General features: G+C 52.6%; 96 protein-coding genes and 1 tRNA gene (1 of these 97 running past the window's edge). 74 read left to right on the top strand and 23 right to left on the bottom strand.

What is annotated here, in order from left to right; all coding sequences use genetic code 11:
- On the bottom strand, positions 1 to 118 hold the beginning of the coding sequence (locus BN3795_RS19290; protein WP_068786324.1) for a DMT family transporter. 230 nt of this gene lie to the left of the window's left edge; only the first 118 of its 348 coding nucleotides appear in the window; the start codon lies at positions 116 to 118; the stop codon falls past the left edge of the window.
- Between the two features lie 85 nt (positions 119 to 203).
- Positions 204 to 788 (bottom strand): TetR family transcriptional regulator, encoded by a 585-nt coding sequence (locus BN3795_RS19285; RefSeq protein ID WP_110945262.1) that lies wholly within the window; start codon positions 786 to 788, stop codon positions 204 to 206.
- A 251-nt stretch (positions 789 to 1,039) separates the two neighbouring features.
- On the opposite strand from BN3795_RS19285, the gene BN3795_RS19280 reads away from it, so the two are divergent.
- From BN3795_RS19280 to BN3795_RS19265, 4 genes are all read left to right on the top strand, one after another.
- A complete protein-coding gene (locus BN3795_RS19280; RefSeq protein ID WP_408635052.1) occupies positions 1,040 to 1,597 on the top strand; it encodes a sigma-70 family RNA polymerase sigma factor in 558 nt (185 codons plus the stop codon).
- Entirely contained in the window at positions 1,584 to 2,804 is a 1,221-nt protein-coding gene (locus BN3795_RS19275) for a DUF4179 domain-containing protein (protein WP_068786323.1), read from the top strand. Before BN3795_RS19280 ends, BN3795_RS19275 begins: the two co-directional genes overlap by 14 nt.
- A 265-nt stretch (positions 2,805 to 3,069) precedes the next feature.
- Positions 3,070 to 4,065: a DUF5643 domain-containing protein gene (locus BN3795_RS19270; protein ID WP_068786322.1), complete on the top strand. Its 996-nt coding sequence runs from the start codon at positions 3,070 to 3,072 to the stop codon at positions 4,063 to 4,065.
- 162 nt (positions 4,066 to 4,227) lie between these two features.
- The gene (locus tag BN3795_RS19265) at positions 4,228 to 5,214 is read left to right on the top strand and encodes a DUF5643 domain-containing protein (RefSeq protein WP_068786321.1); all 987 of its coding nucleotides are present in this window, start codon (positions 4,228 to 4,230) and stop codon (positions 5,212 to 5,214) included.
- A 265-nt stretch (positions 5,215 to 5,479) separates the two neighbouring features.
- Here the strand turns inward: BN3795_RS19265 and BN3795_RS19260 are convergent, their stop codons facing one another.
- Positions 5,480 to 5,836: a winged helix-turn-helix transcriptional regulator gene (locus BN3795_RS19260; protein WP_068786320.1), complete on the bottom strand. Its 357-nt coding sequence runs from the start codon at positions 5,834 to 5,836 to the stop codon at positions 5,480 to 5,482.
- A gap of 219 nt (positions 5,837 to 6,055) precedes the next feature.
- Here BN3795_RS19260 and hxlA point away from each other — a divergent pair, with 219 nt between their 5' ends.
- From hxlA to BN3795_RS19205, 11 genes are all read left to right on the top strand, one after another.
- The gene (gene hxlA / locus BN3795_RS19255; RefSeq protein ID WP_068786319.1) at positions 6,056 to 6,688 is read left to right on the top strand and encodes a 3-hexulose-6-phosphate synthase; all 633 of its coding nucleotides are present in this window, start codon (positions 6,056 to 6,058) and stop codon (positions 6,686 to 6,688) included.
- 7 nt (positions 6,689 to 6,695) lie between these two features.
- Positions 6,696 to 7,253 (top strand): 6-phospho-3-hexuloisomerase, encoded by a 558-nt coding sequence (gene hxlB / locus BN3795_RS19250; RefSeq protein WP_068786318.1) that lies wholly within the window; start codon positions 6,696 to 6,698, stop codon positions 7,251 to 7,253.
- A gap of 251 nt (positions 7,254 to 7,504) precedes the next feature.
- A complete protein-coding gene (locus BN3795_RS19245; protein ID WP_068786317.1) occupies positions 7,505 to 8,533 on the top strand; it encodes an ABC transporter substrate-binding protein in 1,029 nt (342 codons plus the stop codon).
- Positions 8,514 to 9,290 carry an ABC transporter ATP-binding protein gene (locus BN3795_RS19240; protein ID WP_068786316.1) on the top strand — a complete coding sequence of 259 codons (777 nt, stop codon included), beginning with the start codon at positions 8,514 to 8,516 and terminating at the stop codon, positions 9,288 to 9,290. The genes BN3795_RS19245 and BN3795_RS19240 overlap by 20 nt, the downstream gene beginning before the upstream one ends.
- Positions 9,284 to 10,039 (top strand): ABC transporter permease, encoded by a 756-nt coding sequence (locus BN3795_RS19235; protein ID WP_068786315.1) that lies wholly within the window; start codon positions 9,284 to 9,286, stop codon positions 10,037 to 10,039. The genes BN3795_RS19240 and BN3795_RS19235 overlap by 7 nt, the downstream gene beginning before the upstream one ends.
- 145 nt (positions 10,040 to 10,184) lie before the next feature.
- Positions 10,185 to 10,544, top strand: a complete 360-nt coding sequence (locus BN3795_RS19230) for a hypothetical protein (RefSeq protein ID WP_068786314.1) — start codon at positions 10,185 to 10,187, stop codon at positions 10,542 to 10,544.
- Between the two features lie 191 nt (positions 10,545 to 10,735).
- The gene (locus BN3795_RS19225) at positions 10,736 to 12,154 is read left to right on the top strand and encodes a beta/gamma crystallin-related protein (RefSeq protein WP_068786313.1); all 1,419 of its coding nucleotides are present in this window, start codon (positions 10,736 to 10,738) and stop codon (positions 12,152 to 12,154) included.
- Between the two features lie 248 nt (positions 12,155 to 12,402).
- Entirely contained in the window at positions 12,403 to 13,755 is a 1,353-nt protein-coding gene (locus BN3795_RS19220; protein WP_232729982.1) for a citrate transporter, read from the top strand.
- 58 nt (positions 13,756 to 13,813) lie between these two features.
- Positions 13,814 to 15,946 carry a hydantoinase/oxoprolinase family protein gene (locus BN3795_RS19215; protein ID WP_068786312.1) on the top strand — a complete coding sequence of 711 codons (2,133 nt, stop codon included), beginning with the start codon at positions 13,814 to 13,816 and terminating at the stop codon, positions 15,944 to 15,946.
- Between the two features lie 21 nt (positions 15,947 to 15,967).
- Positions 15,968 to 16,675 (top strand): hypothetical protein, encoded by a 708-nt coding sequence (locus BN3795_RS19210; RefSeq protein ID WP_068786311.1) that lies wholly within the window; start codon positions 15,968 to 15,970, stop codon positions 16,673 to 16,675.
- Positions 16,668 to 17,327, top strand: coding sequence for a GntR family transcriptional regulator (locus tag BN3795_RS19205; RefSeq protein WP_068786310.1), 660 nt, complete (start codon positions 16,668 to 16,670; stop codon positions 17,325 to 17,327). The genes BN3795_RS19210 and BN3795_RS19205 overlap by 8 nt, the downstream gene beginning before the upstream one ends.
- Positions 17,328 to 17,389: 62 nt before the next feature.
- Here the strand turns inward: BN3795_RS19205 and BN3795_RS19200 are convergent, their stop codons facing one another.
- The 3 genes from BN3795_RS19200 to BN3795_RS19190 are packed head-to-tail and all read right to left on the bottom strand — an operon-like array spanning position 17,390 to position 19,992.
- The gene (locus tag BN3795_RS19200) at positions 17,390 to 18,103 is read right to left on the bottom strand and encodes a DUF4097 family beta strand repeat-containing protein (RefSeq protein WP_068786309.1); all 714 of its coding nucleotides are present in this window, start codon (positions 18,101 to 18,103) and stop codon (positions 17,390 to 17,392) included.
- A 42-nt stretch (positions 18,104 to 18,145) separates the two neighbouring features.
- Positions 18,146 to 19,081 (bottom strand): ABC transporter permease, encoded by a 936-nt coding sequence (locus tag BN3795_RS19195; RefSeq protein ID WP_068786308.1) that lies wholly within the window; start codon positions 19,079 to 19,081, stop codon positions 18,146 to 18,148.
- Positions 19,078 to 19,992, bottom strand: coding sequence for an ABC transporter ATP-binding protein (locus BN3795_RS19190; RefSeq protein WP_068786307.1), 915 nt, complete (start codon positions 19,990 to 19,992; stop codon positions 19,078 to 19,080). Before BN3795_RS19190 ends, BN3795_RS19195 begins: the two co-directional genes overlap by 4 nt.
- A 183-nt stretch (positions 19,993 to 20,175) precedes the next feature.
- Between BN3795_RS19190 and BN3795_RS19185 the strand changes: the two genes are divergently transcribed.
- Positions 20,176 to 21,978: a helix-turn-helix transcriptional regulator gene (locus BN3795_RS19185; protein ID WP_068786306.1), complete on the top strand. Its 1,803-nt coding sequence runs from the start codon at positions 20,176 to 20,178 to the stop codon at positions 21,976 to 21,978.
- Between the two features lie 120 nt (positions 21,979 to 22,098).
- Here the strand turns inward: BN3795_RS19185 and BN3795_RS19180 are convergent, their stop codons facing one another.
- Positions 22,099 to 23,016: a hypothetical protein gene (locus BN3795_RS19180; RefSeq protein ID WP_068786305.1), complete on the bottom strand. Its 918-nt coding sequence runs from the start codon at positions 23,014 to 23,016 to the stop codon at positions 22,099 to 22,101.
- 264 nt (positions 23,017 to 23,280) lie between these two features.
- Between BN3795_RS19180 and BN3795_RS19175 the strand changes: the two genes are divergently transcribed.
- The 11 genes from BN3795_RS19175 (at position 23,281) to BN3795_RS19125 (ending at position 37,913) form a co-directional block, all read left to right on the top strand.
- Positions 23,281 to 23,610, top strand: a complete 330-nt coding sequence (locus BN3795_RS19175) for a PadR family transcriptional regulator (RefSeq protein WP_068786367.1) — start codon at positions 23,281 to 23,283, stop codon at positions 23,608 to 23,610.
- Positions 23,610 to 24,281 (top strand): DUF1129 family protein, encoded by a 672-nt coding sequence (locus BN3795_RS19170; protein ID WP_068786304.1) that lies wholly within the window; start codon positions 23,610 to 23,612, stop codon positions 24,279 to 24,281. The genes BN3795_RS19175 and BN3795_RS19170 overlap by 1 nt, the downstream gene beginning before the upstream one ends.
- A gap of 170 nt (positions 24,282 to 24,451) precedes the next feature.
- The gene (locus BN3795_RS19165; RefSeq protein WP_068786303.1) at positions 24,452 to 26,200 is read left to right on the top strand and encodes a methyl-accepting chemotaxis protein; all 1,749 of its coding nucleotides are present in this window, start codon (positions 24,452 to 24,454) and stop codon (positions 26,198 to 26,200) included.
- A gap of 163 nt (positions 26,201 to 26,363) precedes the next feature.
- Positions 26,364 to 27,074: a LytR/AlgR family response regulator transcription factor gene (locus BN3795_RS19160; RefSeq protein WP_068786302.1), complete on the top strand. Its 711-nt coding sequence runs from the start codon at positions 26,364 to 26,366 to the stop codon at positions 27,072 to 27,074.
- Positions 27,071 to 28,390, top strand: coding sequence for an ATP-binding protein (locus BN3795_RS19155; protein ID WP_068786301.1), 1,320 nt, complete (start codon positions 27,071 to 27,073; stop codon positions 28,388 to 28,390). Before BN3795_RS19160 ends, BN3795_RS19155 begins: the two co-directional genes overlap by 4 nt.
- Positions 28,391 to 28,689: 299 nt before the next feature.
- Entirely contained in the window at positions 28,690 to 31,593 is a 2,904-nt protein-coding gene (locus tag BN3795_RS19150; RefSeq protein ID WP_068786300.1) for a glycoside hydrolase family 3 N-terminal domain-containing protein, read from the top strand.
- Between the two features lie 83 nt (positions 31,594 to 31,676).
- On the top strand, positions 31,677 to 34,118 hold the full coding sequence (locus tag BN3795_RS19145; RefSeq protein WP_068786299.1) for a glycoside hydrolase family 3 C-terminal domain-containing protein: 2,442 nt from the start codon (positions 31,677 to 31,679) through the stop codon (positions 34,116 to 34,118).
- A 4-nt stretch (positions 34,119 to 34,122) separates the two neighbouring features.
- A complete protein-coding gene (locus BN3795_RS19140) occupies positions 34,123 to 34,752 on the top strand; it encodes a hypothetical protein (RefSeq protein ID WP_068786298.1) in 630 nt (209 codons plus the stop codon).
- Positions 34,753 to 34,766: 14 nt separating this feature from the next.
- Positions 34,767 to 35,783, top strand: coding sequence for a glycosyltransferase family 2 protein (locus BN3795_RS19135; RefSeq protein WP_068786297.1), 1,017 nt, complete (start codon positions 34,767 to 34,769; stop codon positions 35,781 to 35,783).
- Between the two features lie 16 nt (positions 35,784 to 35,799).
- Complete coding sequence (gene glf / locus BN3795_RS19130) at positions 35,800 to 36,912, top strand: UDP-galactopyranose mutase (protein ID WP_068786296.1); 1,113 nt, start codon at positions 35,800 to 35,802, stop codon at positions 36,910 to 36,912.
- 146 nt (positions 36,913 to 37,058) lie between these two features.
- On the top strand, positions 37,059 to 37,913 hold the full coding sequence (locus BN3795_RS19125; protein ID WP_110945261.1) for an AraC family transcriptional regulator: 855 nt from the start codon (positions 37,059 to 37,061) through the stop codon (positions 37,911 to 37,913).
- Between the two features lie 28 nt (positions 37,914 to 37,941).
- Here BN3795_RS19125 and BN3795_RS19120 read toward each other — a convergent pair whose 3' ends face one another.
- A complete protein-coding gene (locus BN3795_RS19120; RefSeq protein ID WP_068786295.1) occupies positions 37,942 to 39,108 on the bottom strand; it encodes a glycoside hydrolase family 27 protein in 1,167 nt (388 codons plus the stop codon).
- A 208-nt stretch (positions 39,109 to 39,316) separates the two neighbouring features.
- Between BN3795_RS19120 and BN3795_RS19115 the strand changes: the two genes are divergently transcribed.
- The 8 genes from BN3795_RS19115 (at position 39,317) to BN3795_RS19080 (ending at position 50,816) form a co-directional block, all read left to right on the top strand.
- Positions 39,317 to 40,915 (top strand): helix-turn-helix domain-containing protein, encoded by a 1,599-nt coding sequence (locus BN3795_RS19115; protein WP_068786294.1) that lies wholly within the window; start codon positions 39,317 to 39,319, stop codon positions 40,913 to 40,915.
- Between the two features lie 4 nt (positions 40,916 to 40,919).
- Positions 40,920 to 42,716, top strand: a complete 1,797-nt coding sequence (locus BN3795_RS19110) for a cache domain-containing sensor histidine kinase (protein WP_110945260.1) — start codon at positions 40,920 to 40,922, stop codon at positions 42,714 to 42,716.
- 259 nt (positions 42,717 to 42,975) lie between these two features.
- On the top strand, positions 42,976 to 44,538 hold the full coding sequence (locus tag BN3795_RS19105; RefSeq protein WP_198524775.1) for an extracellular solute-binding protein: 1,563 nt from the start codon (positions 42,976 to 42,978) through the stop codon (positions 44,536 to 44,538).
- Positions 44,539 to 44,569: 31 nt separating this feature from the next.
- Positions 44,570 to 45,460, top strand: coding sequence for an ABC transporter permease (locus BN3795_RS19100; protein WP_068786292.1), 891 nt, complete (start codon positions 44,570 to 44,572; stop codon positions 45,458 to 45,460).
- Between the two features lie 11 nt (positions 45,461 to 45,471).
- On the top strand, positions 45,472 to 46,362 hold the full coding sequence (locus BN3795_RS19095) for a carbohydrate ABC transporter permease (protein WP_068786291.1): 891 nt from the start codon (positions 45,472 to 45,474) through the stop codon (positions 46,360 to 46,362).
- A gap of 282 nt (positions 46,363 to 46,644) precedes the next feature.
- Positions 46,645 to 47,397: a LytR/AlgR family response regulator transcription factor gene (locus BN3795_RS19090; RefSeq protein WP_068786290.1), complete on the top strand. Its 753-nt coding sequence runs from the start codon at positions 46,645 to 46,647 to the stop codon at positions 47,395 to 47,397.
- Entirely contained in the window at positions 47,384 to 48,664 is a 1,281-nt protein-coding gene (locus BN3795_RS19085) for an ATP-binding protein (RefSeq protein ID WP_068786365.1), read from the top strand. Before BN3795_RS19090 ends, BN3795_RS19085 begins: the two co-directional genes overlap by 14 nt.
- A gap of 97 nt (positions 48,665 to 48,761) precedes the next feature.
- Entirely contained in the window at positions 48,762 to 50,816 is a 2,055-nt protein-coding gene (locus BN3795_RS19080) for a serine hydrolase domain-containing protein (RefSeq protein ID WP_068786289.1), read from the top strand.
- A gap of 119 nt (positions 50,817 to 50,935) precedes the next feature.
- Here BN3795_RS19080 and BN3795_RS19075 read toward each other — a convergent pair whose 3' ends face one another.
- The 3 genes from BN3795_RS19075 to BN3795_RS19065 are packed head-to-tail and all read right to left on the bottom strand — an operon-like array spanning position 50,936 to position 53,853.
- Positions 50,936 to 51,724, bottom strand: a complete 789-nt coding sequence (locus BN3795_RS19075; protein ID WP_068786288.1) for a lipase family protein — start codon at positions 51,722 to 51,724, stop codon at positions 50,936 to 50,938.
- Positions 51,725 to 51,784: 60 nt separating this feature from the next.
- Positions 51,785 to 53,146, bottom strand: a complete 1,362-nt coding sequence (locus BN3795_RS19070) for a sensor histidine kinase (RefSeq protein WP_068786287.1) — start codon at positions 53,144 to 53,146, stop codon at positions 51,785 to 51,787.
- The gene (locus tag BN3795_RS19065; protein ID WP_068786286.1) at positions 53,143 to 53,853 is read right to left on the bottom strand and encodes a response regulator transcription factor; all 711 of its coding nucleotides are present in this window, start codon (positions 53,851 to 53,853) and stop codon (positions 53,143 to 53,145) included. Before BN3795_RS19065 ends, BN3795_RS19070 begins: the two co-directional genes overlap by 4 nt.
- A 153-nt stretch (positions 53,854 to 54,006) precedes the next feature.
- Between BN3795_RS19065 and BN3795_RS19060 the strand changes: the two genes are divergently transcribed.
- The gene (locus BN3795_RS19060; protein WP_198524774.1) at positions 54,007 to 54,615 is read left to right on the top strand and encodes a hypothetical protein; all 609 of its coding nucleotides are present in this window, start codon (positions 54,007 to 54,009) and stop codon (positions 54,613 to 54,615) included.
- A gap of 203 nt (positions 54,616 to 54,818) precedes the next feature.
- Positions 54,819 to 55,016 carry a hypothetical protein gene (locus BN3795_RS19055; RefSeq protein ID WP_232729980.1) on the top strand — a complete coding sequence of 66 codons (198 nt, stop codon included), beginning with the start codon at positions 54,819 to 54,821 and terminating at the stop codon, positions 55,014 to 55,016.
- Here the strand turns inward: BN3795_RS19055 and BN3795_RS19050 are convergent.
- Positions 55,009 to 55,959, bottom strand: a complete 951-nt coding sequence (locus BN3795_RS19050) for an amidohydrolase family protein (RefSeq protein WP_068786283.1) — start codon at positions 55,957 to 55,959, stop codon at positions 55,009 to 55,011. The genes BN3795_RS19055 and BN3795_RS19050 overlap by 8 nt on opposite strands.
- Before the next feature lie 114 nt (positions 55,960 to 56,073).
- On the opposite strand from BN3795_RS19050, the gene BN3795_RS19045 reads away from it, so the two are divergent.
- The 6 genes from BN3795_RS19045 to BN3795_RS19020 all read left to right on the top strand — a co-directional run bounded on the left by BN3795_RS19045 (position 56,074) and on the right by BN3795_RS19020 (position 63,964).
- A complete protein-coding gene (locus tag BN3795_RS19045; RefSeq protein WP_068786282.1) occupies positions 56,074 to 56,976 on the top strand; it encodes a GNAT family N-acetyltransferase in 903 nt (300 codons plus the stop codon).
- Positions 56,977 to 57,353: 377 nt separating this feature from the next.
- Entirely contained in the window at positions 57,354 to 58,919 is a 1,566-nt protein-coding gene (locus tag BN3795_RS19040; protein WP_068786281.1) for a response regulator transcription factor, read from the top strand.
- Positions 58,916 to 60,706, top strand: coding sequence for a cache domain-containing sensor histidine kinase (locus BN3795_RS19035; RefSeq protein WP_068786280.1), 1,791 nt, complete (start codon positions 58,916 to 58,918; stop codon positions 60,704 to 60,706). The genes BN3795_RS19040 and BN3795_RS19035 overlap by 4 nt, the downstream gene beginning before the upstream one ends.
- Positions 60,707 to 60,898: 192 nt before the next feature.
- Positions 60,899 to 62,248, top strand: coding sequence for an ABC transporter substrate-binding protein (locus BN3795_RS19030; protein ID WP_068786279.1), 1,350 nt, complete (start codon positions 60,899 to 60,901; stop codon positions 62,246 to 62,248).
- Positions 62,245 to 63,147, top strand: a complete 903-nt coding sequence (locus BN3795_RS19025) for a carbohydrate ABC transporter permease (RefSeq protein WP_068786278.1) — start codon at positions 62,245 to 62,247, stop codon at positions 63,145 to 63,147. The genes BN3795_RS19030 and BN3795_RS19025 overlap by 4 nt, the downstream gene beginning before the upstream one ends.
- Positions 63,140 to 63,964 (top strand): carbohydrate ABC transporter permease, encoded by an 825-nt coding sequence (locus BN3795_RS19020; RefSeq protein ID WP_068786277.1) that lies wholly within the window; start codon positions 63,140 to 63,142, stop codon positions 63,962 to 63,964. Before BN3795_RS19025 ends, BN3795_RS19020 begins: the two co-directional genes overlap by 8 nt.
- Before the next feature lie 125 nt (positions 63,965 to 64,089).
- Here the strand turns inward: BN3795_RS19020 and melA are convergent, their stop codons facing one another.
- A complete protein-coding gene (gene melA, locus BN3795_RS19015; RefSeq protein ID WP_068786276.1) occupies positions 64,090 to 65,388 on the bottom strand; it encodes an alpha-glucosidase/alpha-galactosidase in 1,299 nt (432 codons plus the stop codon).
- Positions 65,389 to 65,625: 237 nt separating this feature from the next.
- On the opposite strand from melA, the gene BN3795_RS19010 reads away from it, so the two are divergent.
- From BN3795_RS19010 to BN3795_RS18990, 6 genes are all read left to right on the top strand, one after another.
- Complete coding sequence (locus BN3795_RS19010; RefSeq protein ID WP_068786275.1) at positions 65,626 to 66,510, top strand: helix-turn-helix transcriptional regulator; 885 nt, start codon at positions 65,626 to 65,628, stop codon at positions 66,508 to 66,510.
- Positions 66,511 to 66,539: 29 nt separating this feature from the next.
- The gene (locus tag BN3795_RS25645) at positions 66,540 to 66,692 is read left to right on the top strand and encodes a hypothetical protein (RefSeq protein ID WP_198524773.1); all 153 of its coding nucleotides are present in this window, start codon (positions 66,540 to 66,542) and stop codon (positions 66,690 to 66,692) included.
- 178 nt (positions 66,693 to 66,870) lie between these two features.
- Positions 66,871 to 68,334 carry a sulfatase family protein gene (locus BN3795_RS19005; RefSeq protein WP_232729985.1) on the top strand — a complete coding sequence of 488 codons (1,464 nt, stop codon included), beginning with the start codon at positions 66,871 to 66,873 and terminating at the stop codon, positions 68,332 to 68,334.
- A 15-nt stretch (positions 68,335 to 68,349) separates the two neighbouring features.
- Entirely contained in the window at positions 68,350 to 69,177 is an 828-nt protein-coding gene (locus tag BN3795_RS19000) for an ABC transporter permease (protein ID WP_110945258.1), read from the top strand.
- Complete coding sequence (locus BN3795_RS18995; protein WP_068786273.1) at positions 69,174 to 69,968, top strand: ABC transporter ATP-binding protein; 795 nt, start codon at positions 69,174 to 69,176, stop codon at positions 69,966 to 69,968. Before BN3795_RS19000 ends, BN3795_RS18995 begins: the two co-directional genes overlap by 4 nt.
- 13 nt (positions 69,969 to 69,981) lie before the next feature.
- Positions 69,982 to 71,010, top strand: a complete 1,029-nt coding sequence (locus BN3795_RS18990; RefSeq protein WP_068786272.1) for an aliphatic sulfonate ABC transporter substrate-binding protein — start codon at positions 69,982 to 69,984, stop codon at positions 71,008 to 71,010.
- Between the two features lie 28 nt (positions 71,011 to 71,038).
- Here BN3795_RS18990 and BN3795_RS18985 read toward each other — a convergent pair whose 3' ends face one another.
- The 4 genes from BN3795_RS18985 to BN3795_RS18970 all read right to left on the bottom strand — a co-directional run bounded on the left by BN3795_RS18985 (position 71,039) and on the right by BN3795_RS18970 (position 76,005).
- Positions 71,039 to 71,761, bottom strand: coding sequence for a response regulator transcription factor (locus BN3795_RS18985; protein ID WP_068786271.1), 723 nt, complete (start codon positions 71,759 to 71,761; stop codon positions 71,039 to 71,041).
- Between the two features lie 28 nt (positions 71,762 to 71,789).
- Complete coding sequence (locus tag BN3795_RS18980) at positions 71,790 to 73,295, bottom strand: sensor histidine kinase (RefSeq protein WP_068786270.1); 1,506 nt, start codon at positions 73,293 to 73,295, stop codon at positions 71,790 to 71,792.
- Between the two features lie 103 nt (positions 73,296 to 73,398).
- Positions 73,399 to 74,649: an anaerobic sulfatase maturase gene (locus tag BN3795_RS18975; protein ID WP_232729979.1), complete on the bottom strand. Its 1,251-nt coding sequence runs from the start codon at positions 74,647 to 74,649 to the stop codon at positions 73,399 to 73,401.
- A gap of 165 nt (positions 74,650 to 74,814) precedes the next feature.
- Positions 74,815 to 76,005, bottom strand: a complete 1,191-nt coding sequence (locus tag BN3795_RS18970) for an ROK family protein (protein WP_068786268.1) — start codon at positions 76,003 to 76,005, stop codon at positions 74,815 to 74,817.
- Between the two features lie 269 nt (positions 76,006 to 76,274).
- Between BN3795_RS18970 and BN3795_RS18965 the strand changes: the two genes are divergently transcribed.
- Positions 76,275 to 76,910, top strand: a complete 636-nt coding sequence (locus tag BN3795_RS18965) for a chromate transporter (protein ID WP_110945255.1) — start codon at positions 76,275 to 76,277, stop codon at positions 76,908 to 76,910.
- 13 nt (positions 76,911 to 76,923) lie between these two features.
- Entirely contained in the window at positions 76,924 to 77,457 is a 534-nt protein-coding gene (locus BN3795_RS18960) for a chromate transporter (protein ID WP_068786266.1), read from the top strand.
- 38 nt (positions 77,458 to 77,495) lie between these two features.
- Here BN3795_RS18960 and BN3795_RS18955 read toward each other — a convergent pair whose 3' ends face one another.
- The gene (locus BN3795_RS18955) at positions 77,496 to 78,746 is read right to left on the bottom strand and encodes a helix-turn-helix domain-containing protein (protein ID WP_068786265.1); all 1,251 of its coding nucleotides are present in this window, start codon (positions 78,744 to 78,746) and stop codon (positions 77,496 to 77,498) included.
- Between the two features lie 137 nt (positions 78,747 to 78,883).
- On the opposite strand from BN3795_RS18955, the gene BN3795_RS18950 reads away from it, so the two are divergent.
- Entirely contained in the window at positions 78,884 to 81,166 is a 2,283-nt protein-coding gene (locus tag BN3795_RS18950) for a glycoside hydrolase family 3 C-terminal domain-containing protein (RefSeq protein WP_068786264.1), read from the top strand.
- 310 nt (positions 81,167 to 81,476) lie between these two features.
- Here the strand turns inward: BN3795_RS18950 and BN3795_RS18945 are convergent, their stop codons facing one another.
- On the bottom strand, positions 81,477 to 83,015 hold the full coding sequence (locus tag BN3795_RS18945) for a sulfatase family protein (RefSeq protein ID WP_068786263.1): 1,539 nt from the start codon (positions 83,013 to 83,015) through the stop codon (positions 81,477 to 81,479).
- Between the two features lie 122 nt (positions 83,016 to 83,137).
- Here BN3795_RS18945 and BN3795_RS18940 point away from each other — a divergent pair, with 122 nt between their 5' ends.
- The 17 genes from BN3795_RS18940 to BN3795_RS18860 all read left to right on the top strand — a co-directional run bounded on the left by BN3795_RS18940 (position 83,138) and on the right by BN3795_RS18860 (position 107,716).
- Complete coding sequence (locus BN3795_RS18940; protein WP_332835613.1) at positions 83,138 to 83,995, top strand: AraC family transcriptional regulator; 858 nt, start codon at positions 83,138 to 83,140, stop codon at positions 83,993 to 83,995.
- An 86-nt stretch (positions 83,996 to 84,081) separates the two neighbouring features.
- The gene (locus BN3795_RS18935; RefSeq protein ID WP_068786262.1) at positions 84,082 to 85,860 is read left to right on the top strand and encodes a sensor histidine kinase; all 1,779 of its coding nucleotides are present in this window, start codon (positions 84,082 to 84,084) and stop codon (positions 85,858 to 85,860) included.
- Between the two features lie 14 nt (positions 85,861 to 85,874).
- Positions 85,875 to 87,470: a helix-turn-helix domain-containing protein gene (locus BN3795_RS18930; RefSeq protein WP_068786261.1), complete on the top strand. Its 1,596-nt coding sequence runs from the start codon at positions 85,875 to 85,877 to the stop codon at positions 87,468 to 87,470.
- Between the two features lie 124 nt (positions 87,471 to 87,594).
- Complete coding sequence (locus BN3795_RS18925; RefSeq protein ID WP_068786260.1) at positions 87,595 to 89,163, top strand: extracellular solute-binding protein; 1,569 nt, start codon at positions 87,595 to 87,597, stop codon at positions 89,161 to 89,163.
- A gap of 33 nt (positions 89,164 to 89,196) precedes the next feature.
- Positions 89,197 to 90,156 (top strand): ABC transporter permease, encoded by a 960-nt coding sequence (locus tag BN3795_RS18920; RefSeq protein ID WP_068786259.1) that lies wholly within the window; start codon positions 89,197 to 89,199, stop codon positions 90,154 to 90,156.
- 15 nt (positions 90,157 to 90,171) lie between these two features.
- Positions 90,172 to 91,068, top strand: a complete 897-nt coding sequence (locus BN3795_RS18915; RefSeq protein WP_068786258.1) for a carbohydrate ABC transporter permease — start codon at positions 90,172 to 90,174, stop codon at positions 91,066 to 91,068.
- 20 nt (positions 91,069 to 91,088) lie between these two features.
- Complete coding sequence (locus BN3795_RS18910; protein ID WP_110945254.1) at positions 91,089 to 93,104, top strand: alpha-L-arabinofuranosidase C-terminal domain-containing protein; 2,016 nt, start codon at positions 91,089 to 91,091, stop codon at positions 93,102 to 93,104.
- A 14-nt stretch (positions 93,105 to 93,118) separates the two neighbouring features.
- Positions 93,119 to 94,885, top strand: coding sequence for a glycoside hydrolase family 2 protein (locus BN3795_RS18905; protein WP_068786256.1), 1,767 nt, complete (start codon positions 93,119 to 93,121; stop codon positions 94,883 to 94,885).
- A gap of 124 nt (positions 94,886 to 95,009) precedes the next feature.
- Positions 95,010 to 95,094: transfer RNA gene (locus tag BN3795_RS18900), tRNA-Leu, on the top strand.
- Positions 95,095 to 95,458: 364 nt separating this feature from the next.
- Positions 95,459 to 97,066: a cache domain-containing sensor histidine kinase gene (locus BN3795_RS18895; protein ID WP_198524772.1), complete on the top strand. Its 1,608-nt coding sequence runs from the start codon at positions 95,459 to 95,461 to the stop codon at positions 97,064 to 97,066.
- Positions 97,067 to 98,659, top strand: coding sequence for a response regulator (locus tag BN3795_RS18890; protein ID WP_068786254.1), 1,593 nt, complete (start codon positions 97,067 to 97,069; stop codon positions 98,657 to 98,659).
- A 187-nt stretch (positions 98,660 to 98,846) separates the two neighbouring features.
- Positions 98,847 to 100,154 (top strand): ABC transporter substrate-binding protein, encoded by a 1,308-nt coding sequence (locus BN3795_RS18885; protein WP_198524771.1) that lies wholly within the window; start codon positions 98,847 to 98,849, stop codon positions 100,152 to 100,154.
- A gap of 62 nt (positions 100,155 to 100,216) precedes the next feature.
- Positions 100,217 to 101,140, top strand: a complete 924-nt coding sequence (locus tag BN3795_RS18880) for a carbohydrate ABC transporter permease (protein WP_068786252.1) — start codon at positions 100,217 to 100,219, stop codon at positions 101,138 to 101,140.
- A gap of 1 nt (position 101,141) precedes the next feature.
- Positions 101,142 to 101,963 (top strand): carbohydrate ABC transporter permease, encoded by an 822-nt coding sequence (locus BN3795_RS18875; RefSeq protein ID WP_068786251.1) that lies wholly within the window; start codon positions 101,142 to 101,144, stop codon positions 101,961 to 101,963.
- A 23-nt stretch (positions 101,964 to 101,986) separates the two neighbouring features.
- Complete coding sequence (locus BN3795_RS18870) at positions 101,987 to 104,404, top strand: alpha-L-rhamnosidase-related protein (RefSeq protein WP_068786250.1); 2,418 nt, start codon at positions 101,987 to 101,989, stop codon at positions 104,402 to 104,404.
- A complete protein-coding gene (locus BN3795_RS18865) occupies positions 104,391 to 106,793 on the top strand; it encodes an alpha-L-rhamnosidase-related protein (protein WP_068786249.1) in 2,403 nt (800 codons plus the stop codon). The genes BN3795_RS18870 and BN3795_RS18865 overlap by 14 nt, the downstream gene beginning before the upstream one ends.
- A 170-nt stretch (positions 106,794 to 106,963) precedes the next feature.
- Entirely contained in the window at positions 106,964 to 107,716 is a 753-nt protein-coding gene (locus tag BN3795_RS18860) for an SDR family NAD(P)-dependent oxidoreductase (RefSeq protein ID WP_068786248.1), read from the top strand.
- Between the two features lie 25 nt (positions 107,717 to 107,741).
- Here the strand turns inward: BN3795_RS18860 and BN3795_RS18855 are convergent, their stop codons facing one another.
- Positions 107,742 to 108,344, bottom strand: a complete 603-nt coding sequence (locus BN3795_RS18855; RefSeq protein WP_198524770.1) for a hypothetical protein — start codon at positions 108,342 to 108,344, stop codon at positions 107,742 to 107,744.
- Positions 108,345 to 108,504: 160 nt separating this feature from the next.
- Here BN3795_RS18855 and BN3795_RS18850 point away from each other — a divergent pair, with 160 nt between their 5' ends.
- The 3 genes from BN3795_RS18850 to BN3795_RS18840 all read left to right on the top strand — a co-directional run bounded on the left by BN3795_RS18850 (position 108,505) and on the right by BN3795_RS18840 (position 111,172).
- On the top strand, positions 108,505 to 109,464 hold the full coding sequence (locus tag BN3795_RS18850; RefSeq protein ID WP_068786246.1) for a LacI family DNA-binding transcriptional regulator: 960 nt from the start codon (positions 108,505 to 108,507) through the stop codon (positions 109,462 to 109,464).
- Positions 109,465 to 109,688: 224 nt separating this feature from the next.
- The gene (locus BN3795_RS18845) at positions 109,689 to 110,213 is read left to right on the top strand and encodes a putative ABC transporter permease (RefSeq protein WP_068786245.1); all 525 of its coding nucleotides are present in this window, start codon (positions 109,689 to 109,691) and stop codon (positions 110,211 to 110,213) included.
- 38 nt (positions 110,214 to 110,251) lie between these two features.
- Positions 110,252 to 111,172 (top strand): divergent polysaccharide deacetylase family protein, encoded by a 921-nt coding sequence (locus BN3795_RS18840; protein WP_068786244.1) that lies wholly within the window; start codon positions 110,252 to 110,254, stop codon positions 111,170 to 111,172.
- Here the strand turns inward: BN3795_RS18840 and BN3795_RS18835 are convergent.
- Complete coding sequence (locus BN3795_RS18835; protein WP_068786243.1) at positions 111,159 to 111,860, bottom strand: N-acetylmuramoyl-L-alanine amidase family protein; 702 nt, start codon at positions 111,858 to 111,860, stop codon at positions 111,159 to 111,161. The two genes, BN3795_RS18840 and BN3795_RS18835, sit on opposite strands and share 14 nt — an antisense overlap.
- Positions 111,861 to 112,031: 171 nt before the next feature.
- On the opposite strand from BN3795_RS18835, the gene BN3795_RS18830 reads away from it, so the two are divergent.
- The gene (locus tag BN3795_RS18830; RefSeq protein ID WP_068786242.1) at positions 112,032 to 112,256 is read left to right on the top strand and encodes a YqzE family protein; all 225 of its coding nucleotides are present in this window, start codon (positions 112,032 to 112,034) and stop codon (positions 112,254 to 112,256) included.
- A gap of 81 nt (positions 112,257 to 112,337) precedes the next feature.
- Here BN3795_RS18830 and BN3795_RS18825 read toward each other — a convergent pair whose 3' ends face one another.
- Positions 112,338 to 113,834 (bottom strand): aminotransferase-like domain-containing protein, encoded by a 1,497-nt coding sequence (locus BN3795_RS18825; protein WP_068786241.1) that lies wholly within the window; start codon positions 113,832 to 113,834, stop codon positions 112,338 to 112,340.
- Between the two features lie 128 nt (positions 113,835 to 113,962).
- Here BN3795_RS18825 and BN3795_RS18820 point away from each other — a divergent pair, with 128 nt between their 5' ends.
- The gene (locus tag BN3795_RS18820) at positions 113,963 to 114,928 is read left to right on the top strand and encodes a DMT family transporter (RefSeq protein ID WP_068786240.1); all 966 of its coding nucleotides are present in this window, start codon (positions 113,963 to 113,965) and stop codon (positions 114,926 to 114,928) included.
- Between the two features lie 63 nt (positions 114,929 to 114,991).
- Here BN3795_RS18820 and BN3795_RS18815 read toward each other — a convergent pair.
- The coding region (locus BN3795_RS18815) for a hypothetical protein (RefSeq protein ID WP_198524769.1) at positions 114,992 to 115,343 on the bottom strand (352 nt) is incomplete at its 5' end.

Here is a 115,343-nt window from a genome sequence, read left to right as displayed (position 1 = left end):
TGAGAATCACTGCTACAATGATCCCCCAATGCCACCAAGTATCGGCAACATTAAAGCCAAACACCCAAAACAACTCAAGTAGCGAAGTAAAAAGGACATAAATCCAACCTTTGTTCATCAGTCTCATTTCCTTTCCATTCAAATGAATGAATGTCAGTCATTTTATTGCAAAAAAATTGAAGAGGTTATTCGGGACTCTTTCTTCAGGTTGCCCGTAATGATCTTTGGATAAATTGAAATACCCGGGTCTTATAGACGTCCAGGGGCTCCTCTTGTTCAAGTCCGATATAAAATCGTTCGGCAGCATTCTCAATGAGATTGATCAGCAGTTTGGCCGTCCATTTGGCGTGAAGGTCAGGGATGATCTCATGGTTTCCGGCTGCTTTCGATAAGATGTCCTCGAACCAATCATAATAAGGAGCATAGATGGCTTCCCATTTCTCCATGGAATGCTCAATCGCAAGCCCGGAGTAACATAGCACCAGGATTTCTTTGTAGGCATCGGTGATGCTGAAAGTCTCGTCGATGACGACCTTCAACACGTCCCAAATGCTTGCTTGATCCTGCGCTTGATCTTTGATTTTGCCGAAAGTGAGGGATAGAAGATGATCGGCAATCGCCGGAATTAACGCTTTTTTGGAGGGGAAATACAAATAAAACGTACCTTGGGCAACCCCCGCCTTTTTTACGATATCGGAAATAACCGTCTTCTCGTATCCTTTTTCTGTAATGACATTCATGGCCGCGTTCAAAAGGAGCTTGTATTTTCCGTCCGTGGGATTTGCCAAATGCGTTCCCCTCCTCGATTATTTATGAATGATTGTCATTCATTATAGAAAAGGGGGATAGGATTGTCAACAAGTTATTCCCAGCAAGCGCGTCGGATTCTATTTTGATCGACATGCGGAAGAGCCGCTTGTCCGAATGCGGTGGAGGACGATCCTTTATAGCATGTTGAACTTTTTTTGGTACGGGTATAACCTTTTAGCAGGCTTGCCCATCTAATCTTACAGAGGGCCCTCAAAAGGAGTTGAAATTCGTGCAACAAGATATGGTACTGGAAGTCAAGCGCGCGCAGCGGGGGGATCGTGAGGCGTTTATCCGGCTCTTCCGGAGGCTGGAACCCGAACTGTACGGTTTGGCGAGGTCCATTGTAGGACGTGATGAAGACTGTGCGGACGCATTTCAGGAAACGACGCTTAAAGCTTATAAATCATTGTCGACATTGCGGCAGCCGAAATATTTTAAAACCTGGGTAATTCGGATTTTAATCAATGAATGCAATCAATTGCTGCGCATGCGCAGTAGAACCGTCGTGATGGCGGAGCTGCCGGAACCGGCGGGAGCGGCGCGGTTTACCGGGGAGTATGAAGAGAACCGCAAGCAGGATCTCCGCGAGGCGGTGGAAAACCTGGACGAAACTTTAAGAATCGTTATCCATCTTTTTTATTATCAGGATTTGCCGATCAAAGAGGTCGCGAGCGTGCTGGAAATTTCGGAGGGAGCTGTCCGGGGGCGCCTGCATAGGGCCAGAGGAATATTGGCCGACAAGGTTAAGCGAATGGAAATGGAGGAGTTGGCTTATGAAAAAGCGTGATCTTGAAAAAACGCTTCGCGACATCGGCAAGGAACGATTGACCGAGGTCAGGGAGGTTCCCGATATCATTCGCCGCCGCCAGGATGAGGTTTACGCTTCCTTGGCCGATCTTCCGATGCAGACCCGAAGCGGCCGGAAATCCCGATTCTCTAGGACCTTTAAAGTGGGAGTGGCCGCCGCCGCCGCAATCGCCGTTTTGACGATCGGGCTGGGCAGTGCCATGGTGTCGCCGGCGCTGGCCGAATCGCTCAAAAATGTCCCTATCCTTGGCGGCATCTTCAAATTGGCCGGCGATCTGGGGCTGCAAACGGCAGAGGAGCACGGACTGGCCGAGGAAACGGACGCAAGCGTCACCCATGATGGAATTACCCTTCGTATCCCCCAGGTTGTTTATGATGGCATTCGCCTAACTTTGGCGGTCAAGCGCGAAGGGGAGGGGTTTGACGGGGGAATTCTGGACCATAAGTTCGTAGGTGAAGGCCGGGAGAGGGATGCGATTTACCCAAGAGGGGCTGTACGCGATTGGGAGATGCTTATCGATGGCCAACCAACTTATAATTCTAAAAATCATAAATTTAGTTCAAAAGGAGGGCCGACAGCCGATCCCAATGCGGCGCTGTACGAGTTGTCGGCCATTTCGGAAACGGGCGATTCGTCACAGATTCTTCCCGATCGTTTTGTGCTGACGGCCAAATTTTGGCTGGAAGGCGTTGAGGAGCCGTTCGTTTTCGAACTGCCCGTTCGCAAAAACACGGATCGTTTCGTTGAAACCTTTGGAGAAACGAGAAAGTGGAACGGGATTACGCTTACGCTTCAGCAAATCCAATATACGCCGATTACGACGAAGGTGGTTTTCGACATCAATGTAGAAGATAAAGCAAGTAGACCACTTAGAAATAATTTACTGTTCGATCTGTGTGACGATCAAGGCAGAAATCTGGGATTGGTAGGTGGCGTGGGGATCTACTACGATAACGGACAGATGCACGCGCGGTATGAAATGCTGTTTGACCGGCTGCAGGAGGTTCCGGATACGGTTATGCTCAAGTCGTTTCAGCCTGAATATATTGACCCGTCGACCAAGCCGGGAGAATCGGGGCAATATAAAGTCGACAGCAACGGAGAAGTCGTTAGAAACTACGTGAAGGAACTGGAGATTACCGTTCCGGTAAACCGGTCGGGTTTGGAAAAACTGTATGGCAATTAGAATTAACCCGGGGAAAAGGCAAGGGCAAAATGATTAAGAACTATATCAAAGAGCTGGAAATGACGGTTAATATTAAGTAAAAGTCAAATCCGGTTAGCGAGGGGCCTGCAGCAAATCGTTGCAGGCTTTTACAATTTTACGCTCAGAATATAACGTTTTGTATTACTTATCCATCTAATCTATAGAGCGCTCAAAAAAGAAAAGAAATTTGTCCAGGACATAAAAAGGGAATTCTCGAAAATCAATTTTTTATGGAGGGCTTTCAATGAAAAAAACATATAAAGTGATGACTACCGCAGCTTTAATGGGGATGCTGCTCGGCGGAACGGCTTGGGGAACAGTGGAAGCAGCCGGTTCGGTAAAGGCTAAAGCGCCGGCAGTGAGCAGCGCGGCGCAAGCTTCCGTGGCCAAAGCCGACAGCGTTACCCACAACGGCATTACGCTGACCGTCAGCAAAGCGCTGTATGACGGCAACTATGTCAGCCTTACGCTGCAGCGGAGCGGTACAGGGTATACCGGCGGCATCACCGAAGGGAAGTTTAATGAAGCGACCGAGGAATACGAGCAACCCAAAGGCGCGATTAAGAACATTGAAATGTTTATCGACGGCAAATCCATCTACGAGTTCGGCGGGGGAGGCCTAGGAGAAAGACCGAGTCTCGGCTGGGGACCGTCTTCCGCATCGGATACGGTGGAAGTTAAAATGGTCGATCCTTCCTGGATCGGCACCAATGGCATGACTTCCCCGGCTTTCCCGGACAAGTTCAAGTTAACCGCGAAGGTCACCCTGGAGGGCGTGGATCAGCCGTATACTTTTGATTTTTCATTGCAAAAAAACGCGGATAATCTGCAAGCCCTAAAGCCGAATCTGACGAAAAAACGCGGGGATTACAGCGTCACCTTAAGCAAACTTAATGCGACATCGACCTCCACCCGAATTCAGTTGATCGAGAAAGGGTTGAAAAAAGGCGAGCATTCGCACATCTTGTATGAAGTTGTAGATGACCAAGGTAACCTGCTGGACCAAAAGTCCGGTTTAGGAACCGACGAGAAAAACAAAAATGGCGATATGTATACTGACTATGTGCTCAGTTCCCTGGGGAAAGACGCTAAGTCGATCACAATCAGAGCTTTCGAGCCCGATTTCGTACCCGATAATCCAGGCGATCCGTCATCTCCCGGCATCTATAAAACGGACAGCAGCGGCAAACTCATTAAGAACTATATCAAAGAGCTGGAAATGACGGTTAATATTAAGTAAAAGTCAAATCCGGCAGTGGGCGGGCCTGCAGCAAAGCGCTGCAGGCTTTTAAATTTTCACGCACAAAATATAACGTTTTGGTGTACTTATCCATCTAATCCAATAGAGAGCTCAATGAAGAGCGAATTCTCGAAAATCAAATTTCATGGAGGGGTTTTTTGAATGAAAAAAACATATAAAGTGATGTCCTCTGCGGCACTGGCCGGCGCGCTGCTGCTCGGTACGGCCTGGGGGGCTGCGGAAGCGGCCGGGCCGACCGCGGCAGCGACTTCAGCGGCGAAAAGCGGCGGGACGCTGAGTGCGGCCAAGGCCAAAGCTCCAAGCGTAACCCAGCAAGGCATTACGCTGGAGATTTCCCAAGCAATCTATGACGGCAACTATGTCGGCATTACCCTGAAGCGGAGCGGCAAAGGGCTTACCGGCGAAATAAATGGAAAATATGATGAAAAGACCCATGATTATATTTATGAGAAAGGTGCAATTAAAGACCTCAAGCTCTTTATCGACGGTAAATCCGCTTACGAGTATGGAGGTGGAAAGTCTATGTCCCAAAGACCAAGCATCGTATGGGAGCCGGGCGCTACACCGGACACGATGAAAATTTCAATGGTCGATCCATCCTGGCTTGGCGGCAGCCTCAAAGCGTTTCCAGATAAGTTCAAGCTTACCGCCAAAGTGACTTTGGAGGGTGTGGACAAACCGTATACGCTTACTATGACGTTGCAAAAAACCAAGGGCAAGGCTTTGAAACCAAATCTAACGAAAAAACGTGGGGACTATAGCGTTACCTTAAGTAAACTTAATGTGACATCGACCTCTACCCGAGTTCAGTTGATTGAGAAAAGGTTAGATAAAAACAAGTCTTCGCATATTATGTATGAAGCTGTGGATGATCAAGGGAACGAGATAGCGATGATTTCAGGTCATGGAAGTGACGAGAATAACAAAAATGGCGATACGTATAATGACTTTGTGTTCAGTGCTTCGGGCAAAGGCGCCAAGTCGATTACAATCAAAGCATTCGAGCCCGATTTCGTACCCAATAATCCAAACGATCCCAATTCTCCCGGCATATTTAAAACGGACAACAACGGCAAACTGATTAAGAACTATATCAAAGAGCTGGAAATGACCGTAAAAGTAAAATAATCGTCTTTATTGGTTTGCTCTGTGCGCCGAGTATTATGGCCCGAGCAAACCTTTTTTAGTTACACTTAAAAAGAACGGGTATGACAAAACCCGACGATAATCGCCAAAGGAGGGATGCCGAAAAAACAAAGATTACTTGCTTGCTGCCTACCGAATATTAACGAGACTACGGGAGATGGCAAAATAACTCACTACCGAGCTCGAATTAGGCTTAAATCGCTTTCCGGAAAAGTTTAATTATTTAATTTGACGGTGGGGATCGCGCTTACTCCGCAATAACCTCCTGATTTTTTAACACATTGATTTTATAATTCATGCCCCATTCATACATGGACTCCAGGATCGGCATCAGGCTTTGGCCGTGTTCGGTGAGCGTATACTCCACTTTGGGCGGAACCACGGGATACACCTCGCGATGGACGATGAGATCCTCCTCCAGCTCCCGCAACTGATTGACGAGCATGCGTTGGGTAATTCCGGGAATGAGGGAACGGAGTTCGTTGAACCGTTTGGTCCCCTCCTTGCCAAGATGCCACATAATGAGCATTTTCCACTTCCCTCCAATGATATGCAGGGTCAGCTCCTTTTCGCAGTTAAACGTTCTTTCATCAAATCTTCCCACGTTATCTCACCTCCAATCCCATCCTACCATACAGATTCCTATTTGACACTATTCCACAAAAAGGGGAGTACAGTATACTTCAGGACAATAGGTGCGGATCAAGGACGTATAGTTATTTTCAAGTTACTATATGTGTTTAAAGTGCGTACTTACATGGTTTGCAGTTCGCGGTTATGATGGGCTTACGTTCACCACATTCTAAATCATGGAGTGATAACAATGGAATTGCAGTTGGCGCTTGATCTTGTCAACATCCCGGAAGCCAAGCAAATTGTCGCCGAGGTCCAGGAGCATATCGATATCGTGGAAATCGGAACCCCTGTGGTTATCAATGAAGGCCTCCGCGCGGTCAAAGAAATAAAGGAACAGTTCCCGTCGTTAAAAGTGCTGGCCGATTTGAAAGTGATGGATGCCGGCGCATACGAAGTGATGAAAGCCGCGGAAGCCGGCGCGGATATCGTAACCGTTCTGGCGGCGACGGACGACGCTACGATCCGGGGCGCTGTGGAAGAAGCCAAAAAGCATAACACGAAAATTTTGGTGGATATGATCAACGTAAAAGATATCGAAGCCCGCGCACGGGAAATCGACGCATTGGGCGTGGACTACATCTGCGTTCATACCGGTTACGATTTGCAGGCGGAAGGCCAAAGTCCGTTTGAACAACTGCGGATCATCAAGAACGTCGTGAAAAATTCCAAAACGGCGGTGGCTGGCGGAATCAAGCTGGACACCTTGCCCGACGTAATCAAGGCCAATCCCGATCTTGTCATCGTCGGTGGAGGCATCACCGGACAGGCCGACAAAAAGGCCGTGGCCGCAGAAATGCAAAGATTGGTTGCTCAGGGGTAACGCGCGGATGGATACCGTGCAGTACGCCGCAAAAATTATCGAAGAGCTGCAGCATGCCGTCTCCTTTATTCAGGAAGCCGAAGCAGATCGGTTAGCGGACCGCCTGCTTCAGGCCGATAAAGTGTTTGTGGCCGGCGCGGGCCGCTCCGGGTTCATGGCAAAATCGTTTGCCATGCGGCTGATGCAAATGGGCCATAACGCCTATGTCGTCGGCGAAACGGTGACCCCAAGCATCGGCAAGGGCGACTTGCTAGTCATCGGCTCCGGATCCGGAGAGACGAAAGCGCTGGTCAGCATGGCGCAAAAGGCGAAAACGCTGGAAGCCGGGGTAGCGCTCGTCACGATATTCCCCGAATCCGCCATCGGGAAACTGGCCGACGTGATCGTGCGCCTGCCGGGCTCTCCGAAGGATAAGGAGATTAGCCGATCCAATACGATTCAGCCTATGGCCTCCTTGTTTGAACAAACGCTGTTGATTTTTTACGACGCGGTCATTTTGAAATGCATGGAACGCAGAGAGATTACAGGCAGCGAGATGTACGACAGGCACGCAAACCTGGAATAACGCCGCAGCAGCCCATTGGATTCATTTCTAATGGGCTTTTTTGTTTTATTTTGCCAACTATTTAAATTTGAAAATATACAAAATGCGGTGATAGGTGTAAAATGACATTACTTGAGACGAATGGACGAGCACTTCGCCGGTGTGTAATTTGTTATGTGAATAAATGCGCAAAGTTGCGGAGGATGTCTCAAGTAAAGAGGCACATGGTGATGCCAATTCGAGATAGAACACATAGGGGAGATGGGACAACCATGAAGTTTGGGGCAACCGGAAGAAGAATGATGCTGCTGCTGGCGTTGGTGCTTGTCGTCAGCATCCTGAGCGCAGCGTGCGGAAGCAAGACGAATCAAGCCGGAACAGGCAGCGAGGGCAATCCAGCGGCGGCGCAGACGGCGGGAGACGCGCAAGGCGAAGATACGGGAGCGAAGCTGCCGGAGCTGTCGCTGGGCCTCTTGCCCTCGATCGATGCTATTCCGTTCATTATCGCCCATGAGCAGGGTTTTGATCAGAAACGCGGGGTGCATCTGAACATCCAAACCTTCAAAAGCGCCAAAGATCGCGATGTCGCGTTTCAAGCCGGGAAGGTTGATGGGCTAAGCGCCGATCTGGTCGCCATTTCAATCTATAATGAAGCGGGGCTGAACGTCAAAATCACCAGCACGACCTTCGGGGAATTCGATCTGCTGACCGGCAATGACGAAATTCAGGACGTGAAGGATCTGAAGGGCAAAACCGTGATCCTGTCCAAAAACACCTCCACGCAGTATACCGTTGCCATGATGCTGAAACAGGCCGGTCTGACGGAGGAGGATATCCAAGTAACGGAAGTGCCGCAAATTCCAACCCGGCTGGAGCTGCTGAAAAATAACAAAGCGGACGCCGCGGTTTTGCCGGAGCCGTATGTCACGATGGGAACGGCGTCCGGCTTGCGCGTGCTCAGCTCCACGAGTCAGGCCCAGGTGAACCCGTTCGTGCTGGCCTTCCCGCAAAGCGCGATCGATGCCAAGCCGGAAGCGATCCGCGCGATGTACGCCGCTTATGACGATGCGGTAGCGTACATGCAAGCCCACGATCAGAAGGATTATATCGACCTGGTGATCAAGGAGGTCGGCTACCCGACAGCGTTGAAGGACCAAATTAAGGTTCCGGCTTACATCCCGGCGAACCAGGTCGATGTCAAAGAGGTCGAGGCGGCTTTTGCCTGGGCCCGCGAGAAGGGTCTGCTGACCCGAAACCTCACCCCCGAAGAAGTGATCTCCGATGTCCAATTCAAGCAATAACGGGCTAAGCGTAAAGGGGCTTGAGGTCGAGTACAAGAGCGGGGAATTGGCACTGGGCAGAGTGGATTTCACCTTGCCGGAGCATGGGATTTACACCCTATTGGGACCTTCCGGGAGCGGAAAATCCACCCTGCTGCGCGCTGTATCCGGCCTCCTGCCGGAATACCGGGGGGAGCTGCTGTTCAATGGGCGATCGCTGCGCGGGCAGGATATTCTGATTGGTCTGGTGCCGCAAAATTACGGCCTGCTCCCTTGGAAGACGGTAAGGGCCAACATCAGGGTGGCGATGAAGATCGCGAATCCCACGGGGCAGGACAAGCAAGCACGGGAGGCTCAAATTGACCGATGGCTGTCTGCGATGGGCATCGCAGAGTTGGCGGAACGTTATCCGTTGTCGCTGAGCGGGGGACAGCAGCAGCGGGTGGCGATTGCGCGGGCCTTTGCGATTGTGCCGTCGATTTTATTGCTGGACGAGCCGTTCTCTGCGCTGGATGCGATGACGCGGGAAGCGCTGCAGCAGTTGTTCCTGGAGCATTGGCGGGACAACCCGGCCACAGCGCTGTTCGTGACGCATGATGTGGACGAGGCCGTTCTGCTGGGACAGAAGATCATCATGCTCCCCTCCAACAAGCGCGAGGCGCCGGAGATTATCGACAACGAGGCGGTATTCGGGCTGGAATACGAGGAGAAGCGGGCCAGCGACGCTTTTTTTGCCCAGATCAAGAGAATCAGAAAGGTTATGCAGACGAAATGGTGAATCAACGACGGCTTATTTATATATTCCGATTACTACTAGTGTTCCTGGGGATAAACGCGCTATGGTACGCGGCGTATTTGCTGGTGAATCATCCGATCTTGCCCGGTCCGCTGGAAGTCTATCGGGCCATGGGACAGCTTGGCGGAAGGGAGGTCGCGCTGAATGTCGGCTACAGTTTGATGCGCATTTTTGCCGGTGTCCTGCTGGCGCTGGTCGCCGGCTTGCTGATCGGACTTCTGATGGGGCGTTCGCCGCTCTGGAATAAACTGCTGGACCCGGTGGTGTATTTGACATACCCGGTGCCGAAGATCGCACTGCTCCCGGTGGCGATGCTGTTCTTCGGGCTTGGCGAGACGTCCAAGATCCTCATGATCATGCTGATCCTGTTGTTCCAGATTATCATTTCCGTACGGGACGGAGTTAAAGCAATTCCCGCAAACGCCTATGAGGTCCTGACAACCATCGGTGCCGGGGCCGGTCAGAAATTTTGGCATATTACCCTTCCCGGTGCGTTGTCCGTGATCCTCAGCACGATCCGCATCTCGCTGGGCACGGCGATTTCGGTCCTGTTCTTCACGGAAATCTACGGCACCGAGCATGGCATGGGTTTCTTTATCATGGACGCCTGGCTGAGGCTCGATTATCCGCAAATGTACGCCGGCATCCTGCTGTTCAGCCTGGTCGGATTCGTCCTGTTCCTGCTGGTGGACCTCCTGGACTATCGTTTCATGAAGTGGCGAAACCATTGAAACTATAAGGTTGTTCAAAAAGTCATGTTCCCATGATGAAGCAGAGCAGATGCAGTGGATTCGACTCAAAGTCGAATCTTGACGCCCGAACACACGTTTGTTATGATCCACTATAGGAATATAACTTTGCACAGGGAGGTACACAATGTCCGAGGATAGACTGGATCGCATCGAGGATATGCTCTCTCAACTGATTGGGATGGTTGGCAAGGTGGTTACTGAACAGCAGAGTATGAAGGCAGACATGGTCGTGATGAAATCAGATATGAACGAATTAAAGGCGGACGTGAATGAATTAAAGGCGGACATGACAGTGATGAAAGCGGACGTGAATGAATTGAAGGCGGATATGGACGAATTGAAAGGTGTTGTCCATTCTGTAGACGAGCAGCTGGCGCGGATCGAATCGGAGCCGGGCAACGTTCCCGAGACCATGAGGTACTTGATGAACAAGGCCTCGGAGCATGATCGCGATATTTTTTTATTAAAGGAAAAAATTCTATAAATTTTGAGAACTCCAACAAACCGGATCCTGGTTAGCATGAACCTACATCTGCATCTAGCAGATGTTTTTTTATTTTTCCCAAAGTATATTTTGAGGTTGCATTATCTACCAAAATTAATTAATCTATGCCATGTAAACATATTCCATAATATTTAAATTAAAGGAAATGAACGAATGAGGAGGAAGGTATTGTGAAGAAATCATGGGTTTTCTTTATGGCGTTAGTTATTGTTTTATGTTCCCTTCCGCAGGCATCGGCAAGCGCGGCGAGCGCTCCGCCTCCAACCTGGCAAGAGCACTGGTTTGAGCATAAGGAGTTGCTTAAGTTGGTCGACTACAATGATGAGGTGGCGGTTTATGTAGATGGGGATATCGACCCGAATCAAATAGGCTGGATTCATTCGACCGCTGCCGATGTATGGAGATACACCAAGCAAACTTATGGCCCGATGGGCGGGGATGGTCGGCTTTATGTCGTTCTCCATAACAAGAAGTATAGCGGCGGCCACCCAGGCTACGCTTATAACGCCGACCATGACTACCGTAATGTCATCGATATCGGCGGCTCCGACTTCAAGAGTCCAAGCGGTTGGAATTTGGATGTCCTGGTCCATGAGGTGGCCCATATCGTAGAATTCGCGACCAATGGCACGAAGGGTTCTCCCGCCTTCAGACTGTGGGGAGACAGCAAGTGGGCTGAAATTTATCAATATGATGTTTATAAAGCATTAGGATTAAACAGCGAAGCCCAGCGAATTTACAACAGCTTCACCAGCAAGGCGGAAAATTTCCCGCAAGCCGGAACCTACTGGTTTAAAAACTGGTATTATCCGATTTATAGCAACCATGGAGGGAAGCAAGTGCTGACGAGATACTTCCAGTTGCTGGCTCAGCACTACCCGAAAAATTCGTCCGGTCAGTATACGAGAAATATGAATATGGGCGAGTACGTACACTTTATGAGTGGCGCGGCTAAGGCTGATTTGAAAGCTCTCGCCGTCACGGCTTTCGGCTGGCCCAGTGAATTCGAAAGCCAATACCAGGCCGCACGCCGAGAGTTCCCTCAAGTCACCTATGGGGAGACGATCTCGGAAGGGGCCATCTTCTACGGAGATGCCAATTACGGGGGGTATGCCGTAACGCTTGGGACAGGCTCCTACAATTACAATGAAATGGTAGCGGCCGGTATTGCAAACGATACGCTTTCTTCGTTGAAGGTGACTCCCGGCATTAAGGTCACTCTCTATGAACATTTGAATTTCGGCGGTGCGCAAAGGGTGGTTACCTCGGACGCCGCATCTCTCGGAGATTTTAATGATAAGACGTCTTCCCTCAAGATTGAAAGAATACCTGTCGTTTATAAGGATGCCAATTACAAGGGGGCCGCTGTCAGCCTGGATGTGGGCAGTTATAACGTAAGCGATCTTGCCGCTAAGGGAATCCCTAACGACTCGATCTCTTCCCTAAAAGTACCGAGCGGCTACAAGGTTACCCTTTATGAGCATGGAGATTTCCAGGGAGCAACCAAAGTATTGCTGAGTGATACTTCCTATCTCGGTAACGACTTTAACGACAAGACTTCTTCCATAAAAGTAGAGCGTACCTCATAAATCATGAGTTACGGAGGGTTACGGTATTGAGAAGTTTATACTTCATTAACGTGAACCGTGTAAATGACCGCCTTTTTGTAGGCGGTTTTCTTTTTTCAACACCAGAACTAACGTGTGCGGAAACCTATTGACGCGATCTGGGCGACATGGTAATATTTCACCGAACAACTAACATGTTAGTAACAAAAATAGCATGTTAGTATGTTAGTTAACGTTGTTTTATTCCTATTTTTTGAGGAGGGCATTTTGTGGATGCAGCCAATGTTGTAATCGGTTTCATGATGGTCCTGTCGTTTTTTGGGCTCGTGTGGTATTGCGTGAAGGGGTACAACCTGATGGTTGGCTTCTTTATCATGTCGGTCCTATGGACGGCGATCGCTTTGATCGGCAATGCCATTTCGCCGAACTCCATGATGGAGGGACAGACCTGGGTTTCCGTGCTGACAAATGTGTTTCAGACGGGACCCGAAAACTATGGCAAAGCCATACTTGTAAACGTTTTCTTCGGTGCATTCTTCGGCAGAATCTTGATCGACACCGGCATCGCCGCCACTCTAATTCGCAAAGTGGTGGAATTGGGCGGAGACAAACCGCGGGTGACCATGTCGCTGCTTTGTATTGTGACAGCCGTGATTTTCACCTCTATGACCGGCATCGGGCCGGTGATTTCTATCGCCGTCATCGTCTTGCCGATCATGTTGTCGCTCGGCATTCCTTCGCCGATCGCCTTATTTTCCTTCATGGGCTCCATTATGGCCGGGATCTTCGGGAATATCGTGAACTTCAAACAGTATCAGGCCTTCTTCGCTACCGCTAACGAAAGCTATGCCAGCTATGATTATAACGACTATTTCACCTTCGGCATGATCGCGATGGGCGTCTCGTTGATCATCGTGCTCGTTGTGGCCAACCTCGCTATGAACACCAAGAAGCTCTCCCGCGCCTGGGCGGCTGAGACGCCTGAAGAACAACATTCCAGCGATGCGCCGGCCATCTCCTGGATTGCAATCATCCTGCCAGTCATCGGTGTGGTTCTGTTCAAAATTCCGATCATTTTCGGATTTATCGCTGCCGGCTTGTTCGCTTTGTTGACCTGCGGCAAATTAAAGGGCGGCTTCGCCAGCATTTGCCGCATGTTATCGAAGCAGTTTGCGGACGGGGCGATCGATGTAGCGCCTATGATCGGGTTCCTGCTGACGCTCGCCATGTTCAATAATGCGGCGACCTACGCAGCGCCCTACTTTAAAATCCTCTTCGGCGGAGTGATGCCGCAGACGGCGCTCTTGCTCTGTATCGTATTTGCCGTCTTAACGCCGCTCGGCTTCTTCCGCGGCCCGATGAATCTGGTCGGATCGGGGGCGGCCATTCTGGCCGTGGTCGTAGCAACGGCCGCCTGGCCGGTGCAATTCTTGTATCCGTTATTCGCTGTGACGACAGTTGCGCCGCAGCACTTGGACGTGACCCAGTCCTGGGTTGCCTGGGGCTTCGGCTATACGAAGGTGCCGGCCAGAGAATATATGAAGATGTCCATTCCTACGGGCTGGATCATCGGGATTCTTCTTTGCGCCGTCGTGTACGTGATGTACGGCAGTCTGGTTTAACAGAGCAGCCGGCTGCCGCCTTTGGGGGAGCCGGCGATTCAAGGATGGGAGGACAAACATGAGCAGAATGATTCGCATGGGGATAGACGTAGGAGGAACGCATACCAAAGCCGTGGCCATCGACAACGAAACCCACGAGATTATCGGCAAATCGTCCGTGAAGACGACGCATGACGATGTTCGGGGCGTGGCCGCCGGGGTTGTGAAATGCTTCCAGAACTGTCTGAAGGAAAATCAGATCCGGCCGGAAGACGTCGTGTTCGTCGCGCACAGTACAACGCAAGCGACCAACGCGCTGATCGAAGGCGATATCGCCCAGGTTGGCATTATCGGCATGGGCAAAGGCGGATTTGAAGGTTTCCTGGCCAAAAAACAGACGAAATTGTCCAATATCGACTTGGGGAACAACAAGCAGATTCAAATTTACAACCGCTTTATCAATGTCAAGAAAATGGCAAAGGAGACCGTGCCGCAGGTCATTGAAGAGCTGGAACGGATGGGAGCGCAGGTGATTGTCCCGTCCATGGCCTTTGGCGTCGATCACGGCGGACCCGAGCAGCATGTATACGAGGAAGCGGAGAAAAAAGGGCTTCCCACCACGATGGCGTCCGATATCACGAAGTTGTACGGGCTGACCCGTCGAACCCGAACAGCGGCGATTAACGCCAGCATTCTTCCCAAAATGTTGGATACGGCCAATTCCACGGAGCAATCCGTTCGGGAAGCCGGCGTGCACGTGCCCTTGATGATCATGCGCGGCGACGGCGGGGTCATGGAGATCACCGAAATGAAGAAGCGCCCGATTCTTACGATGTTGTCCGGACCGGCCGCTTCGGTCATGGGCTCTTTGATGTATCTAAGAGCCTCCAACGGGGTGTATTTCGAGGTGGGCGGCACGACAACCAATATCGGCGTCATCAAGAACGGCCGCCCGGCGATCGATTACTCGATTGTCGGCGGTCATCCCACCTATGTCAATTCACTGGATGTACGGGTGCTCGGCGTAGCCGGGGGATCGATGGTGCGCGCCGACAAAAACGGGGTGATTGACGTCGGTCCGCGGTCTGCGCACATCGCCGGGCTTGATTATGCGGTATTTACCGATCCGGCCCAAATCAAAGGGCCTAAGGTTGAATTCTTCTCGCCCAAACCCGGCGATCCGGCGGACTATGTGGCGATCCGCCTGGAGAGCGGCGAGCGGGTGACGATTACGAATTCCTGCGCGGCCAATGTGCTTGGACTGGTGAAGGAAGAGCACTTCTCCTACGGCAATGCGGAAGCGGCGCGGAAGGCGATGCAGGCGCTGGCCGATTATTGCGGCACGACGGCCGAGGATATCGCCGGGCAAATCATGGCGAAAGCGTATGCGAAGATCGAACCGGTCATTTTGGCGTTAGCGGAAAAATACAAATTGGAGAAAGATCAGATTTCGCTGGTTGGCGTCGGGGGCGGGGCGGCTTCGCTGATCGTCTATTTTGCGGAGAAAATGGGGCTGAAATACAGCATTCCCGAAAACGCCGAGGTCATCTCTTCGATCGGCGTCGCTCTCGCCATGGTCAGGGACGTGGTGGAGCGGATCATTCCATCGCCGACCAAAGAGCAGATCGGCGCGATCAAAATGGAAGCGATGAATAAAGCGATTCAAAGCGGGGCCACGCCGGAGAGCGTGGAAATCCATATCGATATCGATCCGCAGACCTCGAAGGTCACGGCGATCGCCACCGGTTCCACGGAAGTGAAAACCAATGAGCTGCTGAAGGAGTGCAGCGAGGAGGAACTCCGGGAAATTGCCGCAAACGATATGCGGATTCCCGTCGAGCGGACGCAATTGCTGGAGAAGACGCGGTATTTCCATATCTTCGGCGAACAGGTCGACAAAGCGGGAGACGCCGGTGCCATTCGGATTCTGGACAGCAAAGGATTCATCAAAATTCAACGTGGCCGCGCCATGGCCATCAAGACAACCGCCGGCGAGTATTTGCGCGCCGTGAAGAAATTGTGGGAAGACATGGCCGTCTACCGGACGGAGCTGATTGCCCGGCCGGACTATTATTTGTGCATCGGCGCGCGGGTAATGGATTTTACAGCATCCGAATTTGAACAATTGGAGCTGCTCATGGAGATCGAAGTGTCCACCTTTGAACCGGATACGGAGATGATCGTGATCGCTGCCAATATGAAGCAAAGTTGACGTGCCGAAAAGGAGGGGAGCATGGGGGAGCCAAATCGGTTGGAAGATAAGCTTGCGACGTTGCTGCGGGTGGACGACGACACTTGGGGAGCGTATGCCTTATCCAGAGATCCGCTAAGCCGCCGGATCCGGCCGGAACAAACCGCGGAGCTGACGGCCAAAGCGGCGCTTTGCGGCAAACAATACGCCCGGCGTATGATCGAGGAATACGGCTGTACGGATGTACGCCGGCTTGCCGACAAACTAAAGTTAAAGATCGAGCTCAAGGAGACCTCCATGACGGGAAAACGCCTCCTGTTCGCCTGCTATACGCCGCCGGACAACATCGTCATGATGACGGAACCCGCGCGCCGAGCGGCGCGGCGGGTGTCCGCGGAGGCAGCGGGTTTGGTTGATCTATTTCGGCAAGATGATATAATGAATACTATCTTGGGGCATGAAATTTTTCATGCTGTGGAAGACCGGTTTGCAACCGAAATTTACACGCGAACCGCGAAAATTCGCTTATGGCATTTTCTCGGGCTCAAGAACGATTCTACGATCCGCGCTTTGAGTGAAATCGGCGCTATGGCGTTTACCCGGGAACTGAACGGACTGCACCATTCTCCGTTTGTTCTGGATTATCTGTTGTATTGGAGTTACGATTCTTCCGGTGCGGAGAGCATCTATCGTGATGTTGTAGGCGTGAGTTCGGGAAGGTGTAGGGAAGCCGTTGAATATTATGAATAACAGCAGTTCATTGAATGACGTCACTTACAATAGAATCAAAGAGGACATCATGAATATGACGTTGGAGCCGGGCATGGATGTGAGCGTCCAGAAGTTGTCCGAACGTTACGGCGTCAGCCGGACGCCGGTGCGGGAAGCCGTCGTGCGCCTGCAGCAGTCCGGGTTGGTGGAAATTTATCCGCAGCGCAAAACGGTGGTGTCCAAAATCGATGTACAGCGGGTGCGCGAGGAATGGTTTATTCGAACTTCGCTGGAATCCGCCGTGGTGGATGAATTCATCCGCAAATGCAGCGAGCTGGTGGCGGACACGCTGCAGGAATTGATCAGCAAACAGAAGAAATACATGGACAAGAAGCATTTTATCGAATTTTATCATAAAGACAACCGTTTTCATCAGCTGATTTTTGAGACGGCGGGGGAATCGCTGGCCTGGGATACGATCGAATCGGTAGCTTCTCATTACAATCGGATCTGTCTGCTGCACGGCAAGATGGAAGGCGCTCTGCCCTCCCACATCGAGCAGCACGAAAACATGGTTGCGGCCATTCGCCGCCGCGATGCGGGAGCTCTGCGCCAAGCCGTTACGGAACATTCGGGCAGCCTGCTCGAGCAGGTGAACCGCATGGCCAAGCAATACCCGCAATTTTTCTGAAAATATGCTCTTTTGTGAATAAGAAGCCGCAGTTCCCGTTAAGGGCGCTGCGGCTTTTTGCTCTAAAAGTCTGGGATACCCGGGTTCACGCTCCCTTTCACATGGCCGACTTGGACCTCCCCATTGCCGGATTGCTTGACGGTCACATCGCCGTCAACCTGGTCAATGTCGAGTTTGCCGTCTCCCACGTCGATGATCGCGGAGCCGCCGATCCGTTCTGCGGTTATTGCGCCGTTCACATTGGTAACATATAGGTCGGCCGCCGCGTTTTGTACATCGATGTTCCCGTCGCGGTTATGGATATGGATCTCTTCTCCAATGTTCTTAATATCGATCTTTCCGTTGACATTATCGATGCTGACCGCGGAGGCGAGGTCGGAAATGCGGATGGCTCCGTCCTGATGCGAGAGGATTTGAACCGATAACGCAGCAGGAAGCGTGATTCTCAGGTTCACCGTTCCCTTTCCGCTGGCTAAAAACTGTCCTTTGAAAAAGGCCTTCAACCGAGCTTGGCCATCGCTCTCTTCGAGCCCCAGCTGGAGCTTGTTCGGATCGATATTTCCGGAATGGCTGATTTCGGCGGCAACCTGAATCGTTTCGCTCCTTGCATCACCAATAACTTCTATATCGCCGTTTCGATGGTCGATGACGAGCGATTTCAGCGAGGCCGCGTTCAATTGCAATGCTTGGCTTTCGGTCTTCGTTTCCGTCTCCGATTGACAGGCGGATAGCAGAAACAAAGCGGCGATTAGGAGCAAGTATTGAGTGTATTTCATATTAACCTCCAAGTTAAAGATTGATTTGGGCCAATTTCGCGTTTAAGCCACATCACGTTTGACAAAAGCAGGATAGGAGACCAAATGCATCACGATTAGATGAAGCAGAATAAACACGGCCGAAAACCCGAAGGACATGCCCGTGACGGAGGGATCGTCAAAAACATATTGGGTGAGATTCGTATGCGAAAAAACGAAATATTTGGTCCATCCCCAACCGTTCATCGCCGTTGCGATAACAAATCCCGCCACGGTCATAAGCAGGGAGATGACGATGGAGAAGGTTGAGCTCTTGAATGCCGCAGAAATCATAAACGCTAAAGTAACCGTCAGCAGCAGAAACGGGATTTGCAGTAAGTAGGCTTCGAATAAGGCCTGAATAATCGTGGTTTGTTCCACAACGCCGTTCTGAACGTAGTGGTATGGACTACCCAATCCTTGAAAACCTAAAACCACGCCTCCAAGAACTACGGAAATCACCGCTCCGATTGACAATAGAGCAAGCCCGAAAAGAAGGCAGGCCATGTACTTGGAGAAATAAATTTTGGTCCTACTCGCGGATCGCGTCAGCAACAGCTTGATGGTACCGCTGATGAATTCGGCGGCCACAATTTCTCCGGCAATAATGACGGAAATGAACGAAACGGCGATCATCAGATTTCCTGCCTGGTCTACGGCAAAACTCCAGGTGTTTATTGAAGGGGGCAGATCCGTATCCAGATGATACTGGTTAAGCAGGATGTTTTTTTGCGCCTGCTTGAGTTCAATGGGTAACGCGTCCGGCTCGTTCATCTCAAGCTTGAGAAAGGCGATTTCCTGTTCAAGTTGGCTGCGCCAATCCTCTTCGACAACGGCGCTGCCGGAAGACTTCAAATTCACAAACTGAATAAGGGTGAACAAAACGACGATGCCGATTAAAATCCAGTTGCGCTTTCTTTTGTAAATCTTCATATTTTCATTGCGAATCAGGTTGATCATCTGGCCTTGTCTCCTTCCGTCATTTCCAGAAACGTATCCTCCAAAGAGGGTTTGAGCGTATGGACGCCATAGATTTGGATACCGGCCGCCATCAGTTTCTGGGTCAGCTCGGGTATTCTAGCTTTCGCGATTTGTAGGACGATATGATCGTTGTCTCTTAAAATCTCCAGACCCGCGGTCAAGCTTTGTAGAAGTTGGACAGCCGCCTCGGGCCGGTCCACTTCAAATCGGACTTGAAGTTCGTCCGTTTGCGCCAATGCGGACAAGTCGCGGATGCCGATTAATTTGCCCTGCTGCAGCACCGCCACGCGGTCGCACATCATCTCCATCTCCGACATCAGGTGGCTGGATATCATAATGCCCACTCCTTCCTGACGGGCCAAGTGGATCAGATGCGCCCTAAGCTCGCGGATGCCCGCCGGATCCAGACCATTTGTAGGTTCGTCCAGCAGGAGTAGAGAGGGTTTGTGAATAAGAGCGATTCCTAGGCCCAAACGCTGACGCATACCGAGGGAATAAGTCCCCACTTTGTCATGAATGCTGTGTTCCAAGCCAACCAGGGTGACGATCTCTTTAATTCGTTGTTCGGTTACGCCTTGGCTCATTCTCGCAAAATGAACCAGGTTGTCATATCCCGATAAATACTTGTAGAGATCGGGATTTTCAACAATCACCCCGATGCTGTTCATCGCCTTCGCATGATCGGTTTTCGTATCGACGCCATTAATGACGATCCTTCCCGAGGTCCTGCTCATCAGGCCGACGATCATACGAATCGTTGTGGTTTTGCCGGCGCCGTTCGGACCGAGCAGCCCGAGAATTTCCCCTTTGTTCAGAGTTAAGGTGAGGCCATCAACGATCGTTTTCCTACCGATTTTTTTGCTGAGCTGATCGATTTGCAATACGGTCACTTCCGCACACTCCTTTTGTTTTCACGTATGGAATAGGCTATAATTCAATGTTAGTCGCGTAACATGGTCATCCTACCGAACAGACTGTCATATGAACCAGTTACAAACTGTCACTACCTTTCGTGACAATGCGAAAAGCGCTATAGGGAAAGGTTTATTCGATCAGGACAGGGGAATGTATGTATGTTGGAACGTTTTAATATCGGCGGGAAATGGTCATGGCCGGATTGGGTCATGCTGTGTATTCACGGCGTTTGGGTCACCGCGGTTTTGATCTTTATGTATCAAGATCAGCCCGATTTTCCGTTGGGATTCGTGTTGCCGGTACTCCTGGCCAGTTATTTATTCCCATTCATTCTGGTTCATTACAAATTTCCGCTTTATCTTACGGCCGTACTGATCCTGGCTGGAGGAACTTCGATCCTGCTGGCTTACAACTTCGGTTTGCTTCGATTGTTCCTCCCCGTCCTTCTTATACTCGGGTTTTACACCCGCGGGAGAGGCCATGCTTTGGCATTACCGTTAGCTGTAGGCATCTTTGTAATAAGTGCGACGGCACCCGGCAGTCCGCTTGCGTCACAGCGCCCCTTCTGGGGGCAGAGCGTAGCGGACGCGCTGGTGCTTTATGGTGTCGGTTTTGCTCTGCAAAAAGGGGCGGTCGCCATTAACAACATCAGCAACAAACTTGCCGTTGTGAAAGAGCAGTACATGATCCTGGAGCAATATTCGTCCCAGATCGAAAAGATGACGCTGCTCGAGGAACGCTACCGTTTGGCCCGAGAACTGCACGATACGATCGGGCATAGCTATACTTCATTAATTCTGGGCATGGAAGCGCTGCGGTCCCAAATCGGTTCGCCGGAAGGGGAAGAGAAGCTTGGCGCATTGCTGAGCTTGGCCAGAAACGGGCTGGATGAGATCAGGCGCCAAGTCCATCGCATGGACCCTGTGGAGGAATCGGTTTCGCTGGATCAGGCGCTGATGCAAATGATTGAAGAATTCAAAACGAGTACGGGGATTCGCGTGTTTTTTCGGACGATGGGTCAGCCTTACCCGGTCATGAAGCAAGCCAAGCTCGTGCTGTACCGCTGCCTTCAGGAGTCTCTGACCAATGCCAGCCGACACGGTCGCGCCAGCCGGATTGAAGTAACGCTTCAATACGATGCGGCTTCGCTCATGCTGCAAATCCAGGATAACGGTGCGGGAAGCTCGAAGCTTCAATATGGGTTCGGCCTGAACGCGATGCGTGATCGTCTGTCCGCCCTGCAAGGGAATCTGTATATTCACTCCCATGAAGAACAAGGAACCCTCGTCACCTGCGCCATACCTAACCGGGCCCATGAGGGGACCGATCGCATCCGGGTGCTTATCGTAGACGACCAACTGCTGGTGCTCGAAAGTCTGAGACTGCTGCTTGGCGAAGAAAAGGATATGCAGGTTCGCGTGGCCGGTGACGGGAGGCAGGCGATGGAGGCCTGCGAGCGGGAACTGCCGGATCTCATCTTGATGGACATCCACATGCCGGAAATGAACGGCCTTCATGCCACCAGGCTGGTGAAGGAGAAATGGCCGGAGGTCCGCGTCATCATGATGACCACGTTGGATGAGGTCGACGTTGCGGCAGAGTCGCTGCGCCTGGGGGCGGAGGGGTACCTGTTGAAGTCGGTGCATCCGAAGGAACTCGCGGCGACGATCAGACTCGTGTATAGCGGGGGCACGATGATCTCGCCGCATGTCGCGCAGCAGCTTTTTCAGCAGCCGGAGAACAACGTGGCCAATCCTTACGGTTTAACCGAGAGAGAACAGGATATTCTTCAGTGCCTGACGGAAGGGATCCGGAACAAGGCGATTGCCGAGAGGCTGCACCTGTCGGAAGGGACGGTCCGCAATTATATTTCATCGATTTATCTCAAGCTGCAAGTGAACGATCGCGATGCGGCTGTCGCGAAAGCCAAAGAGGAACAGCTCTGTGCCAAAAGCTCCTGAGATGCGGGATGAAATATCCTGATTTTTTGCCTGCATCTCCCATCATACCAGTTCCACGAATAGGTAACAGAAAACTGGCCCATCCAGGGACTATAATCTCTGGATGGGCCAGTTTCGGATTCATCGGAACGATTTTCCACCAAGAACAAGCGCGAAATATTCGATATTTCGGGTTAAGAAGTCCTTGTTATCAAAGGATAAGTTTTGAATTTGATCGTTCATATCCCGTAAGAACGCAGCCATATCCGAGGTGTCGGCTCCTTCAAACCGGTTGTCGATTTTCGTGTTTTTCAAGACGGCATCCGCCTGGTCGATTTCGGCGCGGTATTCTTCCAGCCATTTCGGATTTTGCGCCAGCTTTTGATTAAAATCCCGCAAGATTTGTGCAAAGCCTGCGCCGCTGCCGCCGTTTACGGCATCTTGAAGGCTCTCGGCCACTTCGCGCGCGGATTCCGGATCATGCTTCTTCATTAAGTGATCGATATCGACATAATCATCGGGAGCGCCCTCCGGTTTGCGATGGAGTTCGATATAGCGGGCTTGTCCGGTCTCCGGATCGACCGTTCTGGTTTTCGCGTACGCCGCGATCATGTCCATGGTAGACAGAAACCGCTTCGCTTCATCTTCCGTCATGTAATTGTCCGCAATGAATTTCGCCTGGGACAGCCCGCTCTCCAGCAGCGCGGCCCGTTGGCTTTCGTCCGAGACGGAGCCGTCTGGGACAAAGTTGGAGCTGATCAAGTAATTGACCGCTTCTTCCACTTCAGGCGGTTGTCCGGTGAGCAATTGCTCCAAGGAAGCATCGATTTCGGAAGTGAACATCGGCCGGATCGAATGATGTTTGACCGCGCCTACAGGCAATTGCCGATCGGTGATCCCGGCGGCCAGTCGCTTGCCCGCCTCGCTGATCTCCACGCTGTCGTGTCCCGGAAGGGCGGGACCGGTTTCCAGTTTGGCTTGAGGGTCCATTGAGTTGCTATCCCGTTGTTGCGTGTAGAGTCTTGGAAGCGATGGGATAACCTGACTTTCGATTTTCATGTTATACCTCCCTATACATCCTGCCGCGAAAATAAAAAACCTATATCTCTATTAACGGCATATCTTGTTCCGTATTTTACACGCCGCTTTTCCCTAACACCGGCTTCTATCTACACTCCTCCATGTACGAAGGATCGCTCTTGAAATACCCCCCGCATTTTGATAAAGTAAACACAAGCTATTTTGCAATGCAAGATAGCTTTATAGATGGCATCTATATTGTTATGCAAGATAGTGGTGATCGAAGGGGAGCAGGTGGTCTTATTGTCGGTGCGAAGCCAGTTATTAAAAGGAATTCTGGAAGGTTGTATTCTCGCCGTGATCTCCAAGGAAACGATTTACGGTTATGAACTTACCATGAAGCTGCATGCGATGCGCATTGAAGTAAGCGAAGGTTCGATTTATCCGATTTTGCTCCGGCTTCAGAAGGAGAAGTGGATTGTCGGGGAAATGAAGAAATCGCCAAGTGGCCCGAACCGGAAATATTACACCCTCACCGAGAGAGGGAAGGAAGCCTTGGAAGAATTCAAGAAGCACTGGGAGAGCCTGAGGGATCCGGTGGACGAATTGCTGCAAAAGGGAGGCGGAGTGTGATGCTTATTCAAGAATTGATCCAAGAGAACAATAGAAAACGGGAGCTGCTGAACAAGGAAAATGAAAAGTACTATTCCGGCTTGCTGATTTACATCCGAACGAGCTTTCATAAATCAGAGCAGGAAACGGAAGAGATTTTAATGGAGGTGCTTGATCACCTCCTGGAAGCTCAAGGGGAAGGCCGTACTGCCGAAGAGGTGTTTGGAGACGACCCGAAGGCGTACGCCCAGGAAATTGCCGGCGAGCTCCCCACAGCTTTGCCTAAAGAAATGATAAAGCTAATCGCCATGACCGGTGCGATTTTTCTGGGGTTCTTTTCTTTTACTACAGGACTGCTAGGGACGATTTTCAGCTATGGGTTCGGTATGGGAAATACCGTTTATCGTATGTACTTGGGGAGTTTAGCGGTGGGTGCCGCCGGCTCTGTTCTTGTGGTTTACCTGTTTTGTGCCGCAATATTGCGGTATCTTCGTTGGTCCGCTTTTCGAACGGGCAACAGAAGATTAGAATTTGCGATGTTGTTTCTGATCAGCGGAGGCACCTTTGGTTTATTTCTGGCAGGCCTTTATTTCATGCCTTCCTTTGGCGCTCCTCTTGAGATTCCCGTTTACGGGTTCATCATCATTGGGGTGGTATTGTATGGGGTCGGGAAAGGGTTGGCGAAAAAATAACGCTGGATTTGAAAGTCCGGATATTCAGGGGATTTTGGACTTTGGCGAAGGCACTGCGGTACGGCTCGGCGGCATCTTCTTGTTTAAATTTTAAATTATCTAAATTTTGAACGAGGTTTTGTCGAAATATGTATTATAATGCCGAAATATAACCAGAGGAGATACCGCTTATGATGAAAACATTCCGCTTTAACGCCTTACGTCCCAAGTTTCTTTTGCTATGTCTGTTGCTTCTGGCTGTCCCTTCGCTTCTGCTTGGCTACCTGGCGTATAACACTTCCAAGCAACAACTGGATGCCTCGGGCCAGGCCCAGTTGAAGAGCAGCGTTCGCCTGGCAATCGCCATGATCAACAATTTGAACAAAGAAGTGGAAGCAGGTCATTTAACGCTTGAGCAAGCGCAGGATATGTTCCGTGAGGAGATTCTCGGACCCAAGGGCTCGGATAATAAACGGCCGATTAACCCCAAATACGTGGTTGGCCAAAGCGGATATTTATATGCGGTCGACAAAAGCGGCATCTCCGTTATGAATCCCGCCAACGAGGGCGCGGACATGAATACGATCGTGACCGAAGACGGCGTGGAAATGGGCAAGACGATCATCGGACTCGGCACGGCCGGGGGAGGTTTCTACACTTATATTTGGAACAATCCGATCTCCGGTGAAGACGAGACTAAAATTTCTTATGTGGAAATGGACGAAAACTGGGGGTGGATTATAGGTTCGGGGGCTTATAAGAGCGAATTTAACCAAGGGGCAAACGAGGTGCTGCGCATTCTCGTCCTGACTCTGGCGATCTCTTTGGCAATCGGCGCAATCGCCGCATGGCTGTTCGTCAATTCGATCGTGAGGCCGATCTCCGTGATAGTTCGACAAGTGGAAAAAGTGGCCGGCGGCGATTTGACGATGGAACCGGTGGCCGTCAAAAATAAAGACGAAGTGGGGAGATTGGCGGAAGGCTTTAACATAATGACCGGCAACCTGAGAGAGTTGATTCGTCATGTGTCAGGCAGCTCCGAGCAGGTGGCCACTTCATCCGAAGAATTGAACGCAAGTGCGCAACAAACGTCCAAAGCCACCGAACAAATCGCGCAATCCGCCCAGGAAGTGGCGGTGGGAGCGGAGCAACAAGTCAAAACCGCGAACGATGCCAATGAGGTCGTCAGCGAAATTTCCAAAGGCATGGAGCAGGTGGCTTATTCGATTCAGGCGGTTGCCGAAGCGGCCGTCAGCGCCAATGAGGAAACCGTAAAGGGCCATGAAGTGGTGAAGCAAACGGAAGAACAAATGAGCGTGGTGCAGGAGCGGGTTGAAGCGACGGCCCAGGCGATCCACTCGTTAGGGGCGAAATCCGGCGAGATCGGGGAAGTGATCTCTCTGATTACGGAGATCGCTAATCAAACCAATTTGCTGGCCTTAAATGCGGCGATCGAGGCGGCCAGAGCCGGGGAAGACGGCCAAGGCTTCGCCGTCGTGGCCAACGAAGTTCGGAAATTGGCGGGACAATCCTCCGCAGCCGCCGATAAGATCCGCTTGATGATTCAGGACATTCAAAATGAAACTCAAGGCGCGGTGACGGCCATCCTGGAGGGAACTCGCGCCGTTGACGAAGGGTTGCGGCAAACCCGGGAAACCGGAGACAGCTTCAGGATCATCACCCGCATGATCGGCGAAGTCTCGTCCCAGTCCCAGGAGGTTTCCGCCGTTGTGCAGGAAGTTAGCGCTTCTTCCCAGAACATGGTGGCCATGATCGAAGCCGTGGCGCTGATCTCCGATCAAACCGCAGGAAACTCCCAAAGTATGGCGGCGGCTTCCGAAGAGCAATTGGCGTCGATGGAAGAGATTACGTCCTCCGCGGCCACGTTGGCAGGCATGGCGGAAGAACTGCAGAGTTTGGTAGCCAAATTTAAAGCGTGAGGTTAAGAGTAAGAGCTCCTGTTTCTCCTTCTCTGGGGAGGCAGGAGCTTTTTTAATATGGAATTTGATCGTGATGGGATAGATAGATATGCCTTTGTTTGTTATAATCATGGTATTTTGATTAAAGGACATAGTTAGGTTGAGTCAATTGGGAGGAAGAGGTATGATCCGGATCGCGATCGTTGAGGATGAAGTTCATTACCAGGAACAACTTGCGGCATTTCTGCAACAGTTTGAGCAAGAACGGGGAGAACACATCGAAATTGCAACGTATGCGGATGGGGATGAGTTTGTCGAGGATTACAAGGCGCAGTTTGATATCGTCCTCATGGATGTGCAGATGCGCTTTATGGACGGCATGTCGGCAGCGGAAGAAATCCGGAAGATGGATTCCGAAGTGGTCATTATGTTTATTACCAACATGGCGCAGTATGCAATCAAAGGTTATGAGGTGGATGCGCTTGATTATATTTTGAAGCCGATCTCCTATTTTCAATTTTCGCAGCGCTTGAACCGGGCGATTGAACGAATGAAGAGACGGGAGGAGCATTATCTCACGATCAAGATCAAGGGCGGAGTAAAGCGCTTTCGCATCTCGGATATTTATTATATCGAAAGTCAGGGTCATAAACTGATCTTTGTTATGAAAACGGAAGAGGTCGAAACCTTCGGCACGATGAAGGAACTGGAGGAACTGCTGGCGGAGCATCCTTTTTTTCGCGGCAATAAAGGGTATTTTATCAACCTGGAGCATGTGGAGGGGATGGACGATATTTTCGCCGTCGTTAAAGGCAAGCGGCTGCTGATCAGCCGCCCCAAACGTAAAGCGTTTATGGAAGCCTTATCGAATTATTGGGGGGATGTGATCAAGTGAATACCGTTTTTCCGGAAATCCCCCGTTTATATACCGCGCTGGCGGAATGGCTCGCTTGCATCGTGTACATTATGCCGCTGAGAAAACGGTTGAAGGGGTGGAGCTTATTCGCTTATTCAGCCGGTTTTCTAGGGGTGCAGTCCTTGTTTTTGATGCTGACGAAAAATCTGCCGATCTATTTTTGGATTCCTTGTATGATCGCTGCGATTGGCCTCATGTTTTATTTCATTTATACCAGCTGCCACATTAGTGTGCAGGAAGCGGGATATTTCAGCGTGAGGGCTTTTGTCGCCGCCGAATTTGTCGCTTCCTTGGAATGGCAGGTTCACGTGTTCGTTTGGCGGGACAAGCCTGCTCCGGTCTGGCAGGAAACCTTGCTGTTGATTCTGATCTACGGAGCGGCGTTTGCGCTCATTTGGCTGCTGGAGAAGCGGCATATTCCCGAGGAGGGCAAGCTGAATATTAAGCAGCGCGAGTTATGGTCGACGGTATTTATCGGCGCCGCCGTATTCGGCATCAGCAACCTGAGCTTTGTCAGCACGCGGACGCCGTTCAGCGGACAGTATGCGCAGGAGATTCTGAATATTCGTACCCTGGTCGACCTGGGCGGCTTTGCGATTTTATATGCTTACCACATTCAGCTTAATGAGCTGCGCATCCGGCACGAGCTGAAAGCGGTGCAAAACCTGCTGCAGCACCAATTCTCGCAGTATCAGCAATCGAAAGAAAGCATCGAGCTGATTAACATTAAGTATCATGATTTGAAAAATCAAATTATTGCGGTGCGGGCCGAAGAAGATGCGGAGAAACGCAATGCTTATCTGAAAAAAATGGAAGACGAAATCAAACTCTTCGAAGCGCAGAACAAAACCGGCCATCATGTGCTGGATACGCTGCTGGCCAGCAAAAATATGTACTGTATTAGAAATGGGATCACGCTTACTTGCGTAGCGGACGGAAGCTTGCTTCGCGAGCTCGATATCATCGATATCTGTACGATTTTTGGCAATGCGCTCGATAATGCGATCGAATATGAACAACGCATTGAAGAAGCGGAGAAGCGCTTGATCCATGTGTCGGTGTTTGCGCAGAAGGGCTTTATTATGATCCGCTTTGAGAATTATTTTGAAGGCGAACTGGAACTGGACGGCAATTTGCCGGTAACGACAAAGACGGATACGTTTAATCATGGCTACGGGTTAAAAAGCATTCGTTATTCCGTGGAAAAATACGGCGGTGTCGTCAGTATCGGAAGGCAGGACAGCTGGTTTGAGCTGAAGATTTTAATTCCGATGAAGCATGCGAACCTCGGTTAAGCGGCGTGCGAGCGGTCAGTACAACTGGCGGCTTGCACGCCCTTTTTTGTGTGTCGCGGTACAGTTCATGCAAAAATCCATACAGTTTATGCGGTTTCCCGGGCCATAAACCAATACGTGCTAGAATGATTCGTGTGAAGCATGGGGGCATTCACTGCGGGGAACATCTGCTAAGTTTGATAAAAATGAATACGCTTTATTTTCGAGCTTTCATTCGAGCTTTCAAGCGCGGATCGTTCTCGCAGGCATCAATCGTGTATCATCCGGAACACCTAAATACAGAGGAGGAAAAAGAGCAAATGATCGAACTCAATATGCAAGATGTCATGAACGTGGTCAATCTTGCACGGCCGTATTTGATTTTCTTCGGCGTCTTTTTGCTGGTCATGTTGATCGTGATGGTGCTGGTAAGAAAATGGGCAAAACCCAAAAAATATATGGTGCGTGCTCAAGCGGGGCTGGCCATCTTCTTAGTCTTTATGATTGTGGCGAACCTAACGTCATTCGGTCCGATGTCCACCTTGCTGACATTGGCCACCGGTAAAGGAAAAATCAGCGAGCAATCGGCCGCGCATGCGAAAGAGATCGGCGAAGAGATCGCCGCGGAAGGCATTGTGCTGCTGGACAACGAAAACGGTTTCTTACCCCTTGCCTCCCATACAAAAATCAATGTCTTCGGATGGGCTTCAACGAATCCGATTTACGGCGGTACCGGGTCCGGAGCGATGTCGGATTCGTATCCGACGGTCAGCTTGCTGGACGGATTAACGAATGCGGGTTTTGAGCTGAATTCGGAGCTTTCTGATTTCTACACCGCTTACAGAGAGGAACGCCCGAAGTCGGGAATTTTTGAACAGAACTGGACCTTGCCCGAACCGGCGGTAGCTTCTTACCCTGCGGAAATGGTAGATCATGCGAAGAGCTTCTCGGATACGGCGATGCTGGTGATCGGGCGCTCCGGCGGAGAAGGCGGCGACCTTCCTCAAGATCCGTCGAAGGCGACGTATGAGAATAACTCGGAGGAATATCCCGATTTTGACGAGGGTCAGCATTATCTGCAGCTCAATCGTTATGAGCGGGAATTGCTGGATCTGGTGACATCCAATTTTGACAACGTCATCGTCGTGTATAACGGTGCAAACGCCTTTGAGCTTGGTTTTACGGAACAATACGAGCAAATTAAGAGCGTTGTTTGGGTGCCGGGAACGGGTCAAACCGGGTTTGATTCTTTTGGCAAAATCATCAGCGGAGAGATTAACCCATCGGGTAAAACCGCGGATACGTTTGTATATGATTTGACCCGGTCTCCTTATTTCAACAACATCGGCGACTTTGCTTATCGGAACATGGATGATCTGAAAGTAAATGTGTCCAACAAGGATGTTACGCCTACTTTCGTAAATTACGTAGAGAACATTTATGTCGGATACCGTTTCTATGAAACGGCACATGACGAAGGCCTCATTAATTATGAAGATACGGTGCTTTATCCGTTTGGTTATGGTTTGTCCTACACGACCTTCAAGCAAGAAATGGGACAATTGCAAACGGATCGCGAGGGCAATCTTTCCGTAGATGTGACGGTTACAAACACAGGTGCTGTAGCCGGTAAAGAAGTGGTGGAACTCTACTACAGTCCGCCTTATACGAATGGCGGGATTGAAAAATCATCCGTGAATCTTGCAGCCTTTGACAAAACGGATAAGCTGGAGCCCGGGGCTTCGCAAACCTTAACGCTTACCTTCAAAGCGGAAGACATGGCATCTTACGATACGTATGGTGCGGGCGCATGGGTGCTGGAGGAAGGCGATTATATCATCTCGTTGCGTTCGGACTCGCACACGGTTCTCGGCGAACAAACTTACCATGTTGATCAAACTGTGAAGTATGGCGAAGACAATAAACGTTCGACCGATCAAGTAGCGGCTGTAAATCAGTTTGATTTCGCCGAAGGCGAGATCACGTACTTGTCCCGCAAAGACGGCTTCGCCAACTATGAAGCGGCAGTGGCTGGACCGGCATCCTATGACATGAGCGCAGAAGTCAAAGCCGTTTTCAGAAACAAATCCAACTACGATCCAAGCGAATTTAATCAGTCGGACGACGTGAAGCCGGTCACGGGCGCGAAAAACGGCGTGAAGCTGGAACAGCTACGCGGGTTGTCCTATGAGGATGAAGCCTGGGAGCCGTTGCTCGATCAGCTTACGATCAGCGATATGGTGACCTTGATCGGTTACGGCGGTTACCAGACGTCGGAAGCCAAATCCGTTGGGAAAGTATCTACCGTCGACGTGGACGGACCGGCTTCGCTCAACAACAACTTCACGCGCGTGGGTTCCATCGGCTTCCCCTCTGCGGTTACGATGGCGAACACCTGGAACGAGGAGCTGGCCACAAAATTTGGTCAAAGCATCGGGGAAATGGCCGTCGATATGGGGGTATCCGGGTGGTATGCTCCGGCGATGAACATGCACCGTTCCGCTTTCGCCGGACGGAACTTTGAATACTATTCGGAAGACGGGCTGCTGGCCGGCAAAATCTCCGCTAACGCCATTAGCGGCGCGAAAGAATATGGCGTCTATGCGTATATTAAGCACTTTGCGCTTAACGATCAAGAGAATAATCGCTTGAACATGTTGACAACCTGGTCAACGGAACAAGCCATTCGCGAGATTTACTTGAAGCCGTTTGAAATTGCCGTCAAAGAAGGCGGTGCAGGCGCAGTGATGTCCTCGTTCAATTATATCGGACCGGAATGGGCCGGCGGTTCGAATGCCTTGTTGAACGAAGTGTTGCGCGAGGAGTGGGGCTTCCGGGGCATGGTAATTACCGATTATTTCGGCGGTTATGGCTACATGGATATGGACCGCGCGATTCGTGGCGGCGGGGACATGGCGTTGGTTGCGTATGAAAGTGACGGCAACGTACTGGATGACACCGAAAGCGCAACCGCGGTAAGCGCCATGCGGCAAGCGTCGAAGAATATTATGTATACCGTAGTCAACAGCCGTGCTTACAGTGCGGAAGCCTTAAACCAAGGGATGCCGGTATGGCAAGTCATGGCGATCGTCATTGACACTGCGGCCGCTGTGATCTTCCTTCTGCTTGAACTGGCGGTGATCCGAAAATTCAGAAAGAAATTGGCGCAATGGCAGGCAGAGAAGGCGATGCAGGCGCAGGAAGCTGAAGTTCAGGCAATATAAATAAAAAAGGGCGGAGCAGTCGTTAAGTCCGAGCGGGGTTCGGGCTTATGGCTGCTCTGTTCCAAATGGGTGGAGAGATCCGTATGAAACACAAAGAGCTTATCCAAAAAATGACGCTGCAAGAAAAAGCGTCGCTTATGTCGGGCAAAGACTTTTGGCAGACGCAAAACATCGATCGTCTGGGCATTCAAAGCATATTTCTTGCGGACGGCCCGCATGGGATTCGGCGGCAAGCGGAAGCGGCGGACCATCTGGGACTGAATCCCAGCCTTCCGGCAACCTGCTTCCCTACAGCGGCGACCGTTGCGAACAGCTGGAATGAGGAGCTCGTTGAAACGATGGGCTTGTATCTCGGCAAGGAAGCCGTCGCGCAAAACGTCAATGTACTGCTGGGGCCCGGCGTCAATATGAAACGAAATCCGCTTGCGGGAAGAAATTTTGAATACTTCAGCGAGGATCCCTATCTGGCAGGCAAGCTGGCCGCAGGGATGATTCGCGGCATTCAATCGCAGGGGATAGCCGCTTGTGTCAAGCATTTCGCCGCGAACAATCAAGAAGAGCGCCGGATGGTTATCGATACGATTGTCGACGAACGGACTTTGCGCGAGATTTATTTGACGGCCTTCGAAATGGCGATCGAGGAAGGCCGTACCCAAACGGTGATGTCGTCCTACAATAGGCTGAACGGCGCGTTTACGAATGAGAATCTCCATCTGATGCGCGATATTTTGCGCAAGGAATGGGGGTTCGAGGGACTTGTCGTGACCGATTGGGGCGGCAGCAATGATCGCGTTGCGGGGCTCATTGCCGGCAATGAGCTGGAAATGCCCACAACCGCTGGAGAAACGAACCAAGAGATCATTGCGGCCGTCAAGTCCGGTCAACTGAAAGAGGAAGTACTGGACGAGTGTGTGGATCGACTGTTGCAGCTTATTTTCCATACCACTGCAGCCCTGCAAGTGGAAAAAACGGAAATCGACAAGCAAGCGCATCATCGCATGGCGCAAAAAGTCGCGGAAGAGTCGATTGTACTTTTGAAAAATGAAGAGCAGATCCTGCCGATTCATAAAGAGAAAAAAGTCGCAGTTATTGGCGATTTCGCGCAAGCGTCCCGTTATCAAGGAGCGGGCTCCTCGATTGTCAATCCGGCAATTCTGGATCATACGTTGCCAAATCTGGAGCCTTCGGGGCTGAATTGCATCGGTTTTGCGCAAGGTTTTCACCGGTATGGCAAGAAGAGCCGGAGAATGATCGCGGAAGCGTGCGCGCTTGCCCAAAAAGCCGATGTTGTCCTGCTCTATATCGGACTGGATGAAGTAACGGAAGCCGAAGGGCTCGACCGCCAGAATGCGGAAATTCCCGCGAATCAAATTGAACTGCTAAACGCTTTATCTCAAGTGAATCCGAACATTGTCGCTGTGCTGTCCTGTGGCGCGGTCGTCGAAATGCCGTGGATTCATCAAGTCAAAGGGCTTGTACATGCCTATTTAAGCGGGCAGGCTGGCGCAAAAGCCGTGCTGCGCGTCTTGACCGGAGAAGTGAATCCGTCCGGCAAGCTAGCCGAAACCTATCCGCTTCGATATGAGGACACACCGTCCTATTATCAATTTCCGGGCAAGGAGGTCAGCGTAGAATATCGTGAAGGCCCGTTTATCGGTTATCGCTATTTTGATACGGCCGGCGTTGACGTGTTGTTTCCTTTCGGTTATGGGCTAAGCTACACCCGTTTTGAATATGCAAATCTGCAGGTGACCCGACAAGGCGTCAGCTTCGAGATCACAAACACCGGCGGTGTGGCGGGGATGGAAGCGGCGCAGCTATATGTCGGCTGTCAATCCAAACAGATTTTCCGGCCGCGCAAGGAATTAAAGGGCTTTGCGAAAGTACGGCTGAATCCGGGCGAAACGAAAACGGTCACGATTCCGTTCGATAATAAAACCTTCCGTTACTTTAATGTTAAAACAAACGGATGGGAAGTCGAAGCCGCCAATTACGACATTATGATTGGCGCCTCCAGCGCCGATATTCGCTTGCAGGGCACGCTGTTCGTTGAAGGAACAGGGGCGCCGCTGCCGTATGAGGCGAGTAAACTGCCTTCCTATTATTCAGGCCAAGTACAGAAGGTCAGTCAAGCGGAGTTTGAAAGTTTACTAGGAACTGAGGTTCCAAATGCCAAATGGGATCGTACAAAACCGCTTGGGCTTAATGATACGATCGCCCAGTGTCAATACGCCCGGGGTTTTGCGGCTAGATTGGCCTTCCATGCCATCGAATTCGCGCATTGGTTCTTGCAAAAGCTCGGCAAACGCAGCACAGCCAATCTGATTATGATGTCGGTTTATCATATGCCGTTTAGAGGCGTGGCGCGGATGACGGGCGGCATGATCAATATGCCGATGCTGGACGGAATCTTGCAGATCGTGAACGGTCAATTTTGGAAAGGACTCTCGCATTTATTAAGAGAAAGAAAAAAGCTGAACAAGGAAAAGAGTGGAATTTCCGGCGCAGCAAAGGGAGATGTATGATAGAATGGGAAAGCTGAAAGATCATAAACTGGCGGGCGCTACTATCGGATTTTGGAAGAGGTACAAAGAGAAGCACCCTAATATTGCCCAATTTCTTGTCTTCTTTATGCTAAGCAACGGAGTTACCGTCCTGCAGCTGGCGCTGATGCCTATGTTCAAATGGTTGTTCGCCAAGACGGCGTTGGTTCAGCAGAATTTTCAGATTTTGCAGTTCGGACATAACTTTGACGGCAGCCCGTATTATGTGTTTGACTATGCAGCCGGTTCCTTGGCGGACGGCGGCGGCGGCGGTCTTTCTTATTTTCTCGCTGTGCAAATCACGATTGCCATTGCGCAAATCATCAACTTTTTTGCCCAAAGAAATGTTACGTTTAAGTCGAACAGCAACATCTGGCACGCCGCATTCTGGTATGTGATCGCTTATCTGGTAATTACTATTGGGGCTGCTGCGGCCCAAGGATTATATAAAGCGCCGATCTACAATTTATTTATGAATACATGGGGGATGGGCTCGGCGGGCGAGACCACGGCGGATCTGATCACGATGATTATTAACAGCGCCATCTCGTTCTGGGTGTTCTTCCCGATCTTTAAAGTCATCTTTAAACAAAAATCCGATACACCGGATAAGTAAAAGGTTGTGTGAACATGAAGCTATTATCAGTCGTTATTCCTTGCTATAATTCACAAGATTATATGAGATCCTGCATCGAGTCCTTACTGCCTGGCGGGGAAAGCGTGGAGATCCTGATAGTAAACGACGGTTCAAGCGACAAGACCGGAGAGATTGCAGACGATTACGCCGCAAAGTATCCTTCCATCATCAAATCGATTCATCAGCCCAACGGTGGGCATGGCGAAGCGGTCAACGCCGGAATCAGGCAGGCCAGCGGTTTATATATGAAAGTGGTTGACAGCGATGATTGGGTAGACACCAGCGCTTACTTGGAAATTGTGGCGGTTCTGGAACGCCTGGTCCTTGAGCGGCAACCCGTCGATTTGCTGGTCAGCAATTATGTTTATGAAAAAGAAGGCGCCAAGTACAAAAAAGTCATGAAATATGGAAATGTGCTGCCGGAAAACCGGGTGTTGACCTGGGAGGAGATCGGCCGCTTCCGCAAAGGCCAGTACTTGATGATGCATTCGCTCATTTACCGGACCGCGTTGCTGCGGGAGTGCGGGTTGACCCTGCCCAAACATACGTTTTATGTCGACAATTTGTATGTGACGATGCCTTTGCCCCACGTAAAAAATCTCTATTATCTTAACGTCGATTTTTATCGCTATTATATCGGACGAGACGATCAATCGGTTAATGAGCGGGTGATGATCGCCCGGATCGATCAGCAGTTGAAGGTGAACAAGCTGATGATCGAGCAGATCGATTTGGCGAGCGTGCGCAGCAGTAAACTGCGTCACTATTTATACCATCATCTGGAGATCGTCACGATGATTTCGACGATTCTGCTGATCCGTTCGGGCTCGACCGAAAATTTGCTCAAAAAACGAGCGTTTTGGCAATTCATTATGGACTATGATCTGGAGTTATACCATCGCTTGCGATGCGGCATGATGGGGCGGCTGCTCAGCCTGCCGGGCCGTATCGGACGCGGCATTTCGATCGGCGTGTACAAAATCACGCAAAAGGTCGTCGGATTCAACTGACTTGGAGGCTTCTCTGATGCAAAAAAAATACGATTTTCTGATCGTCGGAGCGGGACTATACGGCGCCGTATTCGCCCATGAGGCGAGAAAAGCGGGGAAATCCTGCCTGATCCTGGATAAGCGAAATCATATCGGCGGCAATATCTACACGGAAAAGGTTGCGGATATTCAGGTTCACCGGTATGGCGCGCATATTTTTCATACGAACGATAAGGAAATCTGGCGGTATGTCCAGCAGTTTGCCGAGTTTAACCGCTTTACGAACAGCCCGTTGGCGAACTATAAGGGTGAGCTATACAATTTGCCGTTTAATATGAACACCTTTCGCCAAATGTGGGGAGTCGTTACTCCGGAAGAAGCGAGACGGAAAATCGAACAGCAGCGGCAGGACAGTTTTGTGGAACACCCTCGCAATCTGGAAGAACAGGCGATGAACTTGGTGGGCCGGGACATTTACGAGAAATTAATCCGCGGTTATACCGAGAAGCAGTGGGGGCGTACTTGTCAGGAACTGCCCGCGTTCATTATTCGAAGATTGCCGGTGCGCTTCACCTATGATAACAATTATTTCAACGATCCGTACCAAGGGATTCCCATCGGAGGCTACACGGCCATGGTAGAGAAGATGATCGAGGGTGCCGAGTTGCAATTGCAAACGGATTATCTTGCCGACAAAGCCTACTGGGACCGGATGGCGGAACACGTCGTTTACACCGGGCCGGTTGACGCTTATTTTGATTACAGGCTTGGCGTATTGGCTTACCGCAGCTTAACCTTTGAGACCGAGCGGTTGGATTCGGATAATTACCAGGGCAATGCGGTCGTTAATTATACCGACTTGGAAACGCCGTATACACGCATAATCGAGCATAAGCATTTTGAGTTCGGCACGCAGCCGCAGACGATCATTACACGGGAGTACAGCGTGGAGTGGAAGCCGGGCGACGAACCGTATTACCCGATTAATGACGAACCGAACAGCGAGTTGTATGCCAAGTACAAACGGCTGGCCGATGCCGAACCTCGCGTTATCTTCGGCGGGCGCCTCGGCGAGTATAAGTATTACGATATGGATAAAGTTATCGCCGCAGCGCTCAGTAGAGTCAGGGACGTTTTAAAGGAAACGTAATGTCGCGGATTTAAACGGCAGGGCGCTGCCGAAGCTTTTGCAGCTCTTGAGCTTCCCGAAGGGAGGTTTCAAGAGCTTTTTTTGCACTGTTTTGCTAGAATGAGGGGGTAAACGTTTGGGGATAGCGACAATTGAGGGAGAATCGCATGGATAGAATAAAAAGAGCGACCGCGGCACCCCCTTCCGCCCGCAACGGCATCGACAGCCTGGCTTGCGTCCTGGGAGGCCACAAACCGCCGAATTTACACAAGTGGGGACCGGGAATTCGGGATGTATACGCCCTTCATTACATCATTAGAGGTCAAGGGACCTATCGGGCAAAGGAACATTTGTTTACGCTCAAGGCCCATGAAAGTTTTATCATTTTTCCCCAGACCGAAGTCTACTATTATCCCGATCCGGATGATCCCTGGGAGTATGTATGGATCGAATTCAAGGGCGATGAAGCGGGGGCTCTGGTCTCCTTGACCAGCATGAGGCCGGACTGTCCTGTAACAGGCAAATCGGCAGAAGATTTGTTCCCGTTGTTTTCCATTATGGAGAACGCCAACGTCAAACCGTTCGAAAGACTGCGCTCCACCGCCAAGCTACGGTTGCTGTTGTCTTATTACGCCGAATATTTTCCGTCCCTGGCGATGCTTCATTCCCAGGATTATCTATGGGCCGCTAAGGAATACATCGCCAACAACTATTGGAGGGAAGATCTGACGGTGACGGAGATTGCCCGATTCGTCTCCGTCGAACGCAGCTATCTGTACCGCCTGTTCAAGGAGGCGACCGGGCAGTCGGTTTCGGCTTACGTGGCCGCGCTTCGGATGGAACGAGCCTGCGAGCTGCTCAAGAGGCCCGAGCTGTCCGTAAAAGCCGTTGCCTATTCGGTCGGGTACCACGATCAGCTCTATTTCTCCAAAGTATTTAAAAGGGCAACGTCATTTACCCCTTCGGAGTATAAGACGCTGGTTGCCGAAGGGATTCTGCCTGCGGGGGAACTAACGAAATAAGACGCAGCGGTGCAAGTCGGGCTGCCGCTCATTTCCGGACGAGCTTTGCACGTACGACGAGGCAATCATGGGCCGGTACGGTCGGTGCAAAGCGTTCCGTGTACACGCCTAACTCCTCGTTTGTCCAGCAATCCTTCAGGGAAAGAGAGTAGGCGGAGGCATGCGGCAGCCCGAGGTCCCAGAACTGCAATGAGATTTCGCGTTGTCCGTCACTGAGGTTGAAGAAGCCGATGGCTACATCGCCGTCAGTGAGAACCTTCACCAACATGAACACCTCGTCGGTATGGAACCATTGGGGTTCCGGCTTGATCCGGTAAGCGCCCCGACTTTCGGTATCCTGATTTATCGCAATCAGGTGAGGGTTCAGCAAAATATCCTTGGTCGCCGGATTGGCGGAACGGATGTCGCAGCCGATCATAAGAGGCGATCCCATCATGCACCATAATGCAAAATGGGTTTTGTACTCGATATCGCTGCAACCGCCGATTCGCCCGATGAAATCGTTGTTGCTGCTCCCGTGCATCCCGACCACCAGCATATCCAGATCGTTGTGGCAGAAAGAGCTCGTGTAGCATTGCATGTCAAGCTGGGACAATGCTAGCTTTTTGATGGAGTCCCAACTATCCTGGATATCTCCGGTGGAGCGGTACATATGGGCGCCGGATTCCCGAGCCCACTTGTACACCCCGTCTTCGCCCCAGTTGCATGCCGAGAACAGAATGTTGCGTCCGCAGTTTCTCAGGGCCAGGCTCATTCGTTTGTACAACAGCTCTCCGGAAATATTCCGCGGTTTGAAGCAATAGTCGTATTTTAAAAAGTCAACGCCCCACTCGGCCAACTGTTCGGCATCCTGAAACTCATGCTCAAAGCTGCCCGGAAAACCGGCGCAAGTATGGGTACCCACACAGGAGTACATCCCGAACTTCAGGCCTTTCCCGTGAATATAATCGGCCAGCGCTTTCATTCCTGACGGGAATTTCTCGGGGTCCGGCACGAGCCGGCCTTCCGCGTCGCGTTCCTTCAGGCTCCAGCAATCGTCGATGACAATATACTCATACCCCGCTTCTTTGTATCCCTCCTCAACGAAACGGTCCGCCACGTCGCGGATCAGCTGCTCGTTAATGTCCCATGTGAAGGTATTCCACGAATTCCAACCCATCGGCGGGACCAAACCCAGCAATTCCTGCTCGTTCATTTCCTCTAACCATCCTTCCTAGGTACGATTCTCCTGTATTAAAGCATGATTCGCATCCGCCGTCCTATGGATGAAAGTTGTACGCACATGGAACGGTGTTGTTACATGAAGCGGGAGGGGAATTTACGGCTCCGGGCTCGTTGTCAGCTTTTTTGCGCTCCTTTATAGTACAACTAGAAATGAAACTCTTAGGGAAGAGGGTGCTGCGATGTTGAAACTGATCATAGCGGATGATGAAATGCTGATGCGCCTTGCGATCCGTTCCCTGATCAATGGGAAAGAAAGGGGAATCGAATTGATTGGAGAGGCTTCCAATGGAAAAGAAGCTTACGACTTAGCGTTGTCCGCCAAACCCGACCTGATCCTAACCGATATCAAAATGCCGATCATGGACGGTTTGCAATTGATCCGCGAAACTTCGAAAGCGCTGCCAAACTGTAAATTTGCCGTCCTGTCCAATTTCGATGAATTTCGTTATGTCCGTGAGGCCATGCAGCTTGGGGCGGTTGATTATTTGATCAAAAGCGAGGTGAGTCCAGCAGCCGTCGACGAGTTGCTGAACAACATCAAGCGGAAGCTGAGGGAGGACCAAGGACGAACCCGGGAGCTTGCGTTCGATTCCGATTACTGGCAAAGTCTCGCCCACATGAAAGAAACCCTGTTCAAGGATTTAATCAGCGGGCTGCTGAGCGAAAAGGAAGCCCGGGCACAAGCTCAGAAGCTGGACGTTCGAATCCGGCCCGAGCGCTTGACGGTTGTCAAGCTCCGCATGGACTGCTTCCATGAAGTCAGGAAGAAGTACGTCGAGCAAGACGAGAAGCTGCTGCGATTCTCCATTGTGAATATCCTTGAGGAATTCATCCCCGGGAAATGGAAGAAGGAAATCGTCGTCGAAAACTCTGCAGAATATCTGCTGATCCTCAACCTTGCGGAAGAGCCGAAGGCGGCCGGTCGCGAAGACCTCGAACAGCTGTGTGCCGGCATTCGGGAGACGGTGAAGGACTTCATGAACCTCTCGCTGTCCATCGGTATTGGTCCCGTCGTGTCCTCGTTCCGCGAATTGAGAATGGCTTACAAGCGAGCGGACGCTGCCATGCGGAGGCGCTTCTTCGAGGGAACGGGCCATATTCTCTTCGACGAGGCCGGCTTGCCGGAGTCCGCGAACGAACAGGCGGACGGTCTGCCCGAAGAACAGGTTTACGCTTTCCTGACCGTGTTGGAAGAAGGCGACGAGGCGAAAGCAATCGGGTTCCTCGATCGAGTTCGCAACGGGTTTGCATACCGCAGGACAGATGAACGGGGGGTCAGAGAAGCCTACATCCGCCTGGCGGAAGCAGCGAGCGCCTGCCTGTCCTATCGGAACCGCTCCCTCCTTGCTTCCTCCGTCGTTTCTCCGTTTGAAGCGCTGCTGCGGGAAGAGACGCTGGAAGGGATGCATCGTGTTCTCGTGTCATTCACGAGAAGGATATTTTTTGCGGAGGGAGGCCATGAGGAGCAACTGAGCCATGCAGAACGGGCGGTGCAGATGATTCAGCGCTATTACGCGGAGGATATTTCACTGCAAAGCGTCGCTAGCCAGATCAATGTAAATCCCTCCTATTTAAGCAGGGTGTTCAAGCAGGAGAAAGGCGAGAATTTCATTTCCTATCTTACGCGGGTGAGAATCGAGCGGGCCAAGGGTTTTCTGGAGAGCCGAAAATACAAAGTGTACGAAGTGGCGGACAAAGTTGGCTATCATAATTACACGTATTTCAGCAAAATCTTCAAGAAGATTGTTGGTGTCAGCCCGGAGGAATTCAGGAGGTGAGCCCATGCGTGATTTCGAGGGAAAGCGGTTTATCAGCATCAAGGTCAAAATTGTCATCTTATGCCTCATCGTTGTGATCATTCCGATCTTTGTCATCACCATCAATGCTTATACCTCCTCACAGCGGCTGCTGGAAACGAAGTACAGGGAGCTGCTTGTGGATTTGGCCAAACAGACGAATATCCGCATCGACGAGTATTTGAAAGAAATTGAGAAACTGACCCTTGTCTCCAGCTTCGGCATCAGCAGCGGGACCCAGGCGGCAGACAAGGCCAACTATCCGATTCAGGATTATTTGCGCGACGACAGCGATGATAACGCGGATGAAGCTCGCGGGATGCTCATGAATTACATTTTGCTGAAAGACAGCGAGATATCCATTTACATCTACAATCTGAACGGAGGCAAAGATCTGTTCATCAGCAACGGCTTGGAATACGATGACAGCTACAGTGCGAAGGAGGAAGAGTGGTTTCGCTTCTTTGAGGCTTCAAGCAGTCGGATGATGACTATAGACACGCATGTCGATAAGCAAGTCAAGCCGAACAAAGCGGCTATTGCACATGCCCGGAAAATACTGGATATCAACAGTGGAACCGTGCTGGGCATTATGGTCGTGAGTATAGACCTGGGCATCATCGACGTTGTCAATACCCGCCTCCAGCAGGCGCTGAGCTCCCGATTCACGATTGTGGACGAATCCGACAACATTATCTACAACGCCGATGAGCGATTGCTGGGACGGAAGTTTGCCGAAACCGTCCGTCCGGACGAATCGGATCATATCCTGGTGCAAAGCCCGTTCGACCGGCAACGCTGGACGACCTTCCTCTATATTCCGATGAGCGAGCTGTCCGCTGAAGGATATGCCCTGCAGCATCGCATGATTCAATTCGCGCTTCTGATGCTGTTGTTCCTCATTCTCATCTCTCTGTTCCTGTCCAGCTTCATTACCCGCCCGGTCAAAAGCTTGATGAACGGCATCCTTCATGTTGAGATGGGCCAATTTGAGCAAGTGGGCGACATTAAGTCCCGGGACGAATTCGGTCTCCTGGCCGTCCGTTTTAATCGGATGTCCCATGAATTGAAACGGCTGGTCGAGCAAATCCAAAAGGATGAGGTAGAGAAAGCGGCGGCGGAGATGAGGGCGCTGCAATCGCAGATCAATCCCCATTTTCTCTACAATACACTGGCAACCGTGAAGTGGATCGCCTCCTTGCAGCGGGCAGAGAAGATCGTAATCATGACGGATTCGCTGATCTCGATGTTAAGGTATGCGGCCCGGGCCGAAGGAGCGGCGGCCAGCATCGGTGAAGAGCTGGACAATCTCCGGAATTACATGACGATCCAGAACGTCCGCTATTACAATCGCATTCGAATGGACATCGAGGCCGACGAAAGCTTGCGGTCTTGCCGGATTCCGAAGCTTATTTTGCAGCCTCTCGTTGAAAATGCGATTTTTCACGGCCTGGCTTCGATGGAAGAAGGCGGCATCATCTCGGTACGGATCACCCGGGAATCCGGCGCCATCGCAATCTATGTTTGCGACAACGGGGCCGGGATGGATGAGGAGACCGTCCGGCTGGTAGAGCGGCTGCTCAGCGGGGAACAGGTTCGCGAGGGAGGCATCGGACTATTGAATGTCCAGCGCAGAATCCAACTGTTCTCCGGGCACAGGCAATCTATCCGTTTCTGTACATTTCCGGGGGAAGGGAGCCTCTTCCGAATCGCCTTTCCCGAAGAGTACGGTTTGCCCGGTCCCGTCGGGAAGCGGGAGGCAGGTTCGGCCGAGGAAGTATAAGGGCCACATTGCACTTTTTTGACTGAAAGTTTCATTTTCTTTACCGATAGACATAGCCGCTTCTTCCTCCCTGGCCAGAAGGTCAAAAAAGCAAAAGAAAAAGTCAAAAACGATAGTATTCGTCCGTCAGCCGGGTTTCTTACAATGTAGAGGACTCAATTACACGCGTTTAGGGGGAGGTACTATGAAAAAGTCTTTTCTTTCCTTAACTATGGCCGCCGCAATTGCATTGCTTTCGGCATGCGGAGGAACAAGCGCTGTGCCGAAAGCAACGCCCAGTCCCGCCGTTCAGGAGGTGGGTGAGAACGGCGAGGTGGATTATGCTTTCGGGGCCTATAAGGATCCCGTTACGGTGCATACGGTAAGAGCCGAGTATTCATCTGCCCAGTTTCCCGCGGGAGACGACATGACGCATAATATATGGACAAGAGCTTACAAAGACCGTCTTAACATCAATGTCGTGACGGACTGGGTAACCGACGAATATGACACGAAGTTGAATCTGGCGATCTCGTCGAACAAATTACCCGACGTATTTCATGTAAACGCTTCACAGCTTCAGCAATTGATCAAAGCCGACATGATCATGGACTTGACGGAAGTATTCGATCAATATGCTTCCGACAGGATTAAAGGATATATGGAAGCCGATCGTTCCAGCTATGAATCCGGGATGAAAGACGGCAAGTTGTACGGTATTCCGCAATTGCAATGGGGTTATATCGATCAGCCCGATTTCCTGTGGATCCGTAACGATTGGAAGGAAGAACTGGGACTGCCGGATCCCAAAACGATGGAAGATGTCAAAAATATGGCGCTCAAATTCAAAGAAGCCTATGGCGGATACGGTTTGGCTATAGACCAAACGCTCGATTATCTGAACCTGCTTGCCATCGGCTGGGGAGCGCATCCGGATACGTGGATTCCGGACGAAAACGGTCAGCTTGTCTACGGTTCGGTGCAGCCCGAAATGAAGGACGCGATCGCCGAGTGGGCAGAATGGTTCAAGCTGGGAATCCTTGATCCGGAGTTTCCGATCAAAGACTTCAGCGCCATGAATGCGGGCATTGTGTCCGGCAAAGCTGGCATGCAGCCTTACTATCAGTGGTGGGGATACAATCCGGGGGTCGACCTGATCACGAACCAGGGAAAGGACGCCATCTTCTACCCCTATAATATCCCGACCGTGGACGGCAAGAACCCGGTGCATTCCTTCTTTTTTGCGAACAGTGTATACACCGTGGTGAATAAAAATTTCGCTCATCCGGAAGCGGCAATCAAGCTGCTGAACTTCTATGCCCAAATGTTGGACGAAGGAGTGGAGCATGAAACGCCAGAAACGTTATCAGCCTTCCTGGACAAGGATATCGCCCATGTGACCGGCGCTTTCAAGATTATTAACCCGCAAACGGATTACGTGCAATTTGAGCGGGTCAGCGAAGCGTTAAAGACCAACGATACGAGTGCGTTTACCACCAGCGGCATGTGGCAGAAGTATAACAACAGCCTGGAGTTCATGAAGAATGGGACACCGGCGGCTGTCGGCGACTATCTCCAGCAAGGAGCGCCAAAGAATGCCTACAGCATCGCGAAGCAGGTGCTGGACAACGGTGAATATATCGAGAGCGGACTTAAGGGAGCGCCGCCGGAGCAACTGGCGAAGTACGGCTCCACACTTGACGATATCCTGACCGAAGGCTTTACCAAAATCATTATGGGTTCGGCGGATATCGATTACTTTGACACGGTTGTTCAGAACTGGAGCACGGCGGGGGGAGAGGAAGTAACCAGGGCGGTGAACGAGCTTTACGGGAATAAATAACGGAACATGCCGGAATGCAAGGAGGAGCGATATGTTAAGAAAATTGTACCGGCAGAGGGCCTATCATCTGATGTTGATTCCGAGCCTCATCATCGTGTTTATATTCAGCTACATGCCGTTCTACGGGCTGGTTATTGCTTTCCAGGATTATAATCCCGGATTGGGTTTTCACTCGTCCTGGATAGGAATGGAGAACTTTGAGCATGTTTTCCGGCAGCCCAACTTTGTGCGAACCATCTGGAATACCCTTTACATGTCGGTTTTCAAAATCATCGGGGGCATCGTGGTACCTGTCATTTTTGCTCTGCTGCTGAATGAAGTGGTTCGTACCCGATTCAAGCGAACGTTTCAAACGCTGGTCTACATTCCGAACTTTCTTTCCTGGATTATTATGGCCGGAATCATGATCGACATATTAGGCTCGGAAGGCATCGTCAACGGATTTCTCGGCTTGTTCGGGGTGAAGCCGATCTCCTTCTTGGGCAATCCCTCCATTTTCCCGTGGACGATGATCGTGACGGATATCTGGAAAGGTTTCGGCTTTGGCACGGTGGTCTATCTGGCGGCCTTGACCAGCATCGACCCCGGCTTGTACGAGGCGGCGCGGATTGACGGAGCTAGGCGCTGGAAGCAGACGCTTTATATTACGCTGCCCCTGTTGACCCCGACAATTATATTAATGTCTGTGCTGGCGCTGGGGAATGTGCTTAACGCGGGCTTCGACCAAATTTATAACTTGTATTCGCCGTCCGTATACGAAACGGGGGATATAATCGATACCTTTGTCTACCGCCTGGGCATTCAGCAGGCTCAATACTCGGTCGCCACGGCTGTGGGCTTGTTCAAATCGGTTGTATCCACCATCATGGTTGTTCTTTCTGCGGTTCTGGCCAATAAAGTCGCCGGATATCGCATTTTCTGAGGAGGGGTGGCATGATGCAGGACAACAGCCTGGGGCGTCGTGTGTTCCATGTTTGTAACTATACGTTTTTGATTTTGGTATCTCTGCTATGCATTTTGCCGTTCGTGAACCTGCTGGCCGTTTCGTTCAGCGGCAGCGCCGCGGTATCCGCCGGAAAGGTCGTATTCTGGCCCGTGGACTTCAATATAAAGGCGTATGAATTCGCGCTGGAAGGAGGGCAGTTTTACCAAGCTTTATGGGTATCCGTTCAGCGGGTTGTGCTGGGAACGTTGGTTAACCTGGTGTTGATGGTGCTTACCGCTTATCCATTGTCCAAGTCGAAGGATAAAGTGATGGGGCGCGGCATTTATATGGGTTATTTCGTCGTCACTATGTTATTCAGCGGCGGGCTGATCCCGACCTATCTGATCGTTGTCCAGGCGGGGCTGATTGATTCTCTGTGGTCCCTGATTTTGCCCGGGGCGCTGCCGATATTCAGCATGATCATCCTGATGAATTTCATCCGTAGTTTGCCCGAGGAAATCGAGGAGTCGGCGACCATCGACGGTGCGGGGCCCGTTCAAATTCTGGTGCGCATCCTGTTGCCCTTGCTGAAGCCTGCACTGGCGACGGTAGGTCTGTTCAGCATCGTTGGCCATTGGAACTCCTGGCTCGAGGGCATCATCTACATGAACAATCCGGCGAATTATCCCCTGCAAAGCTATCTGCAAACCTTGTTGCTCGATTTCGAGCAACTCATGCTGCGCTCGGGCAATGATTATACGCAGCTATTGGCCATGATGAATGCGCGAACCGGCCGGGCAGCCCAGCTATTCCTGGGCGCCCTCCCCATTCTGGCCATCTATCCGTTCTTGCAAAAGTATTTTACGACGGGGCTGGTGCTGGGAAGCGTAAAGGGATAAGGGGAATTGGATTTATGAAAAGCTCTTGAATTCTCATCTGGGAATTCAAGAGCTTTTTTGCATACTCGGAACTTGCAGTGGATGGACACTCTGTAACCGTACGCTCTTTGCACTATTATCCCGTTGGGTCAGAAGAGTGGAGCGAATCCTCATCCCTACCCCCACCCCCAACCCCAAGCCCAGCTCCCTGATCGAAGGGGATAATCATGCAAAGATGCGGGAAGGGAGGGGCTCTGCGTTATAATGGAAAAGTGATAAAACAGTCATGGGGGTCGGGCAGGAATGTATCGAGTAGCCGTTTGCGATGACGACGGGCAGCAACGAGACCAACTAAAGCATCGTTTGCTGGCGCTGTCGTTCAAAGCCAATATCGAATTTGAAATCGAGTTATTCCCTTCCGGGGAAGCGCTATTGGACCATTATGAACAAGGGAAACCGCCGTTCCATATTCTTATTCTGGATGTGGAGATGAGCGGGATGAACGGGATTGCCGCGGCTCGAAAGATCCGGGAGCTTCAGCATTTGGACGAGCAAATCATTTTTTTGACGAGTTATCCCGAATATATGGTGGAGAGCTTTGACGTGTTTGTATTTCAATATCTGATTAAGCCGGTTGAGCCGGCGGTGCTGGAGGAGAAGATCATCCGGTTATGCCGTTACTTCCAAGCGCAGGACAAGAAGTTTCTGATCGTTCCATCCGGCTATGAGGAACTGGTGCTCCGGCATGATGAGATCATCGCCATCGAATCCGCCAAGAGCTTGACGATCAAAAATAAATTGAAGTTTATCACGGTATCTCAGGTAGTTGAAAGTAAAGGGCTTATCTCGAAGTACGCGGAGGCCTTGAAGAACAGCCATTTTTTACAGATCCATCGCTCCATTATCATCAACATGAACCATGTGAACAAGTTTGCAGGAGGCGCCGTGCAGATGTCGAACGGGCTGGAGCTGCCGATCGGACGGTCGAAAATCAAAGAAGTGAAGGATTTCTACACGAAATTTAAGGTGATGAAGGACAATGATGATTCCATTTAATGTACCGATTCTGGGCAGCCTCCTGTTCGTGCTTGGTTTCCAACTGCTCTTCTTCTTTGACTCGGTGTTTGGGAGAGCAGCTCGCAAACCGCAGCGGATTGTGCATTTTATCGTATTTGCATCGGTAGGTACGGTCTATCTATCCGTCGATATGGGGTGGTGGGCCCCTTCCGCATTGGCCTTGCTGTTGATTTACAGCTTGGCCGATTCCTACCGGGTGGAGCTTAAAAACAAGCTGATGTACACCGTCTTGTACGCCGTGCTGATGTCCCTCGTCAGTTCGCTGTCCCTCTTTATCTTCTATACCCTTAACTCGGACGAGTTTCGGGATTTTGAGCCGACGAGCTTCTCGGCATCCACGAAAACCCTGCTGCTCTCCTGCACGTTGATGTTCATCGTGATTCAGTTGATTCGGCTTATCTCGAAACGCCGAACTTATCCGTTAAAACCTTCGCATTATCTTCTATTTCTGTTCGTTCCGGTGTTCAGCATCTATCTGGTGAACATGCTGGCTGCGTTCAGCGAGAAGAACCTGCATTTCTTGATCTCGGTGATCGGATTGTTGCTGCTCAATGTGCTGGTGGTCTATATGTTCGATACGATGATGGAGAAGTTTCAAATCCAGCAGGAGAATTTTCAATTGCAGCGCCAAATGGATTACCAGGACGCCAACTATGAAAAAACGGTGCATAGCTTCAAATCGATCAAGCGCATCATCCATGATACCAACCAGCAATTTCTCTATATTGAAGAGTGCATTAAGCGGGGGGATTCTACTTCGGCGCTGGAGCATATCCGGGTTACGCTGAATAAGGTGGAAGACGCCTATCACCGGGTAAATACGGGGCATCTTGTGGTCGACGCGCTGGTGACAAACGCCTTGAATATCGGCGAGGCGAACGGCATTCGAATCGATACGCAGCTTAGCCTTGATTCGCCGCAGCTGAACCTCGATCGATACGATCTCTGCGTCGTACTCGGCAATATGCTGGATAATGCGCTTGAAGCTTCCAAGAAGGTTAAGATCGCGGAGGATCGGTATATTCGCATTCGCATTCGCTCGGACAATTCTGCCCTGTCCGTTCAGATCATAAATCATACGGAACATGAAGTGATCCGTTTGCTAAGCCAGAAGCCAAACCGGGAGTTCCACGGGATCGGCCTGACCAACATTTCCAGAATCTGCGACAAATATGGGGGCCACATGGCGATCGAAACCGGCAGCAAGACTTTTAATAATATGGTGGTTCTGCCGTTCAGGGATTGATTATTGCGTTTCACCCCCAGCAGCCTCCTTCCGGTTCTCCCTTCCTGTACGATATAACCTGTATTCAATAGATAAGAGGTACAGGGAGGAATCGGAAATGAAGAGATGGATGATCGGTTTCCTGCTGTTCTTGCTGGTGTTCATCCTGCCGGCAGGTCAAGGAAACGTTCAAGCTGAGGCGGGTTCAGTCAAAGACAAAGCGCAAGCGCTGGCTCAAACTGTCATCTCGGAGTATGGGGTGACCAGCCTGCAATATGCCATTATGGATCAGGGTAAAATCACGCTGTCGGGCAGTGCCGGATTGTCCAACCGGGAGTTGGGAACGCCGGTTACGCGCGAGACGATGTACGGAATTGGGTCGGTCAGCAAAATGGTTGTTGCCGCAGCCACGATGCAGCTGGTCGATGCAAAGCTTGTCGACCTGGATGCCCCGCTTACGACGTATATCAAGGACTTTCAGATGGCGGATGATCGATACCGTGAAATTACGCCGCGCATGTTGTTAAACCATTCATCCGGTTTGTACGGTTCCCATTATGAGAACAGCATGTTGTTTGATGACAATGACACGCAGAACCATGATGAACTGCTGCACAAGCTGCGGTCCGAACGCCTGAAATCCGACCCCGGAGCTTATTCCGTCTATTGCAATGACGGCTTCACGCTGTTGGAAATTCTGGTGGAACGCGTCAGCGGGGCCAGCTATTCGGAATACGTGGACCAGCATTTCAGCAAGCCGTTGGGACTTGTGAGTACGAAAACGCCGCTGGATCCGTTTGATCGAGGGAGACTGGCAGGCGCTTATTTCCAAGGGCTGGATGAGGTTCTACCTGCGGAGAATGCCAATGTGCTTGGCGCAGGCGGATTCTATTCCACCGCCGAAGAGCTGATGAAATTTGCGGAAGTCCTGATGGGGGACCGCCCGGAGCTTCTGTCCCCGACAGCGGCGAAGGCGATGCAAAGCCCTGAATACCGCAATGGAATCTGGGTGAAAGAGGAGACAAATATTTTTAACTACGGTCTCGGTTGGGACGCTGTGAAATTAGCCCCCTTCGGGGACTACGGTATCACCGCCTTATCCAAAGGCGGCGACACGATCGTATATCATGCCGGAATGATCGTTCTGCCGGAGCAGCATATTTCGATCGCCGCCCTCTCGTCAGGGGGGAGCTCCTTCTATGACAGTGCCTTCGCTGCCGCCGTGTTGCTGGAATATTTACACGACAAGGGCCTGATCGACGAAATTCAGCCAGCCCCTGCTTTCGAGCCTCCGATCAAGGTGGAAATGCCAAGCCGGCTGCAAGCCTACTCCGGGTTATACGGAGCCGTGGGCGAAACGATGAGCGTGGATATTCAGCCCGGGCAAGTGGAGCTGCCGGCGCAAATGAGCGGACTTATCCCGGCCCAGACGTATGTATATACGGGCGACGGGCGGTTTACGAGCGGAGATGGCCGCGCATCTGTCAGCTTCGTGGAGGAAACGAACGGTAAAACCTATTTGAAACTGGACGCGAATTTGAACTTTCCGGGGCTTGGCCAAATGCGGATGATCTCTTATGAATATCAGAAGCTGGAAGTACAGCCGCTAAGTCCAACGGTGAAAGAGCAGTGGAACAGCAGAGAGGGTAAAACGTACTTTGCGCTGGATGAAAAAATCAATTCGTTATTCTACCTGTCCACAGCGATCCTCAACAAAACGATCTCGGTTGACGCCGAATACGGGTATGCCAATGCCGCGAAAATTGTGGATGCAAACCAGGCGGTGAACGTGATGGAAATTCCGAATATGAACAGCCGGGACGCTTTCGATTTGAAATTCTCGCAAGTCGGCAGCGCGGAGTTCTTGACGGTGAATGGGCAAACTTTTATCCGTGAGGATGCGATCCCTTCCTTGTATGACGGAACCCGCTCGACGATTACCATTCAACCGAACCACCAGACGAGATGGTATGTCATTCAACCCTCGATGGCCGGTCGAACGATGACGGTCGAGACGGAAGGAGACGGCGGATTCGTGGTCTATGACCAACAAGGGATGATGGTGCATTCATCGATCATTCGTCCGAAGGCTTCCGTTAAGCTGCCGGCCGGAGGAACCATCGCATTCGGCGGGCAAGCAGGAGATGTATTCCGTATTCATTTGGATAAATAAACGAAGATGCTGATCCGCTGGCCGCTAGCGCTGTATTCATACAGCCTAGCGGCTTTGTGTTGTGGTTTGCGTGGATAGAAGGGTGTCGCTGCCAACAGCGTTCTTCTTCCTGAGATCGATTATTGGGCCGGATCCGGACAAAATAAGGGATTTGCGGAGGAGAGGTGATCGGCATATACGGAATCGAGTTTGGCCAGTTCGGCGAAATAGCTGCCGATGACATGATTGGACGAGAGGGAGGTGTCAGCGAAGTACAGGGGATAGGAAGTGGGGACATGACGATAATAGTAGGATTTTTCTTGTTTTGGCAGCTTAAAAACCGTTGGAGGGAGGTGCGTCACGGCATCGAATTCGTTGTGAATTCGGTAGCTGTTGGGGACATGCCGCGTAAAGGCAGTTACAAAATCCAGGTCCCCCACACGCGGAGAACCGAACGTAAACAGGATGGGGACGCGATTCGCATTGGCGGCGATATCCATCGCACATAACGTCGCCAGCGCAGCCCCCAGGCTGTGGCCCGTAATATATAACGCCTTGTCCTGCGGCAGCCGGCGCAGCGCGGAATGAATCTGGCGGCGGGCCGAGGCGTAAATGCCGGTAAATCCCCGGTGCGACAGGCCGGCGTCCTTGGCCCATTTGAACTTCTGCTGCGTTGCGAGGGCGTCGGCGATCCAGTTGGAGGTCGAACTGGTTCCTCGAAAGGCGATCACGATCTCGTCCGCCGAATGCCATATAAACCCGAAGCGTTCCCAGATGCCGATCAGGGATTTCGCTTCGAGGGTGTCGTACAGTGAATAAGGCGGCGGGAGGACAAACGTTCCGTCCGGGTTCGCGAACTGCGCGTAGGTTTGGCCGCAAACCGCCGCCAGGAACAATGCGCGCTGAACTTGAGCCTGGTTTAATTCCATCTTCTCATCCTCCCCTTCGCCTTCCTGACTCCAATATATTAAGCGCAATGAAAGAAGATGCTATAGCGCCGGGAGGGTGACCGAAAACAAAGCCCCCCCGTTCGGCTGGTTAGCGGCCTCGATTTGACCGCCGCAGCGTTCAACGATAGCCCGGGAGATGGCAAGTCCCAGCCCGTTTTCGCCTTCTTTTCCTTTCACAAAGCGGTGGAATAAGTGCGGCAGCAGTTCCTCGGGAATTCCCCGCCCATCGTCGGCAACCGAGATCCTCACCTGATCCCGATTGAGGCTGATGCGGATCTCTATCGCCCGGCTGGCGTGTCTTGCGGCATTGGCGACCACGTTCAGCAGGGCTTGGGACAATTTGTCCCGATCGGCGCTTACGGTCGTCCGTTCCGCAGCTTCGTCCGCATACTCGACAGCCAGGCTTAAGCTCCGGTCCTTAAGCAGCGGATTGACGCGTTCAGCCGTCTCCTCCAGCAGCTCCTGAACGGCAACCTCCGCCGGATGAAAAATATCCGCTTCGCTGTCCAACTTCGCGAGCAGCGTCATCTCGGAGACGATTCGTTTCAACCGGCTGCTTTCACTAATAATAATATCCAACCCTTTTTGCGTATGCTCGCCTTCAAAGACGCCGTCGCGGATCGCTTCCGCATACCCCGAGATCGACATCAGCGGGGTCTTCAACTCATGGGAGGCGTTCTGGAAAAATTGCTTCTGCACCTGGATATAGCGATCCAATTCGCCGGCCAATTCATGCACGGTTTGAGCCACGGTCCCGATTTCGCCGCCGGCCCGAATTTCCCTGACTTCCGCAAATCGGCGTTCTTTCACTTTCTTCAGTTCCTCCCGCAGCTTCATCAGCGGGTTAATGAGCTTGCGCGTGATCACGAGGCTCAGCAGCAGGACAAGCACCGCACCGATGCCAAGCACGATCAGCAACCGTACGTATAACGCGCGTTCGATCGCGCTGACCGTGCTCATCGGCGTGACGAGCGTCAAGGTTCCCTGTGGAACGGAGCGAACCGCAACGATAAATCGGTTGTCCTTCCCGTTCTGGAGCGCCTGCAGTTTCTCCAGGTCGATCGGCTCGCTTCTGGCTATCGTGCCGGACGTCGGCGCGACGCCGCTTGAAGCCAAAGGTTGGGTGGGGAGGGTACCGGACACAACATTCCCGTCCGTATCGGCGAAAATGGCTTGAACCCCGGATACGAGGGGCACGGCGGTACGGGTTAAGGGGGCCTCGGCCCAGAAGGGCTCTTGTTCCATGTCATTCGCCACGCTGGCGCTGAGAGTGATCATTTCCTGCTTCTTGGCGTCGATCAAATGGTCCAGGAGCACGTAATGAATAATGACGGCGGTGGCTCCCAGGATCACGGCCAGGAGCAACCCAAACGCCAGATTAATTTGATGCACTAATTTCATGAGGGATCCCCGCCTTCCGTGCGCATGCGATATCCGTGTCCCCAAACGGCTTCGATCGGGAGCTTTTCGATTTTTTTGCGCAGCCGTTTAATTAAATGGTCGACCGCCCGATCGCTGCCGAAATAGTCGTCGCCCCAGACGAGAACGAGCAGCTCCTCGCGGGTAAACGCACGGTTCGGATGCTCCGCGAACGCTTGCAACAGGGAAAATTCCTTAAACGTCAGGTCGACCTCGTGCTTGTCCCAGAACACGCGGCGCTCGTCCAGGAGCAGTTGCAGCGGGCCGATGTTCAGCATGGGCCTGGCGGCGGCTTCGGCCGGTCCATCGGAAGGGCGCAGTTTATACCAGCGCTGCAAATGCCTTTTCACCCGGGCGACCAATTCTCTTGGACTGAACGGTTTGACCAGATAATCGTCGCTCCCGAATTCAAGTCCCATGATTTTATCGACCTCGCTGTCTTTGGCGGAAATGATCACGATGGGCACATCGGCTTCTTCGCGGATACGTCGGCACAGTTCATAGCCGTCCATTCCCGGCAGCATAATGTCGAGCACCCAGAGATCGGGCGGATCGTTCCGCCAGAGCGCCCAGGCTTCTTCGGCGGACGACAGCCCGATGGTCCGAAAGTTCTCTTTCACCAAATAAGCCTCGACGAGGTTGCGGATATGTTGGTCATCGTCCACGACGGCGATGAAATAATCGTTCATGAGTTCGACTCTCCTTCCCGTCATTATTATACCAACGGCGCTCCCGCTTGCGGCTTATGCCATCGTTTTTCCATAATTCCACCAACGTCCTGCCATCGCTGGAGGATACACTTGGACGTGCAAGACAAATTTCCTTCAAGGAGCGTGTTTCTGATGATGAACTTCAGTAACGGAAAGATCGTGCAAAAAATGGCCTTGTCGGCGCTGCTGGTATCCGCCATTGCAGGTCCTGCAGCAGCAAGTGCTCAGGAAAAAACGGCAGCCCCTGAGGTCCCTCCAACCGTTGCGGCCCAGGGGGCTGTGACAGTGAAGTTCGAGGATCCGGCGGCGATCGCCAAGCAATATGCACCGGATACGGCCGCGGCTTGGACTAGCTTGTTGAAGAAGTACGAGGCGCTTGTCGTAAAACACCGACCGGCCACCTTGGATATTAAGCTAGAGCCAACCGCAGGAGGCTTTGTGCCCTCAGCTGATAGGGAGGTGCGGATCGTTCAAGCGATGAAGGGTGAGGGCGGCGTCTCGGTGACGATTAAGGGCGGCCCCCGCAACACGGAAGCCGGCGATCTTAAAGTCGCCGACAAGAACGGAATGATGAGGGTAGCCCCGGCAGTCCCGCTCGCGGATTCCTTGCTTCAAAGCCAACTGGAATTGGCGAAAGCGGTCGAGTCGAAGGACGCGAAAGCCATTACATCCGCTTTGGCCGATTTATTCAAACAGTACGAGGCCGAAATCGAAAATCTGGAACAGGAGCAGTCCAAGTAACCGTAGGCAGCAAAGACCGAGGAAAAAGGTTGGAACAAAACGAAAATAGATATTCGCGAAATGCGGCAAAACCCCTGACCGATCTGGTTGGGGGTTTTGCTGTAGCGGGGCGGCGTTTAACGGGAAACCCAATAATCGCGGGTGCGCATTTAGCCAGGTCTGATTATAATAGGGACAATAACTCCTCTAGGAAGGTGATGGGTATGGCATGGTTAATCTTGGCCATCATTTTGATTTTGGCGTTTGCTCTCGTCGCGACGATATGGATTGGGCAATCGCAAAGCAACCGGGAAGAGAACCCTCGTTATAGTCAACAAACGGGCCGGAACTGGCTCCGGCTCGGCGGGATGTACGCCATCGGCGTGCTTGCGGTTGTGTTGGTCTTAGTGTTGTTTATTTAGCGTGAACGTCATACCGTAACCCGGTATTTCTGATCCCGTCGAGCTCCTCTGCAGTCATAAGCCCGGATTGGTACAAGTTCAAATACTCTTGCGACACGGTTTGGTTGAAAATCAACAGATCGTCCGTGTTAATCGTCACGGGGACCCCGTGATCGTAAAGCTTGCGCAGAGGATGACGGGCGTAACTCTCTGCTGTGCGCAGGAAGGTGTTGCTTGTTGGACAGACGTTCAACCGGATTTGGTGATCGGCCAGCCAATGCATCACCGAAACCGATCGGGCTGCCGCGATGCCGTGGTGAACTTCATCCAGCTCCAGTTCCTCCACGGCTTCCCGAACATCGTCTGCCGTACCGAATTCCCCGACATGTGCTTTGAGCTTTAACCCCGCTGCCTTGGCCCTACGGTACACCGGCTTGAATTGGCGGATCGGCTGGGCGAATTCGTCGTTGCAGATGTCGATGGAGGTAAACCAACGGTAAGTCAATACCTCCTCGATTTGAGGGAGCGTCTCTTCGATCCGGCATGCTCTGTCCAGGGACAATTCGGGAAAAAACAAAGTACCTGAAGCATATTGCTTCTGCAGTTCGCCAACCGTTCTCATAAAGCCCCCCATTCCGCCCAAGGCGGCGATTTCATCCAGGCCGAAGCTAAGCGCCAGAACCTCGATGCGGTCTGCCTGCGCCTGGGCAAAGGCGGCTTCGAGCCGTTTGATGTAGCCTTCTAGCCCCCGGCAATGGATTTTAATGTTGGACTCGAACCAGGCTTGCATGTCCCGCAGCGAGTCGAAAGGCCGGTTCGGAGGATCAATATGAGCGCCGGACCAGGCTTCGATATAGGCGATGCTGCCGCCGCGTCCGGCGTGATTATGCAAGTCGCTTTTCGGAATTCGCTGCAGCTCTTCAAGCGCGTGATGGCGTAAGGCCTCGATAAAGGAACGGTTCATCCGCACCACCTCCATCCTGATTAACGGTATCCTAGCATGGTGATGGCGATGAGGGAAGTGAGAAAACACACGACGAATCCTATACGATCGAATACATAGAACGGAGGAACCAACATGGACATACGTATAGTGGCCTTAAGTTCAGAGCGACTGGAGGACTTCAAGGCGTATTGCCGGAAGCATCGGCAGGAGGTGGATGACTCTTACTTATATGAAGAAGATTTGGCTGAATTCCAAATTCATAAGGAGCATCCAACCTACCTAACCGTAACTGAGGAAGGGGAAGTGGTCGGCGCCGTCTCGATCATCGCCGATGCGTACCAGCGCAAGGGCAAGCAGGCGCGGTTTCGCATTTTGCATAGCGAGAGCGGGGACCCGGCAGTATACCGGCGGTTGCTTGACGAGATCGTAAGGCATGGCACCGGCTTGGAAGCGATGTTCATCTTTGTGCCGTCCGTGAATCCCGGCCTGATGGAGATCGTGGCCCAGCTTGGGTTTCAGGTGGAACGGTATTCCTTTCTCCTGGTGAACGAACCGCTGGAGCCCGCATCCTATGAGCTGCCGGAAGGCTACGGCATCCGAGCGTTTCGCCCCGGGGAGGACGAGGAAGCCTGGTGCGTTGTGCGAAATGCCGGCTTCGCCCAACTGAAAGGCAGCCAGACGCCGATTACACCGGACATGGTGGCCAAATATCCTGCGGAGTCCGATTATTTGAACGGGGGCATGTTGTTCTTGGTCCATGAGGGACGTCCGGTTGGGATTGTTCGATGTGCGGACGACGAGTATCTGGATGCGCCGATCATGAACATCGGCCCGCTGGCGCTGCTTCCGGAGTATCAGGGGAAAGGACTTGGCCGTCTTCTGCTGCGCCGGGCGCTGGCATTTGGCTGCGATAACGGATATAACCGGGCGATCCTGTGCGTCAACGCGGAAAATGAACGGGCCAAGGCGTTATATCTTCAGGAAGGGTTCAAAGAGGCGGAATACGCGGTGAATTATCGGCTGAATCTGCGGTAGGGAGAGGGAGACGGGCGGCGAAGAGCCGTCCGTTTACCGTCCCAAGCCCAGTCAGTCGACCTATCCCCCAAACGGTTCGTATTTACGCTAACGCTTGCCAGAGTGCTTATTTGGGCAAAAAAAGGGGACTTCCATTTCTAACGCTGCTCAGCGAGCTTATGGATGCGAACCCGCCTCTTTTTTGAAGAAAAACCGGGAAATAAGCTCTCTCGTAAGCGTTACAACTTGAAAGCCCCCGTTTTGGCGCAAATAGCGTTACTCCTAAGCGTTAGATTTTCGGTTCAGGGTTCCGGTTGAAGAAATGCCAAGAGTGTTTTGAATTGTGAAAACGCTGTCAAATTGAAAGTTGGAATTCAAACGGCAGGAGGGGGACGGACATGAACGAGTTGTGCCGAATTTTGATCGTCGATGATGAGCTGCTGGTCCGGCAGGGGATCAGACACCATCTGAACTGGGAGCAATACGGGTTTGAGATCGTCGGCGAGGCCGCGAACGGCAAGGAAGCGCTGGAGCTGATGGAGCGGCTCTCGCCCCATATCGTGATTACGGATATCGTGATGCCGGTCATGGACGGGGCGGAATTCGCGCGCGTGCTGAAAGCCGGGCACCCGAAGGTGGAAGTGATCGTGCTGAGCAGCTACGGGGAATTCGAATACGTGCGTTCCACGTTTCAGAGCGGGGTGGCGGATTATATCCTGAAGCCGCGACTCGAGACGGAGGAACTGCTGCAGGTGCTGCAAAAAACCGCGCGTAAAATCCCGGGATTCGCGCTGCGGGAAGCCTTGCACGCGAATTCGCCGCTGGATCGTCTGTTGGAGCGGCTGATTGCCGGATACGAGCCGGAAGAAGAGGACGCGCGGCTGGCGGCGAATTTGCCTTATGACCGGTTGATGCTGGTCGGCGCGGACGTAAGCCGGATTGCCGGGGAGCCTGACGACGATCTGGTCGGCCTTGTGGCGGAGTTGGAGAATCAGCTGCGGGAGTCGCCGATTCAGGTGCAATCCCACACGATTTCCGCCGGGGGGAAGCGGCTGTTGCTGCTGCTGAATTATCCCGAAGCCCAGGAGGCCGAGCTGAAGAAGACGGTAAGCGAGTTTGCGCTGGCCCAAGCGACGGCGGTGCCGAAAGCGGTTTGGGCGATTGGCGGCGGCTTCGCGGAGCTGCGAACGTTGGGCGAAGCGTACCGGGAGGAGTGGCAAAGGCTGCTATCCTACCGGTTTTATTTTCCCGGACGGATCGTGATGCAGGCGGAAGAGCTTCCCCCGGCCCGAAAAGTTCCCCCGTGCGACCTGAATGAACTGTTGTCCGGACTAAAGAAAGGGCAGGTGGAGGACGTGTTTCGGAAGCTGCGGGAAATTGCGGCGGAGGCGGCCGGGAACTACCGGCAATCCCCGTTCGAATTCAAGTCGTTCCTGGGCAATGCCGTGTTCCACGTAACGGTAGCCGTTGCGGAAATCCAGCGTGAAGCGAAGGAATTGGACGCGATGAAATACGCGTACTTCAAAGCGATCGATGAAGCGCAGGATGCGGCCGATGCGGTGAAGGCGCTGCACGCGTTTCTCGACGATGCGGAGCGGCTCGTATCCGCCCTCGCCCCGTTGCCCGGCGAAGGCAATATGAAGAGGCTGCTGGAATACATCGACGAGCACTACGCCGAGCCGCTGAATTTAGGGGCGTTAAGCCGGCACTTCCACTTTAATCCATCGTATTTATCGAGTTATTTCTCCACTCACAACGGCGAGGGATTTAGCGAATACTTGAACCGGGTCCGGATCGCCAAAGCGATGGAGCTCCTGCGCTCGGACGAATCCGCCATCTCGGAAATCAGCGATCGCGTCGGTTATTCGGATCCCAGTTATTTTACCAAGGTATTCAAAAAGCTCAAGGGGATGTCGCCGCGCGAATACCGCAGGCAGCAGCTCGTTAAGAGGGGACAGCGATGAATCTGATGGAGAAATTTCGTACCCGGCGCTTGATCTCCAAGCTGTTTGTCGTCATGACCGTGAGTATCGTCGCGGTATGCCTGCTCACTTCGCTGATCACGATCCGCATGGCGGAGCGGCTGTTCGCCGAAACGTTCAGCATCACCAACAGCAAAGTGCTGAACCAAATCAACACCAGCCTGGATTCCTTCAACGATTCCATCGTGAACGCGGTCACTTTCGCGGCGCAAAGCGGCACGGTGAAAACCTATTTGACCGGCGGAGACCTCGATTCCGTTGCGATGTCGAAGGTGTATTACCGCATGGCGGAACAGATGAAGCAGATCACGTCCAACCTGGGGGCCTACGATGTGGCCGTTACGATCATCGGGGTGAATGGCCGCAGCTATTCGAGCGATTTGAATTACTGGCCGGTTCAGGCAACGGAGCTCGCCGACGATCCGCTGACCCGGCATACCGCAGCCGAACCGCGGCGCGTATTGTACCAATACGATGAACGCAAAGGGGCGGAAGGGACGGAGCGGTTTATCATCGCTTCCAAAGCGCTGGTCGATCGGACGAGCGGACTCAGTTACGGGATGCTGTATATCGCGGTCCGGGAAGCGGAGTTCAAGCGGTTTTATGCCAACTTTACGAGCGAAGGCAACGACGTGCTTGTTCTGGATCCGTCCGGCACCGTCGTATCCAGCAACCGTGCGGAGCTCATCGGGGACAAGGCGCCGGAACTGCTGGGCGAAGTTCAAACGCTCATGCAGGGGCGGTCGGAATACCGGAACAGCACCGTATTCGGGAAAGAACACATCGTATTGGCCAATGCCTTACCCTCCTACGATTTGTACCTTGTGAATCTGATCGACCGCAGCTACACGGCCGGGCAGATCATCAATATCCGCCAGGTGGCGCTCATTTGCCTGATCATCATCGCGGGCGCGCTGCTCGTCGTATTTTTGATTTCCCGCAGGCTGACGCTTTCGCTGACCCGTCTGGTCCGGCTGATGTCGACGATCACGAAAAAAGAATTTGGCAACTACATCACGGTCAGCGGCAGTTATGAGGTCAGGGAGCTTAGCAAAGCGTTCAACTATATGCTGGACGAATTGAACGATTACATCCGCAGGTTGCTGGAGACGCAGAAAGAGCAGCGGAACGCCGAGCTGGACGCGCTGCAGCGGCAGATTAACCCGCATTTTTTGTACAATACCTTGGCTTCGGTCAAGATGCTGGTGCAAAAGGGCAGCAAGGAAACCGCCGCCGAAACGATCAACGCGCTGATTTCCCTGCTGCAGAATACGATCAGCAACGCCAGCGAAACGATTACGATCGAGCAGGAACTGGAGAACCTGAAAAATTACGTGTTCATCAACCATGTCCGTTACGGCGACCGGGTCAAGGTAAATTATTTCGTTGCGCCCGATTGCCTCCATCACGAAGTGCCCAAGCTGATCCTTCAACCGTTTATCGAAAACGCCTTTTTCCATGCTTTTAACGTAAAAAACGAAGGAACGATCTACATCATGATCTCCAAGACGGATAACGCGCTCGTATGCGAGGTGGCGGACAACGGAGACGGGATGGAGCTGGGACCGGATGCCGGCCTGCCCGATCATCCGAAAAGCCGGCGCCAGCTGTTTACGGGCATCGGCATTCAAAACGTCAACAACCGGATCAAGCTGCTGTACGGGGAGTCTTACGGCGTCCATATTGCCAGCGCGATAGGGGAAGGAACCCAAGTTCGCATCGTGCTGCCGCTCCTTAGGAGACCGGTGGCCGCTGGGGATGCCGTCTAAAGAAATTACCAAAATCCAAAAAAATGACCCGTTCGGTAAATCCGCACTCAAGGAACGGACAATAAAAAAGCCAAACCGCACAAAGATATTCCTAACGGCTCGTTTTGCCGTGATGCTATCCTATAAGCGAATACAGGAAGCGCTTTCTTGATGGGTACTTCAATCACGAAAAGAGCAGGGGGAGGAATGAAAATGAAAAAAAGCTTGAGGCTCATGCTCGTCGGCATGCTGCTTGTGCTGGCCATGTCCGCTTGTTCCGGCGGGGGCAATGCGGGGAATTCGGGGGATGCGGGGAACACGGGCAATACGGCCAATGAAGGTGCAGGGAACGCCGGAGGCGGTTCGCAAGGCAGCCAGGAAATCACCGTATGGGCATGGGATCCGAACTTTAATATCGCCGCGCTCAATCTGGCCAAAGAAAGGTATGAAGCCAAGCATCCGGACGTCAAGGTCAACATCGTGGAGTATGCGCAGGAAGACATCGTGCAGAAGCTGAACACCGGGCTGAACTCGGGCACGACCAAAGGGTTGCCGAACATCGTGCTGATCGAAGATTACCGGGCGCAAAACTTCCTGCAGGCTTATCCGGACGCATTCCGCGACATGACGGGCGCGATCAAGGCGGAGGATTTCGCGGAGTACAAAATCGGGCCGACGAGTTCTAACAGCAAGCAATACGGCGTTCCGTTCGACTCCGGGGCAACGGGGCTGTACGTGCGGACGGATTATCTAGAGCAAGCGGGATATACCGTGGACGACCTGACGAATATCGACTGGAACAAGTACATCGAAATCGGCAAGAAAATCAAGGAGACCACCGGCAAAGACATGTTGACTCAAGACCCCAACGATCTCGGGCTGATCCGCGTGATGGCACAGTCGGCGGGAACATGGTACCTGAAGGAGGACGGCAAAACGCCGAATCTGGCGGACAATCCGGTAATCAAGGAAGCGCTCGAAACGTACAAAGCGATGTTCGACGCCAATATCGTCAAGATGAATTCGGACTGGAGCCAATTCCTGGCAGCCTTCAACAACGGGGATGTTGCAACGGTGCCGACCGGCAACTGGATCACGCCTTCCGTCAAGGCGGAGGCCTCGCAATCCGGCAACTGGGCGGTCGTGCCGACGCCGAAGCTGGCGAACAGCGCCGGTTCGGTGAACGCCTCCAGCCTGGGCGGCAGCTCTTGGTACGTGATGAACCTGGACGGCCAGAATGCGGCCGCGAATTTCCTGGCGGAAACGTTTGGCTCCGACAGCGAATTTTACTCCGAGCTGCTGGAGAAGATCGGCGCGATCGGTTCGCTGAAGGCGGCGTCCAGCGGGGCGGCTTACGATAAAGCCGACGAGTTCTTCGGCGGCCAGAAGATCTATGCCGACTTCGCCAAATGGACCGCAGAGGTGCCGAAGGTCAATTACGGCCTGCACACGTACGCGATTGAGGATATTCTGGTCATCGAAATTCAGAACTACTTGAACGGCAAAGACGTGGACAGCGTCATCCGCGACGCCCAGGCTCAGGCCGAATCGCAATTGCAATGAGAAGAGGAACCGGACTCGCGCTGATACGCTTGCGCTGGAAAGCTTCCAGGGTCGGATGGTCGTTCGTTATGGCCGCTGTGTTGATGATCGCGCTGTTTTATTTTTACCCGATGATTCAGGCGCTGCTGCTCTCGTTCCAGACCGGGACCGGTTCGAACCTGACTTTCAACGGGTTGGGCAATTACCGGCGGTTGTTTACGGATTCGATGTTTCTGACGGCGGTCCAAAATACGTTCATTTATCTGATCGTGCAGGTGCCGCTCATGGTGCTGCTGGCGCTGGTATTATCGGTAATGCTGAATGACCGGAATTTGAGAGGGAAGAGCTTGTTCCGCACGGCGATCTTCCTGCCCTGCATCACGTCGCTTGTCGCTTATTCGGTTATTTTCAAATATATGTTTGCGGGCGACGGGCTCGTCAATAGGCTGCTGCTGCATCTGGGCGTGGTGTCCGACCCGATTCCGTGGATCACCGATCCGTTTTGGGCTAAGGTTACGATCATTATCGCGATCACCTGGCGTTGGACCGGGTACAATATGATTTTTTACTTATCGGGCATCCAAAACATCGAGCCGGCGATTTACGAAGCGGCGAAGATCGACGGAGCTTCGGCGGTTACGCAGTTTTTTCGGATCACGATCCCGCTGTTGAAGCCGATCATTCTGTTTACTTCGATCACCTCGACGATCGGCACGCTGCAGCTGTTCGACGAAGTCATGAACATTACCCAAGGCGGGCCCGGGAACGCCAGCTCCACGATCTCGCAATACATTTATAATTTGTCGTTCAAATATTCGGCGGATTTTGGGTATGCGGCAACGGTGTCGTATTCCATCGTGGTCATGATCATCGTGTTGTCCGTTATCCAATTCAAAGTGGCAGGTGAGCGGAATGCTTAAGGTGAGACGAGGGTTGATGTATCTGTTCCTGACGGTGGCGGCGTTCATCTCGATCTTTCCGTTCCTGTGGATCCTCGTCAGCTCGACGAATCCGTCCATCGACGTCACCCGAGGGCGGCTGTTGCCCGGCTCCCACTTTATGGCGAACTTGCGCAACCTGCTGGATTCCGTCGATATCTTGACCGCTTTGAGAAACTCTTTGGTCGTTTCCGTCTCCACGACGCTGCTGGCGCTGCTGATCGCTTCGCTCGCCGGCTACGGCTTTGAAATCTATCGCAGCAAGGCAAAGGACGTTGTATTTAACGTGCTGCTGCTGTCGATGATGCTTCCGTTCGCAGCTCTTATGGTCCCGCTTTACCGCATGTTCGGCAAAATCACCAATCTTGTGCCGGTCATCGGCATCGACACGCTGGCCGCGGTAGTGCTGCCGACCATGACGACGGCGTTCCTGATCTTCTTCTTCCGTCAAAGCACGAAAATGTTCCCGAAGGAGCTGCTCGAAGCAGGCCGCATCGACGGGGTGTCCGAGCTGGGAATGTTCTTCCGGGTGTACGTGCCGACGATGAAGACGACGTATGCGGCGGCGGCGATCATCACGTTCATGAGCAGCTGGAACAACTATATGTGGCCGCTGATCGTGCTGCAAACGCCGCAGAAGCAGACGGTGCCGCTCCTGATTTCGACGCTTGGTTCCAGCTATTCGCCGGATTACGGGCTGATCATGCTGGCGATCGTCATCTCGACGCTGCCGACAGCCATCGTATTTTTCGTCATGCAAAAGCACTTCGTAGCCGGGATGATCGGTTCGGTCAAATAACCGAAAGAGGCCGGATGACCCGGTCCGAAGTCAGCTCTTAAATCCGCCCCTGCGGCGGGTTTAGGAGCTTTTTTTCATTTCGGAAGGCGGGAGGGAGAGTCGCTTCTCCCCCCGCGTCTTTGGCTTTAGCGATAAGCCGGCAGCCAGTCCCCGTGGGCTTCGATCAAGTCGTCGCACATCGCGACGATATCGTCCATGGACAGCTCGGCGGAAGTATGGGGATCGAGCATGGCCGCATGGTAAATATGCTCCTTCTTGCCGGTGATGGCCGCTTCGATCGTCAGCAGTTGGGTGTTGATGTTCGTGCGGTTCAACGCGGCGCATTGCGGCGGAAGATCGCCGACATAGGTCGGGGTGACGCCGCTGGCGTCCACCAGGCACGGCACTTCGACGCAGGCTTCCTTCGGCAGGTTGGGGATCAGCCCGGTGTTCATCACGTTGCCGCCGATTTTGAACGGAACATTGGTTTCGATGGCCTCCATGATATAAGAGGCGTACTCATGCGTACGTTCGTGCCGCAACTCCCGGTTGCCGACCAACTCCTCGCGCATGCGCTCCCAATTGGAAATCTGCTCGACGCAGCGTCGCGGGTATTCGTCCAGCGGGATTTGAAACCGTTCGATCAGCTCCGGGTAGTTCCGCTTGATGAAGTAAGGATGATATTCGGCATTATGCTCCGATGATTCCGTGATATAATAGCCGAATTTCAGCATCATTTCGAAGCGGACCATGTCGTGATGCGGCTGCTTTTGCTTCTCCGCCGCAAGGCGTTTGATTTCCGGATACAGGTCGACGCCGTCCCGGGTGACCTCGAGCAGCCAGGCCATATGGTTGATGCCGGCGATTTTCGCTTGAACGCCTGTCTGGTCCAGCCCCAGGCTGTCGAATAATCCAGGAACGCAAACCTGCACGCTGTGGCAGAGCCCAACAGTACGGACCTGACCATATGTATTCATCACGTTGGTCAGTACAGCCATCGGGTTCGTGTAGTTAAGGAACAGCGCATCCGGGCACACTTCGCGGATATCGGCGGCAAAGTCCAGCATGACAGGGATCGTACGCAAATTGCGGAAAATGCCGCCAATGCTAACCGTATCGGCGATCGTCTGCCGCAGCCCATACTTCTTCGGGATCTCGAAATCCGTGATGGTGCAGGGATCGTATCCGCCGACCTGGATGGCGTTGATCACGTATTTGGCGCCCTTCAGCGCCTCTTTCCGGTCGGTGTAGGCTTTCACGCTGCATGTGCTGCCGCTGCTGAGCTTCAAGTTGTTCAGCATGTTCTCCGAATCTTTCAGCCGTTGATGGTCGATATCGAACAAAGCAAGCTCGAACCCCTGCAAGGCGGGCGTCTGCATGCAATCACCCAGTACGTTTTTGGCGAATACCGTGCTGCCTGCCCCGATAAATGTAATTTTGGACATGAATCAAATCCTCCTTTAAAGTATGTAGCCGAGCGCAACAGATCTCGTTCTTACTCGATGCCATGCGGATTTCTTGCGATGACTCGGCTTGTTTTTCTGTTTTCAATATAACTCAGGCTGTATGGGGAAAGTATAGAGGAATCGAGGGTCTATATGGATAAATGTTGTATGGTGTGGCCCTATCGGATAGACTGGAGGGGAATGTACGAAATACGCTTAAAATCCGGAGGTTCTCCAATGATGCCCGACCATGACCTGTTTGAAGTAAACATGAATCCCGATGATCGGGAGAAAGACGTTACGCTGCTGTTCAGCGGGGAAGGCCGTCCCCATCCGACTCACAAAATCGGACCGTCCGTCCATGATTATTTTCTCATCCACAGTGTGCTGGAAGGGGAAGGAGTATTTTGCTGGGGGGAACATTCCCGCCGTTGCCTGCCCGGGGACACTTTCGTGATCTTCCCGGGCGTCTTGTTCTCCTATGAAGCGGATGCGCAGAAGCCGTGGCATTACGCCTGGGTCGCGCTAAAAGGAGCGGGCGTCTCGAGGCAACTGGCCGATGTCGGCATTATGCCAGACACCCCGGTGTTTCATTCCGACGACATCGGGGCTTTGCACCGTCTGTACACGGGGATTCGCTCGGCGTTCCGGCAATCGGATCTCCCGTTTCTGGAGAGCCTGGAAGCGTCGGGATGGCTGGCGTTATTGTTCCATCGGTTCGGACTCGCGAACCGGGAGAAGCTGCACGCTCGGGAAGCCGCGGAGCCTGCGATGATCGACCGGCAGGTGGAGCAGGCGATGCGCTGGATTTCGCTGCAATACCATCAGCCGATCAGCATCGGCGAACTGTCCCGCAAGCTCGGTTACCACCGCGCTCATCTGTTTCAGGCGTTCAAGGCGCGGACCGGTCTTTCGCCCAAACAATATTTAATGAAGGTGAGAATCGAGAAAGCCAAGGAATTGTTGGCCGGTTCGCTCACCGTGGATCAGATCGCCGCTTCGGTCGGCTTCAACGACGCCCTTTATTTTTCGCGGCAATTCAAACAAGCGACCGGTATGCCCCCAAGCGAATATCGCCTCCTCCATCGCCATGTCCAGGGGCCGATCAACCGTGATGAATAAAGGCTGTCTGATCCGAAATTTAAATCAATATGAATTTAACTCTGTTCGATTTGCAGCAGGATCCTCAGCAGCAGTACCCGATCCAGGATAAGGATTTGGAACAAAAGATGATTCGGTTGCTGAAGAGAAACATGGAGGCGAACGAAGCCCCGCCGGAGCAATATGTTCGGCTGGGTTTCTAAGTCCATGGATGAAGGAGCGAGTGAACTGAGACGGCCAATATTGAAAAAAAGGTTTGAAAAAAAATCCAACTTCTCTGATCCAAGGCAAGTCTTTATAATTTTCGTTGAAAGCGTATTCAATAAGAATTGAAGAAATCGCTGCTCTCAAAAAAAACAAACGGGGGGAATACGGGTGAGAATGATTTATTTTGATATCGATTCGCTTCGGCCCGACCACATGGGGTGTTACGGATACGAAAGAAATACGACGCCGCATATCGATCGGATCGCGGCGGAAGGGGCCCGCTTCAACAGCTGCTACACCGCGTCGTCGCCTTGCGTGCCTTCACGGGCCAGCTTTATGTCGGGACGGTTCGGCATCAACCACGGAGCGCTGACCCACTGGGGGCCGGGCTGCGATTTCGATTATCCCGACGGGGATGGCCACAGCCGGACGGTTCCGTTTTTTACGCGGTATTTGCGCGAGGCCGGGTACAAGACGGTGACGTTTTCCTCCTTCGGCGACCGGCACCATGCCTGGTGGTATTTCGCCGGATGGAATGAGGTGCACACCCATTCGATGAAAGAAGGCAACGAAGATGCGCATGAGGTGAATGCGGCCGTTATCCCCTGGATTAAGGCGCATGCGCACGAGGAGAACTTTTTCCTCCACATCCAGTATTGGGACCCGCATACGATGTACACGTATCCGCAGGAATATGCGGATCAGTGGAACGATGCCCCGGCAAAGGCGTTCCCTGATGCCGCTACGATCGAAAAGCAACAGGCGGACCGGTTTCCGCGCTCGGCAGCTCTTCTGCATACGGCAAGCCGCATCCCGGAGACGATGCCCGAGCGAATCCGGAACCGGGAGGATTTCATCCGGCTGATCAACGGCTACGACGGCGGCATCAGCTACATGGACCGCTGTATCGGGGAAATTGTGGAGACGCTCCGGGAGATGGGAATCGAGGATGAGGTTTGTTTCGTCATTAGCGCAGATCACGGCGAATCGTTTGGCGAGTACGGCATTTACATGGAGCACGCCAACGCCTCGGAGTCGGTTCACCATATCCCGCTGATCATCAAGGCACCTGGCATAACGAAACCCGGCACGGTGACGGACGGACTTGCTTACAACGTGGACGTGATCGCTACGATCACCGACATGGTTGGTCTGCCGGTACCGGAAGGCTGGGACGGCAAGTCGTTCCTCCCTGCCTTAAAAGGCGATGCCTGGTCGGGCCGGGACCATTTGGTGATGGATCACGCCTTGTACGCTTGCCAGCGGGCGGTCAGGGACAAAAAGTGGTACTATATGCGCACCTATCACGAGGGGCTTTACCGCTACGATCCCGTGGCGCTTTACGATATGGAAAACGATCCTTATCAGACGACGAATGTCGCCGCCGAGCATCCGGAGGTCGTCCGGGAGATGGATCATCGCCTGATGAACTGGCTGCATGAGCATACGGGGAAACCGGGCGGCAAGACCGACCCGTTGCAAAAGGTGATCCGGACCGGGCCGTTTAAATATGTCACCGTGAACCAGTGGATCAAGCGGCTTCATGACGAAGGTTACCGTGAAGACGCCAAGGAGCTCGCGGCAAAGTATTCGCACGAAACGCTGGAGTCGGCTTACGGCTTTACGAGAACAGTATAGAAAGGTTTGTTTGATATGACGACAAAAACAACCGAAATCGAAAGCCCGGTCCCCCGGCAGACGGGAACTCCCCGGAAGACCTGGAGTCAAATTCCGGGCGGCGTGATCGTCCTGCTGTCCTTCGCCGTTGGAATCGCCTTTTGGGCGCTGATCTCCAGAATTCCGTCGGTCGGGGCGATCGTATCTGACCCGGTTACGATCGTGAAGACCTTTATACAGGAATTATCCAGCGGCAGATTATGGACCAATATTTATGCCAGTCTGTTTCGGGTTCTGGGCGGGTTTGTGTTGGGTCTTCTGGCTGCCATCCCCGTCGCTTTCCTGATGGGCTGGTATAAACCGGTCCGCATGATCGTCGAACCATGGATTCAGTTTTTTCGCACGATTCCACCGATCGCGCTGATTCCGCTGGTCATTGTCGTCCAGGGCGTGGGTGAGGGAGCGAAGCTGTCGATCATTTTCGTCGCAACTTTCCTGGTTATGGTGATTTCGATCTTTCAGGGCGTCGTTGGTGTGGATCCAACGCTGATCAAGGCTGCGAAAGTGCTGGGCGCGGGCGACAAAGACATTTTCTTCGAAGTGGTGGTGCCCGCCTCGTTCCCTTATATTCTGGTCGGCGTGCGCTTGGGGTTGGCCAGCGCCTGGACGACCCTGGTCGCGGCGGAACTGACCGGAGCGAATAAGGGAATCGGCAATATGATCATGGAAGCGGGCTTGTACTTCCGTATGGACATTATCATCCTGGGCATTATCATCATCGGGATCATCGGGCTGGCCATGGACAAAGGCGTCTTGTTCCTGGAGAAAAAACTAACGGGATGGCAGGAGTTGAGGAAATCATGAGCGTGATCGCGGAAAAGACATCGAAAATCGAAATCGAAAATCTGTCCAAAGTATTTCAGGGGCGATCCGGCGCTGTCACCGCCCTGCAAAACACGCAGCTCACGATCGGCCAAAACGAGTTCGTCTGCGTCGTCGGGCCCAGCGGCTGCGGCAAAACGACGCTACTTAACATCATCGCCGGGCTTGAAAACGCAACGACCGGCACCGTAAAGGTGGAGAACCGGATCGTCACCGGTCCGGGCAAGGAAAGGGGAGTTGTCTTCCAGCAGTACGCCTTGTTCCCCTGGAAAACCGTGCTGAAAAATGTGGAATTCGGCTTGAAGCTTAGAGGGTTAGGGGCCAAGGAGCGCAGAGAGAGGGCCGAAAAGTATCTGGAGCTGGTGGGGCTGAAAGACTTCGCCAACGCCTATCCGAAGGAACTGTCGGGGGGCATGAAGCAGCGGGTGGCGATTGCCAGAGCGTATGCCGTGGAGCCTGAAGTGCTGCTGATGGATGAGCCGTTCGGCGCCCTGGATGCGCAGACGCGGGCGCAACTGCAGGAAGAACTGCTGAAAACGTGGGAGAAGGAGAAGCGCACCATCTTTTTTATCACGCACGACGTGGAAGAGGCGGTCATTCTAGCGCAGCGCGTCATTATTATGAGCGCAAGGCCGGGCCGGATCAAGGAAATCATCGATGTCGACATTCCATACCCGCGGACGCAGGAAACCAAATTGTCTGACCGCTTCGTCGAGATCAAAAACGAGATTTGGTCGAAGGTTTACAAAGAATATATGGACGTCAAAAAATAAGGGGGATTCATCTATGAAAAAAGTAAGCGCTTTAATGCTCGGACTTATGCTGATTGCCTCCGCCTGTTCATCCGGTCAGGCGGGGACTGAAAAGGCTACGGAAAGCCCAACGCCGGCCAAATCGGGCGAGACGTCCACAATCAACGTAGCCTATATGCCGGACATGCACGGCGCAACGCCGATCGTGATCGGCGAAGAGAAGGGATTTTTCGAGGAGGCGGGAATTAAAGTGAACGCGGTGAAGTTCTTGAGCGGTCCGCCGGAGTTTCAGGCGATGGCATCGGGCGAAATCGACATCGCGTACATCGGCCCTGGAGCAACGTTCCTTGCCGCCCAGGGACAAGGCAAGATCATCGCCGTCGACAGCCTGAATACAGGAGACGCCGTGCTGACCAGAGCGGATTCCGGCATCGAAAGCTGGGCGGATCTGAAGGGAAAAACGGTCGGCGTCCCGAAAGGAACGTCCGGCGAGATGATCCTGAACTTGGGACTCAAGTCCGCCTCGATAAAACCCGAAGACGTAAATATCATGAATATGGATGTGGCCGGAGCCGTATCTGCCTTCGTGTCCAAAAAAGTCGACGCAGTCGCGATCTGGTCTCCCTATACGGCCGAGATCGAAAAACAGGTAGGGAAAGAAAACATCAAGGTGCTGGGCAATAACGAGGCGTTTTTCCCGGATTATGTGTTTCCGCAAAGCTGGGTGGCTAGACCCGCGTTTTTGGAGGAGCATCCCGATTTGGTGGAGAAGTTTGTAAGCGCATTTTCCAAGGCGAACAATTATCGCATCGCCAACATGGAAGAAACGGTCAAGCTCACCGGCGAATTCACGCAGGTGCCTGAAGATTCGTTAAGCATGCAGATCGGGACAACGCAGTGGCTGGCGACGGAAGAGATGATCAAGCATTTCGAAGACAACACGGTGTATACCTGGTTTGAAAACCTGGAGAGTTTGTTCGTCGACAACGGCAAAATGACGGAAGTGGTTCCCGCGGACCAATTTGTCAGCAAAGATGCTTTCCTGAATGCCGTGAAAAAATAAGCTCCGAGCGAAAAGGGGGCAGGTCGCCTTAGCGGGCGTTCCTGTCCCCTTTGTTCACTTGACGGAAGAAAGAAACGGCTCCCATCTCGTTAATCAGATTGACGATTTCCTTCGTCCGCGACTTGTTGAACTTTTTGAGCAAAAGATTGATCTGCGATTTGATCGTCGATATTTCGACCTGACGTTCGGCGGCGATTTCGGAGATCTTTTTGTGTTTCAGCAGCAAATCGATAATTTCCATTTCCGTCGGGGTCAACTGGGATAAAATATCGATGGAATCCAGCAGGGATGCCTGGTTATGGCGGATGCGCCTGAATTCGTTCCTGATTTTATAAGCGATTTCCGGCCGGATCGGAGACGAGCCGTTGTAGGCCATGCGGATGCTGTCGAGAATCTCGTGTTCCTCCGCGGTTTTCAGCACATAATCCACCGCCCCGGAATCGAAGGCGCTGAACACCGTCTCATCGTCCTCGTGCACGGTCAAGAAAATGATCCGCACGTCCGGATGCGTTTGGACCGCCTTTTTGGCGGCGAGGATGCCGTCATGCTTGAAGTCCATCTCGATGTCCATCAGCACGACGTCCGGTTGAAGCTGTTCAACCAGATCGCAGGCGGCTTTGCCGCTGAAAGCGTGGCCGACGAGCATCATGTCTTCCGCGCCGTCCACCATCGTCCGGAAATGCTCGTTCAGAATGTCGAAATCCTCGACGACGAGAACGCGAATGGGCATTTGAATCGGTTGCTTTTGCATACGAGAGCTCCCTTTCTGTTCGGCGGGTTTAATCGGTGCGATAGATCGGCAAAAAAATCTGAAACGTCGTTCCGGCCCCAGGAGCGCTGGTTACGTCGATTTGGCCGAAATGGCCGCCGACGACCTGCTTGGTGTAGGAGAGGCCCAACCCCCAATTCCGATTCGTGTTTTTGCTGGTGTAAAAAGGGTCGAAGATCTCCCCTAGTTTCTCCGGTTCGATGCCGATACCGTTATCGTTTATCCGAATGACCAGCCACTTTTCCTCGGAGTACGCTTCGATTCGTACCCGTCCTTCCCGTTGGCTGTCGATAGCTTCGGCGGCATTGACGATGACATTGTGCAGGGCGTCCGACAGGTGGCCGGCATCCGCCAATATTTTCGGATCGCCGTCCGGCCCCGCGTATTCGACGCGAATCGAATCAGGTATCCCTTTAAGACCGCCGACCAGTTCCTCCATGAATGCGCTTGCGGAAACGGGCCGAAGCTGGAGATAATTCGTTTTGAACGAATTATAAAGCCGGTCCAAGCGGTCCAGGGTATGGTGGATGATCGCTTCCGATTGTTCGATCTGCGTGAGCAGCCGAAGGTCTGCGGCGTCAGAATGCTCTTCCCGGTGCTTGACCGTTGTTGCCATCTTTTTATTCAGCACCTGCAGCGTAAGGAGTTGGTTCTTCAGAGCGTGGGTAAAGATTTTCGTGCCCATGTCCGCGGTTTTGATTTTCCGCTCCAAGCGCAAATCCAGCTTGCCCATATTTTTCTCGACCCTCGTATACCGCCAGATGGCCAGCAGGCTGACGAGCGAAACGACGCCCGTAAACAGGATGCTGAAATACCATTCGAACAAAGTGAGCGGCGGATTAAAATTCGAAAAATCGGAATAAAGCACATAATAGGTCCGGATGTCCGTCACCTGCAAAGGGCCCATGAAGCCGAGGTAGAAATAAAATCCGTTCAGCGCGAGGAGTCCAAGCAGGATAAAGCTGATCTGTTTTTTGATCCAGGGAATCGTCATATTTCGGTATCTCCACCCAATCAAATAGAAGGCGGCCAGCGCGGACAACACGACCCACCCCCTGGTCCCCCATCCTATCATGGACGTGTACTTGCGCTCGACCGTGTTTAATATCCATTTGTAAACGACGGGGTCGTAGAACACGATATTGAGGACGGGGAGGAGACTGTTCAGGGCAATGTACTTCCATAATTTCTTGAACGGCTTGTTCAAATAAAGCGTTAGGCTAAGTCCTAACAAACCGAAAATAAATACGGAACGCCCGGTCGTAATCATGCGGCTGATGTCCCCGATTTGCAGCGGGGAGTGCAGCAGCACGTTTCGGATCGCTTCATTAAAAAACAATACTCGATTGACTTTGAAATAAAATCCGCCATACTTGGCCAGAAACAGGACTAACCCGGACATGCTCAAAAACCAGCCGAACAGCACGCAAGCCATCCAGTAGGCGACGGGGCTGCGGGCTTTCGTGACAAACAGGATGAGGGCGGACGCCATTAAAAACAACAGCAGAAGAGTCATCGAGACGGCTCCTTTATATTAGGAACGATTCCTTGCTTGTCGTGAGGAAGGATGGGTTAAAGAAACAGGAGCCGAACACGCGGCTCCTGTTTCTTATCAAAGACTAGCTGGCGGCGCAGCACGCCTTATGCTTCTTGCCGCTGCCGCATGGGCAAGGTTCGTTGCGGCCCGGAGCTTTGTTGTCAAAATAACGTTGCAAATTGTGGCTGTACAGCTCCTTGCGCAGTTTCTCGCCCATTTCCTCCATTTGCTCATGGGCATGGGCATAAATCTGCTTGTAGCTTTGGCAGAAGAAATCCGGAGTGGACTCTGTTCCTTCCGCATTCCATTTGCGGTTCCGCGGGCACCCGCCGTAGCATAAACGCTGCCATTCGCAAGACCGGCATTTGTCGGGCAAAGCCGGCTTCATCCGGTGGAAGCGTTCGTAGTTCGGATGGGCCAGCATGTCGGCGATGGAGGAGTTGGCCACATTGCCGACGGTCCATTGTTCGTTGATGAAGAAATCGCACGGAAACGCATCGCCGTTTTGCTCAAGCACGAGGCTTGTCGGACACGCAGCCTGATGTACGCACAGCTCCGCTTCCCGGTTAATATAAACGCTAAGCATGTTATCGAAGAAGCGTACGGAAACCTGAGGGTCGCCGTCATTGTACCACTCGTCGAACACTTCGCAAAGGAAGTCGCCGTATTCCCGCGGCGTAATTTCGTATACGCCGGGTTGATCCACCTGCTGGGAGCGGAAATCCATGCAGGGGATGAATTGGACGAAATTGAAATCGTTTTCACGATAAAACGCCATCAGTTCCTTGGCTTTGCCTACGTTCCCCTTGTGGATGACCGTCAATATATTAAAATCCACCTGATGCTTCCGCAAATGCCCGATGCCGGCCATCACCCGGTCAAAGCTGCCATTGCCGCTCGAAGTCACCCGGCGGGCGTCATGAATTTCCTTAGGGCCGTCAAGGCTCACGCCGATCAGAAAATTGTAGGTTTTAAAAAATGAAGCCCAGCGGTCATTAATCAGCGTGGCGTTCGTCTGCAGCGAGTTGCTGATGATCGTATGCGCCGGGGCATGCAGGGCTTGACGATAGACGACCTCTTCGAAGAACTCGAGTCCGGCCAGCAGCGGTTCTCCGCCCTGCCAGGCAAAATTGGCGGCGCCTTGGCTGTGCTCCATATAATCCATGATAAATTTATCCAGAATAGCGGAATCGATCCGATTGATCTTGGGTCCCGGTTTGCCTCCGCAGGTGCTGTAATAGCAGTAATCGCAGGCTAAATTGCAGTCCTCGGATACGGTTTTCCACATCACGCCGATGTTAGAATGACGGGTTGTCATGCAGTTTCCTGACAAAACGATCCCCTCCTGTCCATATTATTTCTAAAGATAGCACCTGAATAAGATAATGTCAAAATAATAATAAGTACATAAATAAAAGCCCGTTTCTCATGCGAAAAACGGACGATTGGCCTATTCTTTAATTCAATATGGTTTTATCTAGATAATCTGAAACGGTCGTTAGAGGCCATTCCACTCCTGCAACATCATCACGGCTGCTCCGGTGGCCACGGCCTCTTCGAGAAGCAGCCCCTGCGTGAAGACCGGGCTGTATTCAGGGTAATGGTAGGTGTTCTTCTTGGCGATCTCCAGGGCGGTATCGAAGACCAGCGGATGCGCGCCGACGAGCGGGCCGCCCAGAATGACGTATTCGGGGTGAAGCGCATTGATCAAGTTGGCGAGCCCGATGCCCAGATAGGCGGCCGTCTCTGAAAATTGCTCTTTAACCAGCGGATCGTCTTGCTTCAAGGCGTCGATGAGCGTAGCGAAGTTAACCTGATCCGGCGAAATTCCGGACAACAGGCTGCTGCGCCCGATTTTGAGCTGGGTACGCACGCGTTCTTCGAGCGCGGGAACGGACACGAAGGCTTCTAATGCCCCGTAATTGCCCTTGTCCCGCAATCTTGGCCCATTGGCCTGGATGATCATTTGCCCGATGGCCCCTTCGGTATCCACGGCTCCGCGGAGAATCTGGCCGCCCGACATCGCGGCCGACCGGATGTTAACGCCGGAGTGAACGTAAAGGGCATGCTGGATGTTTTCGCTCCGCAGTGCCCAATGCTCGCCGATTAAAGCGGTATTTGCCCCGTTGTCGAGTTTGGCCGGGAACCCCAGCCGTTCCGTCAGCATTTCGCAAATCGGCACGTTCTTCCAAGAGGACGCGGGGAAAAATTCCGGTTCAAGAATGATCCCCTTTCTCTGATCCAAGGGACCGACCGCGCCGATCCCCATGCCAAGGACGTTGGCGGACGTGAGGCCATGTTCGGCAAGGAAACCTCGGGCGACCTTCGCCACATGATCGGCCAGCAGCTCGGGCGTCATGGTAACGTCCATTTTCCAGCGGAGCGAGGACAAGGGGTTAAGATGCATGTCGTACAAGCCCAGAGCGGAATAAAGCCGGGAAATTTCCAGGCCGAACAGGTAGCGGTATTTCGGATTGGTTTGGAACAAAATCGGCTTTCTGCCTCCGGTGGAGCTGCCGAGACCGGAAACGACGATCAACCCTTGCGAGGTCATGTCTTCAAGCAAACGCGTCATGCTGCTGCTGGTCAAGGTGAAGGCGCTTAGTAAATCAGCTTTGGAGACGGTTCCGAGGCGGGATATACGGTCAAACACCTGTTTTTTTATCGAAGGATTGGAATGAGTTATCATCAAGGCCCTCTCCATTTCCAAGTTATCTAGTCGGGATAAAATAAGTATAACGGGAATATCGAGTTATTTCCAGTTAATATCATCAGAATAATCAACATAATTCCATAAAGAAATTTTCTTCTTTGGAATTTTGAATTTAAATGCCTATTCACAAGAAATAAACGATACTTTATTCTAAATTTATCACAACTTAATTCCAAAATGAAATTAATGTGTTATAATGCGGATAGACATTTAAGGCATGACGAGACAGAAAAGGGTGTGTTCGGATGAGTCGCATGGGGACTGGGCGCTTGAAACTGCTAGGGCAAATTTTTTGCGCTTTTGCCAAAATCGGACCTTCCACCTTTGGAGGAGGTTACACGATGATCGCGACGATCGAAGAGGAGATTGTTCATCGAAAAGGGTGGATGAACCAGGATGAAATGGGGGACATGGTGTCCATTTCGGGGTCCGCTCCCGGCGGCGTGGCTGTCAATTCCGCAGCTTTCATCGGCTTCCGCTTAGGGGGGATCCCCGGCGCCATCACGGCTGTAACCGCGATAACATTGCCTACGTTTATTATTGTTTTTCTGCTGAGCCTGCTTAGCGCTGTTTTTAAAGACAATGTGAAAGTGGAGGCGGCGCTGAAAGGCATTCACGCTGCGGTCGTGGCGTTGATCATTATAGCTGCCATTAAGATGTGGAAATCCTCTGTACTGGACGGGGCCACCCTGGTCATTACGGCCATTGCGGTCGTGTTGCTGTTATTCACCGGCCTTCATTCGTTTTATCTGATTCTGGGAGGACCGATCGCCGGGATCGCGATTGTTTGGTTTAAGCGAAAATTGAGGATGACCGTGCGGACGGAAAGGGAACGGTCCCAGGACAAACAGGAGCTTCATTTTCCGGAATATTACATCTAAAGGGTGATCATCTATGCTTTGGCAGCTGTTTTTGGTTTTCATCAAGGTGGGGCTCATTTCCTTTGGCGGCGGTTATGCGGTCATGACGCTGATTCAGCGGGAGGTAGAAGCCAAGGGCTGGGTGAATGCCGGGGAGTTTCAGGAGATTGTTGCGCTCGCGGGGATGGCCCCGGGTTCCATCGCTACAAACGCCGCCACGTTGATCGGGTATTCGGAGGCGGGGATTATAGGCGCGATCATATCCACCATAGGTATCATTTTACCGTCGCTGATCATCGTCATTCTGATTACCGCTTTTTTCTTCAAGCTCCAGGACAACGAATGGGTCAGATCTTCGTTTTACGGTTTGCGCCCAATCGTAACGGGGTTGATCCTTTACGCTGCCCTTCACTTTGGCTTGAGCGGACGCGGCGAACCGTTGCTGAGCTGGTCGATGGCCGGTACGCTGCTGATCGTCGCCGGATGCCTCCTTTTGGTGTCCAAATACAAAATCCACCCCTTTGCGGTGATTTTGCTGTCCGCCGCTGCGGGCATTGTTTTATTCTAAAACAGGGGTCTCCTAATTTACGAATAGGAGGCCCCTGTTTAATTTGTAGGCATGCGGTCCTGGTATTGCTTCGGCGTCATGCCGGCGAATTTCTTGAACACTTTGGTGAAATAGCTCTGGTCGTGAAACTGCAACCGGGCGGAGATATCGGATAGGGAGCAGGCGGACAAGGTGATCAGTTGCTTCGCTTCTTCCACCCGTTGCCGTTGAATGTATTCGGTCAGGCTGCTGCCTGTTTCCCGCCGGAACAGTCGGGAGAGATGAACGGAGCTGATCCCTGAGACCTCCGCCAAAGCCGGCAGGGAGAGTTCTTCGTACAAATGGTCGAAAATATAACGCTGGCACACCGCAATCGGACGGGATACCCGCTGCTCGAGGCCACTCTTTACTTTGTCGGCAAAATCGCCCAAAGCTGTAAGCAGTGCATGCTCCACTTTGGCGACTTCTCCAAGCTCCTCGATATGCTGAATGTGGAGATCGCTCAGCGTGTAGGCTTCCTCCGGGAACACGCCGCCTTCCATGGCCGCCCGCGTCGCCAGTGTGATGACAACGATGGCAATATTTTTCTGGTGACGCAAGGGGCTGCGTCTGGACAAAATACCCACACCTTGGTGCGATAACGAGGCAAAAGTGCGGAACAGCTCTTTTTTGTTCCCGTTTTTAATATGCTTCAAAAACAGCTGCTCGCTGTCCGGCGAATGATGGTAAACGCCCGCTTCCCGGCTGCCGGAGAGACGAAGGGAAGCCAGGACGGCCGGTTTCGGGCCGGATTCTTCCGCGGGGGGAACGGACGTATCGATCAACTCGGCCGGAGCCAGGGGCTGCCCGGTCAGCCATTCGTAGGCCAGCCGTCCCGCAGACATCAACCGGTGTCTGTCGATCACGGGCAGACCCCGGTAATAAGCGAGCCAGGCGGGGCGCTGCCGCTGCGGCACCTTCAGGTCCTGCAGCAAGCCGGTCAGCAACTCCTCCGGCCAAATCGCCGAAACCGCCGGACCTGCGACGATCCATCCGCAAGATTCATCCGCGCTGCCGACGGGAATAAGCAGGCCTTGTTCTAAATAGGCGGTGGAATGCAGCACGGGAACGGCTGCGGGGCGATGCTCGCCGATCCACGCCGTTACTTGCTCCTGCAGACTGCGATACGTAGGATTGGGCAGGAACGGGTCCGGATGGTGGGCCTGGATTCGCCCCGTTGAGTCGGTAAGAATGACGGGCAGCAAAGTAACTTCGTGAAGCAGGCGGCAAAAGCGGCTCAACCGCTCATCAAGCTCCGGCTGTCCGGTCATCGTGATCCTCCTTGCAGGTTAATAAAATACTATAATTGCAAAAATTATACCATAATGATAGAGAGAACGTCCCGTAAAATAAAAGCAACCGAACGATTGTAAACGATTTCAATTTAAAAGGGAGCGTGTGTGCAAGGATGAAAGCGAAGATCCAAGAAATCGTCGCCAAGCTGACTTTGGAGGAAAAGGCGGGGTTGTGCTCCGGCCTTGATTTTTGGCATACGAAAGGCGTGGAGCGGCTGGGAATTCCGTCCGTCATGATGACCGACGGCCCGCACGGCTTGCGCAAGCAAAGCGCCTCGGCGGATCACCTCGGGCTCAACGACAGCGTGCCGGCGACCTGTTTCCCGTCGGCCGCCGGACTGGCCGCTTCCTGGAACCGCGGCTTGATCCGCCGCGTGGGCGAAGCGCTCGGCAAGGAATGCCAGGCGGAAGGCGTCGCCATGCTGCTGGGTCCGGGGACGAACATCAAACGTTCGCCGCTATGCGGCCGCAACTTCGAATATTTCTCCGAGGATCCGTATTTGTCGTCGGAAATGGCCGCCCATCATATCCAAGGGGTGCAAAGCCAGGGCGTGGGCACCTCGCTGAAGCATTTTGCCGCCAACAATCAGGAGCATCGCCGAATGTCCACCGACGCGGTAGTCGACGAACGGACGCTGCGTGAAATCTATTTAAGAAGTTTTGAAGGCGCGGTCGTCCAATCCCAGCCGTGGAGCGTGATGTGCTCCTATAACCGGGTGAACGGCGAATATGCCTCGGAGCATCACGAGTTGCTGACGAAGATTTTGCGCGACCAGTGGGGCTTTGAAGGTTTTGTCGTGTCCGACTGGGGGGCGGTTAACGACCGGGTTCGCGGGCTCGCCGCCGGTTTGGAGTTGGAGATGCCGTCGAGCGGAGGAGCGGGGGACGCCAAAATCGTCGCGGCGGTCAAAGCCGGAAGCTTGCCCGAAGCGACGCTGGACCGGGCGGTAGAACGAATTCTTACGTTCGTCTTCAAGGCGGCCGAGCATCGTCAAGAACAGGCGACTTTTGACGCGGAGGCGCACCACCGGCTGGCCCGGATCGCGGCGCAGGAGAGCATGGTGCTGCTGAAAAATGAGGGCGGCCTCCTTCCGCTCCGCAAAGAGGGAACGATCGCCGTGATCGGCGAATTCGCCGAAAAGCCGCGTTATCAAGGGGGCGGGAGCTCTCACGTCAACCCGACGCGCCTGGATTTGGCCCTGGAGGAAATGGGCAAAATCGCGGGTGATCGCACAACCCTCGTATATTCCAAAGGGTTCGAGCTGGATCGGGACGACGTGAACGCCGAGCTGCTGCGCGATGCGGTTCGCAAAGCGGAGAACGCTGATACGGCGGTGTTGTTTATCGGCCTGCCGGACCGGTACGAATCGGAGGGTTACGACCGGACGCATATGCGGTTGCCGGCGAATCAAGTTGCGGTGCTGGAGGCGGTGGCCCAAGCGCAGCCGAATCTGGTGGTCGTGCTGAGCAACGGATCGCCGGTGGAAATGCCGTGGATCGGCAAGGCCAAGGCCGTTCTGGAAGGTTATCTGGGCGGTCAGGCGGCGGGCGGCGCCGTAGCCGATCTCCTGTTCGGCGAAGCCAATCCAAGCGGCAAGCTGGCGGAAACGTTCCCGGTCAGGCTGCAGGATAACCCTTCCTATTTGTTCTTCCCTGGCGAAGGGGATCGCGTGGAATACCGGGAGGGCATCTTCGTCGGATATCGTTATTACGATACGAAGGAAGTGGAGCCCCTGTTTCCGTTCGGTCACGGCCTAAGCTATACGAGCTTCGAATACGCGGATTTGAAGCTGGACAAAAACCGGATGCGGGACGACGATCAGCTTACGGTCAGCCTCCAGGTCACCAATACGGGGAACCGGGCGGGCCAAGAAATCGTTCAGCTCTACGTCCGGGACGTGGACAGCAGCGTCATCCGGCCGGACAAGGAGCTGAAGGGATTCTGCAAGGTCGAGCTGCAGCCGGGGGAAACGCAGACGGTGGTGTTCGAACTGGATAAAAGCGCGTTTGCCTATTACGAGACGCGGCTGAACGATTGGCATGCCGAGTCCGGGGAATACCGGATTCTCATCGGCAAATCGTCTCGGGAGATCGTGCTCGAAGCTGCGGTGGAGGTGGATTCCACGACGGAGATTCCGGTCGTGTATACGGCCAACACCTTGATCGGCGACCTGCTCGGCCGCCCTGAATCGCGCAGTGTTGCCATGGAGATGATGGGAGCTACCGGGTTGGCGGGTGAGAGCGGCGGCGAGCTCGACGCTATGATGGAAGCGATGATGAAATACATGCCGCTGCGCGGCGCTGTCGCTTTCAGCCAAGGCCAATTTACGGAAGAGATGTTGTCCGGGCTGTTGGAGCGGTTGAACGGAGGCGCAGGAAATCAAAGTGAAAGCTGAAGAGTAGGATAACACGCAGGAAGGTTGCCCCAAGTTGCGGGCAACCTTCGTTGTGTTTTCGGAGGCTGGGGCAAATACTGGACTTACCAGCCCCTCCCCCGTGTGGATTGTACACGATTTTTCATATACAAGTATGCTGCAGATGAAGAAAATTCCGGATTTTATTCGATTTTTCATATAGATTCAAGACATATGCCTTGAGGATGCGCGAATGGGTATGAAATTTCATACACAATCCGTCATCGTCGCCAGAGCAGGCCCGATTGTATTCGAATTTTCGTATAGAGAGGTCATAAATGACCCCCGCCCGCTAAGCGTGATGGATTCGCGGCATCGGCATCGGCTCTTTGCCGAGCTCGGCCCAGGCGTATTTGAGCAGCAGCTCCGTCTTCAGCCCTTCGTAACCCGGTTCGTCCCACAGGTTGCGAAGCTCACCCGGGTCCTCCTGAAGATCGAAAATCTCACCATACGTTTGATTGTAATACACCGTGATCTTATATCGTTCATCGACGTAGGTTTTCTGATGGATCGTCGTCGGTTCATGCCGGAATTCGCAGATGGCGTGATCCCGCGCCTGGTCCTTCCGCCCGAGCCACACTTCCCGCTGGTCGACGCCCGTCATGGCCGGCGGGATCGGCAATCCGCAGAAGGAGAGGAACGTCGGCGCCAGATCCACCAACGATTGGATCGCATCCGAACGCCGCCCGGCGGGAACGCGGCCCGGGTACCGGACGATAAACGGCAGCTTGATCAAATCCTCGTAATGGAACCCTCCCTTGGCCTGCAAACCGTGTTGGCCGAAGAAGTGGCCGTGGTCCGTCGTGAACACGACGAGCGTGTCCTCCGCCAGGCCCAAATCATCCAGCTTATCGAGGATGCGGCCGATATATTTGTCCATTAGGCTGATCATGCCGTAATAAACGGCGACCAGCTTCTTCTTGTCGTAGTCCGTAAGCCGCCGCTTTGCTCCATATTCGTAGTAGTGATGGGAACGGTAGCCATGAACGCCAAAGCCCGTTTCCATCAGGGTGGAGAAATTGGGATTCTCCTCTTGCGTCAGCCCGAAATGCGGCGGATTGCGGTCGTGTTCCCCCGGCGTCAGCGACGGGATCGTCAGCTTCTCCGGATCGTACATCGTATCCCAGGGCTCCGGCGCCAAATATTCCGGGTGAGGGTCGAAGAAGCTGGCCCATAGGAAGAACGGGTCCCCCGTCTGGCGGTGTTCCTCCAGACGAGCATTCGTCCGTTCCGCGATCCACGTGTTGTAATGATATTTTTCCGGGATCGGCCATTTGTAGGTCTGCGCCGGATCCATCGTGCCGGTCGGCGGCAGGAAATAATCCCGCCAGTTGGCGCAGCCCTGTTCCTCCAGCCATAGGGCATAATGCTGCCCGACATGGGCTTCGTTCGTATGATTGCGGGCAAGTTCGACGTGATCGAAGCCGTAAAACGGCCCGTGAAAACCGCGCCAATACTCCAAATCCTGCAGGATCGGATACGCTTCTTTGGATTCATACGCCGGCGTCGATTTCAAAGGTTGAAAATGCGCCTTGCCGATCAACGAGGTCCGGTACCCCGCCTCTTTGAAGTCCTCTCCCACCGTGTGACGGTCCTCCAACAGTTTCGTTCCAAGTGTCCATGCGCCGTGCTGACTGGGATACATGCCCGTAATGATCGAAGATCGGCTTGGCGTGCAGGTCGGATTCGGGCAGTAAGCCCGGCCGAACGTGGTGCCTTCCCGGGCCAAGCGATCCAAGTTCGGCGTGGAGATTTCGGGCTGAAACGCACCGAGGGTATTCCAATGCTGTTGGTCGCTCGTAATTAGTAAAATGTTAGGTCTACTAGACAAAATTCATCCCCTCCTATTATGATAATATTGATTATAGCGTGATTTATAAATGGCGTTCTGTTACATTGAATTTACCATTTTGTTGTCTATAAAAGGATAAAAGAAAAGGAGGGATGCGTGAAATGATGCAGGAGTATGAACAGGAATATGCCGAGTTTCTTTACTACACGCCCGGATATACGGATAAGGAAGCGCAGCTGTGGCCTGTACGGGCCGGGCGCAATGTAGCCAAACCTCATTATCAAGTGGGGCCGAAACGAATCGAATGCTACAGCCTACATTTTGTATTGGAAGGAGGCGTTTCCTTCGAATTCGACGGGAAGCGGGTGGAATTGTATTCCAATGACCTGTTCTGTCTGTTTCCCGGGCGGACCTACTATTATCATGCATTGGCCGCGGACAAGCCGCTGCAAATGAACTGGCTCGCGTTGGACGGCAGCCGCGTCAAGTCACTGCTGGAACTTGCAGGCCTAACGCCGGAGAGACCGTTCGGGAGAGCGGTAGTCACCCCGCAGATGCGGGAACTGCTGGGAGGCACGATGGAGAAATTATCGAATTTCGAGCGCTGGAATCCGGCTGTTTCTTTGGAGCTTCAAGGAAGCATATGCCAATTGCTGGCCGGATTAATCCCCGAGACGGTGGCCGCCGAGATTTCCGAGCCTTCGAGCTGGATTCGGGAATGTATGGATTTTATGGACCTTCATGCGACGGAAGGCATTTCCGTGCAGCAGGTGGCGGCATTTGCAGGGGTGCACCGCTCGTATTTCTCCCAGGTGTTCACCAGCCAGATCGGGGTATCCCCGCAGAAATATTTGCAGAAGATTCGCATGGAGAAGGCCAAACAGCTGATTATCGAAACGGACGCTTCCGTCACGGAGATCGCCTTGTCTTTGGGTTATCCGAATTTGTATACGTTCACGCGGGCGTTCAAAATTTATTACCAATTGCCTCCGTTAGCTATGCGGAAGAGGAGAACTTAACGGGGAGGACTAGTCGGTATGACCTGTTTATCGAAAGCGCTTACTTGATGCAGCCGGATTCGGAGATCGGAGGAGGGGAAGTTAGGATGTTGGCAACGTTGCGCAAGTGGATTTCACCGAAAATAGGCATTCAAGGGAAGATATTTATCGCCTTTGGACTGTTGACGCTTCTGGCCATCGTTTCTGTGACAAGCATTATCTACGTCAACATGCGCGATACGATCAAAAGGAACGCGATCACCTCGGTATCGGACAGTATCCGGCAGGCGGACGAATCCTTGAACGTTATGCTCAAAGAGATCGACCGCTTGAATACGGTGGTCGTGACCAACAAAAATACGGTGATCGATACGGTTCTGAGTCCAAACGAAGAAATCAGTTACGAGTGGTTTCAGGAGCAAAAGCGGATCACCGAATTTCTCTCCGGATTGATCGATTACAAGCCATATATTTCGCGTATTGCCGTTGTTGGCCTGAACGGGAAGGTATTCTTCTCGGGGGGCCCCTGGATCGACCGTACTTTCCTGGATACCGATATGATGGATTTTATGTTAAAGAAAGGGGAGCGCCACGCGTATTTCAAAAGGACGGATACCTCGGAGGCGATCTCCGTAGGGCGCGTTCTCCGTTATAACCGGGAGACGATCGGCGTTGTAATCGTTGATTTGAAGTACGATTTCATCCGCAATACCTACGGTGTGAAACCTACGGCGGACAGCATTATATACGTTTTGGATGAGCAAAGACAACTCGTATATCAGTCCGATTCGGCGCCGTCTTCGGTGTCCGACGAGTGGGTCGGAGCCGCTTATGGCCTCGCGGAATCGTCCGGTGCTGGAGAAACCGTCGAACAAGCCATTGACGGAAAACGTTATATCGTCGTCAGCCGTAAGTCCGAATACACCGGTTGGACGACGCGTGCGCTGATTCCGCTCGATTCTTTGCTCAGCGAATCCGAGAAAATCCGCAACCTTATGGTGGAGGTGTCTGTTGTCGTTTTTATCATTATTCTGATTGGATCACTGCAAATGTCTTCCCAGACCACCCTCCATATCCGCCGTTTGAAGACGATGATGATGCGGGTCAAGGATGGAAATCTCGATTTTCCGCGGACGGAGATCAATACCAAAGACGAGATTGGCGATTTGTACCGGGTATTTATCAGCATGGTTGATGAATTGAAACGTCTGATGGAAGGGATCCGAAGGAGCGAGCAGGCCAAACGGGAGGCGGAACTCACCGCGCTGCAAGCGCAAATACGGCCGCATTTTCTCTATAACTCGCTAAATACGATCAAATACCTGGCGAAGTTAAACGGGGTTCCCAATATCGAGGAGGTATCCGGAGCACTGGTGGAGTTGATGCGAGGTGTGCTTGGGAATTCCGGGGAGTTCCTTACGTTGCGTGAGGAACTCGGTTACGTATCCAGTTACGTCGCCATTGCCAAATACAAGTTCCTGGAACCGATCCCGGTGCATTTTCAGATCGAGGATGAAGCTTTGCTGGAATGTCGGGTTTTGAAGCTTACGCTGCAACCCCTTGTGGAGAATGCGCTCTTGCACGGATTCGGCCCGTCGGCGCATGGAGGTTTCTTGCTGATTCGCGTCTTCGAAGAGGACGGGGAGCTGAAGATCGAGGTGATGGACAACGGGAAGGGCATGAGCAAGCAGAGGATGGAAACGTTGATGGAAGCAAGCGAAGAGGCACCTTCCCGTTTCAGCGGGATGGGGATTCGCAACGTGCACGAGCGTATTCGTCGGGTGTTCGGCGAGCCTTACGGGATCAAGCTCTATAGCGAAGAAGGGTTGTATACGAAAGTGGAGGTTCGATTTCCGCGAACCCTGGATCAGCAAGCTGAGGCGTAAAAGGGGGACAGGTTATGTATCAAGTATTGTTGGTTGACGATGAACCGTTGGTGCATCACCATTTACGAACGGTGTCGGATTGGCGAACCCACGGCTTCGAGCTTTGCGGAGAGGCCTATGAGGGGGAAGCGGCGCTTCGGATGATCGATCGGCTTCGGCCCCATATCGTCATCCTGGACGTCCATATGCAAGGCATGAACGGCGTGGAGCTAAACCGGACGATCAGTATGCGCTACCCTACCGTGAAGACGATCATGTTAAGCAGCTACGACGACTACGATTATGTCCGTGAATGTTTGAAGAATGGGGCGGTCGATTATCTGCTGAAACATCGCCTGGACGCGGACCAACTTCTGGGCGTATTGAGTAAGGCGGTCCGTGAAATGGAAGAGGATAGGGAAGGCCAAAGACGGAAGCAGGGCAGTCTTACCGAATTTCGGGAACTCCTCGCGCAAGTCATGCAAGGGAAGCCCGGAGCGGTCAAGGCTCTGGAGGATGATGCCCGGCAGAGTGGACGGTTGCAGGATGCGGTGTGTTACACCGTGGCAGCGATGCAGATTTCCTCCTTCCTGCTGCTGACGGAATCCCGCAGCGACGTTCAGACCAACCGACTGGTGCAGCAGGCGATGGATCTTATGCAGCAAACGTTAGGGGATCAGCCGGAACGGATAGTGACTTATGTGGAAAATGGACGCATGGCCGTCTTGCTTCCGTTTCGGGAACGCAGTGAGCAGGCAGCTGCAACCGAGACGGTAAGGCTGATGAGCCATCTTCAACATACCCTGGAGATGTTTATGAATCTGAAGTGCACGTTCGCCGTTGGCCACGTTTGCTCCAGCTTGTCCAAGCTTGAGGCAAGTTACCGTACCGCCGAGCAAGCCCTTGACGCTTCGCAGTCTCTGCAGTCGTCAGGCGGACGAACCGAACGAATGTCCCTGACGATTGAGGAACAGAAGCAACTCCTGCTCTCTATGGAAAATTTGGATCGGGGCGGCGTACGGGAAGTGATTGCTTCCGCGTTCACAGGTCTCCGCCAACAGCCGATCCATGCCCAAGGGGTGCAACTGATCGTTCGCGAGTTGCTGTCCATAGGGGAGAAGGCGACTCGAAAATGGGCTCCTCATGCCAGCGGGGCTCAAGCGGAAACCTTCGGCCTTACGGCGCGCGAGGATTTGGGACGAATCGGCAGTGTGGACGGATTGGAACAATGGCTTTATTCCTACTACGAGGAATTGCTTGACCGTTTAAAGCGGGAGCGTGCGGCCGGTCACCATTCGCGCCATGTCTCCCAAGTGATCCTGCTGATCCTGGAGAAATATCCAAGTTATATTACGTTGGAGCTGGCGGCCGGAGCCATCGGGCTTAATCCTTCGTATCTCAGCCGGATTTTCAAAGAGGAGACGGGAATGACGTTCTCGGAATATGTGAACCGGGTCCGGATTGACGCCAGTTGCAAGCTGTTGGAAAGCGGCCGGTATTCGGTTAAGCAAGTAAGCGTGCAGGTGGGATTCAGCACCTATAACTATTTTTTCAAAGTATTCAAGGAGTGGACCGGCATGACCCCGCAAGCTTACGTGCAGAAAATCAGGTTTTCAGATTCCGTAAAATAAGTGGAGTATGTGGTCAAAATTGTGGAATTTGGCGTCAGGACGGTTCGACTATAATGGATTTACACCAAGGTAAACGCTTACAATAATCGATGTTGTGCCATTCACGAAGGAGGTCATGCAAAAGATGCGAAAACATTGGGGAAAAACGATCAGCACGGTGCTGATTGCCGCATTGGTGCTGGGGGGATGCAGTTCCGGCTCCGGCGCGAACAAAAATGCTTCTGGAGGAGGCGGAGTATCCGAGGTCAGCAAAAACGGATTTCCGATTGTACAGGAGCCGATCAAACTGAAGATGTTCACCCGGATCGCGCCCGTCAATGGACCGTTCAAGGACATGCCGGTGTTTCAGGATTACGAGAAAATGAGCAATGTCCAGATGGAATTCATCGAGGCGCCAACCGATGGTTTTCCCGAGAAGAAAAACCTGCTGTTCGCGTCCAACGAGTTGCCTGACATCATGTACCGCTCTAATATTACACCTTTGGAAGCGGTCCGCTACGGAGCCGGCGGTCAACTGATCCCGCTGGAAAATCTGATCGAGGAGTATGCACCGAATCTTACCAAATTGATGGAAGAGTATCCGGAAATCCGTGCATCGATTACTACACCAGAAGGACACATCTATACGATTCCGGGCATTGTTACGCTGAATTCGGCCCGGACAGACAAGAGATGGATTAATACGGCCTGGTTGGAGAAGTTGAACCTGAAGGTGCCGGAAACTCTGGATGAGCTGTATGACGTATTGGTTGCCTTCCGCGATCAAGATCCGAACGGAAACGGAAAGCAAGATGAAATTCCTTTGACCTCCCGTGTTGTCGACCTGCCTATCGTGGCTGCATTCAGCGGATCGTTCGGCTTGGACCTCCAGTTCGGCTACAACATTAACATTGTTGACGACAAGGTCGAAATCTGGATGGGAAGCGAGCGCAACAAAGAACTGCTCATGTACCTGAACAAGCTGTATACGGAAAAATTGCTGGATCCTGAAGTATTCTCCCAAACGGAAGCGCAATATTTGGCAAAGCAAGGATCGGGAAATACAGGGTTGTTCTTCGATCAGACGAATAACAACTTCCTGCCGATTATGGATCAATATACGGGTATCGCACCGTTTGAAGGTCCGCATGGCGACCGTCTGCAAAGCCAAAACGCTCCGGTTCCGCGTGACCAAGGTGCGTTTGCCATTACTTCAGTCAACAAATATCCGGAAGTGTCCATGCGCTGGATCGACTATTTCTATAGCGATGAAGGATCGACTTTGCTCCGGTTCGGCCGGGAGGGCGAGCATTATGAAATCGTTGACGGGCTTCCAACCTATAAGCCTGAATTCTCGACAGCTGAGACCCAGCCGAAGCTTACGCCATACGCCGGCGGAGGTGCGCCTCATCTGATCAGTGAATATGTAGGTTCGTACATCAATCCTCCGCAAGTTCAGGAAGCGCAAAAGGCGCTGGATCCGTATATGCCGAAAATCCGTTATGCGGCTCCGATGTTCGACGAAGCAACGGCTCAAAAGGTCAATGTGCTCCGCAACGATATCGACAAGTACTATCAAGAGCAAAGCACGAAGTTTATTGCAGGAGCACTGAGCTTCGACAAGTGGGAAGAGTTCCAGTCTACGTTGAAAAAGATGAACATTGAAGAGCTTCAACAAATCTATCAAGACGCTTATGACAAAATGGCTAAATAAGGCAGATCCTCTATGGGATAGGAGTGGATGTTCATGAAGAACGCAGAAATCCATGAGACTGCCGCGGCGCCCCAGTTCCGAAAGGAACGGGGCAGCCGCCTTATCAAGCAGATCGCCAGGAGATACGATTTGTATCTCATGCTGCTGCTGCCGATCGCATGGTATTTGCTGTTCCATTACGGCCCGCTCTACGGGCTGCAGATCGCATTCAAAAATTTCAATCCGGGCAAAGGAATTCTTGGCAGCAGTTGGGTGGGGTTTGAGCATTTCCAACGTTTTTTTGATTCGTATTATTTTTGGAGACTGCTCTGGAACACCCTGTCTATCAATCTGTTCTCCCTGATCATTGCTTTCCCGATTCCGATATTACTCGCTCTGCTTATTAACGAGATTCCCAGTAAGACCTACAGTAAGTTGCTGCAAAACATCACCTATATTCCGCACTTTATATCGGTTGTTGTTATTGTAGGGATTTTAACCGTGCTTCTGTCTACGAACGGCCCGATCAATATGTTGATCCATGCGTTGGGCGGATCGGAAATTCGCTTCATGGAATCGGCCGGGTGGTTTAAGACGATCTTTATCGGTTCGAATATTTGGCAGAGCATGGGTTGGCAATCGATTATATACATTGCGGCGCTGAGCGGCATCAATCCGCAGTTGTACGAAGCTGCCAAGATGGACGGCGCATCGCGGATGCGGCGGATCTGGCACGTCTCTCTCCCGGGCATCGTTCCGGTCATCGTGATCCTGCTCATTTTGGATATCGGCCAGTTCATGAACATCGGTTTTGAGAAAATTTTGCTGATGCAAAATAACCTGAATCTAGAGGCGAGCGATGTCATTTCCACGTTTGTGTACACAACCGGGATTTTGAAAGGGGAATACAGCTACACGGCGGCCATTGGGCTCTTCAATTCTTTGATCAACCTGACCTTGCTGCTGCTGGTGAATCGGTTCGCGCGCAAAACGTCGGAGACGAGCCTGTGGTAATGGAGGGGACGAATCATGGCTAAAGAGGTAGTGACGAAAGGTCCATCGGACGAACGATGGTTCGATGTTATGGTATATTTGATCGCTTCGGCGATCATTCTCATCGTGCTTTATCCATTAGTATTTGTAGTCAGCGCCTCGTTCAGCGACCCTGCGAGGGTGCTGAACGGAGAAGTGTGGCTGCTCCCGAAAGGGGTAACCCTTGAAGCTTACAACAATATTCTGCATAATGAGCAGATTTGGATCGGCTATCGCAACTCGATTCTTTACACGGTGGTGGGCACGCTCATCAATATTGTTATGACGTTGTTGGCGGCTTACCCGTTATCACGTCCGGATTTGCCGGGACGCAAAGGCTTGATGTTGATCATTACCCTGACGATGTTTTTCAGTGGCGGGCTGATTCCCAGCTATCTGCTCGTCAAGAGTCTTGGAATGGTCGATACGATGTGGGCGCTGATCATTCCCGGGGCGATCTCCACTTACAATTTGATCGTCATGAGAACGTATTTCCAGTCCAGCATCCCCTGGGAGCTGCAGGAGGCGGCGCATATCGACGGCTGCTCGAATTGGCGGCTGCTCGTTAGCATTATCCTCCCGCTGTCTAAACCGATTTTGGCGGTGATGGTTCTGTTCTATGCGGTGGGTCACTGGAACGCATTCTTTAATGCGTTGATCTATATTCGCAGCGAGCATCTCTATCCCCTCCAGCTGGTGCTGCGGGAAATTCTGATGATCAGCCAGTCTACGGGCGTTGACGGCGGCAACGTCGGGATGGAAGAGAAGATCCTTCTGTCCGAGAGCATTAAATTTGCCGTTATCATTGTCTCCAGTTTGCCGGTACTCGTGATGTATCCCTTTGTGCAGCGGCATTTTGTCAAAGGCGTCATGATCGGCTCTATTAAAGGATAAGCATGAACGGAGGTTAACCCTTGATGAATAAAGCGACGATTACCATCGACGGCAGCCAGGCAAGCGAGCATCGAATTAACCCCTACTTATTTGGACATTTCGTAGAAGATATCCGGGATCATATGGAAGCGATGCTGGCTTTTACACTGCAAGACATGGATTTCGAGAGTGAAGCGGAAGGGAAAGCCGAGGTGTCCGGGCAATGGTATCCCTACACGAACGGACGCAATACCAAGTATGCGCTGGAAGCTCCGGCGCCCAAACACTCGGGACGCGCCCAGCGCACCCGAATCCATAGCGATGATGAAGCTTATGCAGGGATCGCTCAGAAGGTTGCGCTCAAAGGGCCGATCCGCTATACGGTCAAACTGGTAGTCCGGGCATCGATTGAGCTGAATTATATGATCATTGAGGCCGTAGACCGGCTCAGTCAAGAGCGGTTAGGTCTGGAGCGAATCGAGCTTAACGGTCACAACTGGCGGGAATATGAAGGGATGTTGACGATCCAAAGGGATTGCGCCGATGCGGAATTTCGGGTGTATGTACCGGCGGAGCATCCGAGATGGCAGGACAGCGTATCCACCGGGATGCTCTGGATCGATCATGTCTCCCTGCTGCCGGAGGACCATATCGGCTTCGTGAAGCGGGAAGTTATCGAGATGACGAGGGATTTGAATGCCGGTATGATGAGGCTGGCCGGCAACTATATCAGTGCGTACCACTTTGAGCACGGCATCGGACCGGTGCTTGAACGCCCGGTCATGTATAACGAGGCGTGGGGCGGCTGGACGAGCAAATATTTCGGCACAGACGAATTTATTCGCTTCTGTCGGGAGCTGGAGGTCGAACCGCTGATTTGCGTAAATGACGGCTCAGGAACACCGGAGGAAGCCGCACAGTGGGTTGAATATTGCAATGGAGGCGCGGATACCCCGATGGGGGCGGTACGCGCGGCCAATGGACACCCTGAACCCTACAACGTGAAGTATTGGGAGATCGGCAACGAAGTATGGGGAGCTTGGCAGGTAGGAACGTGTACGGCCGACCATTTCGCCCGGCGAACCGTCACCTTCATCGAAGCGATGAAGGCGGCCGACCCTGCGATTGTCATTCTGGCCTGCGGTCATACCGATCAGGATTGGAACAAGGCGGTGCTTGAGATCGCGGGCGAACGGATCGATTACCTGACCCTGCATTTGTATCACGGGTACAACCGCTTTGCGATGGACCCCAGCACGCCGGCGGAAGAGCGATATAAGGCGATCGCCAGCTTCCCGGAATGGACGAGACACCAGATCGAGGAGACGAGAGAACATATTTTGTCGCATCCGAAGCACAGCCATGTGAAATTGGCGATTACCGAATATAACACGATGTATTATCCCAATAACGTCCGAAAAGGAGTGCCGGAAGAGCATACGCTGGGCGCAGCGGTGGCCAACGCGGCCAACCTGAACGAAATGCTGCGCGCTAGCGACCTGGTGCACATCGGAAGCTTCTCCGATTTGGTTAATGGCTGGCTTGGGGGCTGCATCCGGGTAGGCGATTATTACGCCGATCAATATTGCGGCAAGCTGCCGGGGTGGAGCGGACTTCCGCTTCAGGTTTACGGAACCCCGACCTATGAGGTGATGAAGCTGTATGCCGGGCGGAAGATGACGCGGTTACTGCCAGTGCGTACCGAATGCGGGACCTTCTCCGTTCAATCGAACAAGCCGGCTCCGATCCAACTGGATGCGCTCCCGGATCTGGATGTTGTAGCCTGCACGAATGAAGAGGGCAGCGTGATCACGGTCTTTATCGTTAACCGGAGCTTGCATGAAGTGACGGCGACCCTTGATTTGCACAAGCTTGAAGTTTCCGAAGGAACGCTCCTTCATGTCATTACGGGAGATTCCGCTCAAGACTTGAACACCGTGTTCGAGCCGAATCGGATCGCCAGCCAAATGAGCGTCGTACCGACCGAGACATGGAAGACCGGATATCCTCTTCGTCCGTCGTCCATATATGCATTGGAAATGAGAACGAACCCGTAAACAGGAGGCAGTACATGACAACCAAAGGTTATATCAAAGATTATCCGCGGCCCCAGTTCGTCCGAAACGAATGGATGAGCCTGAACGGTGAATGGGACTTCCGCTTCGATGATCAGAATGTCGGCGAAGCCGAAAAGTGGCAGGAGCAGCTGGTGGGAACGCATAAAATCAAAGTTCCGTTTACGTACGAAACTGAGGCCAGCGGCATCGGCCTGGAGGAATTCCATGCGCGGGTGTGGTACAGCAAGAGCGTGCCGATCCCGAAGGAAGCGGCTGGAAAGCGAGTCATCTTGCACTTTCAGGCGGTGGATTATCTCGCCAAGGTATGGGTGAACGGGGAGTTGGCGGGCGGACATCAGGGGGCGTATGCCGCCTTTTCTCTGGATATCACGCCATACCTCGTCTTCGGTGCGGATAATGTGATCACGCTAAAGGCGGAGGATAGCAACGACTGTACCCAACCGCGAGGCAAGCAGCGCTGGACGAAGGACAATTTCGAGTGCTTTTATGTCCAGACAACCGGGATTTGGCAGACGGTTTGGCTGGAGTTCGTAGCGGAGCAAAGGCTGGATTTCGTAAAAATAACCCCCGATCTGGATCACGCCAAAGTATCGTTTGATTACCGGGTGCAGGGGCTCGAGACCAGGGCGGGAAGCTTGAGGCTCGAAGCTATCGTGACCCTGAAGGATCAACATGTCAAGACGGTTAGCCTGGCGGTCGATCGGCCTCGCTTCAGCGTGGAAGTCGATTTGGTGCATGAAGCGAATGGGCCATGGAAAAGATCGTTTTGGTCCCCTGCTCAACCGAATTTATATGATGTGGAATTCGTGCTGTACTTGGACGAGGTCGTCGTTGACCGCGTGTTCTCCTATTTTGGCATGAGAAAGATATCAATCGAAAAGGGCAAGGTCCTGCTCAACAATGTGCCGATCTATCAGAGACTCATGTTGGATCAAGGGTACTGGCCGGAGAGTCACCTGACTCCGCCAAGCGAGGAGGCGCTTATTGCCGATATTGACTATATGCTGGAAATGGGTTACAACGGGGTGCGCAAGCATATGAAAATCGAGGATGCCCGCTTCCTGTACTGGTGCGACGTTAAGGGCCTGTTGGTATGGTCGGAGATGGCGGCAACGTTTGAATTTCATGATGATGCGGTAGAGAACTTCACCAAGGAATGGCTGGAAATCGTCCATCAGCAATATAATCATCCGAGCATTATCACCTGGGTGCCGTTTAATGAGTCATGGGGAGTTCCAAACATTTTGCATGATCGAAGACAACAGAAATTTACGGAAAGCATCTACCATCTGACCAAGTCCATCGACCCGTACCGACCAGTCATTACGAATGACGGCTGGGAGCACACGGTCTCCGATATTATTACGCTGCACGATTATGTTGAGACAGGAGAGGGCTTCCTGAAACGGTATGCGGGGAACAAGGACGCCATCGTCAACAAGGAAACGACCTGCAACCAATGGAAATACGCATTGGCCGATGGATATGAGTACAAAGGTCAACCGATCATGATCACCGAATTCGGCGGGATTGCTTTCGAGTCGGAGAACGGCTGGGGCTACGGGCATCAGGTGAAGACGGATGAAGAGTTTCTGGCGCGCTTTGACAGCCTGATTCAGGCGATCAAAAGCGTCGACTACATCTGCGGTTTTTGCTATACCCAACTAACCGATGTGCAGCAAGAAATCAACGGGCTGTTGACAGAGGATCGGAAGCCGAAATTCCCGATGGACAAAATCAAGGAAATTAATTTAGCTTGATTCCAACTGAGCGGAGGAAGGGACTAACCGGAGATGACGGGGGTCCCTTTTTTCCTGTTGACTCTGCGGAAAATAAATGATAATATTTATTTCGTTGCTGCAAAACATTGCACCAACGCGAAACGCGGTCGTGGCGGAATTGGCAGACGCGCACGGTTCAGGTCCGTGTGGGCTAACCCCCCGTGGAGGTTCGAGTCCTCTCGACCGCATCCTTTCATAATGAACGAGCTCTTGAATTTCCTTTGGCGGAGATTCAAGAGCTCTTTTTGCATATGCCGACATCGCCACGCGGAAGTCAGCGGCCAAGTCGTTTGGCGACGGTGCCAGAAGGGGCCGGACTTAACGTTACACCGCTTCTTTTCTCAGCCCTTGCTTTAAACCGCTCGACACCCAATTCGTATTAGGATATCCTTTGGAGAGGAGGGACTGCGCAAAGATGGTACAAAAGGTGAGAGCGGTATCATGAAGATAAGAAATATATTGTGGAAGTTTTCCTTTAAACGCAGATGGCAAAGATGGAGTTTACCTCAAAAACTAGTGCTTTTCTATCTTCCTTTGTTTGTATTGCCTTCTATGATCGGACTGAGCTTCCTCGCCAACAACTATAACGCGGCGATTCGAGAAAATGCCGAAGCCTACTCGGACACGATCGTGAGTCTTACCGTTGATAAACTTGACGCTGCGATAGAAGACTATAATAATATAAGCCTTCGTATATTAACGGCATCTGAAATATCCGCCATTCTTTCCGGATCGCTTCATAATCAGTTTGAACAAATCGAAATTCAACGTTCTCTGGAGAAATACGTTTTGCCGATCACCGGAGGCTTCCATGACGACGGAATCCTAGGCGTTGTATTCACCACGAATCAAGGCACCTTTACCCTTGGCAAAGATTGGGGTCTGCCGCTTGACTCCCGGCATTTATCGGAAATTAGGGAAGAGAACGGACAACCTTATTGGGCGCCCCTCACGTCCGATTCTCAAGAGGGTGCCAGGAGCACCGGCTTTCGATTGGGACGAGTTTTGAAGGACGATAACTTCAAACCTATCGGCTTCTTTTACCTTGTCATCAGTCCAACTTCGTTTCAAGATATCCTGAGCTCGGCTATGGCTGGGCCCAATACGACATTTCAACTGGTTGACCGGCAAACTTTGTTAGCGGAAGAGCCATCCGAGCCGACCGAACTCGTCACGGACTCTCTGCAATCCGAAAAATGGCTGGCCCATAATGAATGGAGACTGGTTGCAAATCTTCCTTTAACGACGTTATATGCTACGGTATATCGTTTGAGCATGATCGCCGTCTGGCTGGCCGGGGGCTGCTTTATTGTAGGGGTCATTGCTTTTTACTTGATCCGTATGGACGTAGCGCTTCCGATCGCGAAGCTGCATAAAAATATGAGAAAAGGGCTTAAGGGGGAGCATCCCCACAAGCTAAGCAAATTTAAAGGCGCCAAAGAGATCGCGGAATTGAATGATACGTTCATTTCTATTATGTATGAAATTCACAATTTAATTGAAGAAGTAAAAAAAGGCGAGAAACGCAAGCGTGAAGCTCAGTTAAAAGGGCTGCGCAATCAATTGTCTCCTCACTTTTTGTACAACACGTTAAATTCCATCCGCTGGATGGCGATGATCCGTAAACAGGATCATATCCGAGAAGTAGTCGATGCTTTAAGCACTCTGTTGCAATATACGATTCGGGATGCGGATGAACTGGTTACCTTGAATAAAGAAGTGGACATTATGCAGGAATTCGTAAAAATTCAGCAAGTGCGGTATCAAAATTTTGCTTTTGTTGCTCATTTGGAACCGGGTATCGGCGAGTACAAATTATTGAAATTTCTCATCCAACCATTGCTGGAGAATGCGATCGTGCACGGGCTTTCCTCCATAAACCATGCCGGCGAGATTCGGCTTGAAGCCCAGGTTCGAGAAGATATGCTTCTTCTCTCCGTACAGGATAACGGGAACGGTATTTCTCCGGAACGACTGACCCAAATCCGTGAAGACTTGAGTTCGGGGAATAACAACAAACACATTGGACTGTCCAATGTGAAGGAAATGATCGACATCCATTACGGTCTCCCATACGGGCTGGAAATGACCAGCGAAATCGGCTGTGGAACAACCGTAATCTTGAAATTGCCCGTTTTGAAAGAAGGAGGGGATGAATAAATGCTCCGGCTGGCGATCGTGGACGATGAATCGTTGGTTCGCGTTGGATTTCAAACGATTATCGATTGGCAGGCTTATGGGTATGAAAGTCTTGAAGCATACCGGAATGGAAAAGAGGCGTGGGAGGCTTTCTGCCGGGAAGGCTATCCGGATGTTCTGCTAACCGATATCCGGATGCCTGAAATGGATGGACTGGAACTGATCCAAAAGATCAGGGAAACGGATCAGGACATGATCATCATCATTCTGAGCAGTTTCGACGAATTCGAGTATGCACGCAAATCGCTGCAATTGGGGGTTCAAGATTACATTCCCAAACATCTGTTTGATCCTGAAGAGTTGATTGCGACGCTCCGCAAATTGACGGCCAGACAATCGCAACAAGGTATCGAGCGTAGTACGGTGAATCGAACGGCAACCCTTGACGACGAGAAACAGCGACTCATGATTCAATCCCGATTATTGCCCGGCATTATTGCGCCCGCCGCCAGCATTTCGCCGCATGATTATCCGTTGCTATCGGAGCAGTTTCATGAAAGAAACACCTTATTTTGGGTGGCGTTCCGGGAATGGAGTGAGGGGAAGCTTTACTCGGAATCGGACTTGTCGGCGGTCGTTTACCTGCTGCACGATTTGATGAACAAGTCCAAGTACGCCATACCGTTAGGCTTGGACCACGGTGTGTTCCACGGATTAATTCTTAATCCTGAGCCGCAGGAGAACAGGGGGCAACTTGTTGCCGATCTGGTAGGGGCTTGGACGGAAACGTTAAGAAACAATCTTAACGTTATAGTTAGCGCGGGGGTTTCCGGGCATGACGTATTTGAACAATGCAAGACGTTGCGGCATCAGGCGGAATTTATGTTGGATCGTTCCTTTTTCAAGGGTGCGGGCGTTTATCGGTTTGAAACTTCCGTATCCAGCGGCATACAGCCTGCCGCAAATGCTTGGCGAGAACAATTTGTTCAGTTGCTCAAGAAAGGCTCGACCGCAGACATTTTGACGTGGTTGGAGAAGATCGATGAAGAGATTGCTGCGCAGGCTACGCCGGAAGAGGCGCTTGAATTGGTCAAGTGGATGGGCAAGGCTTACGTTAAACGACAGCAGGAGATGAATTTTATCTTTGCGGCAGCCGGGGAGGCAGCCCAAGACTCGATGGTGTTCCCATGGGATGAAACCGAACGCATTCACTCCTGGTGTGCGCTAAGAAGCTCTTTTATCGAGGCAATCCAAGCGTATGAGACGTTTTACGGCAATAAGAGGAATAGCAAGCCGTGGATGAAACCGGTATTTGCTTATGTTGAAGAACATTATGCGGAAGGGATTCGTCTCGAGGATGCCGCCATGGCCGCCAATCTGAACGTGAACTATTTCAGTCACCGTTTCAGTCAGGAAATGGGGATGACATTCCTGGAGTTCGTCACGCAAGTGCGTATTCATAAAGCAAAAGAGCTGATCAGACAGCATCAACTGACCGCCGAAGAAGCGGCTTCCCGCGTAGGCTATCCCAATCCGAATTATTTTGTGAAAGTGTTTAAAAAAGTGACTGGGAAAACGCTCTCTGAATTCAGATCATCGACGTTCGGATCCTAATCATCTAAAAAAATGAAAGCCATTTCGAAAAATATGGCATCTTCTTTGGCCGGAATGATAGGTTCCGGCTTTTTTGTGCGCAGATTGAATTTATCTCGAAAAAAGTGGCATCAATCGCAAAACAATGTACATGGAGTAGAGAAGCGGTGGGAAGGTAAGATAGTACCTGAAAAGAAAATATAGCGGTTTGAAAGGGGATTCATCAATGAAGAGCAAAGCTTTGAACAGAGTGCTTGTTGGCGCTACGGTAGCTGCTATGCTTGTCTTAAGTGCTTGCGGAGGCGGCAAGAGCAATGAAGCAGCGGACGGCGCCAACGGCAAGGATGCCTCCGGACAGGTAACCCTAACCGTTTGGGGCGACCAGGCGAATCAATCGTCATTTGAACCAGCCTTTAAGGCTATCAATGCGGCGTTTGAAGAAAAGCATCCGAACATTAAATTGGATTACCAATATTCAGGCACAGAAACGGCGATTGATACGGCAGTCAAAAGCAACTCGTTACCGGACGTATTCTATGTTCAGGGTAACAAGACGCCGAAGATGAAGTTGTACGTGGAAAGCGGCGCACTCCTCCCGCTGAACAATTTCAGCCTGGATACCCAGCGTTATGATGGGAGCGCTTTGGAATATGCGACGATTGACGGCGTACTGTATGCATCGCCTCCGGCATTCATGGACTCGCAATTAATCTTCTACAACAAAGACTTGTTTGAGAAACAAGGGCTGGAGGCTCCGAAGACGTTTGATGAATTTGTACAACTGGCCGACTCTTTGAAAAAGGCGGGAATCACGCCATTCAGCGTACCGGGAAAAAGCGAGTTCGAACGAGCCTGGATTGCCTTTGCCATGCTGCCTGCCACAGCTCAGGAGGCATTGTCAAAGCTTAATGACGGTACGGGCACCTTCCAAGATCCTGGCATTGTCAAAGCGTTCCAAACGATCCGCGATTTTGCCGATAAAGGTTATTTCACTAAAGATTTGGCATCTGTAGACAATGCCGGCGCCCAGCTTGCTTTCACCAATGGGAATACAGCGATGATGGCTGACGGGACTTGGAACGATCCGACTTTTGTTGGCGCCGGCTTGAATCTGGGCAGGTTCTATATTCCTAGTGAGACAGGGCAACGGATCGCGCCGCAAAGCTTCAGCAACGCCACAACGTATGCGGTTTCAGCTGCAACTAAACATCCGAATGAAGCGGCGGAGTATGTCAAGTTTTTGGCTAGCCAGGAAGCTCAACAGCTGTTTGAAAAAGAAACGGGAGCCGTCCCTATCATGCAGGATATTACCCCAAGAGACGAGGCTGTGAAGGAGTTAAGCGCATTTGATTCACTGGGCTTGAATATCTATTCCGTGCTGACGGATCTTTCGACGGAAAATGTGAAACTTACCGATATCTTCATGCAACAGGTGATGCCCAAACTGCTGACCTCGCAAATCGATGGGAAGGAAGCGGCGGACATCATGGAAGAAGCGCTGCTCCGGACAAAATAACGTAATGAACGGACGGTTATGCCTCGATGCTTAACCGTCTTTCTTTAAATGGAGGGAAATACATGCTGCTGTGGTTAAAAAAACGACCCTTTATCTGGTTTATTATTCCGGGATTTGTGCTTTATTCGGTTTTCGTGGTGTATCCGATTCTGTCCGCCGTGCAACTCAGTTTTTTTCATTCGAACGGGTTCGGGTCAAGCACTTTTGTCGGGTTTCAAAACTATGTGGAGCTCTTTACGAATCCAGAACTGAAACGGCAGTTTCTGAATGCGCTCAAGCATAACGCGATTCTCGTTGTGCTTAACGTAGGTGTGCTTATTCCGATCCAGCTCTATTTCGCCTATGTGATCTACTCGAAGGTGAAAGGGTACCGTTTTTTTCAAACGATGATCTTTGCGCCGCAATTTATCACGACAAGCGTCATTGTATTTATGGCCACGCTCGTATTGGATCAGAACATTGGGATTTTTAACAAACTGCTGACGATGGTCGGACTTGGCGACCATGTGCGAAATTGGTTGGGCGTGCCGGGCTATGAAATTTTTACTTTGTTTATAATTAACGCTTGGGCGGGCGTAGGATTCAGTATGATCTATTTTGTCGCTGCGATGAAAATGCTGTCCGATGAGGTCATGGAAGCCTCGTATCTGGATGGAGCCGGTTATTGGAGAAGATTCTTCTCGGTGATCATCCCGCAGATCCGTTCAAGTATTCTAAATATTGCAGTGATAAGCTATATCGCCGCTATGACGCTCTTTGACTTTAGCTATTTGCTTGGAGGCGTCAGCGGTGGCATCGATAATAAAATGGACGTCATGACGTTGTTCTTTTACCGGATCACCTTCGGTACGAACGGCGCGATGGGCGGCACGGTAGGCAGCAATTCCGTAGGTATGGGCACAACCATTGCGTGTGTCATGTTTGCGATCATCTTCCTCGTCGCTCTTCTTCAACTGAAATTATCCTATCAGAAGGAGGAGCACTAAAATGAGAGACATGAAGAGATTATACGTGACAAAGGTGATTTTTTGGATCTATTCCCTCTTCACGCTGTTTCTGCTTGGGTATTTGGTCTTGAATTCGTTTCGGACCAAGCAGGATCTGTTGTCCAACACGCTTGGATGGCCGAAGTCCCTTTCATTGGACGCTTATGTGAAAGTGTTTCGCGAAGGTCATTTTGGCACCAACATATGGAACAGTGTGTTCATTTTGGTGATGACGTTGGCCATTATTATCGTCGTGGCTTCCATGGTGGCCTACGGTCTGGGTCGTTACAGCTTCAAATTCAAGCAAGGCTTGATGCTTTACTTTTTGGTTGGATTGATGTTCCCGGTACAGCTTGGAATTATTCCCGTATTTTTGATTATCAAAAACTTGGGCCTGATCAATTCGCTTTGGAGCGTCATCCTGGTCCTGTCGGCCGGCATATCCATGCCAGTGCTTCTATTGACCAACTTTTTTGCGGGCTTGCCGCAAGCCTTGAGCGAATCCGCACGCATAGACGGCGCGGGAGAGTGGAAGATCTTCTATCGCATCATGTTCCCGCTTGCCTCCCCGGTCATAGTTAGCATGTGCATTATCCTGTCCGTCAGCGTCTGGAACCAATTCTTTCTACCGCTCATCCTGCTCCAAAATGACGCCGTCAAGACGATTCCGCTGGCGGTGATGAAATACACTTCAAATATACTGCTTAGCATGGATAGCGCGCTAGTCACTTCCGTTTTGGCGACTATACCTATTCTGATTCTGTTCTTCATTTTCTCGGAACGGATCATTTCAGGCGTCGCATCGGGCAGTGTCAAAGAATAAGTTTGAGGAAGGAGGCCGAAGCCTTGAGTCCAGCATGGGAAGAAGAAGCGCAGTGGATCTGGCATCCAGATTGGACTGCTGAGGATGAGAACGGCACGGGGAAATTTGTTTATTTTCGCAAAACGTTCGAATTGGATCGTTGCGGCGATCAGTGCACGATTCGGATTTCCGCGGACAGCCGGTATCGCTTGTTTCTGAATGGAAAGCTGATCGGCAGAGGGCCGTGCAAAGGGGATCGTTTTACCTGGTATTATGATTCCATTGATGTTCACAATGAGCTAGTCAAAGGGACCAACGTGCTAGCCGTTCAAGTATTGCGGTATCCCTATGCGGGAGGAGGAAACGAGTCCGTATGGCGCACGCGGTTGCCGGGGCTATATGTGCATGCAGCGGTCTTTGATGAGGCTAAGCGTGAGATCACCCGGGCACATAGCGATGAATCTTGGCTCTGTCTGAAGGATGAAGCGATCGTTCTTTCACAAGGGGTTTATACGCAGTTTCTTGGCATTACGGAATCCGTTAATGGCTGCAAACGGCCTTTCGGCTGGACGGAGACCGACTATGCGGCGAAGGATTGGATTCAAGCCGTACCCTATACCTTCGATATCAAACACGGTACATTGAAACCGTGGGAATTGCGGGAACGTCCGATTCCGTTCTTATATGAGAAGCTGCAAAGGTTCACGGGAGTCTCGCGTCTTCAATCATCCGGCCATGCGACCGGTTGGCAACTGTTGTTAAGCAACGATCAACCGTTGGTCCTGCCGGAGAACACAAGCACGGTCGTAGATATTGATGCGGGCGAATTGACGACCGGATATCCGGAACTGTTGTTAAGCGGCGGGAAGGATTCCGAGATCCGGTTCATCTGCTCGGAATGCTATGAGAATGAACCGGTGGAGATTCCTTGGCTGCGCGACAAGGGAGACCGGACAGATAGCGCCCACGGCGATTTGTACGGGGATGCGGATGTGTACAGACCCGCGGGAATCGGCATGGGCTCCCCGGGTTTAACGGAACATTACGAACCGTTCTGGTTTCGGACGTTTCGTTATATCCGCTTGGAAATCCGAACGGGGGCGGAGCCGTTGACCCTGCACCGGTTCACTTACAGGGAAACCGGGTATCCGCTGGAGGTCAAGGCTTCCTACCAATCCTCCGACCCAAGTGAAGCGAAGTTATGGGACATCAGCGTTCGCACGTTAAGACGCTGTATGCATGAGACCTACGAGGATTGTCCGTACTACGAGCAGCTGCAATATGTGATGGATACGCGGTCGCAAATCCTGTTCACCTATTACTTATCCGGGGACGATCGATTAGCCCGGAGAACGTTGTTTGATTTTCATAGCTCGCTTCTTCCAGAAGGGTTAACGCAATCGAGATATCCTTCCATGACGCCACAGGTTATACCGGGTTTCTCGTTGTACTGGATCATGATGCTTTATGACCATATGATGTTCGCGGGTGACAGGGAACTGGTTAAGCGGTATTTGCCGGGTGTTGACGCGGTACTGGGTTATTTTCACCGGTTAAGGGATGACCGCGGTTTGGTTGGAGCTATCAACCCGAGATATTGGTCGTTTGTCGATTGGGCGGATCGCTGGAAGGAAGATTTCGGTGTGCCCGAAGCGGCCAAGGACGGACCTTTGACCGTCTATAATTTGATGTATACGTATGCGCTCGGGTTGGCGGCGGAACTGGCGGCTTATGTGGGTAGGGCAGGTCTGTCCGCGGAGTACCGCGATCGTGCGCAGCAAATGCGTGAGGCGGTGAGAGCCCACTGCAGGTCATCAACGCTGAACGGGGTGTACACCGATGGTCCTGGAATCGAATTGTTCAGTCAGCATGCCCAGATCTGGGCGGTGCTCAGCCAAACGATGACGGGAGAAGAGGCCAGACAGGCCATGAAAATCTCGCTGGATAATCCGGCTTTTGTGCCCTGCTCGTTTGCGATGGCTTTCTATTTGTTCCGCGCCTTGGCCGAAGTGGACTTGTACGAAGAGGTTTACGATTTGCTTGAACCGTGGAGGGGGATGGCAGGACAAAACTTGACGACCTGGATGGAAGACACGGTCAGCCAGCGCAGTGATTGCCACGCCTGGGGCTCGGTTCCCGTTTATGAGTATGCCGCGGAGACGCTTGGCGTGAAGGCGGCGGCTCCCCGGTTCGGCGAAATCGTCATGCAGCCCCGAATAGGCAAACTGAACCGTGCTGCCGGACGGGTGATGACTTCGCAGGGGGCCGTCGATGTGGCATGGCGGCTGGAACAGTCGCAGTTTCATTTATACGCCAAATGGCCGGAGCATGTCCCCTGCACGTTCCGATTGCCTGACGGGCAATCGGTCCGGATCGAGTCCGGAGGGGAATACACTACCGTGATCAAGATGCCGGACATAACGGACACTCGCGGACAAGGAGGCCTTGATGATCAACCCTGAGGTTTGCCACCTGTCAGGCGCATATTGGATTAAACCGTCAAGAGAGGCCTATGAACAAAAGGGACTGACGCCGGAGCTGAAGGAAAACCGATTCATCTATTATCGGTTAGTTGTTCATCTGGACGAACCTGAATCTCTGGAGTTGTCGATCAGTGCAAACAGTCGATACCGCCTCTGGATCAACGGCCGGCCCGTACTTTCCGGTCCCTGCAGGGGAGACCGCTGGCGGCACTATTATGAGACGATTGACGTCGCCCCTTATCTAAAGGCCGGACTTAATATTTTTGCCGTTCAAGTATGGTCGCTGAATACGTACATGATCAATGATCCGAAACGAAGCGAACAGCCGTTGTTTACGATTGCCTCGTTGCCTGTGGGCCCGAGACTCGCGGTAAGCGGTCTTTGCAAGAATAGGGAAGGAGAGGTAACGGCAAATCTGGATACCGGGGTGGCGGAATGGCTTGTGTCCGTAGATGATGCAATTACTGTTCATTCGGACGAGGAGTACACGATATTCATGGGGGCGTTTGCGGAAAGGGTGCAGGCTGCTCGAATCCCTGAACAGTGGAAAAGCTCTCCAAACCCCGGCGGGAACTGGAGCCCGGCGGAAGTGGCGGAACCGTGTTTAGGCAGGGATGACGCTTATCCGCTGTTTATCGTGCCGCAACTTCCCCTTGTCAGACGACCTATTCCTCTGCTGTATGAGAAACATCGCGAGTTTGTCCGCGAGATGCCGATTCAGCAGACCGGTGTTTTCGCACTGAGTTTCGATCAACTGGCGGATCGGAACGGCACAGTGGAAGTACCGCCGTATACGACGGCCGTCATTGAGCTTGATGCGGGCGAATTGACGACGGGTTACCCTGCTTATCCGATGGATCAAGGCGGCGGTGCTTGCGTTACGATTCGATATGCGGAGCGATACTTTCAACCCGGGCACGAAAAGGCCAATACGGTTCGCGATGATGCCGTTAATGGCATGCTCAAAGGCTATGCGGACGTTTATTATCCGTCGGGAAGATCCGAGATCTATGAGCCGTTCTGGTTGAGGGCTTTCCGCTTTATTCAAATCGAAGTGCGAACGGCCGATCAGCCGCTGCTCCTTCAGCGCCCCTGGTTCAGAGAGAGCGCCTATCCGCTCGAAGCGAAATCGTTCGTAAGTTCACCGACGGCTTGGATCGATTCATTATGGCGGATCAGCCTTCGAACGTTGCAGTTGTGCATGCATGAGACTTATGAGGATTGTCCTTATTACGAGCAAATGCAGTTTATTATGGATACCCGGCTGCAGGCGCTGTTCACGTATAGCGTAGGGGGCGATACGGGACTTGTGCAGAAAGCTTTGGAGGATTTCCATAGCTCTTTGCTCCCGGAAGGAATTACGCAGGATCGGTTTCCAAGCGCGGTGGGGCAGATTATCCCGTCCTTTTCTCTACACTTTATATTTATGCTGCGCGATTATTATTGGCAAACCGGCGATCACAGGCTGGTTCGGCGTTACCGCCCTACTGTCGATACCATTTTGGAGTGGTTTGACCGGCGGATCGGCGTGAGCGGACTCATCGAACGAATCGGTTATTGGGAATATATCGACTGGGTGCCGGAATGGCAAGAAGGGGAGCCTTCCGCCTGTAAAACGGGGCCCTCAACGATCCATAACCTGATCTATGCCGCTGCGCTGCAGGCAGGAGCCGAGTTGAATGCGGCTACGGGACGCAGCCAGGTTGGTGAGGAATATAAAGATCGTTCGGATATCATTCTGGAGGCGGTTGAACGCTTATGCTGGTCCGAGGAAAAAGGGATGTACCGGGAGGGCCCCCAATTTGAGCAGTACAGCCAACATGCGCAACTATGGGCCGTACTTGCCGGTCTTTGCGAGGAAGAACGAGCCAAACGGGTCATGACTGCGGCTTTGGACGAACCGGGAGTGTTGAAGTGCTCCTTCTCTATGTCCTTCTTCTTGTTCCGGGCTTTGGAGAGGGCTGGACTGTACCATCGGACGATCGAACTTTTCAAACTGTGGAGCGACTTGCTGCCGCTTAACATCACGACGTTGCCCGAGACCCCCTGGGAGCCGCGCAGCGATTGTCATGCGTGGAGCGCCCTCCCGCTATATGAATTTACCCATTGTCTGCTCGGGGTAAGAGCCGCCAAACCAGGCTGGACAGAGCTGGTCATCGAGCCTGATCCGTTAAACCTGGAAGCGATGAGCGGAGAGGTGTATACCCCGACAGGCGTAGTATCGGTGGCCTGGAGTCGTAGCGGGGATACGTTCTCCATATGGGGGAAGGTACCTGCGGGAATCCCCTTTACCGTTCGCTGGTCCGGCAGAATTGAGCGTTATTATCCCAAGGGAGGCAACTTTTCCGAATCGGCTTTCCTATCATAGTATTCTGATTTTTGAAGGAGCAACTCTGACCAGGGGGGCTCCTTTTTATATTTGAGAATTCGGAGGTTTTAAGGTTCTGAAAACGGTTGCGAAATGTAATTAATTGAGGTATTGTTAAAAAAAATTATAGTTAAAATATCAATTAATAAAATCTTAGGGAACGAGGTGTTCTGATGAGACTGGCCAACAAAGTGGCAATCATTACCGGAGCCGCCGGTGGAATGGGCAAGGCGGACGCGTTGCTGTTCGCCAAGGAAGGTGCGAAGGTGGCAGTGACGGATATGCAGGAGGACAAACTTCAGGAGGTCGTGCGTGAGATCGTGGCGAACGGAGGCGAAGCGATCGGCTTCAAGCAAGATGTCGCTTCCGAAGAGGACTGGATTCGCGTAGCGACAGAAACGGTTGCGAAATTCGGCAAAATCGATATCCTGGTTAACAATGCGGGCGTGTCCGACTCGACGCCGTTTCTGGATCAGACGGTTGAAAACTGGGAGAAGATTATGTCGATCAATGTGACGAGCGTTTTCCTGGGCCAGAAGCATGTCATTCCGCACATGATCGAGGCAGGCGGCGGTTCAATCATTAACATTTCATCGATCGCGGGATTGACCGGCGGCAGCGGAACAGGTCCTTACACCGCCAGCAAAGGCGCAGTCCGCCTGCTGACAAAGGCGACCGCCGTAGATTATGCCAAGCATCATATTCGTGCGAATTCCATCCATCCCGGCTACATCGAAACTCCGATGACGGTCGATTTGCTCAAGGATGAGAACATGCGGCAATGGTTCCTATCCCAAACGCCGATACCGCGGCTGGGCAAGCCGGAGGATATCGCTAGCGGCGTCCTGTTCTTGGCTTCGGACGAATCCTCCTACATTACGGGGATAGAGTTGCCGATCGACGGCGGTTACTACGCAAAATAATTGCTTCTGGAACGAGCCGCCAGAATCACGAGTTAAGCGATCGATTCCATCCGTGGTCCACTGCGTCTATGAGCATATCGGCCAGGCGGCAGCCCTTCGCCAGTACATCGGCGGCATCAAACGGGGCAGGTCCAATCGGCGGGAACCAGTCCTCGGTTTCGTCTGTCGCGAACAGGAGGGCTGTCCCGTCAAGGGGGCTGTCTGGACGTAAATCATCGTACCCTTCCGACATGCCTGATTCCTCCGCGAGGGTCCGCAGATCGGGAGCATCCTCCCCTGCCGCTCCAACGGGTGCCGATGGAATGAGCGGAGCCTCTCCCGCCAGGAGAGGCTCCCATTGCTGTTCCCCGTGGGTTGAGACGTAATTCACCAGGACGGCCGCTTTCTCCATCCGCCGCAAGACGGCGCTTGCTTCATCGCCGAATCCCGAGACGACAAGCAGGCGCAAAGCGAGCAGCGAATTATGGAATCGGATCATCCCCTGCAGGCGGACATAGGCCTGAACGCTTTGCGGCACCGGCAGCTCTGTTAATACGGCTTCCAATCGCTCGGCGGATTGGTCCAAGCGATTAAGCAAGTCGGCATGGCGAAGTTCCATATCCAAGATCGTATCTTTGTTCCCATACACCGCATCTTCACCTCGACAGTTCCCAATCATTCTCCTGATGTTACTTTAAAAGATGAAACGCATTTCAGGTCAACCCCCTTCTTTTACATTGGCTTTGTTTGCGGTAAAGTGGTATTCAACAGGCCAAACTGCGTAACATTGGGGGAGGAGATTGAAAGTTATGGCCAATATCAAGGAGATCGCCAAGCTGGCAGGCGTGTCGGTCTCTACCGTATCCCGAGTCATTAACAATTACCCTTATGTCAGTCCGGACAAAAGAGAAGCGGTCAAGCAAGCCATGGAGGCGGCAAATTACGAGCGGAATATTAACGCCGTCCATTTAAGCCGCGGCAAAACCAATCTGATCGGGGTGGTCGTTCCTTCCATTCGTCGGCCGTATTACGGAATGCTCGTGGACGGCATCGCGGATGAAGCGATGAAGGACAACTACAAGCTGGTGTTCATCCAGACCGATTACGAGGTTGAACGGGAGTTGGATGCACTGATGATGCTGAAGCTGAAGCAGATCGACGGGCTGATTATCGGATCCAGAGCGTGCGAATGGGAGATTGTTGAGGAATATGCGAAATACGGCCCTATTACGGTGCTGGAGGACGGGCGGGGGCGGAACGTATCGTCGATCTTTTTCGATCATTACGACAGTTTTACCCGGGCGTTAACCTATCTGTGGGACAAAGGCCATCGTAAAATAGGGTATTGCCTTGCCCGTCAATCCAGTCCGAACAGCCTGAGGCGAACCGCTGCTTACCGGGACTTCCTTGCCGGCAAATTTCAGGCTCATCGTCCGGATTACGTCTTCTATGATTGCGCTCTGCTGGAAGACGGTGAATGGATCATGGAGCGGTTGATCCGGATGGAGGATCCGCCGACCGCGATGCTGGTGACCAGCGATCAGGTGGCCGCCGGCATCTTGGCGTATTGTACGGAACACGGCATCCGAGTACCGGACGAGCTCGCCCTCGTTGGTTTCGATAATCAACCCATCGCCCAAATGTTGAATATTACGACGTTTGAAATTCCGCTGGAGGAGATCGGGCGGCAGCTGTTCCGTCAAATCCTGGAGGGAGAGCCGGCCCATTTGGAAATTCCGCTCCAGTTTGTCGAACGTTCAACGGTTTAGGCCGCCGCAGAAGAAGAAATTTACAATGCGCGCGGATGCGGCATGAGCATGCTCCGCCTCCGGTGGCGGAAATGGCACAGCTCCGTCAGACCCCTGTGCAGGAAGCTTGATCCAAGGGCTTTTTGTACAGGGGTCTTTTTTTGTCCGCTCGCGTTAGGGAGGGTTGGCGCATGTTTCCGGACAGGGACAGTCATACTATCAGAAAGGAAAGGAGGCTGGTATGGGTGACGGCAGGAGAGATGAGTTTTTATTTTCTGCTGTATGCATTATTTGGCTGGCTGCTCGAAAATGTGTACAGCCTGTTTACGCAAGGCGTCTTCTGGAAAGAGGGATTTCTGAAGGGCCCGTTCAAGCCGATGTACGGCGTAGCCCCGCTGCTCTTGCTGCTGTTCGTCCAGGAAGGACTCGGTGATCGGCCGCTGCTCACCGCGATAGGGTGCCTGATGATTCCGACCGTTGTCGAAGCGGTCAGTGGCTATTTACTGCTGACTCTGTTCGGACGGAGATGGTGGGATTATTCAGGGCTGCGCTTTCAGTTGAGCGGCCATGTCTGCCTGCGGTTCTCGTTATATTGGGGCATTCTGTCGGCCCTGATGCTGAAGCTCTTGCACCCGCTGGCGGAACAGGCGTATCACCAGGTCTCAACGGTGTGGACCGTGGCTGGCCCCGCGCTGCTGTTGTTATTTGCAGCCGATCTGGCGTGGACCTGCCTCACGCGGCGGAGAGAGTTTCGCGGAAGCTTGATCTAAAGTCCAGGTATATCGCTGAGTAAAGGAGGAAGCCAGATTTGTTGACTTTGAGGAACCCGGTTCGAGGGTTGACGGCTCTGGTCGCCGCTTCGTGTGCGGCGGCGTTGCTGCTGACGGCGCCAGGCAGCGGACAAGCTGCAGCGCTGATCGGCGCCCCGGAAGAAGCCATCGGGCCAAGAGGAGCTGAAGGGCAGAAGGCGGAGGCAATTGCGGATCTCAGCCGACAGTTGCCTTCCCGGAAGCTGGCGGTGATCATCGACGATTTAGGCAATCGGATGGACGGTACGGATGAAATTCTGGAGCTCCCGGTGAAGTTAACCGTGGCGGTCATGCCCTTCCTGGAAACAACGCAGGAGGATGCCCGCCGGGCACATGAACGGGGGCATGACGTGATCGTTCATTTGCCGATGGAGCCCAAGCAGGGAAGACCGGAGTGGCTGGGGCCCGGGGCGATCCTCTCCAGGATGACGGACGAGGAGATCCGCCAAAGGGTGGAAGCCGCCATAGATCAGGTGCCTTATGCCATCGGCATGAACAACCATATGGGTTCGAAGGTGACTGGGGATGAGCGCGTGATGTCGGTCATATTGGACGTATGCCGGGATCGTGGACTGTTCTTCGTGGACAGCAAAACCAACTATTGGTCCGTGATTCCGCGGTTAAGTCAGGAAAAAGGACTGCCCCGGATAGAGAACGACATTTTTCTGGATGATGTGGGCAGCGTAGAGCATGTCTCCGGTCAACTGCGGCAAGTTCTGCAATTGCTGAAGGAAAACAAACGGACCAGCTGCGTAACCATCGGGCATGTGGGCGTGCAAGGTAAGAAAACGGCGGCCGCCTTGAAGCTGAATATTCCCATGCTGCAGGCGGAAGGCGTGAGCTTCATCGGCATCGGCGAATTGGCGCGGGAACAAATCAGTCCCGGCGTGCAGCCGGGACCCGGGTTCACATTACCGTAAAGTATTCGGCGATGCCGCGGTACAACGCTTCGGCAATTCTCTGTTGACCGCGCCTGTTCGTGAGAATGGCGCGGTCTTCCGCATTGCTCAGAAATCCCATCTCCACAATGACAGCAGGGCAATCGATATGGTTTAACAGATAAAACGGCTTGCCCAGTTCAGGCAACCGGGTGGTGCCCTGCTGATAGAACCGTTCCAGCGACTGCTGGATCGCAGCGGCGAGCACCGCGCTTCGGCCTTCATTCTGATGGAGAACGAGCGGCCCTCGTTTCGTGTTGTTCCGCCCCCAATTGACATGCAGGCTGACCACGATCGAAGCGGGCAGCTGTTCACTGAGCTCCTTGCGCTGCGCCAAGTCCCGCATGTGCCGCGAGCGGCTTTGCAGCCAGCGATTATCGTCGCTTAAGGCATAATCGCCTGTCCGGTTGAGAATCGCGCGGTAGCCGTGGCTTCGCAGGACGACGTAGAGCCGGCGTCCGATTTCGAGATTGATGTCCTTCTCGAGTATTTGTTCATAAGACGTTCCTCCGTCAATTCCGCCATGGCCGGCATCGATCAAGATCACCGGCTCCGGGAAGGCATGCCTGAGGTCTTTGCCTCCATCGGCTGAAGCCGGGGGGATCCCAATTCCCGGAACCAAGGCAATCGACATCACTAAGGCGATCAGACATCGTGTAATTTTTCGCATTTGTCTCACCTTTCAGGCTAATCTCCCCTATAGAGTGAACCTGCGGCGGGAAAAACATGCATCAGCGGATCTGCGGATCCCCGCAAGCTGCTTGCTGGTTTAGGACGCGGGAATCCGGCGCAAACTAGAGATAACGAAGAGCGAATTCAATCCGGAAAGGAGCCAATCGAAATGGCCAAAGGGGACGAATTGGTCAAATACATCACCGAACGGGTGGTGGATTACGTGGAGACACCGCGGGAAGTCCGCCGAGAGCGGTCCAAGGTGAAGGAGCCATGGAGCCGGAGATGGTTCGGCATGATTCCGTTCTCCATCTCCCTGTGGGCCGGTCAGCTTCCCAAGCCGAAGAAGAAAGAAGCCCGCAGCAAAGAACATTCCCGATCTCGCGGAGTATAACCTGACCGAGTCCATCAAGCAAACCGCCGTTTTCTGACCCGAGAGGGGAGGACGGCGGTTTTTTAGGTGTGCCTTCCGCCATCATTTGCCGCGCGCCGCCGCATGGGCCAACTCGACCAGCAGGTGAACGCCTTCCCGAATCCGGGCCTCGTTCATGAACGAATAGCTGAGCCGGATCCAGTCGGTCATTTCCCCCAAGGGATCGCAGATCGTTCCGGGAACGAAGGTCAATTCGCGGCGGATGCTCTCGGTGAGAAGACGGTTTGCGTCTAAACCGTCCGGGAGGCGCACCCACAAATTGAGTCCGCCCTGCGGGCGGTACCATTGCCAGCCGGGGCCGGCGGCGAGCGCTTGTTCCATGACGTCCCGGCGAATCTGCAGCGCCGTACGGAGCTTCTCCAGGTGCTGCTGCAGCCGTACCGACTCGAAGCAATGCTGGAACAACTTCTGGTTTACGAGCGGCGTGCCGTTGTCGGCCAGCGATTTGGCAGTCAGCAGCGGGGTCATCGCGGCCGGTCGCGCGGCAACGGCGCAAATGCGGAGGCCGGGTGCCAAGTACTTGCTGAAGCTGCGCAAATAGACGACCCAGCCTTCCGTATCGTAGGAATAGAGCGGAGGAGGCGGCGGCACGTCAAAATAAACATCGTGGACCGCATCGTCTTCGACGATCAGGCAGCCGGAGCGCTCGGCCAGCTCCACCAGCCGCTTGCGTTGGGCCGCCGGCACCGTATGCCCCGTCGGGTTATGGAACGTCGGATTCATATAAAACATCCGGGGTTTATAGCGTTTCATGTAAGCCTCCACGAGGTCAAGGTCATACCCGTCCCGATGAATCTCTACAGGCAGAAGGCGGGCTCCCTGCTGACGGAAGCAGTCGAGCGCCGAGCTGTAGGTGGGGCGTTCGACCAGGACGTAATCCATGGGTCGCAGGAATACGCCGGCCAGCAGGTCGATCGCTTGTTGGCCGCCGGTTGTGATCAGCAGCTCGTCGGAGGAGACCTGAAGCTTGTTCTTCCGCTGCAAATCCTGACAAAGGAGCTCGCGCAGCTCCTCGTCTCCCTGGACGGAGGAGTAAGTCCCCAGCAGCTTGGGATAACGGTCGAATACCTGCTTCACGTGATCCGACAGGAACAGGTTCGGCAGCAGATTCGGATCGATAAGCGCTTGAGAGAACGAGTAAACGGCCGGGATGCGGTGGATCTCGCTCAAGGTATTCTGCAGACGTCCGAACCCGTGCCGAGCTGCGGGGGTTGACGCATTTCCGTTAGGTTCCGCTGCGGTCAGAACGGAAATCGCGGGTCTCGCGCCTTCGAGCCCGGCGGGGTCATCCTGCGGCTTGTGATCGGACACGTAATAACCGGACTTTTCCTTGACATACACCACACCTTGTTCCTTCAATAATCCGTAAGCCCGGAATACCGTTAACCGGTGGAGCTGGAGTTCGCCAGCCAATGCCCGCACGGAGGGCAGCTTCTCGTGCGCCTTCCAGTCCCCCCGGCGAATCCGATCCAAAACATAATGATACGCTTGCGTATAGCGAAGCCTCCCGGAGTCAGCCGGTCCCGATATGGAGCTCATCGCGCTCCCTCCTTCCAACATGGATTCATTTTACGCTAAAAAAGTCAACATCTGTTCTGCTCCCGCAAATCTGTTCTGTCCTCTTTCCTGTATGATACAGTTCAATAGGCGAAAGGGGAAGCTCTAGGATGATTGTGGTTAACTATTTGATCGTATGTCTCGTATTCGGCACCACTTTTTTAGCGATAAAAATCGGGGTGGACCATGCGGCCCCTCCGTTTTTTTCGGCGGGTCTCCGTTTTATGACTGCCGGCGTGGTTCTGTTCCTGTGGATGGTCTGGAGAAAGAAGGCGGATTTGTCCTTGCTGCTGCGCAAGGAAATGCTGGTGACGGGAGCTTTGCTGACCTTTGGGACGTTCGCGTCTCTGTATTGGGCGGAGCAATATGTAACCTCCGGCATTGCCGCGGTATTATCGGCTACGGGACCGCTGATGATTCTGCTGCTCCAGATGATCGTGCTGCGGCAGAAAGCATCTGGACGCGCTGTCCTGGGGATCATCATTGGTTTGGCCGGCGTCCTGCTGCTCGTCATGCCCAACATGACTTCGGTGCAGGCGGGTCCCCGCTGGGTCATCGGTTGTGCGGTGATCTTGACCGGAGAGTTGTTTTATTCGGTTGGCGCTCTATATACGAAACGAGTCACCCAGCGCTACGCCGAGGTATCGCCGATTGCGCTGAACGCGGTGCAAATGATTTATGGAGGTTTGCTGCTATTCCTCCTGTCGGCCTTCACGGAGCGGGTGGAGGCCGCGAACCTGCTGCAGCCGGCCGCATTAGGTTCGCTGGTCTATCTGACCGTGGCGGGTTCAATGGTGGGGCACAGCCTGTTCTATTGGCTGGTGGCCAAGACCAACCCGGTGTTCCCGTCGACCTGGCTGTACGTATCGCCGCTGATCGCGATGATGATCGGTGTGTGGTTCTACGGGGAAACGGCCGGATGGTTTGCGGTGCTGGGCGGAGTCACGATCATCGCCGGCACGGTGTTGACCAATCTGGATAGTTTGCGTCAAATGCTCCGCAGACCGACACGCTTGACGACTCGGGCGGCTGCTGCGAGCGAAGCGGGTTCGGCGACGGGTCCAAAGGTTCGATAGGCAAAATACAGCAAAGGCGAGTCCCAGGGGATATCCCAGGGGCTCGCCTTTGGATTTATGGAGCTAGAAGGTGACGAACTTGCCGCTCTCCATCAGCGCGTCCAACGCGATCAACCGAATGGCGGTGTCGGTGCCGGTCACGACGTAAACGGCTTCGGCTCCTGCGGATGGGGCTGCCGAAGGGCCGCCCTTTGTCCAGGTTTGGTAGCCGTAGACCGGAAGAGGGAAGGAATAAGTGCGTTCGGCGCCGGAAGCTGCGTAAACGAGCTGCCGGCTGGTTGTCAGCTTGCCGATGAAGGCGTCCTGCTTCAGCGTCAAAGGCTTGGCCGTCATCCATAACAGGTTGTCGTAGGGATCGAAGCGGGATGACGTATAGACGATCGGGGCGGGCGATAACGGGGCGCGGCTGCCTGCG

The organism is Paenibacillus phocaeensis (genome assembly GCF_900021165.1).
Lineage (GTDB): Bacteria > Bacillota > Bacilli > Paenibacillales > Paenibacillaceae > Fontibacillus > Fontibacillus phocaensis.
The sequence above is the reverse complement of the archived record's forward strand: the minus strand, read 5'-3'. Positions and strand labels throughout refer to the sequence as shown.

What these genes read in the sequence shown, in the direction of transcription:
- BN3795_RS19005 (WP_232729985.1), top strand. Translation starts at nt 66,871, where the DNA reads ATGATTTATTTTGATATCGATTCGCTTCGGCCCGACCACATGGGGTGT.
- BN3795_RS19080 (WP_068786289.1), top strand. Translation starts at nt 48,762, where the DNA reads ATGAAGAGATGGATGATCGGTTTCCTGCTGTTCTTGCTGGTGTTCATC.
- BN3795_RS19235 (WP_068786315.1), top strand. Translation starts at nt 9,284, where the DNA reads ATGGTGAATCAACGACGGCTTATTTATATATTCCGATTACTACTAGTG.
- BN3795_RS19090 (WP_068786290.1), top strand. Translation starts at nt 46,645, where the DNA reads ATGTATCGAGTAGCCGTTTGCGATGACGACGGGCAGCAACGAGACCAA.
- BN3795_RS19000 (WP_110945258.1), top strand. Translation starts at nt 68,350, where the DNA reads ATGACGACAAAAACAACCGAAATCGAAAGCCCGGTCCCCCGGCAGACG.
- BN3795_RS19195 (WP_068786308.1), bottom strand. Translation starts at nt 19,081, where the DNA reads ATGATCAACCTGATTCGCAATGAAAATATGAAGATTTACAAAAGAAAG.
- BN3795_RS19270 (WP_068786322.1), top strand. Translation starts at nt 3,070, where the DNA reads ATGAAAAAAACATATAAAGTGATGACTACCGCAGCTTTAATGGGGATG.
- BN3795_RS18995 (WP_068786273.1), top strand. Translation starts at nt 69,174, where the DNA reads ATGAGCGTGATCGCGGAAAAGACATCGAAAATCGAAATCGAAAATCTG.
- BN3795_RS19110 (WP_110945260.1), top strand. Translation starts at nt 40,920, where the DNA reads ATGCGTGATTTCGAGGGAAAGCGGTTTATCAGCATCAAGGTCAAAATT.
- BN3795_RS19150 (WP_068786300.1), top strand. Translation starts at nt 28,690, where the DNA reads ATGATCGAACTCAATATGCAAGATGTCATGAACGTGGTCAATCTTGCA.
- BN3795_RS18990 (WP_068786272.1), top strand. Translation starts at nt 69,982, where the DNA reads ATGAAAAAAGTAAGCGCTTTAATGCTCGGACTTATGCTGATTGCCTCC.
- BN3795_RS19085 (WP_068786365.1), top strand. Translation starts at nt 47,384, where the DNA reads ATGATTCCATTTAATGTACCGATTCTGGGCAGCCTCCTGTTCGTGCTT.
- BN3795_RS19120 (WP_068786295.1), bottom strand. Translation starts at nt 39,108, where the DNA reads ATGAACGAGCAGGAATTGCTGGGTTTGGTCCCGCCGATGGGTTGGAAT.
- BN3795_RS19275 (WP_068786323.1), top strand. Translation starts at nt 1,584, where the DNA reads ATGAAAAAGCGTGATCTTGAAAAAACGCTTCGCGACATCGGCAAGGAA.
- BN3795_RS19245 (WP_068786317.1), top strand. Translation starts at nt 7,505, where the DNA reads ATGAAGTTTGGGGCAACCGGAAGAAGAATGATGCTGCTGCTGGCGTTG.
- BN3795_RS19095 (WP_068786291.1), top strand. Translation starts at nt 45,472, where the DNA reads ATGATGCAGGACAACAGCCTGGGGCGTCGTGTGTTCCATGTTTGTAAC.
- BN3795_RS19070 (WP_068786287.1), bottom strand. Translation starts at nt 53,146, where the DNA reads ATGAAATTAGTGCATCAAATTAATCTGGCGTTTGGGTTGCTCCTGGCC.
- BN3795_RS19010 (WP_068786275.1), top strand. Translation starts at nt 65,626, where the DNA reads ATGATGCCCGACCATGACCTGTTTGAAGTAAACATGAATCCCGATGAT.
- BN3795_RS18925 (WP_068786260.1), top strand. Translation starts at nt 87,595, where the DNA reads ATGCGAAAACATTGGGGAAAAACGATCAGCACGGTGCTGATTGCCGCA.
- BN3795_RS18820 (WP_068786240.1), top strand. Translation starts at nt 113,963, where the DNA reads ATGATTGTGGTTAACTATTTGATCGTATGTCTCGTATTCGGCACCACT.
- BN3795_RS19165 (WP_068786303.1), top strand. Translation starts at nt 24,452, where the DNA reads ATGATGAAAACATTCCGCTTTAACGCCTTACGTCCCAAGTTTCTTTTG.
- BN3795_RS19040 (WP_068786281.1), top strand. Translation starts at nt 57,354, where the DNA reads ATGAACGAGTTGTGCCGAATTTTGATCGTCGATGATGAGCTGCTGGTC.
- BN3795_RS19170 (WP_068786304.1), top strand. Translation starts at nt 23,610, where the DNA reads ATGCTTATTCAAGAATTGATCCAAGAGAACAATAGAAAACGGGAGCTG.
- BN3795_RS19100 (WP_068786292.1), top strand. Translation starts at nt 44,570, where the DNA reads ATGTTAAGAAAATTGTACCGGCAGAGGGCCTATCATCTGATGTTGATT.
- BN3795_RS19145 (WP_068786299.1), top strand. Translation starts at nt 31,677, where the DNA reads ATGAAACACAAAGAGCTTATCCAAAAAATGACGCTGCAAGAAAAAGCG.
- BN3795_RS19135 (WP_068786297.1), top strand. Translation starts at nt 34,767, where the DNA reads ATGAAGCTATTATCAGTCGTTATTCCTTGCTATAATTCACAAGATTAT.
- BN3795_RS18950 (WP_068786264.1), top strand. Translation starts at nt 78,884, where the DNA reads ATGAAAGCGAAGATCCAAGAAATCGTCGCCAAGCTGACTTTGGAGGAA.
- BN3795_RS19035 (WP_068786280.1), top strand. Translation starts at nt 58,916, where the DNA reads ATGAATCTGATGGAGAAATTTCGTACCCGGCGCTTGATCTCCAAGCTG.
- BN3795_RS18905 (WP_068786256.1), top strand. Translation starts at nt 93,119, where the DNA reads ATGACAACCAAAGGTTATATCAAAGATTATCCGCGGCCCCAGTTCGTC.
- BN3795_RS18850 (WP_068786246.1), top strand. Translation starts at nt 108,505, where the DNA reads ATGGCCAATATCAAGGAGATCGCCAAGCTGGCAGGCGTGTCGGTCTCT.
- BN3795_RS19210 (WP_068786311.1), top strand. Translation starts at nt 15,968, where the DNA reads ATGGGGGAGCCAAATCGGTTGGAAGATAAGCTTGCGACGTTGCTGCGG.
- BN3795_RS18865 (WP_068786249.1), top strand. Translation starts at nt 104,391, where the DNA reads ATGATCAACCCTGAGGTTTGCCACCTGTCAGGCGCATATTGGATTAAA.
- BN3795_RS18825 (WP_068786241.1), bottom strand. Translation starts at nt 113,834, where the DNA reads ATGAGCTCCATATCGGGACCGGCTGACTCCGGGAGGCTTCGCTATACG.
- BN3795_RS19030 (WP_068786279.1), top strand. Translation starts at nt 60,899, where the DNA reads ATGAAAAAAAGCTTGAGGCTCATGCTCGTCGGCATGCTGCTTGTGCTG.
- glf (WP_068786296.1), top strand. Translation starts at nt 35,800, where the DNA reads ATGCAAAAAAAATACGATTTTCTGATCGTCGGAGCGGGACTATACGGC.
- BN3795_RS18935 (WP_068786262.1), top strand. Translation starts at nt 84,082, where the DNA reads ATGTTGGCAACGTTGCGCAAGTGGATTTCACCGAAAATAGGCATTCAA.
- BN3795_RS19055 (WP_232729980.1), top strand. Translation starts at nt 54,819, where the DNA reads ATGGCATGGTTAATCTTGGCCATCATTTTGATTTTGGCGTTTGCTCTC.
- BN3795_RS19160 (WP_068786302.1), top strand. Translation starts at nt 26,364, where the DNA reads ATGATCCGGATCGCGATCGTTGAGGATGAAGTTCATTACCAGGAACAA.
- BN3795_RS19140 (WP_068786298.1), top strand. Translation starts at nt 34,123, where the DNA reads ATGGGAAAGCTGAAAGATCATAAACTGGCGGGCGCTACTATCGGATTT.
- BN3795_RS19025 (WP_068786278.1), top strand. Translation starts at nt 62,245, where the DNA reads ATGAGAAGAGGAACCGGACTCGCGCTGATACGCTTGCGCTGGAAAGCT.
- BN3795_RS19020 (WP_068786277.1), top strand. Translation starts at nt 63,140, where the DNA reads ATGCTTAAGGTGAGACGAGGGTTGATGTATCTGTTCCTGACGGTGGCG.
- melA (WP_068786276.1), bottom strand. Translation starts at nt 65,388, where the DNA reads ATGTCCAAAATTACATTTATCGGGGCAGGCAGCACGGTATTCGCCAAA.
- BN3795_RS18985 (WP_068786271.1), bottom strand. Translation starts at nt 71,761, where the DNA reads ATGCAAAAGCAACCGATTCAAATGCCCATTCGCGTTCTCGTCGTCGAG.
- BN3795_RS19180 (WP_068786305.1), bottom strand. Translation starts at nt 23,016, where the DNA reads ATGAAAATCGAAAGTCAGGTTATCCCATCGCTTCCAAGACTCTACACG.
- BN3795_RS18890 (WP_068786254.1), top strand. Translation starts at nt 97,067, where the DNA reads ATGCTCCGGCTGGCGATCGTGGACGATGAATCGTTGGTTCGCGTTGGA.
- BN3795_RS18835 (WP_068786243.1), bottom strand. Translation starts at nt 111,860, where the DNA reads ATGCGAAAAATTACACGATGTCTGATCGCCTTAGTGATGTCGATTGCC.
- BN3795_RS19265 (WP_068786321.1), top strand. Translation starts at nt 4,228, where the DNA reads ATGAAAAAAACATATAAAGTGATGTCCTCTGCGGCACTGGCCGGCGCG.
- BN3795_RS19215 (WP_068786312.1), top strand. Translation starts at nt 13,814, where the DNA reads ATGAGCAGAATGATTCGCATGGGGATAGACGTAGGAGGAACGCATACC.
- BN3795_RS19045 (WP_068786282.1), top strand. Translation starts at nt 56,074, where the DNA reads ATGGACATACGTATAGTGGCCTTAAGTTCAGAGCGACTGGAGGACTTC.
- BN3795_RS18980 (WP_068786270.1), bottom strand. Translation starts at nt 73,295, where the DNA reads ATGACTCTTCTGCTGTTGTTTTTAATGGCGTCCGCCCTCATCCTGTTT.
- BN3795_RS19185 (WP_068786306.1), top strand. Translation starts at nt 20,176, where the DNA reads ATGTTGGAACGTTTTAATATCGGCGGGAAATGGTCATGGCCGGATTGG.
- BN3795_RS18970 (WP_068786268.1), bottom strand. Translation starts at nt 76,005, where the DNA reads ATGATAACTCATTCCAATCCTTCGATAAAAAAACAGGTGTTTGACCGT.
- BN3795_RS18955 (WP_068786265.1), bottom strand. Translation starts at nt 78,746, where the DNA reads ATGACCGGACAGCCGGAGCTTGATGAGCGGTTGAGCCGCTTTTGCCGC.
- BN3795_RS19050 (WP_068786283.1), bottom strand. Translation starts at nt 55,959, where the DNA reads ATGAACCGTTCCTTTATCGAGGCCTTACGCCATCACGCGCTTGAAGAG.
- BN3795_RS18875 (WP_068786251.1), top strand. Translation starts at nt 101,142, where the DNA reads ATGAGAGACATGAAGAGATTATACGTGACAAAGGTGATTTTTTGGATC.
- BN3795_RS19075 (WP_068786288.1), bottom strand. Translation starts at nt 51,724, where the DNA reads ATGGAATTAAACCAGGCTCAAGTTCAGCGCGCATTGTTCCTGGCGGCG.
- BN3795_RS18915 (WP_068786258.1), top strand. Translation starts at nt 90,172, where the DNA reads ATGGCTAAAGAGGTAGTGACGAAAGGTCCATCGGACGAACGATGGTTC.
- BN3795_RS19230 (WP_068786314.1), top strand. Translation starts at nt 10,185, where the DNA reads ATGTCCGAGGATAGACTGGATCGCATCGAGGATATGCTCTCTCAACTG.
- hxlA (WP_068786319.1), top strand. Translation starts at nt 6,056, where the DNA reads ATGGAATTGCAGTTGGCGCTTGATCTTGTCAACATCCCGGAAGCCAAG.
- BN3795_RS18880 (WP_068786252.1), top strand. Translation starts at nt 100,217, where the DNA reads ATGCTGCTGTGGTTAAAAAAACGACCCTTTATCTGGTTTATTATTCCG.
- BN3795_RS19200 (WP_068786309.1), bottom strand. Translation starts at nt 18,103, where the DNA reads ATGAAATACACTCAATACTTGCTCCTAATCGCCGCTTTGTTTCTGCTA.
- BN3795_RS19065 (WP_068786286.1), bottom strand. Translation starts at nt 53,853, where the DNA reads ATGAACGATTATTTCATCGCCGTCGTGGACGATGACCAACATATCCGC.
- BN3795_RS18965 (WP_110945255.1), top strand. Translation starts at nt 76,275, where the DNA reads ATGAGTCGCATGGGGACTGGGCGCTTGAAACTGCTAGGGCAAATTTTT.
- BN3795_RS19240 (WP_068786316.1), top strand. Translation starts at nt 8,514, where the DNA reads ATGTCCAATTCAAGCAATAACGGGCTAAGCGTAAAGGGGCTTGAGGTC.
- BN3795_RS18930 (WP_068786261.1), top strand. Translation starts at nt 85,875, where the DNA reads ATGTATCAAGTATTGTTGGTTGACGATGAACCGTTGGTGCATCACCAT.
- BN3795_RS18830 (WP_068786242.1), top strand. Translation starts at nt 112,032, where the DNA reads ATGGCCAAAGGGGACGAATTGGTCAAATACATCACCGAACGGGTGGTG.
- BN3795_RS19205 (WP_068786310.1), top strand. Translation starts at nt 16,668, where the DNA reads ATGAATAACAGCAGTTCATTGAATGACGTCACTTACAATAGAATCAAA.
- BN3795_RS18920 (WP_068786259.1), top strand. Translation starts at nt 89,197, where the DNA reads ATGAAGAACGCAGAAATCCATGAGACTGCCGCGGCGCCCCAGTTCCGA.
- BN3795_RS19060 (WP_198524774.1), top strand. Translation starts at nt 54,007, where the DNA reads ATGATGAACTTCAGTAACGGAAAGATCGTGCAAAAAATGGCCTTGTCG.
- BN3795_RS18940 (WP_332835613.1), top strand. Translation starts at nt 83,138, where the DNA reads ATGATGCAGGAGTATGAACAGGAATATGCCGAGTTTCTTTACTACACG.
- BN3795_RS25645 (WP_198524773.1), top strand. Translation starts at nt 66,540, where the DNA reads ATGAATTTAACTCTGTTCGATTTGCAGCAGGATCCTCAGCAGCAGTAC.
- hxlB (WP_068786318.1), top strand. Translation starts at nt 6,696, where the DNA reads ATGGATACCGTGCAGTACGCCGCAAAAATTATCGAAGAGCTGCAGCAT.
- BN3795_RS18895 (WP_198524772.1), top strand. Translation starts at nt 95,459, where the DNA reads ATGATCGGACTGAGCTTCCTCGCCAACAACTATAACGCGGCGATTCGA.
- BN3795_RS19115 (WP_068786294.1), top strand. Translation starts at nt 39,317, where the DNA reads ATGTTGAAACTGATCATAGCGGATGATGAAATGCTGATGCGCCTTGCG.
- BN3795_RS18960 (WP_068786266.1), top strand. Translation starts at nt 76,924, where the DNA reads ATGCTTTGGCAGCTGTTTTTGGTTTTCATCAAGGTGGGGCTCATTTCC.
- BN3795_RS19125 (WP_110945261.1), top strand. Translation starts at nt 37,059, where the DNA reads ATGGATAGAATAAAAAGAGCGACCGCGGCACCCCCTTCCGCCCGCAAC.